Below are 110,565 nucleotides of genomic sequence, written 5' to 3' on the forward strand. Positions count from 1 at the left end.
GCCGCAGCCGTAGGCCAGGGAGACGACCCGCCCGTCGGCCGGGGAGAACTCGTTGGCGCAGACGCCGAAGGCCTGGCCGAGGGAGCCGCCGATCCGGGCCAGGAAGCCACAGCTCACGCAGGCCGCGGGGGCGGCCTGCGCCATCGGGGTCTTGGCGCCGAACGCCTCCTCCCAGCGGTCGGCGGCGATGTGCAGGCCGAAGCGGGAGAGCACCCGGGCGCGGCGCACGCCGAGTTCCTCGGCCACTGCCGCGATCGAACCGCGGGCCGGGACGGCCAGGGGCCCCGCGGTGACGTCCGCGTCCTCGGCTTCCGCCAGGGCTGCCATGTCGTCGGAGACGACGGAGTTCGGCGGGGGCTCGTCCTCGCCGCTCCAGCCGGGCTCCAGACGCAGATCCTCGGCGTCCGTGGGCAGCAGATCGCCCGGCCCCATGTCGCCGGGGCGCAGCCGCTCGCTCCACGGCACCCACTCGGGCGCGAGCACCGCGTCCGGGCCGGGCAGCAGCGCCGCCTCGTCCACCGTGACGATCTTCGCCCGGGACGCCCGGGCCACCGTCACGGCCCAGCGCCAGCCCCGGTACCCCAGCTCCCGGCACTCGAAGAAGTGTGTGACAACGCGGTCCCCCTCGGAGACCGTCCCCACGTGCTCGCCGACGATCCCTGGCGCCGCGGCCTCCTCGGCTGCGGCGCGCGCGAGGTCGACGGCCTCGGCGCACAGACGGTCAGGGGTGCGGCTTCGCGTTGTCGCTGCGCTCACAGGTATCGCTTCTCTCCATACGCCGTCTGACGAGTGCGCCACTCCCAGCGCCGGGGCGGACGGAGCGGACCGGGGGACCGCGTCGACGTCCTTCATCCATTTTGCGGGATGGCTGAGATACGCACGCTACCCTTCCGCCCCACGTCGCGTACACCGACGGTGCCATGACCCGGCGACCGGACAGTCGCCCGACAGTCACCCCACAGGCCCTATACAAGCGGTAACGGCACTACCCACAGCCTTCTCGGGGCACTATGACGTCGTGGCAGCCGCGAAGACGCCCGTCAAGGGAAGCAGCCGACTGAGCGGACCGGGCCGTATGCGCGGCTCCCTCCGCGCGGTCGGCCGTGCCCTGCACTTCCCGGTGACCGGAACCGCCCGCGGCATCCGCAAGGCCACCCACGCGCACGGCGCCGGCGAGTCCGGCCTCGGCAAGCTGATCGAGCTGCACGGCGTGAACGGCGCCGGCGATGTCATGGTCACCGTCGCCCTCGCCTCGACCGTCTTCTTCTCCGTCCCGACCGACGAGGCCCGCGGCCGCGTCGCGCTGTACCTCGCCATCACCATGGCGCCCTTCACGCTCCTCGCGCCGGTCATCGGCCCCCTCCTCGACCGCATCCCGCACGGCCGCCGGGCGGCCATGGCCGGCGCGATGCTGGCCCGGGCGCTGCTCGCGATCGTCCTGTCCGGAGCCGTCGTCACCGGCGGGATCGAGCTGTACCCGGCGGCGCTCGGCGTCCTCGTCTCGTCGAAGGCGTACGGGGTGGTCAGAAGCGCCGTCGTGCCCCGGCTGCTGCCGCCCCGCTTCTCCCTGGTGAAGGCCAACTCCCGCGTCACCCTCGGCGGGCTCCTCGCCACCGGCATCGCCGCCCCCATCGGCGCCGGACTCCAGCAGATCGGGCCACGCTGGCCGCTCTACGGCGCCTTCGTGCTCTTCATCGCGGGGACGGTCCTGTCGTTCACGCTGCCGCCCAAGGTGGACTCCGCCAAGGGCGAGGACACCGCGCTGCTGGCCGCGGACGAACAGCATCTGCACGGCCCGCACCGCCGGCCCGTCAAACGCCCGGGGCTGCGCACGGTCGGCCCGGCCGTCACCCACGCCCTGGCCGCCAACGCCTCCATCCGCTGCCTGACCGGCTTCCTGATCTTCTTCCTCGCCTTCCTGCTCCGCGAGCACCCGGTCTCCGGCCAGAGCGCCGCCGTGTCCCTGGGCATCGTGGGCGTCTCGGCGGGCGCGGGCAACGCGCTCGGCACGGCGGTCGGGGCGTGGCTGCGCTCCCGGGCACCGGAGATCATCATCGTGACGGTCGTGGCGTGTGTGGTGGGCGTGGCGATCATGGCCTCGGTGTTCTTCAGCGCGGTCCTGGTGGCCTGTCTGGCCGCCGTGGCCGGCTTCGCGCAGGCCCTGGCCAAGCTGTCCCTGGACGCGCTGATCCAGCGGGACGTGCCCGAACTGGTTCGGACCTCGGCCTTCGCCCGTTCCGAGACCCTGCTGCAGATGGCCTGGGTGCTGGGCGGGGCGATCGGCCTCGCGCTGCCGCTCAACGGCACGGTCGGGCTGGCGGTGGGCGCGGCGATCGTCGGCACCGGGTGGCTGACGACCGTACGGGGACTGATCGGCTCGGCCCGGCGCGGCGGTGCGACGCGGCCGCGTGTGGCGTAGCCGTCGGGCACGCCGTACCCCGCGTGGGCACTCCCGGTCGTGTGCCCGATAACCTTCGCCCATGAACACGTTGCAATCCGTAGTGCGACGCCGCCGCGCCGTCGCTGTCGTCGGTGTCGTATCCGCCGGACTGCTCGTCCTGTCGGCCTGTGACAAGCCGACGCCGATCGCCACGGTCACCGTGGGCAGCGACTCGGTGAACTCCGAGGCCACCTGTGGCGGCGAGGGCGACGCCCTGAAGCCCGCCGACCTCACGCAGTGCCTGAAGGACAAGGGCATCAAGTCCATCTCGGTCGACCCGGACGAGACCGTGCGCTTTGGTGTCGACCCGGAGATCGCCGACAAGGGCTGGACGATCCTGATGAACGGTCAGCCGCTGACCGACGCCAGCACGAAGACGTACCGCACCATCCCGGGCAGCGTGTTCTTCAACGCCCAGTACGGCGCGCAGGGCGACTCGACGCTGGTCTCCATCAAGGAGGGCGAGAAGGACACGTCCGGCCTGTGGAACTTCAAGCTGGAGAAGGACGCGTAATCGCTGCCGCTGAGCTGGGCAGGGTGCTTGTCGCCACCGCCGTTCCTGTGGAGAGGGACGCGGTGGCAAAGGCCTTTGGTGGGTTTTCGCCGGGGTCCGACGGCGAGGCGCTCGGCGTTGTGGGCCGTGCCCACCCTCCCTCAAGCTCTCGGCTTCGCTCGGGCAGGGGGGACCCCCATCGCCCCAGCGGAACGACCGCCCACGGCTGGACCGATGTGATCGATGTGGGTGTCGGGCCCGCCCTCGCCGCCGCCTCCACCGCCTCCGCTCTCACCGCCGCCGCCCTCCGGGGCACCCCCTACGACCTCGTGGTCTCCGCCGGGATCGGGGGCGGTTTCCAGCCGGAGGCGCCCGTGGGGGCGCTCGTCGTCGCCGATGAGATCGTCGCGGCCGATCTGGGGGCCGAGACGCCCGACGGGTTCCTGTCGGTCACCGAACTCGGGTTCGGGACCGTACGTCACCAGCCGCCCGGGGACCTCGTACGGCGGGTCGCCGACGCCGCCGGGGCCCGTACGGGGGCCGTGCTCACCGTCTCCACCGTGACCGGTACGGCCACCAGGGCCACCGCGCTCCGCGAGCGGCACCCCACCGCTCTCGCCGAGGCCATGGAGGGCTTCGGTGTCGCCGAGGCCGCCGGCGCGCACGGGGTGCCCGTGCTGGAGATCCGGGCGGTCTCCAATCCCGTCGGGCCGCGTGACCGCGCCGCCTGGCGCATCGGGGACGCCCTGGCCGCTTTGACCGAGGGTTTCGGGAAGCTCGTGCCCGTACTGGAGAGTTGGAACCGGCATGACCAGTGACCAGTTGCAGATCGCGTACTCCCCCTGCCCGAACGACACCTTCGTCTTCGACGCCCTGGCCCACGGCCGCGTCCCCGGCGCCCCCGCCCTCGACGTGACCTTCGCCGACATCGACGTCACCAACGGCATGGCCGAGCGCGGCGAGTTCGACGTACTGAAGGTGTCGTACGCCGTGCTGCCGTACGTCCTCGACGAGTACGCGCTGCTGCCCTGTGGTGGTGCCCTGGGGCGGGGCTGCGGGCCGCTGGTGCTGACGCGGGAGGCGGACGTCGACCTCACCGGGCGCACCGTCGCCGTGCCCAGCGAGAAGTCCACCGCGTATCTGCTGTTCCGGCTCTGGGCCGCCGACACCCTGGCCGACGGGGTCGGCGAGATCATCGTCATGCCGTTCCACGAGATCATGCCGGCCGTGCGGGACGGGAAGGTCGACGCGGGGCTCGTGATCCACGAGGCGCGCTTCACGTACGCCGGCTACGGCCTGCACAAGCTCGCCGACATGGGCGAGCACTGGGAGCACACCACCGGGCTGCCGATCCCGCTGGGCGCGATCATCGCCAAGCGGTCGCTGGGCGAGCAGAGGCTGCGGCTGCTGGCCGACTCCATCCGGACGTCCGTGCGCGCCGCGTGGGACGACCCCGAGGTCTCCCGCCCGTATGTCATGGAGCACGCCCAGGAGATGGACCCGGCCGTCGCCGACCAGCACATCGGGCTGTACGTCAACGAGTTCACGGCCGCCCTCGGCGAGGACGGCTACGCGGCCGTGCGCGGACTGCTGACACGCGCGGCGGCCGAGGGACTCGTACCGCCCCTCGGCCCGAACGCGCTGCGATTCCCCTGACGGACCTATACGTCCAGCTGGTCGGCGACCGCCCGCAGCAGGCCGGCGATCTTCTTGCCGGAGGTGCGCTCGGGGTAGCGGCCCCGCTCCAGCATCGGGGTGATGTTCTCCAGCAGGGTCGTGAGGTCCTGGACGATCGAGGCGAGTTCGTCCGGCTTCTTGCGCGTCGCCGCGGCGACCGAGGGGGTCGGGTCCAGAATCGTCAGGGACAGTGCCTGGTCGCCGCGCTGCCCGGCGACCACGCCGAACTCCACTCGCTGACCGGGCTTGAGCGTCTCGACTCCGGCGGGGAGGACCGAGGAATGGACGAAGACGTCACCGCCGTCGTCGCGGGAGAGAAAGCCGAAGCCCTTCTCGCTGTTGAACCACTTGACCTTGCCGGTAGGCACGTCTGTCCTCGTCCTCGTACTCGTCGGAAAACTGCTTCGGGAAACGGCTCTTGATAGCACTCGGGCGGGCCGCACGGACCCGCCGGTACCAAGGCTAATGCTCTTCAGGCCGGTGACAAGACGTCACCGGGTTGTTCCTTCGGGCAGGGAACTACCCTGGTCCGGTGCCTGACAAAACCCAAACGAATTCCGCCGCGCCCGGTGACCGTCTGGTCCGTGCCGGTGCCATCGTCTTCTTCATCGGTGCCGTGGCCACACTGGTCACGGTCGCCCCGCTGTTCCTCGGGACGACGCCCTTTCCGACGTACATGTTCGGATTGAGCATGCTCATGGCGGTCGGTTTCCTGATGGCCGGCGCGGGAGTACTGCGTTCCGTGGCGGCCGGCCGGCGTCAGGCGCGCGCGGGGCGGTAGTCCGAAAGCCACCCGGGGAATTCGGTGAGGTCGCCGAGGACGACGTCCGCGCCCGCCGCGCGCAGTTCCTCCGGAGGGCAGGGGCCGGTGGCCACCGCGACGGACAGCGCGCCGGCCGTCCGGGCGCCGCGCACGTCCCCGACGTGGTCGCCGACATAGACGGCCGCGTCGTGCTCGCGCAGCGCCTCCGCCTTCTGTTCGGCCCACAGGTCGCCGATCACCGCGTCGGGCTCCATGCCGAGGTGGGCGAGGTGCAGTTTGGCGTTGGGCTCGTACTTGGCGGTGACGACTATCGCGCGCCCTCCGGCCTCCCGTACCGCCGCGATGGCCTCGGCGGCGCCGGTCATCGCCGGGGTCGCGGCGATGGCGATCGACGGGTACATCGCGCGGTACAGATCGGCCATGTCCGCGACCTCCTCGGCCGGGAACCAGTTGATCAACTCCTCGGCCAGCGGCGGCCCGAGCCGCGTGACCGCCAGATCGGCGTCGATGTACGTCCCCGTCCGCTCGGACAGCGCCTGGTAGCAGGCGCGGATGCCGGGACGGGAGTCGATGAGGGTCATGTCCAGGTCGAAACCGACGGTGAGTGCCATATGGGCCATTGTGCCCAGGGCGCAGGACGGGCAGGCCTCCTGGGTTCCCGGGCCCCGGTTACCTCTGCCGCTGGGAGCGCCACACCAGGAACAGCGCCGACGCCACCGCCGCGCCCCGGACCACCCAGGGCCAGGTCTCGGAGACCGCGTCGTTCATATGGCCCTCGGCGATCGGGGTGCCCCAGCGGCCGTTCATCCTGCCCCAGAGCCAGACCAGGCCCGACGTGACGGCGAGACCCGGCAGGACCATGACCGCCCACTTCGTCTCCGCCTGGGTCAGGCGGCGCGAGGCGTAGGCGATGAGCCAGCCGAGGAGGAGCACGAACCAGTTGCCGAGCACGGCGCCCGCGACGAGCAGACCCGCGGCGGCGAGGAGCAGCGGGTTGCTCCAGCTGCCGGAGGGAAGACGGGGGAGGCGGCGGCGACGGGTGCCGGTCCCGGCCGCTTCCTCGACGGCCTCGACGGCAGGCTCGGCCTCCTCGGCCGCCGGCTTCTCCTTCTCCGGCTTCCTCGGCTGCGGCGGCTTCAGCAGGTCCGGCAGTTCCACGCCGCCCACGAAGCCCGGCACCTCCTCGCCCACACCGAACGGGCTGCTGTCCACCCGCCACCAGTCGGGCTGGACGACGCTGTCCCCGAGCTCGTGCCCGGCGGCCAGGTGCGGCGGCGCCGGGCCCTCGGCGGGCGCCGGCTGCGACTCCTCCGCGGGCCGCGCAGGGCGGGGCCGCGGTACGACGCGCCGCAGCACCCCCTTCGCACGCTCCTCCGGCTCGGCGTCGCGCTGCACGGGCACGGAGGCGGGAGCGGGGGCGGCGCTCCGCGGCGCACCACCGGCGCCTTCCGCTGCCGCCGCCACGACCTCGTCGGGGCTGCCCATGCGGGTCAGGATGCGGCGGACGGCGGCGGGCGAGTCGACGGTGGCCTTCGCGCGGCGCCGGTCGATCTCGTTGCGCAGGTCCGCGACCAGGCGCATCCGGGTGGCCGAGGACAACTGGCGCTGCTGGGCCACGTCGCCGACACGGCTCAGATACTCGTAAACGACCTGGTCGCTCTCAATCCCCACGAAGTCCCCTCCGGGGCGGGTGCGTTGGCTGACGCCGTCGGACGACGGTATCGCGAGTCCCGGCAGGTCGGCCAAAAGCCCGTCCCGCGATCGGGGCCGAGCGGGCCCGCAGTCGGCCCGGCCGCCCGAGGCGACCCGCTACCGTGGACCGGATGAGCACCGAGGACAGGCCCCCGGCCCCCCGCTCCCTCGCCGAAGCGCTCCGCGCGCGGGGCGATGCCGCGCTGGGCGCGCTCCTGCGCGGCCGCCCGGACCTCATCACGCCCGTGCCGACCGACCTCACCCAGCTCGCGACCCGGGCCGGTACCCGCGCCTCGGTCGTACGGGCCCTGGAGCGGCTGGACCGGTTCACGCTGCAGACGGCGGAGGCGCTGGCCGTGGCGGCGGAACCGGCGACGTACGACGAACTGCTCGGGCTCACCGCCGGGGACGACGCCGACCCGGCCGTCGTCGCCGCCCTGCCGCACGCCCTGGACATCCTGCGCGAGCAGGCCCTGGTCTGGGGCGGCGACGACCGGCTGCGGCTGGTGCGCACGGCACGTGAACTGCTGGCTCCCGCGCCGCAGCACCCCTCGCCGACCGGTCTCGGCCCGACGGTCCAGGAGGCCACCGCCGGGATGTCCCCGGGGCGGATCCAGGAGATCGTCACGACCGCCGGGCTGTCCTCGACCCATGACTCGGTCTCCGCGGTGACCGCCCTCACCGGCCTGTTCACGGACCGGGCCCGGATGGCCGCGCTGCTCTCCGACGCCCCGGCCGACTCCCTGGAGGTGCTCGATCGCCTGGTGTGGGGGCCGCCGTACGGGCAGGTCACCGCGGATCCGGCGGCGCGGCTGCGCTGGCTGCTGGACCGGGGGCTGCTGCTGCCGACGGCGCCGGGGACGGTCGTCCTGCCGCGCGAGGTCGCCCTGCACCTGCGGCGGGGGCTGGCGCACCGGACGCCCGAGCCCGTGCCGCCGGTGGTCGAGGCCGTCGCCGTCCATCGTCCACAGGTTGTGGACAGTACGGCGGCCGGGCAGGCGTACACCGCGCTGGCGACCGTCGAGGAGCTGCTGAAGGACTGGGACGAGGGCGGGCCCGCGGTGCTGCGGGCCGGCGGGCTGAGCGTGCGGGACCTGAAGCGGACCGCCGTCGCGCTCGACGTGCCCGAGCCGGTCGCCGCGTTCTGGGTGGAACTGGCGTACGCGGCGGGCCTGATCGCCTCGGACGGGGAGGCCGACGAGCGGTACGCGGCGACCCCGGCCTACGACGAGTGGCTGGAGGCGCCCGCCGCCGAGCGCTGGTCGCGGCTGGCCACGGCGTGGCTCGCGGCGACCCGGACGGCCGGGCTGGTGGGCGGGCGGGACGCGAAGGACCGTACGTTGTCGGCGCTCGGGCCGGGCCTGGACCGTTCGGCGGCGCCCGAGGTACGGCACCGGGTGCTGGCGCTGCTGGCCGGGCTGCCGGAGGGGGCCGCTCCGGACGCCGAGTCGGTGCTCGCCCGGCTGCGCTGGGAGCGTCCCCTGCGCGGGGCGCAGCACGAGGACGACCCGCGCACCCGCCTCGCCCGGTGGGCCCTGTCCGAGGCGGAGCTGCTGGGCGTCACCGGCCGGGGCGCCTTGTCGGCCCATGGCCGGGCCCTGCTGGGCGCGGCGGCGGCCGTACGCCACCCCGAAGCGGAGGGCTCCGGCCCGGGAGACAGCGGTCCGGGAGACAAACTCCCCGTCCATCACCACCACCATCGTCCCGCCCCGATCGCTCCCCTCTCCCCCGCCGAACAGGCCGTCGCCTCCGCCGCCGCGGCCCGGCTTCTCACGCCCCAGCTGCCCGAGCCGCTGGACCATGTGCTGCTCCAGGCCGACCTGACCGCGGTGGCGCCCGGGCCCCTGCGGCGCCCGCTCGCCGACATGCTCGGGGTGCTGGCGGACGTCGAGTCCAAGGGCGGGGCCACCGTCTACCGGTTCACGCCCGGGTCGGTGCGCCGTGCGCTCGACGCCGGGCAGGCCGCCTCCGACCTGCACGCCTTCCTCGCCGCGCACTCCCGTACGCCGGTGCCGCAGCCGCTCGCCTATCTGATCGACGACGTGGCCCGCAGACACGGCCATCTGCGGGTCGGCGCGGCCTCGGCGTATGTGCGATGCGACGACGACTCGGTGCTCAACGAGATCCTCGCCGACAAGCGGGCCGCCGGGCTGGGGCTGCGCCGGCTCGCCCCGACCGTGCTGGCCGCGCAGGCCGACCCCGCGGGGCTCCTCGAAGGCCTGCGGTCGATGGGGTTCGCGCCGGCCGCCGAGTCCGCCGAGGGCGATGTGCTGATCACCCGCGCCCTCGCCCACCGCACCCCGCCCCGTACGGCGCCCGAGCCGGTGCCGGACGGCCCGCCGGTCCCCGACGACGTCCTCCTCGCGGCGGCGCTGCGCGCCATCCGGGCCGGCGACCTCGCCTCCACCACCCCGCGCAAGCCCGGCACCGCCCCGGCGGTCAACGGCGAGCTGCCCCGCACCGGTTCCGCCGAGACCCTCGCCACCATGCAGGCCGCCGTCCTGACCGGCGAGGCCCTGTGGATCGGCTACGTCAACGCCGAGGGCACCGCCAGCCAGCGGGTCATCGCGCCCATCCGCGTCGAGGGCGGCTTCGTCACGGCGTACGACCACACGGCGGACGAGGTCCGTACGTATCCGCTGCACCGGATCACCGGGGTCGCGGAGCTCGCCGACGACGCGGGCTGACAGCCGGGCGTTGTCTCACCCGTTCGGGTGCACGCCGGCGTTCATGCACGCCACGCCGGGGATGTCCCACCCTTGGGCGACCTTGCCGGGCGTGCCGCATCACGCGCTGTGCCCGGGGGCAGCCACCGGGTGTTCCTGTGAGCACCGTCGAAAGGAAGTCCCAGCATGCGCGCTGTCCGTCGAGTCTCCGCCGTCCTGGCCACCGCCGCCCTGATGATGTTCGGTGGTCTCGCCACCCCGGCCGCGGCGGTCGGCATCGATGTCGCCGGCCTTGTCATCGAGACGCCGCAGATCTGATCCGCCTCCGCGCACCCGTCGGGGCTGGCCCCGCCTTCCGGGCCGGCCCGCGGTGCTGTGTCCCTCACCGCTCAGCCCGTGAAAGGCCCTGCCGCCATGCGTGAAAAGCTTCCCGCCGTCGTACTCTCCGCCGCTGCCCTCGTGGCCGTGCTCGCGCCCTCGGCCGCGGCGGCCCCGCCCGCGCTGCCGCTGCCGATCCCGGCGGTCCACCCCGAACCCCTGGTGGGCGAAGGCGTCTCCGTTGAGGGCCCGCTGGTCAACACCATCAGTCTGTCCACGCTGCGGTAGCGCGGCGCGTCCGGTAACTGTCGCCCTCCAGCCGGACCACCTCGGCGTGATGGGCGAGGCGGTCCACCATCGCGGGTGCGGAGGTACCGAACACCTCGTCCCAGCGGCCGAGCGGGCGGTCGCTGGTCACGATCAGCGAGCCACGCTCGTAGCGGTGCGCGACCAGTTGGAAGAACAGACCGGCGGTGGCCGCGTCGAAGGGCGTGTAGCCGATCTCGTCGACGATCAGGAGGGGGTGTTCGTCGAGGGCGGCCAGCTCCGCGTCGAGCCGGCCGGCGGCCCGGGCGTCGGACAGCCGGGCGGCCCACTCGGCGGCGGTCGCGAACAGCACCCGGTGCCCCGCCTGGCAGGCCCGCACGCCCAGGGCGACGGCCAGGTGCGTCTTTCCGGTGCCGGTCGGGCCGACGAACACCACGTTGCGCCGGGCGGCGACGAACTCCGCCTTGCCGAGCCGGGCCACGGTCTCCCGGTCGAAGCCCCGGGGATGCTGCTGGTCGAAGTCCTCCAGCAGCTTGCGGGCGGGGAAGCCGGCCGCGCGGATCCGGGCCTCGGCGTCCGCGTCCGGTTCCGACAGGGACGCCGGCTCCGGCTCCGGCCGCCGGGGATGGGGCAGCGTGACCGCCGGGGTCTCCTGGCCCGGCCGCGGGCGCGTGACCTGCGGGTGCCCGGCCGGCTCGCGGTCGGCGTGTCCGCGGTCGGCATGGCCGCGATCCGCGTGTCCGCGATCGCTCTGCGCCGCCATCGGGCCCGACATGTACGCGAGGATCGCCGCCGAGGCGATGAACGCCATGTGGATCACCGTCCCCCACATCAAGGCGTGGTGGGAGGTGTGGTGGACGTCCACGAACATCTGGAGCAGATGCACCGAGGAGATGCCCACGATCGCGGTGGCGAGCTTGACCTTCAGTACATTGGAGTTGACGTGCGAGAGCCATTCCGGCTGGTCGCGGTGGCCCTGGAGGCCGATGCGCGAGACGAAGGTCTCGTAGCCGCCGACGATCACCATGATCAGCAGGTTGGCGATCATGACGACGTCGACGAGCTTGAGCACGGCGAGCATCACGTAGGTCTCGGTGGCGTGCCCGCTCACGCACATGAGGATTAAGGTCCAGAGTTCCTTGAAGAACTTGTACACGTAGACGCCCTGAGCGGCCACCAGCCCGAAGTACAGCGGGGCCTGGAGCCAGCGGGTGGCGAACAGGGCGTATCCGAGCGTGGTAGTCGGCGTATTCTGCACGGTTCGCCATTCTTCGGGCCCTCGCGGAAAAACTGAATTCACACCACACGTTGGGATGAAAAGGCATTCTGTAGGACCGGTGTCGTTCCAGCAGCGCAGATCACACCCTCGGGCGGCGTCGATCAGGCACACTGGACGTTTGGCCGCAGAAAGGGTGCCGCGTGTGAATGGTCCGCTGATCGTCCAGTCCGACAAGACCCTGCTCCTGGAAGTCGACCACGAGCGGGCCGACGACTGCCGTCGCGTCATCGCCCCCTTCGCGGAGCTGGAGCGGGCGCCGGAGCACATCCACACCTACCGGGTGACCCCGCTGGGCCTGTGGAACGCGCGCGCGGCCGGCCATGACGCCGAGCAGGTCGTGGACGCGCTGGTGGAGTACAGCCGCTATCCGGTGCCGCACGCGCTGCTCGTCGACATCGCCGAGACGATGGACCGCTACGGTCGGCTCACCCTGTCCAAGCACCCGGCGCACGGCCTGGTCCTGACGACCACCGACCGGCCGGTGCTGGAGGAGATCCTGCGGTCGAAGCGGATCACGCCGCTGGTCGGCGCCCGGATCGATCCGGACACCGTCGCCGTGCACCCCTCCGAGCGCGGGCAGATCAAGCAGACCCTGCTGAAGCTGGGCTGGCCGGCCGAGGACCTCGCCGGGTACGTCGACGGCGAGGCGCACCCGATCGAGCTGGCCGAGGACGGCTGGGCGCTCCGGCCGTACCAGAAGCAGGCGGTCGAGAACTTCTGGCACGGCGGCTCCGGCGTCGTCGTCCTGCCCTGTGGCGCCGGAAAGACGCTGGTCGGGGCCGGGTCGATGGCCCAGGCGAAGTCGACGACCCTGATCCTCGTCACCAACACCGTCTCCGCCCGGCAGTGGAAGCACGAGCTGGTGAAGCGGACCTCCCTCACCGAGGAGGAGATCGGCGAGTACAGCGGGACGCGCAAGGAGATCCGGCCCGTCACGATCGCCACGTACCAGGTGCTGACGACCAAGCGGAAGGGCGTCTATCCGCACCTGGAGCTGTTCGACTCGCGGGACTGGGGCCTGGTCGTCTACGACGAGGTGCACCTGCTGCCGGCGCCGGTCTTCAAGTTCACCGCCGATCTGCAGGCCCGTCGCCGCCTCGGCCTGACGGCCACCCTGGTCCGCGAGGACGGCCGCGAGTCGGACGTGTTCTCGCTGATCGGGCCCAAGCGGTTCGACGCGCCGTGGAAGGAGATCGAGGCGCAGGGCTATATCGCGCCCGCCGACTGCGTCGAGGTCCGGGTCAATCTGACCGACTCGGAGCGGCTCGCGTACGCCACGGCCGAGACGGAGGAGAAGTACCGCTTCTGCGCCACGACCGCGACCAAGCGGAAGGTCACGGAGGCGATCGTCCGCCGCTTCGCCGGGCAGCAGATCCTCGTGATCGGCCAGTACATCGACCAGCTCGACGAGCTGGGTGAGCACCTGGGCGCGCCCGTGATCAAGGGCGAGACGTCGAACGCGCAGCGCGAGAAGCTCTTCGACGCCTTCCGCGAGGGCGAGATCAGCGTGCTGGTGGTCTCCAAGGTCGCGAACTTCTCGATCGACCTGCCGGAGGCGACGGTCGCGATCCAGGTGTCGGGCACGTTCGGCTCCCGCCAGGAGGAGGCCCAGCGCCTCGGCCGCGTGCTCCGCCCCAAGTCGGACGGCCACCAGGCCCACTTCTACTCCGTGGTCGCCCGGGACACCATCGACCAGGACTTCGCGGCCCACCGGCAGCGCTTCCTGGCGGAGCAGGGGTACGCGTACCGGATCGTGGACGCGGACGAGCTGCTGGCCGAGAGTTAGGAACCGGGGGCAACGGCAGGTCCGTCGGCTCGCTTGTGGCGGACCACGCCGACCTCCTCGCCGTACTGGCCGAGGATGATCACGTCGAAGGCGGCGCCCGCGAAGACCTTGACGGCGCGCAGGGCGTCGCCGAGGCGGTGGCGGTGGCTGCCGGTCACGGCGGTGGCACCCGGCGGCCGGCCCGGTGCGGGGGCAGGAGAGAGGGTTGCTGCGCTCATGTCTCCATGGTGCGGTTTCGCCCGTAAAGCCCGCGTCGGTCTGGGGACCGAACCCGCGCACTCCGTCCGTACGCCTGCGGACCGACTCCTGCCCCTCAGGGAGGAGGGCCTCGTCCCCTAGGGGATGAGGAACAGGGACGGGAAAAACCGTTGGCGGTCGCCTCCCCGGCTCCTCTAAGATCTCCGCTCTTGCCCGCCTCCCTCAATGGAGCGCCGCCGACCGGACGGAAACCGGTCGGCAACTCACCGCCATCCCTTCAGCAGGTCCTCCGGAGGCACCCCCTTGTCCACGCCCGTCGACGACCCGCTCTCCCGTGAGCGCTCCCACCTCGCCTCGTCCCGTTCCGCCCTGCGCGCCATGCGCGAGGACGTCGAGGCCCTCGACATCAGCGACGTCACCGCGAACTGGGTCAACGCGGAGGCGCTGAACCACCAGATCGAGAAGCGCATCAAGGCGCTGGCCGACCTCAGCGACACGCCGCTGTTCTTCGGGCGGCTCGACTATCTGCACACGCCCGGCGCCGAGCAGGCCGAGGGCGCGGAGGGCGAGCGCTTCTACATCGGGCGGCGGCATGTGCACGACGCCGACGGCGACCCCATGGTGATCGACTGGCGCGCACCCGTCTCGCAGCCGTTCTACCGGGCCTCCAAGAAGGACCCGCTGGACATCGCGCTGCGCCGCCGCTTCGGCTACACGGGCGGCGACCTCACGGCGTACGAGGACGAGCACCTGTCGGACCCGGCCGAGGCGGCGAAGACCAGCAGTCTCCTCCAGCAGGAGATCGAGCGTCCGCGTGTCGGCCCGATGCGGGACATCGTCGCGACGATCCAGCCCGAGCAGGACGAGATCGTGCGGTCCGGCCTCTCCGGCTCGGTGTGCGTGCAGGGCGGCCCCGGCACCGGGAAGACCGCCGTCGGCCTGCACCGGGTCGCCTACCTCCTCTACGCCCACCGCGAGCGCCTCGCCCGCACCGGCACCCTGGTCATCGGACCCAACCGGTCCTTCCTGCACTACATCGAGCAAGTGCTGCCCGCGCTGGGCGAGTTGAGCGTCCAGCAGGCCACCGTCGAGGACCTGGTGGCGCACGTCGAGATCAAGGGCACGGACGACGCGACGGCCGCGGTGGTCAAGGGCGACGCCCGCATGGCGCAGGTGCTGCGCAGGGCCCTCTACGCGCACGTCACCCTGCCCACCGAGCCGGTCATGGTCGTGCGCGGCTCCCGCCGCTGGCGCGTCGCGCAGTACGAACTGGAGGCCATCGTCCGCGAGTTGCTCGACCGCGACATCCGCTACGGCGCCGCCCGCGAGGCCCTGCCGCAGCGCATCGCGCACGCCGTGCTGGTGCAGATGGAGCGCTCGGGCGAGGCGCCGGACGACCGGGTACAGGACGCGGTGGCGCGCAACAGCGCGGTCAAGGCGGCCGTGAAGACGGTGTGGCCGGCCGTCGACCCGGCGAAACTGGTGCTGCGCCTGCTGTCGGACGCGGACTTCCTCGCCGAACACGCGGCAGGGATCCTCGATGAGGAGGAGCAGAAGGCGGTCCTGTGGGCGAAGCCGGCGCGCAGCGTCAAGTCCGCCAAGTGGGCGACGGCCGACGCCGTGCTCATCGACGAGGCCACCGACCTGATCCAGCGCACGCACTCCCTCGGGCATGTCGTCCTCGACGAGGCGCAGGACCTCTCCCCCATGCAGTACCGGGCGGTCGGCCGCCGCTGCACCACCGGCAGCGCGACCGTCCTCGGCGACCTGGCGCAGGGCACCACGCCCTGGGCGACGCGCGACTGGCAGGAGGCGCTGACCCACCTGGGCAAGCAGGACGCGTTGGTGGAGGAGCTGACGGCCGGTTTCCGCGTGCCGACGGACGTCATCACCTACGCCTCCCGGCTGCTGCCGCACATCGCCCCGGGCCTCACCCCGGTCGTGTCGATCCGCGAGAACCCGGGCCACTTCGAGGTCCGGGCGGCCCCCGCGACCACCGACGTCGTCGAGGCCTGCCGCGAGCTGCTGCGCAACGAGGGCTCGACCGGCCTGATCGCGGCGGACGCCCGGGTCCCGGAGCTGGCACGGGCCCTGGCGGAGGCCGGGATCCCGTACCTCGGCCCGGGCGAGGAGACCACGCAGGAGACCCGCCTGACCCTGGTCCCGGCGTCACTCGCCAAGGGTCTGGAGTACGACTACGTGGTCCTGGACGAGCCGCGGGCCGTGGTCGACGGCGAGCCGGACGAACGGACAGGGCTGCGGCGCCTGTACGTGGCGCTGACACGAGCGGTGTCGGGTCTGATCGTCACGCATGCGGCCGGGCTGCCGCCGCAGCTGGCATCTCCCTGACCGCTCAGGTCGCGACGTAGCCCCCGTCGGCGGCGAGCACCGCGCCGGTGATGTAGCTGGCCTTGTCGGAGGCCAGGAACGCCACGGCCTCGGCGATCTCCTCGGGCTCGCCGGCGCGGGTGAGCGGTGTGTTCTGGCTGAACTCGTCGAACATCTCGCCCACCGTGCCGACGGCCATGTCGGTGCGGATCGGGCCGGGTGCCACGGAGTTGACGCGAACGCCCGCCGCGCCGAACTCGACGGCCCACGACCGGGTCAGCGCGTCCATCGCGGCCTTGGAGGCGTTGTAGACGGAGCCGACCGGGGTGCCGATCTGCGCGGCGACCGACGAGACGTTGACGATCGCGCCCTTCTTCCTGGCCACCATGGCCGGCACGAGCGCGGCCGTCAGGAAGTAGGTGGCACGGACGTTGATGTCGAACACCTGCTCGTAGCTGTCGAGCGGCTGCTCGGGGGTCGTCGAGAACGGGAAGACGCCCGCGTTGTTCACGAGCACGTCCACCTCGCCGACCTCCTCGGCGAGCTTGCGTACGTCGTCGATGTTCGCGACGTCCGCGACGACGAAGTGGCCCGTCCCGCCCGCCTGCTCGATCAGCTCGACGGTCTCCTTGCCGAGTTCGGCCCTGCGCCCGGTCACGTAGACGGTGGCACCCGCCTCCGCGAGCTTGACCGCGATCGCGCGGCCGATGCCCGACGTGGCGCCGGTGACGAGTGCCTTCTTGTCCTGAAGTTCCTTGGTTGTCATGTCTGCCAACTTGGCCGCGCCAGATCGTCAGAGCATAATTTCGGCATATACGGCCTGGTCAGGTCGCGATGAGGCCGCCGCCCGCAGCCCGAAGCAGAGGCGCACGAACCGCGGCAGCCGGTAGCGGCCGAGTACGAGCGGCTCGATCAGATGCACGCCCGCGAGCGACTCCAGCACCAGCTCGATCTCGCCGGCGTCGGCCCCGGACATCTCCGCCGCCTTGTGACTGTCGATCACCTCGGCGTCCTGGCGCGCGAAGCACATGAGCATGCGCCGTTCCGGATCGCTCAGCTGCTTCTCGGCCGCGATCAACGGGGCCATCATCGCGGCGCAGTCGGACGGGATCACGTCGGCGAGCCCGCTGTCCCGCTCCATCTGCAGCAAGACCATCTCGATCGTCCAGTGCGGACGCGAGCTGAGCTTGCCGCCGATCACCCTGATCGGGTGCGGCAGTCGCGAGAGGCGTTCCAGCAGCACCTCGGCCTGCTCGGGTTCCGCGTCCGCGCGTACCGGGCCGAGGGCCTTGCGCAAGAACTCCCGCGCCTCCCGCTCGGTCAGCCCGGCGATCTTCAGCCAGGTCACCCCCGGCAGCTCGTGCAACCGGCGGACACTCGTGAGAATCATCGCCGAGCCGGGCGTGGCGAGATCGCGCACGGTCGCCGCGTCCCGCACGTCGTCGACCACGACCAGGAACCGCTTGCCGCGCGCCTTCTCCCGCCACAGCGCGGCTTTGTCGCCGACGGGGTTCTCCACGCCGACCGCGCGCAACAGCTCGCCCGCGACGTCCCTGCCCCTGACGAAGATCTGCCCGTCCGGGAAGCGTCCTTTGACGAGGTGGCCGATCCGGGTGGCCAGCGCGGTCTTGCCGCTGCCCCGCATACCGGTGATGCCCACGGTGCCCGGCAGCGTCCGGAGAGCCTGCGCGATCTCCTCGGCGCGGCCGGTGAAGTCGACCAGATCCGGCACCAGCTGCTCCGGCCTGCGCGGCAGGGTGAGGTCGCCGTTGAGGATCTGCGCGTGGACCTTGCGCAGCTCCGGCCCTGGTTCGAGGCCGAGCTCCTCGATGAGGAGTGCGCGCACCTGGTGGAAGTGGTCAAGTGCTTCGCCCTGCCTGCCCTCCAGGTAGAGCGCGCGCATCAGGAGAGCGCGCGGTCGTTCCCTGAGCGGGAAGGCGGCGACGTGCTTCTGCAGCTCCAGCACGTCGAGCTCGCGTTCGAGGCAGTCCTCCCGCGCCTTGAGCCGGTAGTCGCCGAGCCGCACCCGCTGCGCATCGAAGTAGGCACTCCGGAGGCCCTCCAACGGCTCGCCTCGGCAGTCGTCGACGATCTCCGCGCGGGCCGTGTACCCGCCGTCCTGGGACTTCAGGTTCAGCTCCGGCAGCGTCTTGCGGAGCTTGTACACGTACGTCCGCAGTGCCATCACCGCGCTCGGCGTCGGGTCGTCCCAGACCATGCCGATCAACTGGTCGTTGCTCAGCCGGATGCCGTTGTTCAGCAGCAACGCCGCCAGCACCGCCCGCTGCTGGCGCGGCCCCAGTTCGATCTCCTCTTCGTCGCGCCAGGCTCGTACCGGACCCATCAGTGAGAAGCGCAGGCTCATGCAGCAGCACAACGCCCGGGCACATGCCCTGCTTCCCTGTGTCTCCCGAACGATCGGCAGGCACGGCCGGTTGGCCGAACCCGGTGAACGGGTCTGACGTCCGGGGTCACGCGGGGGCGGCGTCCAGGGCGGTCCGCCACCGCGCGACGGCCTCCGCCGACACCGGCGCCTCCCAGCCCTCCGGCCGGGCCGCTCCGCCGATGTGGAAGCCGTCGACCCCGGCCGCCAGCAGCGTCGGCACATGGTCGAGCCGCAGCCCGCCCCCCACCAGCAGGTGCTGCTCGTACCCCGGCTCTCCTCGGCGGGCCGCCTCCGCGAGCAGTACGGAAAGCCCGTCGTCGACCCCGTCGGCCGATCCGGCGGTGAGGTACGTGTCGAGCCCCGGCATCCCGTCCAGCTGCTTGCGCAGGGCGTCCCGGTCGGCGGCCCGGTCGATCGCGCGGTGGAAGGTCCAGGGGCAGCCGTCCAGCACCGCGACGACCCGCTCCACTGCCGCCAGGTCCACGCCGCCGTCCGCGTCGAGGAACCCGAGCACGAACTCCTCGGCCCCGGCCTCCCGCAGCTCGCCCGCCACCCGGACCAGCCGGTCGGCGTCCCCCGCCGCGAAACCGTCCGTGAGCCGGAGCATCACCCGCAGCGAGAGGTCGACGGCCCGGCGGATCCCGGCGACGGTCCCGGCCGACGGGGTGAGCCCGTCGGCCGCCATGTCGGTGACCAGCTCGAGGCGGTCCGCGCCTCCCGCCTGGGCGGCGACCGCGTCCTCGACCCCGAGGGCGATCACCTCCAGGACTGCACGCTTGCTCATGGGGCCCCATTCATCGGCATTCATCGGCGTCGAGGGCGGCCGCAACCCACCCACAGGTCTAGTCCAATCCAGACTACTTCCCGTGGGCCGGCCCCTTCACCCCTCCCCTCGGGTCTTCTCTCGGGGTCTTCTCTCGGTCATCCGAAGATGTTCAGCTCCTTCGCCTCCACCCCGGCCAGCTCGTACGCGCCCGCGTCGACCGGCCGCCCCGTGTACAGCCGTACCAGGGTCGGCCCGTCCCCGATGAAACGCCCCGGGGGCCGCTCCCCGTCGCTCTCGCCCAGCCGCAGCGGTTCGTCCAGGTCGTCGAGGTCGGCGTGCAGCGACACGTGGCCCCGCTCACGGGTGATCCGGGCGAGCAGCGCGAGCGCGTCCGGCAGCCCCGCCCCGCCGTACGCCCCCGGCTCCCCGAGTGCCTCGCGCACGTCCCCGGCGTGCACCCACTCCCCGAGCGCGAGGCCGTCCAGCTTCCCGTCCGCCCCGGCGATCACGGCCCCGGCCTCGCCCAGCCCGCGCTCCAGCTCCCCCACGACCTGCGCGTTGCTCCAGCCCTCCCGCTCCGCGATGTCCTGGTCGTTCGACTCGGGCGAGAACACGCCCGCCTCGAACCTGCCCTCCACCACCCGTGTCAGGGCGGACGAGCAGTGCGCCAGCACGTCCCGCACCGTCCAGCCCGGACACGCGGCCACGGGCCGTGCGAAGTCCTCCTCGGCCCTGCCCCGCAGCAGCGGGATCAGCGCGTCACGCTCGATCGTGAGCAGCCGCCCGGGCTGCTCGGGGTCCCGTACGTCGTGCACATCAGCAGGAGTCGTCATGCACCCACGCTAAGTGGGACGCCGGTGAGGGGCGACAACCCGTTGCGCCCGCCCGTGCGGCTGTGCGCCGTTGAGCGCCGGGCGTTTGTGTGGTGTCGTACGGTCCTCACCAACGGGGAGCAGGGGGCGCTCGTGGGGATGGACCCGTTACCGGAGTGGGGAGCCGCCGCCGCGTCGCAGGTGACGTTGGAGGGCCTGCTGTCGGTGGTCGGCTCCGGGGCACTGGAGTTGCACGTGGCGCCGGGTGGGCTCGAGGTGCCCGTCGCCGGTGTCACCGTGCTCGACGCGCTGGAGCCCGGCGTCCGACCGCGCGAACTGCTGCTCGCCGTCGGTGTCGACGCGCGGGCGGCCCACGCCGTGGACGTGGTGCGGCGGGCCGGAGAGGGCGGCGCCGCAGGGGTGGTCTTCGGCCCGGGCACGGTGGAGGGAACCGCCCCCGCACTCCGGAAATCGGCCGAAGAAGCCGGTACGGCTGTGCTGTTCCGTACGTCCTGGTGCTCCTGGGACCAGTTGATGGGCGTACTGCGGGCAGGGCTCGCCTCGGCGGGACTTCCCCCTGGCCTCACCACGCGGGGCGTGCCCCTCGGTGATCTCAACGGGCTGGCGGACGCGGTGGCCGCGCTGGTCGGGGGCGCCGTGACGATCGAGGACATGGAGTCCCAGGTGCTGGCCTACTCCTCCACCGACACCGAGGAGGACGTCGACGAGCTGCGGCGGCTGACGATCCTCGGGCGCCGCGTCCCGGCGTGGCGGGTCGACGCGATGCGGGAGGCCGGGTTCTTCCGGGCGCTGTGGGGGAGAAACGATGTCCTCCACCGGCCGGCCCGCGGGGCGGATCCCGAGCGGCTGGTGGCGGCGGTACGGGCGGGCGGCGAGGTGCTGGGGTCCATCTGGGTGGCGGCGGTCGGGGGCCGCCCCCTCGCCCCGAACGCCTCGGAGGCGCTGCGCGCGGCCACCCGGGCGGCCGCTCCGCATCTGCTGCACCACCGTACGCGCGGTGCGGACACCCGTCTGCTGGAGGACGCGGCGCGGGCGGTGCTGGAAGGGCGTGGGCCCGTGGCGGTGCTGGCCGAGCGGGCCTCGCTGCCGGAGACCGGGAACTGCGCCGTCCTCGCCGTACACGCCGGGACTCACAAGGAAAGCGCCGAGGCGTCACGACTGCACGACGTGCTGGCGCTGCTCTGTTCCGCACACGGCTACCGGGCCGTCGTCGTGCGGGTGAACGGAGCGATGCTGGTGGTGCTGGGCGCGCTGGACCGCGAACAACAGCGGGCGCAGGCGCAGGTGGAGGAGCTGGGGACGTCGGTGGCGGGGCAGGTGTCGGCCACCCTGGGGACGACCGTGCGGGTCGGTCTGGGCGACCTGGCCGCGGGGCTGGCGGAGCTGCCCGTGTCCCGCCGGTCGGCCGAGCTGGCCCTCGCCGCGCTGACGACAGCACAAGGGCCGCGTGTGGTCGCCCGTACCGAGGATGTCGCGGAGACGGTCGGCCTCATGCAAGTCATGGACGCGCTGCGGGCGGTGCCGCTGCCGCCGGGGACCCCTGTGGCGCGGCTGGCGGCGTTCGACGCGGAGCACAGCGGGAGTTGCCTGCTGCGGACTCTGCGGGTGTACCTCGACCACTTCGGGGACGTGCCGGCCGCCTCCCGCTCCCTGTGCCTGCACCCCAACAGCCTGCGCTACCGGATCCGCCGCATCGTCGAGGTCTCCGGGATCGCCCTGGACAGTCCCGACGCCCGGCTGTTCGCCGAGCTCCAGTTGCGGTTGCTCGACCGCGACACCGACGGCGCCGGTCACTGACCGGCTCGGTGGGTCCCCCGTTCTTCGGCCGTCCGCACCATGGCTCGGCCCGGACTTCGTCGCCGCGCACAACCGCGGTGCGGCCCGGCCCCGGACCCTGACCACGGCCCCGGTCCCCGCGCCGGCACCTCAGCGTTCTCCACGAAGACGTCTCCCCGGGGACCCGGGCAGCCTGGGAACCAGCCCGGGTCCGCCGGGCGTCCGCACACGGCCCCCACGGGAGACACCATGACCGGCTTCACCGACTCCGCCGACCGGCGTGAGCAGATCCTGCGAGCGGCCGTACGGCAGGGACTGCTGAATCCCGAGCGGTCCCTGCTCGCCGGGTTCGTCGACCTCGACGGCGTCGCGGCGACGGTCGGCAGCCTGCACGCGGCGTTCCCCCGCTCGCTCTCCGCCCTGCACGCCTTCGCGGCGAAGGCGAACAGCCTGGTGCCCGTCCTGGCGGAGCTGGAACGCCACGGCATGGGCTGTGAAGTGGCGACGGGTGGCGAACTGGCCGGGGCGCTCGCGGCGGGCTTCCCACCGGAGCGGATCGTGTTCGACTCGCCGGTCAAGCACCGTACGGATCTGGAATGGGCCCTCGACCTGGGCGTCACGATCAATGTGGACAGCTTTCAGGAACTGGACCGCATCGACGCGATCCTCGCCGGACGCGCCCCCGTGTCGCAGATCGGCGTACGCGTCAACTCCCAGGTGGGCGGGGGGAGCATCGCCGCGATGAGCACGGCCACGCGGACGTCGAAGTTCGGCATCCCGCTCTCGGACCCGCGGAGCCGCCGGGAACTGCTGCGGGCCTTCCGGGAACGTCCCTGGCTGACCTGGGTGCACACGCACGCCGGATCGCAGGGATGCCCGCTGGACCTCATGGCCCAGGGGGTGGCGGAGGCCGTCGCCTTCGCGGAGGAGGTCAACCGGGCGGCGGGAGGGCCGCAGGTGACCGGGATCGACATCGGCGGCGGGCTGCCCGTCAACTTCGCCGGCGACGAGGTCACCCCCGGCTTCGGTACCTACGTCGCGCTGCTGGCCGAACACGCGCCCGACCTGTTCTCCGGCAGGTACGCGATCGTCACCGAGTTCGGACGCTCGATCCTCGCGAAGAACGGCTTCATGGCCGCCTACGTCGAGTACACCAAGACCGCCGGTGGCCGGCCGATCGCCCTCACCCACGCCGGAGTGCAGGTCGCCACCCGGACGGTGTTCGCCCCGGAGTCCTGGCCCCTGCGGATCACCGCGCACGACCCGAGTGGCCGGGCGAAACACGGCAGCCCCGTCCGGCAGGACATCGCAGGCCCGGCCTGCTTCTCCGGCGACCTGCTGGCACGCGACCGCGCACTGCCCCGGCTGGAACCGGGCGACATCGTCCTGCTCCCGGACACCGGCGCCTACTACTTCTCGACGCCGTTCCACTACAACAGCCTGCCGGAGCCGGCCGTGTACGGCGTACGGGTCGGCGCGGACGGCCAGGTCGCCTTCGAACTCTTCCGACCGGCCCAGGACCCTTACGAGGTGCCGGCCCCGGCGGGCCGGGCCGCCGTGCCCACCCCCCGGCCCAGCGGTCTCGTACGTCGCTGACGCCCCACGAGAGGCAGCGAGGAGCACCCGGGTGAAACACGGAAACCGCACGAAGGGCGACGGGAACGGGCCCCTGATCAGTCAGCGCGCCGCCATGGTGTTCCTGCTGGCCGCACTGGTCGGCGTCGGTGCCGCCGTCCTGTCGTGCCTGGCCGGCAACGCCTGGCCCCTAGCGGTCAGCGTCGGCAGCGGCGCGAGCGCCATGGCCGTCGTGTTCTTCAACCAGATCATCGACTAGGGCCTGTCGTTTGGATCACGCCGCAGACGCGGGGCTCACCGGCGCTGACAAGGTGCCGCCGATTCCCCGCGACCTGATCCAAACGACAGGCCCTGGAAGACTCATGAGGATCTTGGGGTTCCAGCCCGGTCAGCGGAGAATGACTCCATGGCCGATCCCGACACCCTGCGCACCCGCTTCGCCCGCGCCCTGGAAGGAGCCCGGGGCCCGGCCGGCGGCCCCGACCCGGCGCCGTACGCGGACAACCTGCTCACCCGCTGGCAGGAGCCCCAGCGCCGCTACCACACGGTCGAGCACCTGACGGCGGTCCTCGGTCACATCGACGTACTGGAGCGGCACGCGCACGACCTGGACGTGGTGCGGCTGGCCGCCTGGTTCCACGACGCGGTCTACCTCCCCGACCGCTCCGAGAACGAGGAACGCTCCGCCCGCCTCGCCGAACGCGCCCTCGCGGAGGCCGGTGTCCCCGCCACCAAGACCGCCGAGGTGGCCCGCCTGGTCCGCCTCACCGTCACCCACGACCCCGCCGACGACGACCCCGACGGCCAGGTCCTGTGCGACGCCGACCTGGCCATCCTCGCCTCGCCCCCGTCGGCGTACGCGGCCTACACCACCGCCGTCCGCGAGGAGTACCACTTCGTCCCGAACGACGCCTTCCGCACGGGCCGCGCCACGATCCTGCGCCAACTCCTCGCCCTGCCGAGGCTGTTCAGGACCCCGCACGGAGCGGCGACGTGGGAGGCGACGGCCCGCTACAACCTCACCGCCGAGCTGGAAATGCTGTCGCTCTCCCCCCGTTCCCCCTCGTAGCCTCCCCACCATGTGGACAACAGGCGCGGAACAGGTGGAGCAGGCCGTCGAGGAGTGTGCGGAGCTGCTGGGGGCGGTCGCCGGCCGGGACTGGGAGGGGACACCGGCCGGGCGGGTGACATGGAGCTGCCGGGAGACGGCCGTGCACATCGCCGAGGATCTCATCGCGTACGCGGGGCAGTTGGCGGGGCGGGAGACCGAGGGATACACGCCCTTCGAGATCTCGCTGGAGGAGGGGACGGACAACGCGGGTGCGTTGCGGGTGATCAGGACGACGGGGGCTCTGTTCGCGGCGGCGATCCGGACGACGCCGCGCAAGGTGCGGGCCTTCCATCCGTATCCGTTCCGCAGCGCGAACCGTGAGGGGTTCGCGGCGATGGGCACGGCCGAGGTGCTGCTGCACACGCACGACATCGCCGAGGGGCTGGGCGTGGCGTACGAGGCGGACTCCGAGCTGTGCGACTTCGTCCTCAGGCGGATCTTTCCGCATGTCCAGCCCGGACCGACCCCCTGGCAGACCCTGCTGTGGGCCACCGGCCGGGGTGAGCTGCCGGGGCGGGCGCCCGTCACCGAGTGGCGGTGGAACAACAACCTGGTGATCGACACCGAACGGCTCACCCTTGAGGGCGTCACCCCGGCGGTGGCCGACGACCTTGCCACGGTCGGTGACGGCGGCTGCTTCGAGTGGCTCGGAGGAAGCCCGGCCGAGGGCACCCGGGTGGGCGCCGGACTGGTGTTCAAGCAGTACGAGGACGGGGTCCACCTGCCGGAGTGGGGCATGTACGTGCTGGTCCGCCGCGAGGACGACCAGGCGCTCGGCGCCATGGGGTTCCACGCCGTTCCCGACGAGGCGGGGCGGGTCGAGATCGGCTACGACCTGGTCGAAGCGGCCCGTGGGCACGGCTACGCCACCGAGGCGCTGCGCGCGCTGTCGGCGTGGGCCCTGGCCCGGGACGAGGTGCGGATCGTGGTCGCGAACGTCGAGCGGGACAACGCGCCCTCGCGGGGCGTCCTCACCCGCGCCGGATTCACGGCCGTCGCGGAGGACACCGAGCAGGTGACCTACGAGCTGCGGGAACCCGGCGAGCGGTAGAGGCCCTTGGGCCGCCGCAGCCCCGCCCCGTACAGCAGCCGCACCACCTCGCGGCTGCTGACCTCCACGGCACCGGCGTTCACCGCGTCGGCGTACCGCTGGGCGGGGATGTCGTAGTGGTCGCGTTCGAAGGCCCGCCGGGGCACGCCGAGGCGTTCGGCGAAGCTGTGCAGTTCGTCGTACGAGACGTCGCTGATCAGGTGGGACCACATGCGGCCGTGCCCGGGCCAGGCCGGCGGGTCGATGTAGATCGTCACCAGGGCCTCACGAGGACGCCCCGCCGAGGGCGTCGCTCAGCGACCCGACCGCCGCGACCTTCACGCCCGCCTCGCCGCACACCCAGTGCGGGTCGGCCCCCAGCACCGGGTCCACGTCCAGCGCGTGCGGGTCGCCGGTGCCGCACACCGGGCACAGCGGCCAGCGGCCGTACCGCTCCAGCAGGGCGTCCTGTACGTCCTGCGCGACCAGACCGGCCACGTACGGCGCGCCCTCCGGCCATTGCTCGACCCACCACCGCCGCTGCGTGACGGCCTCCTCGACCAGGGACACGACATCCGCCTCGGCGACGCGTCCCGCGACGAGGTCGGCCAGTACCAGGGCACGCGCGGCGTGCAGCGTCTGCTCCAGGGGGGTGATGGGCTCCATGCACCCCATTGTGCGCACTCTTGACCCCGGCACCGAGCCGAAAATATCTTTCAGTGGTGACCCGCAGAGTGAAGGAAATTTTCGTCGGCACGCTCGGCACCCCGCCCGCCCCCGCCGCCCTCGCGGCGAAGGTCCGCACCCTGGCCCCGTCGATGACGCGTTCCATGCAGCGCGTCGCCGAGGCCGTCGCGGGCGACCCGGCCGGCTGCGCGGCCCTCACGGTCACCGGCCTCGCCGAACTCACCGGCACCAGCGAGGCGACCGTCGTACGCACCGCCCGCCTGCTCGGCTATCCGGGCTACCGGGACCTGCGCCTCGCCCTCGCCGGCCTCGCCGCCCAGCAGCAGTCCGGCCGGGCCCCGGCCATCACGACGGACATCGCGGTCGACGACCCGATCGCCGACGTGGTCGCGAAGCTCGCCTACGACGAACAGCAGACCCTCGCCGACACCGCCGCCGGCCTCGACACCGTCCAGCTGGGCGCCGCCGTCACCGCGCTGGTCGCGGCCCGCCGCACCGATGTGTACGGCGTCGGGGCGTCCGGCCTGGTCGCCCAGGACCTCACGCAGAAGCTGCTGCGCATAGGGCTGATGGCCCACGCCCACAGCGACCCGCATCTGGCCGTGACGAACGCGGTGCAGCTGCGGGCCGGTGACGTGGCGATCGCCATCACGCACTCGGGGTCGACCGGGGACGTCATCGAGCCGCTGCGGGTCGCCTTCGAGCGCGGCGCGACGACCGTGGCGATCACGGGCCGCCCGGACGGGCCGGTGACGCAGTACGCCGATCACGTCCTCACCACGTCCACCGCGCGGGAGAGTGAACTCCGTCCGGCGGCGATGTCGTCGCGGACCGGCCAGCTCCTTGTGGTGGACTGCCTGTTCATAGGGGTGGCGCAACGGACGTACGAGACAGCGGCGCCGGCGCTCTCGGCGTCGTACGAGGCACTGGCCCACCGGCACCGTTCCTGAGCGGGCCCCGGCCGGCACCGAAAAGCACGGGACGACACGGGAAGACACGGAAAGAGCCGTCATGACCTCCACCTCCGACCCCCGGGACCTCAGAACCGAGCTGGAGTCCCTGACCACCGAGGCCTTCAGGCCGGAGTTCGCGGACATCGACCGGCTGCCCACCCTGGACATCGCGCGGCTCATGAACGGCGAGGACGCCACCGTGGCCAGGGCCGTCGCGGCACGGCTGCCCCAGATCGCCGCCGCGATCGACGCCGTGGCGGAGCGGATGGCCCGGGGCGGCCGCCTCGTCTACGCGGGCGCGGGCACGGCGGGCCGGCTGGGCATCCTGGACGCCTCCGAGTGCCCGCCCACGTTCAACACCGACCCCTCCCGGGTCGTCGGCCTGATCGCGGGCGGCCCCGAGGCCATGGTCACCTCGGTCGAGGGCGCGGAGGACTCCCGGGAGCTGGCCCGGGCCGACCTGGAGACCCTGGGCCTGACCCCGGACGACACGGTGGTCGGCGTCTCGGCGTCCGGCCGCACCCCCTACGCCCTCGGCGCGGTCGCGCACGCCCGCACCCGCGGCTCCCTCACCGTCGGCCTCGCCTGCAACCCCGGCAGCCCGCTCGGGGCCGCCGCCGACCACGGCATCGAGATCGTCGTGGGCCCCGAACTGCTCACCGGCTCCACCCGCCTGAAGGCCGGCACGGCACAGAAGCTCGTCCTCAACATGCTCTCGACGATCACGATGATCCGGCTGGGCAAGACCTACGGAAACCTGATGGTCGACGTCCGCGCGTCGAACGACAAACTCCGCGCCCGCTCCCACCGCATCGTCGCCCTCGCCACCGGCGCCGAGGACAAGGAGATCGAACAGGCCCTGACCGCCACCGACGGCGAGGTGAAGAACGCGATCCTCACCCTCCTGGCCGACGTGGACGGCCCTACGGCGGCCCGGCTGCTGGAGGAATCCGACGGGCACTTGCGGGCGGCCCTCGACTCACGCTCCTAGGGCGCGTCTCGATGCGTGATCGATCCCGGCAGTGGGACCGGAGGGCCGCTGAGAACGTTGATCGCGCTCAGTGGCCCTCCGGCGTCCCGTCGCCGCCCGTGCGCTACGACCAGGGCAGGACCAGCGCACCCCAGGCGACGACGGGGCCGAGGGCGACGATGCCGCCGGTGTAGCCGATGACCTGGCGATAGAAGCGGCGAGTGTCGACACCACGGGCGTTGGCCAGGACCAGGGCGCCATTGGTGGAGAAGGGGGAGGTGTCGACGATGGTGGTGGACACGGCGAGGGCGGCGATCAGTCCGGCGGCGCTGAGGTGGCTGGAGAGCAGCAGCGGCACGGCGATGGGGATGATCGCGGTGAGGATCGCGGTGGACGAGGCGAAGGCCGAGGTGACGGCCACGGTGAAGCACAGGAACAGGGCGACGACGAGCGGCGCACCCAGGTTGGCGGCGTGCTCGGAGATCTCCTCGATCACCCCGGCCTTCTCCAGCATGGCGATGTACGTCATCATGCCCGCGACCAGCAGCAGCGTGGCCCAGCTGATGCCGTCGACGGCCTTCTCCTGCCTCTTCATGTCCACCAGCGCCAGCAGGGCGCCCGCGACCAGGGCCAGGAAGCCGATCTCCAGCTGGAAGCCGAGCGCGCCCACCACGAGGCCGAGCAGGCAGGCGAGGGTCAGCCACTGCCGCCAGTCGGGCCTGCCGGACACGGCGGGGTCCTCGTCCTCGTCCGCCGTCTCGTCCTGGTCGAGCAGCGGGGCCGGGCGTTTGGCCAGCAGGACGTACGTAAGGAGCGACAGCAGCAGGTTGATCACGAAACTGGCGGTGAACAGGGCGACGGGAGAGACGTGCAGCCCGGTCTTGTCGACCATGCCGAGCACCAGCGCACCGGAGACGGCGAGCGGCGAGAACGCGCCGGCGTGGCCGCCACTGATCACCATCATGCCGACCACGAGCGGGTTCAGCTTGTAGCGGTAGGCGAAGTTCATCGCGACCGGCACGAGGATCGCCACGGCGGCGGGGGTGAACGTGCCGAACGCCGTCAGCAGTGCGGCGACCAGGAACAGCACCCAGGGGATGAGCGCGACCTTCCCGCGGACCAGGCGTACTCCCGCCGCGACGAGCAGATCGATGGTGCCGTTGCGGCGGGCGACGGAGAAGAGGTAGGTGACTCCCACGATCGTCAGGAACAGCTCCACCGGAAAGCCCTCGAAGATCTCGTCCTCGGTGAGGCCGAGTGAGGCGGTTCCGACCGTGAAGGTCGCGACGAAGGCGAGAATGCCCAGGTTGATCGGGAGCACGGTACCGACCACGAACATCACCAGCAGTGCGCCTATGGAGATCACTTCAGGAGACATCTTTGTCCTTGGTGCGGGGAGGGGACGGGAGGGCGCGCCCTAGGGGCGCGGGGCTGCCCCGGGGCGACGGCTGGGGGACCGTCCAGGGCGATTCATCCCGGTTCAGGCAGCTTTGCGTGCTCCTGATTCCGGTACGTAGATGCGTGCGTCGGCGAGCAGCCGGGCAGCCCGCTGCACGGTGACGCGGTCCGGGACGCCGTCGCGCGGGTCCGAGCAGCGGACGGCCACGACGCCGGCGGGGGTGCCCAGGCGCAGCCACTCACCGGTCGGCCCGCCCGCGGCCCGGGAAACCACGGTGTCCTTCAGCAGGCCCGCGGCCGCGACGGCGACCGCGGAGGTGAGGCCGATCGCCGGGTGCGGGGCGTTCATGGTGAGCATGCGTACCGAGACGTCGTAGTCCTCTGCGGCGACCGGCTCGCCCAGCGTGGTGGTGTACGGCACCGGGGGTCCGACCAGGCCCACCTTGGGCACCGCGTCACCGGGCTCCTGGCCCGGGGTGAGCAGTCCCATCAGCGGCGCGGCCGCGTGGCGGACCGCGCGCAGCCAGGGCACGTCGGCACGGACCTGCTCCAGGGACTCGGCCCCGGAGCGTCCGGCGCCGCGGGCGTCCACGAGGACCACGGGGGCACCCGCGTCCACCATGGTCACCTGGTGCGGCTCCGCGGTGCCGAGTCGTAGCTCTTCGGCCGCCCGCCCGGTGGGCAGCAGCGAGCCGGTGGTGCTGCCGGCCGGGCTCAGGAAGGTAAGGCCGACCGCCACGCCGCCGGCCCGTGTGCCGGGCACGGTCTGGTCACCGAAGTGATGTACTACACCGCCGGTGGTGTCCACCACCCCTTCCATGACGGCGCCGGTGTTGCTGTTGCGCATCACCACGCGAGTCCGGTCACCGCTGATGGGCACCAGCCCTTTCGCGACTGCGTACAAGGCGATGCCGGTGGCGCAGTTTCCGCAGTTGCTGGTCCACTCGATCGTGCCGGTGCCGATGCCGATCTGCGCGAACAGGTAGTCGACATCCACACCGGGCGCGGGGGAAACGCCGACGACGGCCGCCTTGGAAGTGGTGGGTGTCGCTCCGCCCACCCCGTCCAGTTCCACGGGGTCGGTGGAGCCGTACGCGGCGACCAGCAGCTTCTCCAGCGCACTGCGGTCGGTGGGGACATGGACCTGGCTGAACAACCAGCACTTGCTGGTGCCGCCACGGACCAAGGTCGCGGGAATGTGCACAGCTGAGGCTCTTCCTGGGTCACAAAGCGAAGGGGAAGGCCGGGGCGGACGGTTACGGGTGCGTTGCGCCCCGGTGAACCGCTCCGGCGAATGCGAAGACCTTCGCAGCCGCGAGACTTGGGCACAATGGCAGTTTTCTTCACCTCACTTAAGTGCAGCTAAACTCGCAGGCATGCTCAACGTACGCCGCCTGCTGCTGCTCACCGAGGCCGCCGAGCGCGGCTCGCTCACCGCCGCCGCGGAGGCGTTGGGCATGACCACGTCCGCCGCCTCCCAGCAGATGTCCCAGCTGGAACGGGAGGCCGGACAGCCCCTCATCGAACGGTTGCCGCGCGGCATCCGCACCACCCCCGCGGGCGCCGCCCTGGCCGAGCGCGGTCAGACCATCCGCCGCGAACTGAGGGCCGCGGAAGCCGACTTGGACGCCTTCACCGACCTGGACCAGGGCACGCTCAGGCTCGGATCGTTCCCCACCGCCAGCGCCTCGCTGCTGCCGCTCGCCCTCACCCGGTTCAGTCGCCGCTACCCCGGAGTACGGACCGTCGTACGCGCCGGAGTCCTCGACCAGCTGCGCGAGATGCTGCACACGGGAGAGGTCGAGAAGGCGCTGCTCTGGGACTACGAGTGGAACCGCGTCAACGACGACGCCCTCGCTCTCACCCACCTCCTCGACGACCCCACCGTCCTGGTCGTCCCCGCCGACTCCCCGCTGCGCACCCTGCCCTCGCTACGCCTCAGCGATCTCGCCGACCAGGAGTGGATCACCCGCGCCGACAACCACCCCGTCGCCGACGTCCTGCGCCGCAGCTGCCACCGGGCCGGGTTCGAACCGCGCATCGCCTACGCCTCACACGACTACCAGGAAGCCCAGGCCATGGTCGCGGCCGGCCTCGGCATCGCCCTCGCACCCCGGCTCGCCCTCACCAGCCGCCGCAGCGACGTCCGCCTGCTGCCGTTCGGATCCGACGTTCCCGCCCCCACCCGCCGCATCCTGCTCGCCCGCGCCGCAGCACGCGAAGCCACACCGCCCGCCCAAGCCATGGCCGGCGTCCTGCGTGCCGTGGCACAGAAGTTCACCGGCGCCGACCTGGACCGTACCCAGCTCGGCGCGGTGCGACGGGGTGGGCAGGGGCGCGTGACGCGGCCCGACCCCGGGGACACCTGATCTACGCCGCCTCCTCGGACACCCCCACCGCCACCCGCTGCCCGTCCCCGAGCCGCTCGTCCTGCTCCGCCGCCGACCTCTCGGCCAGGACGTTGACCGCCGCGTTGAACCGCTCCATGGAGGTGGGGCGGTCCGGGCCGAGGACGTAGTCCTTCAGGACCCGGCGTTCGGATGCCATCGGGTCGTGGAGCGGGGCGCGGACCGAGTCGAGGATCTCCGGCAGCCGGGCACAGGACCGGTCCAGCAGATACGCGCCCCCGGCCGTGGTGTAGGCCGCCCGGAAGTCCTCGTCGGGCAGATCGTGCGCGTTGGTCAGGACGTACGGCTTGAGGCTCGCCACGAAGTCCGCGACCACGGACGAGACATCGCTGATGAGGATGTCGGCCTGGTCGAAGCACTCGTAGAGCGTGGGCAGTTGCCCGAGAACGACGTTGTGCCGGGCGGGGCCCCGGCTCGCCCAGAAGATCCGGTGCCACTCAGCGCGCAGCGCCTGCCACTCGGCCTCCCCGCCCGCCTCGGGCACACGCGCCTCACGGGTCTGCTGGGCGTCGTCGCCGGCGAGCCGCCCCGACAGTTCGCCGAGCCGGGCCTGGATCTCCGCGAGCCGCGGCCGGGCGGCGGTGATCGCGGCCTCGGCCTGCTCGGCGTCCCGTCGCTCGTTGTCGGCGCGCAGCAACGCGCGTACGGCCCGGTCGGCTTCGGCCGCCGCCCGTGAGCGCTTGCCGGTGAGGGGATGCGGCTTGTAGACGACCCGTACGTTCTCCGCGAGCAGCTTCTCCACCAGCGTCACGCCCATCGGGATCAGCGACGTGTGGCAGTCGTCGTCGCTCCAGCCCTCCCAGGTCGGCGCGTACAGGACGGTCGGCAGCGGCCCGGGCACCTGGTCCGCGTGCAGCCGGATCGACGACAGCTGCGGACGGCCCACCTCGACGATCGCCTCGTCACTGATGGCGTGCCGCACCCGCTGGTACCGGTCCCGCCCGGCCCGCCCGGCCACCCAGATCTCGTCGTACACCTTGCTCACCCGGTTGCTGCTGGCGAGCTTGTCGCTGTCGCCGTGCCCGATGAAGACGTGCTTGGCCTCGGCGACGCGCAGCATGTGCACGTTCTTGCCCGCGTTGCCGGGGTACAGCACGACCCGGAGCTCGGGCAGCTCCAGCTGCGCCACGTCGTCCGCCTTCGGCACGCACACCACCGGAATACGCGTACGGCTCAGATAGCGGAACGAGGCCCGCTCCCGCAGGATGATCAACGGCCGCCGGTCGAGCTGCTCCAGCGTCTCGATCCACATGTTGACCTGGTACATGAAGTCCCGGGACACGGACGCGAAGCTGAAGTACAGCGCCACCTCCGGCCGGTACCTGGCGAGTTGCCGGTTGACCTCGGCGATCACCTCGTCCCCGGACGGCATCCGGCGGGCCCGGCGCAGCTGCCCCAGCAGCGCCCCCACGGCCGCCACGGCCAGCCCGGCCGTGAGCGCGAAGCCGACGCCCGCCGCGGCCCATTCCCCGACCGCCAGTGCGCCGAGCAGCCCCGCGTGCGCGGGCACGTCGAGATGCAGCAGCTTGCGCAGGAAACGCCGGTAGAGGAAGGCGGGCGGGGACTGCGGAACGCCCGCCCCGCTCATGTCGAGGTTGCGCACCACCACCGGGAGCGTGCGCCGCCGCCGGATGGCGTGATGCATGGCCGTGTACAGGATCACCAGCGTGAAATGGGCGCTGAACACGGCCAGCGCGGCCACCAGCACCGCGGCCGGCGCGTTCATCCGGTCGGCGAGGGCGAGCAGCATCACCGTGCGCACGGCGAACCGCATCGTGCGGGTCAGCTGCAACGCGGCCAGCCGCCGCACGAAGGCGGGCGAGCGCGTGTGCAGCACCTCGTCCACGGCGTAACTCACCGCCGAGGCGACCGCGAAGCCCCACAACGAGGGCATCAGCGCGAACACGGGCAGTGCGGCGAATCCGACGGCGAACAGGAACACGAGAAAAAGGTCGGTCTTCCCGCGCACGCGCAGGACACCGCACCACCAACGGAACGTCATGAAGAGGCTTCCTCTGGGGAAAAGACGTGTCTTGTGGGGTGGCGTGCGGTGGGGCGTACGCCGCTGTATGCGCGCTACGCCAGTTCGACGGCGATGCCGGGTGAATGGTTGTACACCTGCCGGCCACCATTACTTCACCGTGACTTCGGCTCCCGGTTGACCTGCCTCACCCGAGCCCGCAGCGTCTCTTTCACGGGCAACGACCGCAGTACGTCGGTCAGATGCTCGGCCGTCCGTACGTTGCACCGCCCCAGATCGACCAGGGCGAACGGCTCGTCGCTCGCGCCGGTCACCGGGTCGACGCCGAGCGACGGCAGCACGACGCCGACTCCGGCGAGGGCGTCCCGCAGCGATTGCACGATCTCTTCGGTCGAGCGCACCTTTCCTACCTCCACGCTGAGTTGGTGATTCACCACACAGCGTGGCCGACACGTCCCTAACCTGGCCAGATACGGCGGTCCAACAACCCGATGTGTACGACAGGGAGTTGCCCATGCCCGGATCCAGGGACCTCGACCCGTCCTCCTCCCCTCGGGCCCTCCTGGGCGCCGAACTCCGCCACGCCCGCGAGAAGGCCGGCCTGAGCCAGGAGGAACTGGGGCAGCGGCTGTTCGCGAGCGGGTCGTTCATCGGGCAGTTGGAGGCGGGGACGCGCAGGATGCAGCGGGAGTATGCGCGGCTGCTGGACGAGGCGCTGGGGACGGAGGACTTCTTCCAACGGAACTGCGGGGCGGCGGCGAAGTCGAAGTATCGCGAGCACTTCGCGGAAGCCGCAGAGGTCGAGACGCAAGCTACGGCCATCAGGGAGTACGCATCGATGTTGATCCCCGGATTGCTCCAGACACCCGCCTACGCACGAGCCGTCAGCCGCGCTTACCAGCCCTCGGCGACTGAAGAGTCCATCGAGGCGCTGGTGACAGGCCGGATGGAGCGGGCGCGGATCCTCGGCGATCCAACAAAGCCTCTGTTGTGGACGGTGATTGACGAGGCCGCACTGCGCCGCGTGACGGGCGGGCCGGAGGTGATGATGGGGGCTCTACGCCACCTCATCGGCTTGATCCGCCGAAACCGCGTCATCGTTCAGGTGCTGCCGTTCGACGCTGGAGCCCACCCGGGGATGCAGGGGTGCGTCAGGTTGATGGACTTCGATGACGCCCCTCCGCTGGTCTACCTGGAAGGGGTCGACACCGGACGCCTGGAGGACGACCCCGCCACCGTCGCGCGGTACAGGCTCTACTTCGAATTCCTCACGGCCTCGGCACTCTCGCCTGAGAAGTCTCTGGCCCTCCTCGATGCGATGGCGCAGGATTACGGCCATGAGGAACATGCCTGAGTGGTACAAGTCCAGTTACAGCGGCGGCACCGGCGACAACTGCCTGGAGGTCACCCAGGCATTCCCTGATGTCATCCCCGTCCGCGACTCCAAGACGCCCCACGGCCCGAAGCTCGTGTTCCGGGCCGGAGCCTGGGCGTTGTTCGTCGCGAACCTCAAGGACGAAACGGCCTGAGCTTCGGGATCCGAGCTTCGAGCCCTCTTTTCAAGGAACGGGCGGAGGGCCTCAACCCACCCTCCCACCCGGCGAGTTGACGCGACGCGTCCGGCTTGCCACGGACAGTCACGTACCTCTAACGTTCCTGGACAAGCAACAGCCCCCGCCCGGTGCGCCAACACCTTGCGGGGGCTTAACCATCGAGATCGAAAGACGCTGTCGATCCCATGGCTGAAGCCAACTTTAGTGCTGCCTCCCCGTCCGCGCACCCCATGGCGAACCCGGGCTACGGCAAACGCACCACCCCCGACCAACACCCCCGTACGAACGACGACTTCGCACACCTCCCACCCCGCGAAGCCGCCATCGCCGCCTACCTGGACCGGCTCCCCGACGGCGCCGACATCTCGGTAAAGACGCTGGCCAAGCACCTCCCGTACGGACAGTGCGCCCTCGGCACGGCCCTCAACCGCATCCAGCAGGCAGGCCACCTGCGCCGAGGCCGGGAGTGCGTGACGGCCGACGACGGCAGCTCCCGCTGGATCACCCGATCGTGGTTCACCCGCACCGCCCGGGACGACGACTGGTGGGCCGCCTTCACCCACGGCGACGCACCACGGCCACAGGCAGCGCGCCCTACCCGCTCCCGCGCCCACATCCTGCTCGCCGCCCTCGGCCGCACAGCCTCCGTCCTGTCCCTCTCCGAGAGGGACTGCGCGACGCTCGCCCCACTCGTGGCGGACTGGTTCGCGCGAGGGGCGTCGGAGGGCGACGTACTGCGGGAGCTGACATCCGGCCTGCCGACTCCCGTCCACCACGCCGCGGCCCTGGTCCGCAGCCGCCTGACCAGCAAACTCCCACCCCCGCCCACCCCGCGCCCGCCCCTACGGGTCCTGGAGTGCGCGAACTGCGGCGCCCCGGGGCGTCCGGAAACCCTGCCAGGGGGCCGTTGCAGCGCCTGCCGGGGCGAACACGCCCCCGCACAACCCCCTGCACCCCTTTCCGCCCCCACGGTCCAGGCCCACGCGGCCGGTATCCGCGCCGCAATGTCCCAACGACTGCAAGAGAAGGCATACGCATGACGGCTCCTACGGTGCGACGTCACTCCCCCAGGGCACGATGGAAGGGAGGAGGCACCATGACCCCTGGTACCGCTGACCGCCCGCTGATGCCCATCGAGGACTTCGAGGGTCTTGCCGACGCGGCCCCGGACCACGTGCGGCTCGAGTACGTCGACGGGCGCGTCCGCACGAAGGACCCGCTTAGCGTCGAGGACTTCGAAGAGCTGGAACGCCGCGCCCCGGAGACCGTGCGGCTCGAGTACATCAACGGAAAACTAGAGGTCAAGGCCATGCCGGACGGCAACCACAGCGAGATTCACATGTGGCTGCTCGAGCAGTGCCTGCACCATCGGCCCGACCTGCGGCTCCATCACGAGCGAGGCGTCCGGACCGAGGCCTACCGCAAAGGCCGTGCCCGGGCCGACGGGGCTCTCGTACGACGGCGGCACTTCAAAGGGCACGGTGAGTGGTCCGCCGCCAACGGCGTCCTCATGGTCGTCGAGATCACCTCCCACGACCGTGACATCAACCAGCGGGACCGCATCGACAAGCCCGTCGGATACGCGGCAGTGGACATCCCCGTCTACCTGCTCATCGTCCGCGACCACAACACGGTCGTCGTGTACAGCGAGCCCGAGGACGGCCGGTACCAGCAAAAAACGTCGCACTCCTGGGGCACCCAGGTCGAGCTGCCCGAGCCTCTCGGCTTCACGCTGGACACCGAAGAACTCAAGGACTACGCCGACTGAGGACAATGGGCGTATGAACCACGCCCAGCTGACCGCCCTAGGCCGAGCCCTCCGAGTCCTCGGCGAGCATGGCGAGGCCCTCACCTCCGACACCCCGGACGCCAAGCTGCACGAGGTCAAGGCCGACCTGAAGCGGGCCCTGGACCTGCTGGACGAGAGCGTCACGGGCGCCGCGCCCAGCACGCGCTGCCCCGAGCATCCGAACGGCCCCGTCGACGAGAACGCCCCCGACCTGTGCCTGCTGTGCGAGACCCGGCGCAGGACGGCCCGGCGGAACGAGTTCAACGGGCCCGCGCCGCAGCAGCCCCAGACCGACCCCGTCCAGTCCCGCTACGGCGTGAGCGGTGACCGCCCCCAGCCCCAGCAGCGCTGGCTGCCGGAGCTGTGGACCGGCCAGACGTGGCAGCTGTGCGGCACCCCGCGACGGGACCGCCGCGAGGCCGAGCTGTTCATCGCCGCCCAGCGCAAGGCTCCCCGGGCCGCCATGGCGTACCGGCTGGTGCACGAGTTCACCGACTACGAGGTGCTGCGGGTGTGGGGCACGCCGGTCAAGGTCGACATCGAGCCGATGGGCAACCTGTAGTTCACAGCAGGGGCAGGGCCTGGAAGTCGTAGCCCTCCCACAGGCGCCGCGACGCCTCCTCCGGGTACACCCTCACCTCAGGCTCCGCGTCCAGCACCCGCACCAGCCGCTCCTGCTCGTCGTACGCCGGCCAGCCCGGGTCGCCCGACCGCGCGAAGGACGTCCAGGACGAGCGGAAACGGGACGACAGCGCCTCGGCCTCGGCGGACGGCTCGGCGCCCGCGAACAGCAGGGCCCCGAGGTCCGCACCGAACGTGCCGAACAGCAGGGGGATGTCCAGGCCGTGGCAGGCGCCGAGCGCACCGCCGCTGCCCGGGGCCGGCCAGGTCAGTTCGTAGACGTGCGCGCTGCCGCCGCCCGCGCGCTGCGCCTCGGCCAGGTGCAGGGAGGGCATGTTGAACAGCCAGTCCGTCTGGACGCGTTCGTAGAGCTCACTCGGTGAGGCGTCGGGGAAGGCCGCGCGGTAGGCCTGCTCCCCGTCCGGGCCCGGGGCGAACAGGCGCAGGGCCGAGGTCGCCTGCTCCTCGGTGATCTGGCCCAGTCGGCCCGACATGGCGATGAAGAGGCGGTACTCGTCGCGGTTGTGGCCGACGAGCAGGTCGATGTCCTTCGCCGAACCGGCCGCCAGGGCCTGCCAGGGCGTGGTCGGCAGGACCTCGCCGTCGACCACCGGGGAGAAGGGCGTGACCGTGGGCGCCGCCTGGCCCCAGCGGTCGACGTACTGGAGCATCTTGGCGCTCAGCGTCTCGCCCGCCGACGTCAGCCGGTGCGGAGCGATCGTCGAGAGATCGGCGACCGTGGGGCGCAGCCCCGCCTCGGCGGCCAGGGCGAGACCGATGTCACGGGCCAGGGCGTCGGAGAAGAACGTCCCCGGCACGCTCTGCGCGATCGCCCGCCGGAAGAGCCCCGCCGCGCGGGGCATGGCCAGCAGCGAGGCGACCGAGCCGGCGCCCGCGGACTCGCCGAAGACCGTGACCTGGTCCGGGTCGCCGCCGAACGCCTCGATGTTGTCCCGGACCCACTCCAGCGCGGCCACCTGGTCGAGCAGGCCGCGGTTGGCGGGCGCGCCCTCGACGAACGCGAACCCCTCCATGCCCAGGCGGTAGTTGAGGGACACGACCACCACATCGCCGTCGGCCGCGATATGCCGGGCGTCGTAGCCGGGGCTGCCGGAGTGGCCGAGCTTGTAGGCACCGCCGTAGATCCACACCATCACCGGGCGGCGGGCGGCCGGGTCGGGTTCGGGGGTCCAGACGTTGACCGTGAGCCACTCGTCGCCCTCGGGTACGTCGAGCAGGCCCGGGCCGCCCAGGCTGCCGACGTCCTGCGGGGGCGGCGGGCCGAAGGCGTGGGCGTCGCGTATGCCGTCCCAGGCGTGGGCGGGGCGCGGTGCCTGGAAGCGGGCCTCGCCCACCGGGGGCGCGGCGAAGGGGATGCCGCGGAAGACGGCGAGTCCCTCCTCCGTTCGGCCGCGTACCGCACCGGCGGTCGTACGGACCACCGGTGCGGGCTCATCCGAAGAGCCACCCTCCGCCGGGCGGGACTCGGTCGTCGTCATCTGGATCTCCTCACGAAATGGCAGGTGAACAGGCGCTCAGCCAGTGTCCTTGACTGACGCAAGCAGATCCAGAGCCTCAGGCGACGAGGTCAGCTGAGGGTCTTCAGCGCCGCCGGGTCGTACGGGGCCGTGTCCTCGAAGCGGCCGGCCAGGACCTTGGCCGCCCACTGCGGGTCCTGGAGCAGGGCGCGGCCGACGGCGACCATGTCGAACTCGTCGCGCTCGAAGCGGTCCAGGAGGTTGTCGAGGTCGTTGACCTCGGCGCCCTCGCCCTGGAAGGACTTGAGGAAGTCGACGCCGTTCAGGCCGACCGAGCCGACGGTGATGGCGGGCTTGCCGGTGAGCTTCTTCGTCCAGCCGGCCAGGTTGAGGTCGGAGTCGTCGAACTCGGGCACCCAGTAGCGGCGGGTGGAGGCGTGGAAGGCGTCGACACCGGCGGCGGCCAGCGGGGCCAGGATGGCCTCCAGCTCCTCGGGCGTCTCGGCGAGGCGGGCGTCGTAGGCCTCCTGCTTCCACTGCGAGTAGCGGAAGATGACGGGGAAGTCGGCGGACACGGTCTCGCGGACGGCCGCGACGATCTCCTCCGAGAGCTTGGCGCGGGCGACCGAGTTGCCGCCGTAGGCGTCGGTGCGGCGGTTGGTGCCCTCCCAGAGGAACTGGTCGAGCAGGTAGCCGTGGGCGCCGTGGATCTCCACGCCGTCGAAGCCGATGCGCTCGGCGGCGGCCGCGGCCTCGGCGAACGCGCCGATGACGGCGTCGATGTCGGCCTGGGTCATGGCCTTGCCGGTGGGCTCCGTGGCGCCGATGCGCAGACCGGAGGGGCCGACGGCCGGGGCGTTGGCGACCGGCGGCTCACCCTGGTTGCGGACCATGCCGATGTGCCAGAGCTGCGGCACGATCGTGCCGCCCGCGGCGTGCACCGCCTCGGCGACCTTCGCCCAGCCCGCGAGCTGCTCCTCGCCGTGGAACCGCGGCACGCTGTCGCTCTGCCCGGCCGACTCGTGGCCGACGTAGGTGCCCTCGGTGACGATCAGGCCGACTCCGGCGGCGGCACGGCGGGAGTAGTAGGAGACGACGTCCTCGGTGGGGACACCGCCCGGGGAGAACATGCGGGTCATCGGCGCCATCGCGATGCGGTTCGGGACGGTCAGGCCGTTGAGCGTGACGGGCCGGGACAGGATTTCGGCGGCGCGGGAGGCGGCGACGGTCACTCAGGGGCTCCTTCGGATACCGGACAGTATGTGCATACGCATAAGACGTACGCTTCAACCATCCGGCCCGCCCATGCCATCCCGCCCGCACTGTGACCCCGCACACGCCCGAGGGCGGCACCCCCTGTCGGAACAGGGAGTGCCGCCCTCGGCAAGACCGTTGATCAACCCGGGGAATCCCAGGGGGTCGATCAGAAGTCCATGTCACCACCCGGCATACCGCCACCGGCGGGCGCGGCGGCCTTCTCCGGCTTGTCGGCGATGACGGCCTCGGTGGTGAGGAACAGCGCGGCGATGGAGGCGGCGTTCTGCAGCGCGGAACGGGTCACCTTCGCCGGGTCGATGATGCCCTCGGCGATCATGTCGACGTACTCACCGGTCGCGGCGTTCAGGCCGTGGCCGACCTGGAGGTTGCGGACCTTCTCCACGACGACGCCACCCTCGAGACCACCGTTGACGGCGATCTGCTTGAGCGGGGCCTCCAGCGCGAGCTTCACGGCGTTGGCGCCGGTCGCCTCGTCGCCCTCGAGCTCCAGCTTCTCGAAGACCTGGGAGGCCTGCAGCAGGGCCACGCCACCACCGGCGACGATGCCCTCCTCGACGGCCGCCTTGGCGTTGCGCACGGCGTCCTCGATGCGGTGCTTGCGCTCCTTGAGCTCCACCTCGGTGGCGGCACCGGCCTTGATGACCGCCACGCCACCGGCGAGCTTCGCCAGGCGCTCCTGGAGCTTCTCGCGGTCGTAGTCCGAGTCGCTGTTCTCGATCTCGGCGCGGATCTGGTTGACGCGGCCCTGGACCTGGTCGGCCGAGCCGGCACCGTCGACGATGGTGGTCTCGTCCTTGGTGATGACCACCTTGCGGGCCTTGCCCAGCAGGTCGACCGTGGCGTTCTCCAGCTTGAGGCCGACCTCCTCGGAGATCACCTCGCCGCCGGTGAGGATGCCGATGTCCTGCAGCATCGCCTTGCGGCGGTCACCGAAGCCCGGGGCCTTGACGGCGACGGACTTGAAGGTGCCACGGATCTTGTTGACGACCAGGGTCGACAGGGCCTCGCCCTCGACGTCCTCGGCGATGATCAGCAGCGGCTTGCCCGACTGCATGACCTTCTCCAGGAGCGGGAGCAGGTCCTTGACGTTGGAGATCTTGGAGTTCGCGATCAGGATGTACGGGTCGTCGAGGACGGCCTCCATACGCTCCATGTCGGTCGCGAAGTACGCCGAGATGTAGCCCTTGTCGAAGCGCATACCCTCGGTGAGCTCCAGCTCCAGACCGAAGGTCTGGGACTCCTCGACGGTGATGACGCCTTCCTTGCCGACCTTGTCCATGGCCTCGGCGATGAGCTCGCCGATCTGGGTGTCGGCGGCGGAGATGGAGGCCGTGGAAGCGATCTGCTCCTTGGTCTCGACATCCTTCGCCTGCTCCAGCAGGGCGGCGGAGACGGCCTCGACGGCACGCTCGATGCCGCGCTTGAGGGCCATCGGGTTGGCGCCGGCGGCTACGTTGCGCAGGCCCTCCTTGACCAGGGCCTGGGCGAGAACGGTCGCGGTGGTCGTACCGTCACCGGCGACGTCGTCCGTCTTCTTGGCGACTTCCTTGACCAGCTCGGCGCCGATCTTCTCGTACGGGTCCTCGAGCTCGATCTCCTTGGCGATGGAGACACCATCGTTGGTGATCGTGGGGGCGCCCCACTTCTTCTCGAGGACGACGTTGCGGCCCTTGGGGCCGAGCGTCACCTTGACGGCGTCCGCGAGCTGGTTCATGCCGCGCTCGAGGCCGCGCCGCGCCTCCTCGTCGAACGCGATGATCTTGGCCATGTGAAGTGGTCCCTCCAGGACTGGGGGTGATTACTTCGGACCGCGCCCGCGCCCGCGACGGACGGCTCGCCAGCCTCGTGGTTCCTTCCCCACCCGGCCTGCGGGCCTCACCGACCCGGTCCTTACGTTGTCACTCTCACCTTCAGAGTGCTAACGCAATGATTAGCACTCGGCCTAGGCGAGTGCAAGCGCCTCTCGGGATACGGAGGCGCTCTCAGCCCCCGGCGAACGGCGCGCGCCCGGCTCGTCCGCAGGCCGCGGACAGCGCCACGGCGGATCGCCCGAGGCCGGGAAACGCCTGGGCCCACGGCTCGCGGCGGCGGCCGAGCGGCCGACACGAGCGGGTCCGGAGCGCGAACCCGCCGCCCCCGCACCAGGGCGGGCACCGGGGCGCCCCCGGGCGCGGCGGACTTCTACGAGCCGCCGCCCCCGCCGGCCCTTCGCCCCCGTCGGCCCTTCGCCCCGGCCGGCCGCCGGACAGGCCGAAGGGCCCGCACCCCAGGGGGTACGGGCCCTTCAGAGAAGACCTGCCGCTTGCGGTTTGTCGTGGTCGCGCGTTCAGGCAGCGACGCGAACCATGTCGGCCTGTGGACCCTTCTGGCCCTGCGAGATCTCGAACTCGACCCGCTGACCCTCTTCAAGGGTGCGGTAGCCGTCCATCTGAATCGCGCTGTAGTGGACGAAAACATCCGCACCACCGTCGACCGCGATGAAGCCGTACCCCTTCTCCGCGTTGAACCACTTGACGGTGCCCTGAGCCATGCCTAACTCCCCTATTACTGGCCCTTGCACAGACCCGCACTTCGCGGATCCGGGTCAGACCTCACCCCCCACGGATTGGGGGCGTGCGCCGGAACGCGTCGACCGCGGCCGAATGTATCTGTCCAACTGCCCTCTGCAACAGGTCAATCGGACGAGAATTCCGGACGCGCGGGATCCGGAATGTGGGGAGAATTCGCCTGACTTCAGGGCAAGTCGGGCCACGCAAAGGGAACAAAAGCGGCGAAAGACGCACACACTTTGGCTACATCTTGTCGGGCGCGCGGCAGGAATTCAGGGTGTCCGATCAGGGGATCGGGATCGCGTTCCCCAACTGTACCGCGCTCAACCACACAGAATTGCCCCCTCCGCTTCTCTCACGGAGGGGGCAATTCAATGAACGCTCAGTGACGGCCGTTACCGATGGTAATAATCAAGCCGGTCGACCGGTTCAGCCACCGGCGACGGCCGGAATGATCGACACACCGGCACCGTCCGGCGTCGCCGTCTCAAGACCCTGCTCGAAGCGCACGTCGTCGTCATTGACGTACACGTTGACGAACCGGCGCAGCTTGCCCTGGTCGTCCAGCACCCGGGCGGCGATCCCGGTGTGGTTCTTCTCCAGATCGGCGATGACCTCACCGAGGTTCCCGCCCTCGGCGGCGACCTCGGCCTGCCCGCCGGTGTAGGTACGCAGGATGGTGGGGATGCGAACGGTGACGCTCATCGGAATATGACCTCCGGTTTTGATTGAAGCTACGGCTGGGGCGCGCCCTCAGGGGCGCGGGGCTGTGCCGATCTGCGGCTCCGCCGCGTGGGCGCGACCAGCCCCCACCGGCCCGCAGCAAGCAACGGTCAGACGAGTCCGGCGTCCCGGAACGAATCCAGGTTGGGCCGGATGGTCGCGGTCAGCCCGGTACCGGCCACCGCGTCCAGTGTCTTCAGCCCATCGCCCGTGTTCAGAACGACCGTGGTCTTGGCAGGGTCGAGAAGCCCGTTCTCCAGCAGCTTCTTCGCCACCCCCACCGTCACCCCACCGGCGGTCTCCGCGAACACACCCTCGGTCCTCGCGAGCAGCTTGATCGCCTCGACGACCTGCTCGTCGTTCACGTCCTCCACCGCACCGCCCGTACGACGCGCGATGTCGAGCACGTACGGCCCGTCCGCCGGGTTGCCGATCGCCAGCGACTTGGCGATGGTGTCCGGCTTCTGGGGGCGTACGACGTCGTGCCCGGCCTTGTACGCCGCCGACACCGGCGAGCAGCCCTCGGCCTGCGCGCCGAAGATCTTGTACGGCTTGTCCTCGACCAGACCGAGCTTGATCAGCTCCTGCAGTCCCTTGTCGATCTTCGTGAGCTGCGAGCCGGAGGCGATCGGCACGACCAGCTGGTCCGGCAGCTGCCAGCCGAGCTGCTCGCAGATCTCGTACGCCAGCGTCTTGGAGCCCTCGGCGTAGTACGGCCGCAGGTTGACGTTGACGAAGCCCCAGCCCTCGCCGGCCGGGTCGCCGATCAGCTCGGAGCAGAAGCGGTTCACGTCGTCGTAGTTGCCCTCGATGCCGACGAGCTCGCCGCCGTAGATCGCGGCCATGACGACCTTGCCCTGCTCCAGGTCGTGCGGGATGAACACGCAGGAGCGGAAGCCGGCGCGGGCCGCGGCGGCACCCACCGCACCGGCGAGGTTGCCGGTGGAGGAGCAGGACAGGGTGGTGAAGCCGAAGGCGCGGGCGGCCTCCAGGGCCTGGGCGACGACGCGGTCCTTGAAGGAGTGCGTCGGGTTGCCGGAGTCGTCCTTGACGAAGAGCTTGCCGGCGTCGACGCCGAGCTCACGGGCCAGGTTGTCGGCCTTGACGAGCTTGGTCCAGCCGGGGTTGATGTTCGGCTTGTCCGCCACGTCGGCCGGGACCGGCAGCAGCGGGGCGTAGCGCCAGATGTTCGCGGGACCCGCTTCGATGCGCTTGCGGAGCTCTTCGGTGTCGTAGGCCGAGAAGTCGTAGGCGATCTCCAGCGGGCCGAAACACTCCTGACACGCGAAGACCGGGCCGAGGGGGACGCGGTGACCGCACTCGCGGCAGCTCAGGGCGGCGGCGGGGCCGAGGTCTACGGTGGATTCGGTGGTGCTTGCAACAGTCTGCGCAGCCATGTGAGGCGAGGCCCTTTCTCCTCATCTTCCTCACGACGCATCTCGCCGTGAGACGGATTTGGCACCTTCCCGAGCCGGGAGCCTCGCGCATGTGGTCGACAGTGACCTACGAGTACCGGCTGGAGGGTTGCCGGGGCTTCAACGGGCCGTGTCCCTCTGCCCCTCTGGATGAGCTGTATTCGGTTGTCGACGTGGGTTGACCCCGGACATGCGATGGTCACCCGCGTTGTTCAAGACTGTAACCGACGACCAGGACAGTTGAGATAGTCGTCCGAACCGCGAGATGGCTCACAGTCCGTCCCGCCGAAAGTACGCAGAGGAGCCGCCACGGTGCTGGAAGAAGTCGAGCGCTGGCTGAGCACCCGTTCCTGGTCCGCGACCGATCGCCCCCTCCACCAGATACTCGCCGCCAAGCAGCGCACGGGTCAGACGGTGAGTGTCGTGCTGCCCGCGCTCAACGAGGAGGAGACGGTCGGCGACATCGCCGCCGTGATCCGCCACGATCTGATGCGGCAGGTGCCGCTCGTCGACGAGCTCGTCGTCGTCGACTCCGGCTCGACCGACCGTACGTCGGAGGTGGCCGCGGCCGCGGGCGCGACGGTGGTGCACCGGGACGCGATACTCCCGCGGCTGCCCGCGGTGCCCGGCAAGGGCGAGGTGCTGTGGCGCTCGCTGCTCGCCACCCGCGGGGACATCGTCTGCTTCGTCGACGCGGACCTGAGGGACTTCTCGTCCGACTTCGTCTCCGGGATCGTGGGCCCGCTGCTCACCGATCCGGGCGTGGAGCTGGTGAAGGCCATGTACGACCGTCCGCTCGGCGGCGCCGCCGGGCAGGGCGGCCGGGTCACCGAGCTGATGGCCAGGCCGCTGCTCAACATGCACTGGCCTCAGCTGGCCGGCTTCGTGCAGCCGCTCGGCGGCGAGTACGCGGCCCGCCGCTCGCTGCTGGAGCAGCTGCCGTTCCCCGTCGGGTACGGCGTCGAGCTGGGCATGCTGGTCGACGCCCTGCACCTGGCGGGCCTCGACGCCCTCGCCCAGGTCGACGTCGGCGTGCGCAAGCACCGGCACCAGGACGGGCAGGCGCTGGGCCGGATGGCCGCCGCGATCTACCGCACGGCCCAGCTGCGGCTGGCCCGCGGGCATCTGATCCGGCCGTCCCTGACGCAGTTCGAGCGGGGAGGGGACGGCTTCGAGCCGCGGACGTACTCCGTGGACACCGAGGAGCGTCCGCCGATGGTGGAGATCGCCGAGTACCAGGCACGGAAGGCCGCCTGACCGGGGCTGTTTTCGGCCGGGTACGGCAGGTCCGTACGTTTGAGCGTTTCCGGGCCGGGCTAGGTTGAGGGCTATGGCTTCAACGTTCGGTGCTGCACAGGTGCTGGTGGCCTCCAACCGCGGCCCGGTCTCGTACGCGGTGGGCGAGGACGGTTCGCTGAACGCCAAACGGGGCGGCGGGGGGCTGGTCTCGGGGCTCTCCGCGATCGGCTCGGACGCGGACGCGCTCTGGGTCTGCTCGGCGCTGTCCGACGGCGACCGCGAGGCGGTCCGGCGCGGTGTCGGCGAGGACGGCGTACGGATGCTGGACATCCCGGCCGACGTGCACGCCGACGCGTACAACGGCATCGCCAACTCGGTCCTGTGGTTCGTCCACCACATGCTCTACCAGACTCCCCTGGAGCCGGTCTTCGACGCGGAGTTCCGGCGGCAGTGGACGTCGTACGAGACGTACAACCGGGCGTTCGCTCAGGCGCTGGCCGAGGATGCGGCGCAGGGTGCGGCCGTGGTCGTGCAGGACTACCACCTGACGCTGGTGCCGGGCATGCTCCGCGAGCTGCGGCCGGACCTGCGGATCGGGCACTTCTCGCACACGCCGTGGGCGCCGCCCGAGTACTTCCACATGCTGCCGGACGACGTGGCCGGGCAGGTGCTGCGCGGCATGCTCGGCGCGGACCGGCTGGGCTTTCTCACCCAGCGCTGGGCGGACGCGTTCGTCGCGTGTGCCGAACGGTTCGCCGACGGGCTCGGGGGCACGCGGGTCGGCGTGCACGGGCTGGGGGCCGACGCGGACTTCCTGCGCAAGCGGGCGCACGAGCCGGACGTCGAGGAGCGGATGGCCGCACTGCGGGAGCAGATCGGCGAGGGCCGCCGCACCATCGTCCGGGTCGACCGCACCGAGCTGTCGAAGAACATCGTGCGCGGCCTGCTGGCCTACCGCACGCTCCTCGACTCCCACCCCGAGTGGCGCGAGCGCGTCGTGCACGTCGCCTTCGCCTACCCCTCGCGGCAGGACCTCGCCGTGTACCGCGACTACACGGCCGAGGTGCAGCGGGTCTCGGAGGAGATCAACGCCGAGTACGGGACCCCGGGGTGGACCCCGGTCGTACTGAACCTCAAGGACGACTTCGCCCGCTCCCTGGCCGCGTACCGGCTCGCCGACGTGGCGCTCGTCAACCCCATCCGCGACGGCATGAACCTCGTCGCCAAGGAGGTCCCGGTCGTCTCCGACGCGGGCTGCGCGCTGGTGCTGTCGCGGGAGGCCGGGGCGTACGAGGAGCTGGGCGAGGACGCGGTCACGGTGAACCCGTACGACGTGACCGGCACGGCGGCGGCCCTGCACGAGGCGCTCTCGATGCGCCCGGAGGAACGCGCCGAGCGCGGCAAACGGCTGGCCGCGGCGGCGACCGCGCTGCCGCCGGCGCAGTGGTTCCTGGACCAGCTCGACGCGTTGAGGGGCTGAGCGGTGATGAGCCCGGAGGCATTGCCGACACCCGTCACCAAGGCCGGGCAGGAGGGTCTCGACGCCCTCCTCGCGCGGCCCTCCGAGGCGCTGATCGGGCTGGACTTCGACGGGACGCTCGCGCCGATCGTGGCCGATCCGGAGCTGGCCAGGGCCCATCCGGAGGCGCTGGGGGCGCTGGCGGCGCTCGCGCCGAAGGTGGCCGCCGTGGCGGTGATCACCGGCCGCCCGGCCGAGGTCGCGGTCCGCAACGGCGGCTTCGCTGACGTACCCGGTCTCGAACACCTCGTCGTCCTCGGGCACTACGGTGCCGAGCGGTGGGACGCCCGCAGCGGCGAGATCAGCGCGCCCGCCCCGCATCCCGGAGTCGCGGGTGTCCGCGGGGAGCTGCCCGAACTCCTCGAACGGCTCGGGGCGTCGCAGGGCACCTGGATCGAGGAGAAGGGCCGGGCCGTGGCCGTGCACACGCGCCGGGCCGCCGACCCGCAGGCCACCCTGGACCTGCTGCGCGAGCCGCTCACCGGCCTGGCCGGCCGCCACGGCCTGATCGTGGAGCCCGGCCGGCTGGTCCTCGAACTGCGCCCGCCCGGCATGGACAAGGGCGTCGCCCTCACCGAGTTCGCCCGGGAGATCGGCGCCGGTTCCGTCCTCTACGGCGGTGACGACCTGGGCGACCTGCCCGCCTACTCCGCCGTGGACCGCCTCCGCTCGGACGGCACCCCGGGCCTGCTGGTCTGCAGCGGCAGCGACGAGGTGACCGAACTGCGCGAGCGGGCGGACCTGGTGGTGGACGGCCCGGAGGGCGTCGTGCACCTGCTGAGCGCACTGGCCGCCCGGCTGCGGTAACGCCCTCTCAGCGTTCCGCCCGGCGCGTCTCCCGTATCCGCCGGAGCCGGTTGACCGTCACCGGGTCGTGGGCGAGGGCCCTGGGATCGTCCAGCAGGGCGTTGAGGAGCTGGTAGTAGCGCACGGGGGCGAGGCCCAGCTCCTCCCGTACGGCCCGTTCCTTCGCGCCGGGGCCGGGGAAGCTCCGGCGTTCGAGCGCGAGGATGTCCCGCTCCCGGCGCCCGAGCCCCTGCTCACCCGTGTCCTCGTCCATGCCAGGCACCGTAACGCCCGCCACCGACAGTCAGCCGGGCTACTCCGCGTTCTCCGCCCGGGACGCCTCCGCCTGGAGCTGGCCCAGGACTGCCGAGGGGCTGCCGCCGGGGGCGACGGCCTTGCCGATCCGCTGCTTGATCTCGGCGCTGACGTCGGCCCAGGAGGTCTTGCCGACCGGGTAGAGCTCGGAGGTCAGCAGCTCCTCCAGGAACGGCCTGAGGTGCCGGTCCTGGTCCGAGACGGACATGGCCCCGGACGCGGAGGTGGTGACCGGCAGCAGGTCGTACTCGCGGGAGAAGGCCAGCACGTTCTTCTCGCTGTAGACGAAGTCGAGGAAGTCACCGACCTGGTCGCGGTGGCCGTTCTTGCGGAAGGCCGTCATCCAGTCGGCGACACCGAGCGTGGACTTGCTCGTGCCTTCCTTGCCCGGTGTCGGCACCATGCCGTACTTGACGCCCTTCTTCGCGGCGATGTTCATCAGCGACGGGTGCCCGTTGACCATGCCGACCTCGCCCTTGGCGAAGGCGGCGAACGCGTCGGCCCGGTTGAGCTCCCCGGGCGCGACCGGCCCGGTCAGGCCCTTGCCGACCAGGTCGTCCTTCAGCCAGGAGAAGGTGTCGACGTTCTCCGGGGCGTCGATGCCGTAGCCGTCGACGGTGTCGGTGTAGCCGCCCCCGCCGCTGAGCATCCACTGCATGGTCTCGGCCGGCGCCTCCTCCGGCCCGAGGGGCAGCGCGTACGGGTAGGTCACGCCCTCCGCCTTGAGCGCCTCGGCGTCGTCGGCCAGGTCGTCCCAGGTCTTGGGCGGGGTGATGCCGGCCTCGGAGAAGAGGGTCTTGTTGTAGAAGAGCACGCGCGTGGAGGAGGCGAACGGCATGCCGTACTGCACGCCCTTCACCTGCCCCGCGGAGGCCAGCTGCCCGACGAAGTCGGCCTGCACGGGTATGGAGAGCAGTTCGTCGGCCTTGTAGAGCTGGTTCCGGGCCGCGTAACCGGCGTACGAGCCGATCTGCGCCATGTCCGGCGGGTCACCGGCGGCGACCATCTCCCTGACCTTGCGGTCGACGTCGTTCCAGGAGTAGACGCTGACGTCGATCTTCACACCGGGGTGGTCGGCCTCGTACTCCGCGACGAGCTTGTCCCAGTACTTCTGGGAGCTGTTGGCCTTGCTGTCGCCGTAGTCGGCGGCGACCAGCTTCAGGGTCACGTCGCCCGAGCCGCCCGTCACACCGCAGCCGCCAAGGACCGCCGTCATGCCCAGTGCGGACACCACCGCGATCGTTCCTGCCATCCGCCGCCGCTGCACCGCTGCACTTCCCCAACCCTGGCGTCACCGCCACCGAAAACTTTCGATATTCGGAATAAGGTCTACACCACGTGAGTGGACTAGACCTCTTGCGGGTCCCCGGGTCACACTGTGTTCCGTGAGACATGTCATCGCCCTGGACGTGGGCGGCACCGGAATGAAGGCCGCCCTGGCCGGGCCCGGGGGCGAGGTGCTGCACCGGTCCCGCCGTGCCACCGGACGCGACCAGGGTCCGGACGCCGTCGTCGCGGGCATCCTCGGCTTCGCCGCCGAGCTGCACGCGTACGGCGCCGAGCACTTCGGCATGCCCGCGGCCGCCGCCGGTGTGGCCGTGCCCGGCATCGTCGACGAGGCGGAGGGCGTCGCCGTCTACTCCGCGAACCTCGGCTGGCGCGACGTCCCCCTGCGCGACGCGCTCGCGGCACGCCTGGGCGTCCCGGTCGCCCTCGGCCACGACGTGCGCACCGGCGCTCTCGCCGAGGGCCGGGTCGGCGCGGGCCGAGGCGCCGACCGGTTCCTGTTCGTGGCGCTGGGCACCGGCATCGCGGGCGGCATCGGCGTCGAGGGCCGGGTCGAGTCGGGCGCGCACGGCTTCGCGGGCGAGATCGGCCACATCGTCGTACGGCCCGGAGGAGCCCCCTGCCCGTGCGGGCAGCGCGGCTGCCTGGAGCGCTTCGCCTCGGCGGCGGCCGTGAGCGAGGCCTGGGCCGCGGCCTCGGCCGACCCGGACGCGGACGCGGCCGACTGCGCGAAGGCCGTCGAATCCGGCGACCCGAAGGCCCGGGCGGTCTGGCAGGACGCCATCGACGCCCTGGCCGACGGCCTGGTCACGGCCCTGACCTTGCTGGATCCACGCACTTTGATCATCGGTGGTGGCCTGGCGGAAGCGGGGGAAACCCTCTTCACACCCCTGCGGGAAGCGATCCGTAGCCGCATCACCTTCCAGAAACAGCCGTCGATCGTCCCCGCGGCCCTGGGTGACGCGGCGGGTTGTCTGGGCGCGGGCCTACTCGCCTGGGATCTCCTCGACCGGACCGACCGTATGGAGGTAACGCCCTGATGACCGATGCCCCAGGGGCGCGGGGAACTGCGCGACCAGCCACGCACCACCCGCACTCCGCACCATCGGGAACCCTCACGGTCCTCACCGGCGCGACCGTGGTCCTCCCCACGGAGACGGTCACAAACGGCCGGGTCGTCATCAACGGCACCCGCATCACCGCCACAGCCCCGGAAAACGCGACGGTCATCGACGTAACCGGCCACTACGTCATCCCCGGCTTCGTCGACCTCCACAACCACGGCGGCGGCGGAGCCTCCTTCACCTCCGGCTCGGCCGAGGACATCCTCAAGGGCATCCACACCCACCGCCTGCACGGCACGACCACCCTGGTCGCCTCCACCGTCACCGGCGACATGGACTTCCTCACCCGACGCGCCGGCCTGCTCAGCGAACTCGCCGAGCAGGGCGAGATCGCCGGCGTCCACTTCGAGGGCCCGTTCATCTCCCCCTGCCGCAAGGGCGCCCACGCCGAGAACCTCCTGCGCGACCCGCACCCCGCGGACGTCCGCAAGCTGATCGACGCGGCCCGGGGTCAGGCGAAGATGGTCACCCTGGCCACCGAACTCCCCGGCGGACTGGACTCCGTACGCCTTCTGGCCGAACAGGGCGTGATCGCGGCGATCGGCCACACGGACGCGACCTACGAGCAGACGGTCGAGGCCATCGACGCGGGCGCGACGGTGGCCACCCACCTCTTCAACGCGATGCCACCCCTCGGCCACCGCTCCCCCGGCCCGATCACCGCGCTCCTCGAGGACGACCGGATCACGGTCGAGCTGATCAACGACGGCACGCACCTGCACCCCGCCGCACTCCGGCTGGCGTTCCACCACACGGGCGCGGACCGCGTGGCGTTCATCACGGACGCGATGGACGCGGCCGGTTTCGGCGACGGCCGCTACTGGCTCGGCCCGCTGGAGGTGGAGGTCGCCGACGGCGTGGCCCGCCTGGTCGAGGACGGCACGATCGCGGGCTCCACCCTCACCCTGGACCGCGCCTTCAAACGGGCCGTCACGATCGACGGCCTGTCGGTCGAGGACGCGGTGCGGGCCCTCTCGGCGACCCCTGCCCGCCTGCTCGGCATGGCCGACCGCATCGGCTCCCTGGAACCCGGCAAGGACGCGGACCTGGTGCTCCTGGACTCGGATTTCGAGTTGAAGGGCGTGATGCGCAGGGGCGAATGGGTGGTGGGTCCCCAACTGGGCTGATCCATCCCCCAGTCGGGAGACGGTGGCCGGGTCCAGGACTGGGCCGACCGCCGTCTCTTTGGCATGATCAGGGAACGTTCACGGCAACAAGCGCGTCCGGGGGGAGGTCGGCCCAGGTGATCCTCACGGTCACACTGAACACCGCTCTCGACATCACCTACCGCGTACGGTCCCTCCGGCCGCACGCCTCCCACCGCGTCTCCGAGGTGACGGAACGCCCTGGCGGCAAGGGCGTCAACGTGGCCCGGGTCCTCGCGGCCCTCGGGCACGAGGTGACGGTGACGGGATTCACGGGCGGTGCGACGGGCCGGGTCGTCCAGGAACTTCTGGCCTCGGTGCCGCGCGTGGTGGACGCGCTGATCCCGATCACGGGCCCGACACGCCGCACGATCGCCGTGGTCGACGACCGGTCCGGCGACACCACACAACTCAACGAACCCGGCCCCACGGTCACACCCACCGAGTGGTCCGCCTTCCAGGAGGCCTACGAGGTCCTGCTCCCCACCGCCTCCGCCGTGGCCCTGTGCGGCAGCCTCCCACCGGGCGTCCCGGTGGGCGCATACGCCGGACTGGTCCGCACGGCCAGGTCCGCCGGCGTCCCGGTCCTCCTCGACACGAGCGGCGAACCCCTGCGCCGCGGCGTCGCCGCCCGCCCCGACATCATCAAGCCGAACTCCGACGAACTGGCGGAACTGACGGGCTCCCACGACCCCGTGCGAGCCACCCAGGACGCCCGCCGCCGGGGCGCGGGCGCGGTGGTCGCCTCCCTCGGCGCGGAAGGCCTGCTGGCGGTAACCCCCGAGGGCCGCTGGCGCGCCGCCCCACCGTCATCCCTCCACGGCAACCCCACGGGCGCAGGCGACTCAGCGGTCGCCGGCCTGATGTCGGCCCTGGTGGAGCACCGTCCCTGGCCGGATCGCCTGACCCGAGCGGTCGCCCTGTCGGCGGCGACGGTCTCGGCGCCGGTCGCGGGGGAGTTCGACCGGGGCGTGTACGAGGAGCTGCTGGGGCGGGTCACGGTGACGAGTGAGGCATCTGCGGCGTAGGGCACAGGTGACCGAAATCCTCTGGCCGATTCGCCTCTCCCCCACCTAAGATCACCGACGACCAAAGATCGACCTTTTTTGCTGGGGGAACAATTGAACAAGATCACGAGGCTGGCCATGGTCGGCATCGCCTCCGTGGGCCTCATGGCCACCATGAACTCCGGCGCTTCGGCGGCCCCGGAGATCAAGGCTGCTCCGGCGGCCGCGCAGGAATGGGGCGGCGGCTGGAGCGACGTCCGGGACGTCAGCATCCGTGAGAAGCCCAGCACCACCGCACGGAAGGTCGGCACCCTGAAGAAGGGGAAGATCGTCAAGTGCTGGGTCGCCGGGTGCAGCGGCACGCACAACGGCGGCGCCTACAAGTGCTCAAGCAGCTCGCCGACCGAGAAGGACTGGCACGAGGTCCGGTGGAACGGCAAGAAGGCGTGGGCCGCGAGCCGTTGCCTGGAGTGGGGCCGGGTCGAGTGAGCTGAGCTCGTTACCGCTCGTACGGCGGCGGCCGTCCCCCACGGTGGGGGGACGGCCGCCGTCGTCGTATCAGTCCGACCGGCTAGCCTCGCTTGAGGTAGAACTGGTCGAGGACCGCGTCGCACTTGTTGCCCTCGTTGCAGGCGAGCTCGATGGTGTTGGTCCCCTTGTTCAGGTTCACGATGGCCCAGGTGTTCTTCCAGCCCTGTTCCCAGTCGCCCTTGGGTGAGTTCCCGAAGTTCTTCATGCTCATGGGCCTGGGGTCCGGCTTGCCGTTGACCACCAGGGTCGCATTGGCGTCCGTGCCCGGGACGCCGTAATTCAGGTAGAGCTTGTAGGAGCCGGCCTTCTCGATGCCGTCCACCGTCCAGGTGACCTTGGCACCGACCTGGTTGAAGCCCGTCACATAGACCCCGCCGTCGGCCTTCGCGCCCTTGAACTCCGACGCCGTCGTGAGGCCGGGGCTGAGCCGCATCGCCTTCGCGTCGATCTTCGGAAGCTCGGTCTTGCCCGCCGCGCTCTTGCTGGCCGACGGAGTCGGTTCCGCGCTCTGGGACTGGTTCTGGCCGGAGCCGGCCTGGTCCTCGGACTTCTTGTCGTCCTTGTCGCCGCCCAGCATGGCCACGCCGATGCCGATGACGACCGCCGCGACCACCGCGATCGCACCGATCAGCAGGCCCTTGGTGTTCGGGCCGCGGCCACCGCGGCCGCCTCCGCCGCCGGGTACCTGGTGCTGGGGGGCGGTGGTGGCTCCGCCGCCGCCGGGCAGCGTCTCGGGTGCCGCGTAGTGCGCGTTCGGCCGGCCGTAGCCGCCCTGCTGCTGGGGGGCCTGACCGTACGCCGCGGTCTGGCCCGCGCCCGCCTGCTGCTGCTGGCCGTAGGAGCGGGTACCGACCGCACGCACCCGGTTGACCGAGTTCGGGTAGCCGTAGCCCCCGGACGGCGGCTGGGCTCCGTTGGCCTGCCCGTCGGCGTAGAGATAGCCGAACGGGTCGTCGTCCTCGGGCGTGCTCGCGCCGTTGTTGCCGGGCGTCATCCCTTGGTCTCCTCAGTCAGGTGCGGTGCAATGCGGTACGGGTCGTGAGAGAGCGAGCCTACCCGCTCCCAGTGACCCAAACGGGTGACTCAGACCGCATCCACTCGCTGACCTCGGGTTCACCCAGCGCGTCTGTGTTGTTTGGGACGAGATCGTTTCTCGACGTACATCCGCTCGTCAGCGGATTTCAACACTTCGTCCGCCGTCATTCCACAGTGTGCCCATCCGATGCCGAAGCTGGCGCCGACCCGGACGGCACGCCCCTCGGCGCGGATGGGCTGGATGATCTCGTTGCGGAGGCGGACCGCGAGGTCCTGCGCGTCGGCCCGGCCGAGTCCGTCGGCGAGGATGACGAATTCGTCACCCCCGAGCCGGGCGACCGTGTCACCGTCGCGGACGCCGCCGCTCAGACGCCGGGCGACCTCGATGAGAACCGCGTCACCCGCGTTGTGCCCGAACCGGTCGTTGATCGACTTGAAGCCGTCGAGGTCGCAGAAGAGGACGGCGAGACCCTTCATACCGTCGTCGTGGTCGCCGTCCGGGGCGACGGTGTGCACATGATGGTCATAGGCGTCGTACGGCTCGGCGGCCTGCCGGAAGTCGAAGCCGGGGCCGACGACGTCGAAGGCGGGGTGGCCGTAGGCCGCGTCATGGGACTCGGCGACGGCGGAGTGCGGGGGCGCGGCGCGCTGACAGAGCCGCGACGACAGGCGGGAGCGCAGCTCGGCGGAGTTCGGCAGGCCGGTGAGTGAGTCGTGCGAGGCGCGGTGGGCGAGCTGCAGCTCACGACGCTTGCGCTCCTCGATGTCCTCGACGTGGGTGAGGAGGAAGCGCGGTCCGTCGGCGGCGTCGGCGACGACGCTGTTGCGCAGTGAGACCCAGACGTAGGTGCCGTCACGGCGGCCGAGGCGGAGTTCCGCGCGGCCGCCCTCCGCCGAGGTCCGCAGCAGGGTGCCTATGTCCTCGGGGTGGACCAGGTCGGAGAAGGAGTAGCGGCGCATCGCGGAGGCGGGGCGGCCCAGCAGCCGGCACAGGGCGTCGTTCGTGCGCAGGATCCGGCCGTGCTGGTCGCCGCCCATCTCGGCGATGGCCATGCCGGACGGGGCGTACTCGAAGGCCTGCCTGAAGCTTTCCTCGCTCGCGCGCAGCGCCTGCTGCTCGCGCTCCAGCCGGACGAGGGCGCGCTGCATGTTGGCGCGCAGCCGGGCGTTGCTGATCGCGATGGCGGCCTGGAACGCGTACATCTGGAGTGCCTCGCGGCCCCAGGCGCCGGGCCGGCGGCCGTTGCGCGGGCGGTCCACGGAGAGCACGCCGATCAGCTCGCCGCATGCCGCGCTGCCCTGCGGCCCGGGCGCGTACATGGGCGCGAAGAGCCTGTCGGCCGGATGCCACTCGTCCTCGAAGCGGGGCGCGGGACCGTCGGTGTACCACTGCGGGACGTCGTCGTCGTCGAGGACCCAGCCCTCGGTGTGCGGTATGAACACCAGGTCGCCCCAGCGCTCGCCCATGCCGAGGCGGCGTTCCCAGGAATCGCGCGAGCCGACGCGGCCGGTGATGAGGGCCTCTGCGGCGGGGTTCCCGGCGAAGGCGGCGACGACGAGATCGCCGTCGGGGCGTACGAGGTTCACGCACGCCATCTCGTACCCGAGAGCGGCGACGACGCCCTCCGCGACGGTCTGCAGTGTGTCGGCCAGGCTGCGGGCCGTGTTCATGTCGGCCATGACCTGGTGCAGTTGTCGCAGGGACGCAAGGCGGACGTAGGGCTCCGACTCGGTCTCCATGCTCGCCCTCCCCCCCGAGACCTCGCAGCGAATCAAGGGTTCTCATCGGCGTTCGTCCTGGCAGCTTCCCCGCCACTGAATCACAGCGCGCTGCTCACTCGGTACACAGGGTCAACAATTCCTGCCCCTTGTGACTCAAGTCACAGGCAAAGCTGAACAATTGAGTGGAGTTTCTGCGTTTTTCACGTGCGTCTATCGAACGCAAACTTTGTCAGGTTGCGCCCATGTTCTTCCCGAAGGCCTTCAGGAGTCCGTCGCTAGTCCTAAGACCCTGATCGGGCGGGAGCCCGATGCGCGGCGCGCGGGGCGGAGATTAGCGTTTCGGGTGTGCCGAACACTCCCGCCGCCACGTCCCCGATCATTCCGTCACCCGCCTCCGGGCATGCTGAGGGGGTGAGCAACGACGAGTTCCGTGCCGCCATGTCCCGGCTGGCCTCGGGCGTGGTCCTGGTGACCGCGCAGGAGCCGCCGCTCGACCCGGACGACCCCTCGGCGCCGGGCAGCGAGGACGTTGGCATGACGGCCACGGCCTTCATGTCGGTGTCCCTGGACCCGCCCATGGTGCTGGTGAGCCTGCGCGAGGGCTCCCGCATGGACGAGCTGCTCGACGAACAGCCCCAGTGGGCGGTCTCGGTCCTGTCCGAGAGCCAGCGGCACATCGCGGGCCGGTTCGCCATGAAGGGCCGGGTCAGCGACCGGCTGCTGTTCGCCGACATCCCTTACACGCGCGGCGAGTACACCGGGGCACCCCTGGTGGGCGGCGCCCTGGCCGTCCTGGAGTGCCGCACCGAGCAGCGCGTACCGGCCGGCGACCACACGCTGGTCATCGGCCGCGTCCTGACGGCCCATGTGCCGAGCGCTGAGGGCGGGCCGCTGACGTACTTCCGGGGGCGATACCGGCAGTTGGGGTGAGGCGGAAATCCGGTGGCCCGGGGTTGATCGCCGACCCTAGGGTGCGCGCATGACGACGACGGGCCTCCACCTCGAAGAGATCACCGCCGCGAACCTCGACGCCGCCCTCGGCATCCGCGTCCGCCCCGACCAGGAACACGCGGTCGCCCCGGTCGTGAAGTCACTCGCCGAGGCGTACGCGCACGGCGCCATCGCGTGGCCCCGCCTCATCGTCGACGGCGACCGCCCGGTCGGCTTCCTCATGGCCTGCCTCGGCATCGACTGGTACGGGGACGGCAGCGACTTCCGCTCGGGCCTGTGGCGGCTGAACATCGCGGCCGGAGAGCAGGGCAAGGGGTACGGCCGTTTCGCCGTCGAGTCCGTCGCCGCCGAGCTGCGCCGACGCGACACCAAGAGGTTCTACGTCACCTGGCACCCGGGACCGGACGGCCCCGAGGGCTTCTACCTGGGGCTCGGCTTCCGCCCGGACGGGGAGAACAGCGGGGGCCAGACGGTGGGGCTGCTGGAGCTGACTGGCCCAGGGCCCCTCGACAGGCGCTAGCTCCAGCCCTGGGCCGATCGGCCGCGCTTGGTCTCCGAGCGCTGCTTCTTCTCGCGCAGCCGGCGCTCGTTGATACCCCGGGGGATCCGGGTCTGCCTGCGGGGCTTGGGCGGGGGTGCGGTGGCCTCGGCCAGGAGGGCGGCGAGGCGTACGGCGGCGGTCTCGCGGTTGCGCCACTGGGAGCGGTGCTCGGAGGACCGTACGGTGACGACTCCGTCGGCCAGGCGCCCGGCCAGCCGCTCCAGCGCCCGCTGCTTCCACACCTCGGGCAGCGCCTCGGTCTTCGCCAGGTCGAAGCTGAGCTCGACCTTCGAGTCACTGGTGTTGACGTGCTGTCCGCCGGGCCCCGAGGAGCGCGAGAAACGCCACATGAGCTCGGCCTCGGGCAGGGAGACGGAGCCGCGGATGACGTGGGGACCAGACATGCCGTCCATGTTCCCGCTTCTGTCCGGTCCGCGTCATCCCAATAATCGCGAGTAAAGAAAGTAAAGGAGCTGGAACCTCGCGTACCCCTCTCTGCGTTCAGGGGGTAGCTGTAGCTTCTTTGCCGTACTGCCGTACGTAAACGAGGGAAGGGACTCCCAACAATGGCTGTAAGCCTGTCCAAGGGTGGCAACGTCTCGCTCACCAAGGAGGCTCCGGGCCTGACCGACGTCACCGTGGGCCTCGGCTGGGACGTCCGCACCACCACCGGCACGGACTTCGACCTCGACGCGTCCGCGATCGCGGTCAACACGCAGGGCAAGGTCTTCTCGGACGCCCACTTCGTGTTCTTCAACAACAAGCAGACCCCGGACAACACGATCGTCCACACCGGCGACAACCGCACGGGTGAGGGCGCCGGCGACGACGAGGCGATCAACGTCAATCTCGCCGCCCTCCCGGCCGACATCGAGAAGATCGTCTTCCCGGTGTCCATCTACGACGCCGAGAACCGCTCGCAGAACTTCGGCCAGGTCCGCAACGCCTACATCCGCATCGTCAACCAGGCCGGCGGCGCCGAGATCGCCCGCTACGACCTGTCGGAGGACGCGGCCACGGAGACGGCCATGGTCTTCGGCGAGCTCTACCGCAACGGCGCGGAGTGGAAGTTCCGCGCCGTCGGCCAGGGCTACGCCTCGGGCCTGGTCGGCATCGCCCAGGACTTCGGCGTGAACGTCTGACGGACGTCGAGCTTGTTCTGACTGTGGAGCCCCCGAGCCTTGGAAGAGGCCGGGGGCTCCGCCCTTTTCTCAGGTGGCGGAACCCCACTTCTCATGGGGCGGAACCCCACTTCTCATGTGGCGGAGCCCCACGACGACCAAGCCACCCGCGCTACGTTCCGGGGGTGATCCTCGAACCCCTGCTCCCGCCGTCCCCCGGCGAATCCGTCCCCGCTCCCCTGCTCACCGAACTCACCGCCCTCTACGCCGCCAACCACGAGTTCCACACCCTCAGCGGCGACTTCCCCGACCCGGACGACATCCGCCCGGAACAGGTCGCGGCCGCCCTGGCCGAGGAATGGGCCCATCCGGACGTCGACGTGCTGCTCGCCCGCGGCTTCGGTCGCCTGATCGGTATCGCGATCACCCTCGCCCACCACCCCGACCCCGCCGACCCGGACCCCTGGATCGGCCTGCTGATGGTGGACGCGAGCCTGCACGGCCAAGGCCACGGCCGCCGCCTCGCCTCCCTCGTGGAGGACCGCTTCCGCGCAGCGGACCGCACGGCCGTACGTCTCGCCGTCCTGGCCAACAACCCGAAGGCCCTCGCCTTCTGGACGGCTCTCGGCTACGAGGTCATCGACCACCGCGAGGACGTGCAGCTGAAACGCCCGTGCGCGGTCCTGCGCAAGGATCTGACCACGCCGTAGCACCAGGCCTCTCAGGGCCTCTCCGGCTTCCCCTCCCCGTACAGCCAGTCCTCCCAGATCCCCTCGAAGTCCTCCCCGGGCGCCTGCTTTTCGACGTACGCCGTGAACTCGGCCGTGTCCGCGTTCCCATGGCGATGGTTCGTCGCCCATCCCCGCAGGATGGCGAAGAACCTGTCGTCGCCGACGGCCTGGCGGATCTTGTGGAGGACCATCGCGCCCCGCTGGTAGACGGGGTCGCCGGAGATGTTCGCGGCATCCGCTGGCTTCGCGGGCGGGAACGCCCAGAGGTCCTTGTACGTCTTCTCGCCGTTCTCGTACAGCGCGTCGAAGGACTCCTGCGCGCTCTCCCCGCCGTGGCCCTCCCGCCACAGCCACTCCGCGTAGGTCGTGAAGCCCTCGTTGAGCCACATGTCGCGCCAGCTCTCCGGCGTGACGGAGTCGCCGTACCACTGGTGGGCGAGTTCGTGGACGAGGAGGGTGATGCCGGGGGCGCCGGGGAAGACGGGGCGGGTCTGGGTCTCCAGGGCGTAGCCGACCTCGGCCGCGCGGTCGACGATCGCGCCGGTGGAGGAGAAGGGATACGGGCCGAAGCGCTTCTCCGCCCAGCGCAGGATCTCGGGGATGCGGGCGAGCACCACGCGGCTCGCCTCCTTCTCCCCCGGGTCGACGGCCGTGTACACGGGCAGCCCGTCCCGGGCGGTGGAGCGGGCGATGTCGTAGCGGCCGATCGCGAGCGTGGCGAGGTAGCTCGCCATGGGCTCGGCGGAGTGCCAGCTGAACGTCGTACGTCCGCCCTTCGCGGTCGTGACGTCGCGCAACTCCCCGTTGGAGACCGCCCGGAGCCCCGGCGGCACGGTCACCGTGAGGTCGTACGACGCCTTGTCGGACGGGTGGTGGTTGCCGGGGAACCACGCCATCGACCCCGTCGGTTCGCCCAGCGCGAGCACCCCGTCCGCGGTGCGCAGCCAGCCCTCCTGGGAGCCGTCCGGGTCGGTGACGGTCTCGGGCGCCCCGGAGTAGCGGACGGTCACGCGGAACGTCTCGTCCCGGCCGAGGTCCTTGCGCGGCCGGACGGTGAGCTCCTGCCCGGCCCGGTTCCAGCGGGCCGTCTCGCCGCCGACGGTGACCTTGCCGACCTCCAGGCCGATCAGGTCGAGGTTGAAGGCGGAGAGGTCCTTGGTCGCGCGGGCGGTGAGGGTGGCCGTGCCGGTGAGGTGGTGGGCGTCCGGATCGTAGGCGAGGCGCAGGCCGTAGTGGGTGACGTCGTAGCCGCCGTTGCCGGCCTTCGGGAAGTAGGGGTCGCGTACGCCGGAGCCGCCCGGGGTGCCGTGGACCCCGCCGCAGGCCGTGAGGGCGAGCGCGGAGACGAGCAGGGCGGGGACAAGACGTACGGACCGGGCCACGACCTCGATCCTATGGGGGGCATGACAGCATCACCCCCGTGCTCGACATCGGCTACGCCCTCTCCAACCGCTTCCCGGACCCTCCGCAGACCGACTACCGCCGCGCGGACGTCCGCGCCCTGCGGCACGACCTGTTCTGCGGCGACGTCTACTTGGCGGACACCAAGACGGACCACGAGGTGTCCACAGCCTGGGGATGGGTGCCGGTGCTCGACTTCGCGTGGGCGCTGTGCGACATCGTGGAGCGGATCGACCGGGACCCGGCGGGCTCGCGGGCGTCCCGGCCGCAGCGGGCGGAACTGGACTTCACCGAGTCGACCGACCGGATGCTCTTCGAGCGCCGCTTCGGGTGGGTGGACATCGAGGCCGACTGGATGCGCGCGGAGGAGCTCCCGCTCACCGTCTCCCACACCGAACTGCGCCGCGAGTCCCGGGACTTCCTGCACGACCTGATCGCCGACCTCACCGATCTGCACGACGACCTCGCCGAGAACCCGGCGATCTGGACCCTTCAGGCGCGCTTTCCCAGGGTCTCCTGACGACGTCCGCCACCGGGCTGGCACGATCAACCTTCGACCGGCAGCGGATACAGCGGACACGGGGAGAACGGCGACGTGAGCCAGGGGCGCGTGACCTACGGCCTGAACTACAAGATGACGCCACCGGTCATCGTCAGCGGAGAGGGGCTTGAGCAGGGCACCATCGTCCGGCTCCACCGCGACCCCGACAGCCCCGCGCCGGACCGGCTCCGCTCCCAGCGGGCCTTCCATCTGCGCGCGGAGGACTGGGCGCCGGTCGCCCGGGTGGTGACGGAGCAGCCGCTGGGGTCACGGCTGAGCGGACGCCCGGCGGTGTACCACGTCCTGGATCCGTACGGCGCCCCGCTCGGGCGGATCACCCTGCGGCGGCGCCGCGCCTTCCGGTGGGGGCGCAAACGCTGGACCGTGGAACCGGCGGCGGGGCCCGTCCTGCACGGGTACGAGGGCCGACTGGTGTGGTGGGCGCTGTGGTGGCCCTTCGGGCTGCCGGTCTATCTCCTCTTCGTGCTCCTGGCCCTGATGGCGGAGATCGACGACGACTTCCGCCCACCCCGGCGCATCACCTGGCGGGACGGCAGCCACCGCGCCCACCTCGTCTTCCGCGCGGTGGCCGAGGACTACCGGCTGCTGCGGCATGAACTCGACCCCCGTCTGGTCACCGCCCTCATAGCCCTGCACCAGTCCTACGACTGCCCGGAGCAGGCGGGGTCAGGGGGCTGGTACGAGGGGTGAGCGGACAGCGATCAGCACGCGGAGGCCAGCGTGCGGCCATGAGCACGCGGCGATCATCCCTCCACCCTGATCCCCCACTCCACCGCCAGCACCGGTGCCAGATCCAGCAGTTGCGCCGTACTGATCACCGCCCCCGACAGCCGGTCGAGACCCCCGCTGATCTCCAGCGGCGCGGCCCCGCGCAGGTCGACGTCCGTGAGGGTCGCCGCGTGCAGGTCGACGCCCTTCAGGGCGCAGTCCACGAACTCCACCCGCTCCAGGCGGGCGCCCCCGAAGTCCGGCTCGACGAGGACACAGCCCTCGAAGACGACGTCTCTGAGCCGGGCCGTGCGCAGATTCAGATAGTCGATCTTGCCGCCGCGGATCAGCACCCGCTCCAGCACCGCCCCGTGCAACTGCGGCCCGCCGAGGCGGGCGTCGGTCAGCTCCACGTCCCGCAGGGTCGCCTCGGCGAGGTCGGTGCCGACGCCCCGGACGCCGGTGAGGGCCGAGTCCAGGAACCGGGCATGCCGCAGCCGCGTCTCGTCCAGCGCGCACCCCGTCAGCGCGCAGTCCATGAAACGGGCCCCCGCCCCGTCCTGCCCAGTGAGCTCCGCGTCCCGGAACTCCAGCCCGTCGTAGTCCCCGTCCGGCTCCAGCTCACCGCCCCCGTACGGCTCCAGCGGCGGCAGCCGCACCTCCGGTCGCCGCGCGCCCTTCACACCCGTACCGCCCGCCGCTCTCCTCGCCATGTCCCCATGCTGCACCCCACCACTGACAACACCCCCTGACCTGCGCGAACACCGGCCATGTCACATTCCGGCCCCCGCGAACGGTCGTAATCCCGAAGGCGATTGTCGACCTCAGGCCTCAGGGAGATCCCAGCCATGCACCGCATCACCGTCATAGGCGGCGGCTTCGCCGGACTGACCGCCGCCATCACCGCCGCCGAGGCGGGCGTCAAGGTCACCCTCCACGAAGCCCACCACACCCTCGGCGGCCGGGCCCGCACCGCCGAGGGCCCGTACCGCACGAACGAGGGCCCGCACGCCCTCTACAGCGGCGGCCCGCACTGGGCCTGGCTGAAGCAGCGCGACCTCATCGGCCCGCTCGCCCCGATCCCTCCCCTGGAGGGCGCCCGGCTACGGCTGCGCCACCACGGCGTGCTGCGCCGCACCCCGCCCTTCCCGATGCTGAAGCTGCTGCGCCGGAACGCCCGGCAGGCGCCCGTGGACGTCGACTTCCTGACCTGGGCGACCGGCATCGCGGGCGAGGAGGGCGCCCGGGCCGCCGCGCACTACTCCGCCGTCGCCCTCTTCCACCACGACCCCGGCTCCCTGTCGGCCGCGTTCGTCCAGGAGCGCCTGCGCCGGGCCACCAAGCTTCCGCCCGAGGCCCATTACCCACACGGCGGCTGGGCCAGCCTCATCGACCGGATGGCCGCCCGGGCCTGGAACCTGGGGGTGAGGATGGAGACCCTGTCCCGCATCGACACGCTCCCGACCGGCACACCGGTGGTCGTCGCGACCTCCCTGGACGCCGCCCGGCGTCTGCTCGGCGACGACTCCCTGACCTGGCCGAGCGGCCGTACCACCCTCGTCGACCTGGCCGTGCGCACGCGGCGCGGGGACGCCTTCGCGGTCTCCGACCTGGACGCGCCCGGCTGGCTCGAACGGTTCACCGCCCAGGACCGCAGCCTCGCCCCGGCCGGCGAGCAGCTCATCCAGGGGCAGATCCCTCTCGCCCCGCACGAGTCCAAGTCCGACGGCACCGCCCGCGCCGAGCAGCTGCTCGACCTGGGGTTCCCGGGCTGGCGGGAGCGCGTCACCTGGCGGCGCGAGTCCGTCGCGGCCGGGCGTACGGGCGCGGTCGACCTGCCCGGCACCAGCTGGCGCGACCGGCCCGCCGTGGACCGGGGCGACGGTGTCTACCTCGCCGGTGACCAGGTCGCGGCCCCCGGCGTGCTGTCGGAGGTCTCCTTCAACAGCGCCCTGACGGCGGTGTCCCTGGCCCTCGGCCGGCGGGAGCTTGACCTCAAGCAAGCTTGAGGTTGAAGGCTGGGGTCCATCGGGCGCCCGCCCGACGCGACCACGAGGAGCTCCCATGCACGCCATCCGCCTGCACGCCTTCGGCCCGGCCGAGAACCTCACCCACGAGCAGGTCGAGGACCCCCAGCCGGGCCCCGGTCAGGTCCGTATAGCCGTACGGGCGGCGGGCGTCCACCTCCTGGACGCCGCCCTGCGCGAGGGCATGCGGGGCGGACCGGCGGCCGAGCGGGCGACCCTGCCCACCGTCCCCGGCCGCGAGGTCGCCGGTGTCGTCGAGTCCCTGGGCGAGGGCGTCGCGGACCTGTGGCTCGGCAAGCGGGTCGTCGCCCACCTCGGCTTCGTCCCCGGCGGGTACGCCGAGCTGGCCGTCACCGCGGTCGAACGCCTGCACGAGATCCCGGGGAACCTGGACTTCGCCGAGGCCGTCGCCATGATCGGCACGGGCCGTACGGCGATGGGGATCCTCCAGTTCGCCGACCTCGGCCCCGGCTCGGTGGCCGTCGTCCCGGCCGCCGCCGGCGGCATCGGCACGCTGCTCGTGCAGTACGCCAAGAACGCCGGCGCGACCGTCGTCGGCCTCGCGGGCGGGCCGGAGAAGGTCGCCCGCGTGCAGGCGAACGGCGCCGATCTCGCCGCCGACTACAAGGACCCGGCCTGGCCCGCCAAGGTCCGCGCCCACCTCGGCGGCCGCACCGCGACCGTCGTCTTCGACGGCGTCGGCGGCGACGTGGCCCGCGAGGCCGTCGCCCTCCTCGGCCCCGACGGCAGGCACATCGTCTTCGGCTGGTCCGGCCAGGGCATCCTCGACGGCGAGCCCTACCTCGTCGACGGCGTCTCCGAACAGGTCCTCGGCCCCGTGATGCTGGCAAAGGCCGGCGGCCCCGACCCCCTGCGCACCCTCGAACTGCGCGCCCTCACCGAGGCCGCCACCGGCCGGCTCACCCCGGCCGTACAGCGCTTCCCGCTCCGCGAGGCGGCGGCCGCGCACCGGGCGCTGGAGAGCCGGGGCACGACGGGGAAGGTGGTCCTGGAACCCTGACACGACACCGAGGAGGGCCCCACGCACCGCAGGGCCCTCCTCGTCACCAGGGTCTGCTCGCCCTCCAGGAAGAGAGGGTCTGCCACAAGCCGATCAGCGAACGACCGCCTTCGTCGCCTTGCTCACCGCCGACCCGTCCTTGTGCCCCGCGCGGTGGGCCATCACCTTCACGGTGATCTTCTTGCCCTGCTGCGCCGCCTTCAGCACGAGCGAGGACTTCGTCGCCCCGCTGACCGCCTTGCCGTCGGCGTACCACTGGTACGACCAGGAGGACGCGGCCGGGCTCCACGTCCCGGTCGACGACTTCAGCGTCTTGCCGACCTTGGCCGTCCCACTGATCACCGGCGGCTTGGTCGCCTTGGACGCGTCGCCCTTGGCCACGGTCACCGCCGGCGAGGACGCCGACCCGCTCTGCCAGCCGCTCCTGACCGCCGTCACGGTCACGCCGATCTTCTTGCCGGCCTGCGCCGCGGGGATCCGGTACGCCGACGCCGTAGCGCCGCCGATCGCGGCCCCGTCCGCCTTCCACTGGTACGTGTACGACGTCGCCGCCGCCGACCAGGTGCCCGGCGCCGCGGTGACCTCGGCGCCCACCTTGGGCGTGCCGGTCACCTTCGGTTCCGCCGTGTTCTCCAGCTCGGGCCGGGGCGTCACGGTGAAGGTGCCGCGCTGGAACTCCCAGCCGCGCGTGATCACGCTGACGTTCCAGGTGCCGGTCGCCGCGCCCGTGAGGTCCACGGTCGCGGTCACCGTCCGGTTGTCCGCGGCGACCGAGTCCGCCTCCGCCGTGATCGTCTTGCCGGCCTGGCTCAGCCGGACCGTGACGTCCTTCCCGAGCGCGGTGCCGGTGACCGTGAGCTTCACCTTGCCGCCGGTGGCGCCCGTGTCCGGGCTGACGGCGGTGACGTTCGTCTTCTCCGTGCCGCACAGCGCGGACGAGCAGATGAGTTCGGCGCTGTAGGCCGTGCTCGACGCCTTCTCCGGCAGGCCGAGCAGGAACAGCGACGGCGTACTCGCAGAGACCGAGCCCTGGACGGCGCAGTCGTAGCCCTCCGGGATGAAGCGCGTGCAGCCGTTCTTCCAGGTGGACCTGTCGTACAGGACGGGTACCGCCTTGACGTCGGCGCCCGCCGTGTCCTTGATGTCGGTGTCGAAATGGTCGAATCCCGCGGTGGGCAGCGCCGCGCACACGGCGGTGCGCGACTCGTCCAGTGTGCCGGTGACCGGCCCGTACCCGAAGGCCACGGACGGCACCTTCACACACTCCGGGGCGGGCCCGTCGGCGGTCGCGATCCGCAGGCGGTCCAGGCGGTACTCGGGCGCCGCCTTCAGATGAGCCGGCGTCTGCACGAGAACCTGGTGGGTGGTCGAACCGCTCACCGCGCAGGACGTGTTGCGGAAGGAGCACTCCACGCGGCCGTCCCCGGCGACCACCGCGCTGTTGGCGGTGCCGAGCGCGTCCCGCACGTCGACGTGTACGACGTCGGTCGCCGCGCCGGTGGTCACCTGGTGGCAGTTGATGGTGCCCGGCGCGTACGCGCTCTTCAGGGACGCCCCGCCGACCTTCACCGCGGCGGTCGTCGCACAGCCCGCGGCGGAGGCTCCGGCCGTGACGTCACGCCGGGTCAGGCTGTACGTCGCGGTCTCGTCCCGGCCGGTCACCAGCACGGTGTGGGCCTTGCCCGGGGTCAGCGAACAGATCGTCCAGCCGTCGGTGGTGGCGTAACGGTCGCAGACGCGCTTGCCGTCTGAGTCCAGCACCGAGAAGCCGGCGGGAGCGGTCCCCGAGGTCGCGGTCAGCTGGAGCAGCTCCGCGTTCGAGTGCGCGTCGGCCGGGATGCCCAGGCAGTGCGAGAAGACGCCGCCGCCCGTGGTCAGCGTGGCCTTCGCGCCGCCCGGGGCGAATCTGCCCGCGGGCAGGGCGGGACAGCCCTCGGCGGCGTCGGTGCGGTGGAAGGCGACCGTGTAGCGGCCGGTGGCTGTGTCCCCGGTGTCCTCGGTGTGCACCAGCGCGCGGAACGGCGCCTCACCGGTCAGCGCGCAGTCGCCGTTCCGGAGCGCCTCGCTGCCGCACTGCGGGGCGCCCGCGCGGTCCAGGACCTCCACCTCGGGGGTCAGCCCGGCCGAGGAGTTCGCGGTGAGCGCGGCGATCCGGGCGTCCTTCGGCACGGGCAGCGTCAGGCAGTCGTACTGCCCGACCGTGCTCAGCTCGCCCTTGTACAGGCCGGTCCCGATCTCCTCGCAGCCGGCGTCGGAGGCCCGGTCGAACACGACCAGCCGGTCCCGGGAGGCCTCGAAGGGGTAGCGGTCCAAGACGGCGGTGTAGGTGCCCGCCTCGCGGATCCGGCACGGGTCGGTGCCGGAGTCGCACACGGTCCGCCCGTCGGCGTCGTAGACCCGGACCGCCCCGGCCGACCGGTCCTCGTCCACGGCGTGCACGGTGTACGGCCCGGCCCGGTCGGCGGTGAAGGTGTAACAGAGGTCGGTACGGAAGTCCTGCGGCTTCAGAGGCCCGTACGGCAGTACGGAGGCGGTCGTGCAGCCCTGCGGGTCGTTCAGCCGGCGCACCTGGAGCGCGTAGGCGGCGGGGAAGCCGGTCTCCGAGCGGGAGACGCTCGACAGCACCCGGTAGGGACCGTCGCCCGGCAGCACACAGCTGTCCTCGCCGTCCTCCGGGAAGCGCTCGCAGATCCGGGCACCGGTCTCGTCGGTGATCCAGGCGACCGACTCGCCGTACACCTTCCGCTGCAGCTTCAGCCTGATCCGCTCACCGGGCCGGGCCTCGAAGGCCTGGCAGTCCACGGCCAGCGGGCTCGCCGCGCTCCGGATCACGGCCGGCGTGTCCCAGCCGGTGCCGACGGGCTCGGCGCAGCCGCTGGTCCCCGAGCCGAGCGGGACGACGGTCAGCTCGGTCTTCTCGTCGTCCACCCAGCCGCTGTTGACGACCTTGAGGGTGTACGTACCTGCCGCGGGCACCTGGCACCAGCCCTCGGAGCGGGGCTCGTCGGCGTAGCAGTCGACCTGGGCGCCGTCGGCGTCGTACAGCTCCGCGTAGGCGTTGTTGCCGCTGTCCTCCAGGGTGACCAGGTGAGGACCGGCGGAGCCGGCGGTCACGGTGAAACAGGCGCTGCTCTGCGCCGGGACGGTCGCCCTGCCGACGGCGTCACCCGGGTCCCCGAACGGCGCGAGCGCGAGCGGCGCACACTCCGGTTCGGCGGCCTTGGCGACCCCGGCCGCGGCCCCCACCGCGACCCCCGCTCCCGTCAGGCTCAGCAGCGAAGCGAACAGCGAGACGGCGACGGCGGACGCGACGGCCCGCCCCCGTCTCTCGCGCGATCTCGGTCTCGGTCTCGGACATGCGTCGGTACCCGACATGGCAATCCCCCCTGGATCATTGGTCGTTGGCGAGATGCTCGCACACAGGTACGACATACCGCCCGCGAGATACGCCTCCCCGGCCCGCCCCAAATTCACATGCCCCACCCGGCACACCCCACTACCGTGCCGAGAGTGATCGACATTCCCCGCGAACTGGCAGCATCACAGGAGAAGTTCAACGGCGAAGCGGGCCGCGCCTTCATCACCGGACTGCCTGAACAGACGGCCCGCTTCCTCGACCACTGGAAACTGAAACCCGACGGACCTCCCATGCACGGCGTCTCCGCCCTGGTCCTCCCGGTCCTCCGCCCCGACAACGCCCCCGCGGTCCTCAAGCTCCAGATCCTCGACGAGGAGAGCGAAGGCGAACCGGTGGCGCTGCGCGTCTGGAACGGCGACGGAGCCGTCCGCCTCCTCGACCACGACGAGCCCACCGGCACCATGCTGCTGGAACGCCTCGACGAGACCCGCATGCTGTCCCACGTGCCGGACCCCCACCAGGCCGTCGTCACGATCGCGGAGCTCCTCGCCCACCTCACCTCCTTCCCCGCCCCGCCCGGCCTGCGCCGCCTCGGCGACATCGCCCGGGCCATGCTCGACCAGACCCCGTGGGCCCTCGGCCGCATCCCCGACCCCGAGGCCCGCCGCCTGGTCGCCGACTGCGCGGCCGCCCTACGCGAGGTCGTCGACGAACCGGGCGACCGCCTCCTGCACTGGGACCTCCACGACGAGAACGTCCTCGCGTCCGACCGCGCCCCCTGGCTGGCGATCGACCCCAAGCCCCTGGCAGGCGACCCCGGCTTTGAACTCTGGCCGGCCCTCGACAACCGCTACGACCCCGACGACATCCTCTGGCGCTTCGACGCCATGACCGACGTCCTCACCCTGGACCGCCCCCGAGCCCGCGCCTGGACCCTCGCCCGCCTCCTCCAGAACACCCTGTGGGACATCGAGGACGACCGCCCCCTCGACGACGCCCAACTCGAGATCGCCCGCCGCCTCCGCAGCCACGGCAACTGACCGATGCCACCGTTCCTGCCCGGCCTGGAACTCTCCCGCCGCTTCTACACCGAAGCCGTACGCCCGCTCCTGGACGAGGACCTCCCCGGCATCCCCCACTCCGCCGCCCGCCTCGGCAGCGGCTCCGAGGTCCTCGGCTACGACACCCCGCGCTCGGCCGACCACGAGTGGGGACCGCGCTTGCAGCTCTTCCTGCGCCCGCAGGACGCCGGCCAGCACGGCCCCCGCCTCACCGCCCTCCTCTCCCACCGCCTCCCGAAGACCTTCCTCGGCCTCCCCACCCACTTCGCCCTCACCGGCGAAGACCCCGGCACCGACATCCGCGTCATGACCAGGACAGACGGCCCGGTCCACCACCGAGTCGACATCACGGACCCGGGCACCTGGTTCACCGCCCACCTCGGCTTCGACCCGTCCGAGACCGTCACCACCACGGACTGGCTGGCCACTCCCACCCAGCTCCTGGCCGAAGCCACCGCGGGCGCGGTCTTCCACGACGGCCTCGACCGGCTCACCCCGGCCCGCACAGCCCTGCGCTGGTACCCGCACGACGTCTGGCTGTACGTCCTGGCCTGCCAGTGGAAACGCATCTCCCAGGAGGAGGCCTTCGTAGGCCGCTGCGGCGAGGTGGGTGACGAACTCGGCTCCGCGGTCGTCGCCGCCCGCCTGGTCCGCGACCTGATGCGCCTGTGCCTCCTGATGAACCGCCGCTACCCGCCCTACAGCAAGTGGCTGGGCACCGCCTTCGCCCAGACCCCCCAGGGCCCGGCCCTCACCCCGACCCTGACAGCGGCCCTCACCGCCCCGGACTGGCCCACCCGCGAACGCCACCTGACACGGGCCTACGAAGCCCTCGCCGCCCACCACAACACCCTCGCGCTGACGCCCCCGGTCGACCCCACCACCCGCCCCTACCACGGCCGCCCCTTCCAGGTCCTCCACGCGGAACGCTTCACCGCGGCCCTACGCGCCAGCGTCACGGATCCGGACCTGCGCGCACTGCCGGACACCGGCGCGATCGACCAGTTCACGGACAACACCGACGCCATGAAAAAGCCCAGGCCCGGAGAGGTCCGGCCTGGGCGGTGAAGAGCCCCCTGTCGGATTCGAACCGACGACCTACGCATTACAAGTTGTCCGATCTTGCTCCGGGGGCGTCCAGGGGAGTCCGAGCTTCGGGCTACATGCCTGCTCAAAAGGGGTCGCCAAACTCCGTCAGACGAGGACGGACTGGGGTGGACGCGGTTGCCTTTGAGACCGCAATTGAGACCACCGCCACCCGGCGACAGGCCTTCAGGGAGCTTCAGTTGAGCCGTCTCCCGATCTCGGCTTGCCTGGCCAAAGCCACTGAGCAACAGCGGCAGCTACTGCTGCCACCCCCGCCGCTGTGCCGATCGGGGTAGCCAGGGCGGGCACCGCCGCTACGAGCAGAGCAACAGTCAGAGCCAAGGCCGCGAGACCGACGGCAATCGCCACCCGCCGACTGATCCTTGGCATGCGACATCGGGTCGTCATCGGTCGACTGAGGCACTCGGAGCTGAGGGGCGCACGTTCGGTCGGTAACGTCATACCTGACCTTTCTCTCTCCGTGAGGACTGGTCGAGCCCGCCCTCGTTCAGTTTCGTCGCCGATTCGAGGGCGGGCACCGCATTAGTGTGCAGCACCAGGAGACTCGCCAGCGCACCACATACACCCCTGCGCTATTTGCACACCAGAAGCTGTAGGCAAATTAGAGTTGCTCAAGAAACCCCATATAGGCATTGCATGGCAATGCTTATACGGGTACTACGGATGGCTCCAGCAAACGCCCAGCACAATGTCACGAAGAGCCTTCCCCGGTGCCCGCATACGGGTGACGACTTGCGACCCGCGCAACCACTCGCACCAGGGACCGTCGACCGACGGCGACCACAGCAGCAGCTGCATCAATGCCCCGCAAGTTGCCTATGCAATAGGGACAATGGCGACAATTGGTTATTTCCTGCCCATCGAACTGTGTTCAACATCACATCTTTGGAAACTGCGGGCGCCCGCAGCTGAACCGCGCCCGTTCTGGAATCGGGACCTACCGTGCAAGGCTTGGCCTCGGGACTGATGGACGGAGGGAGAGCACGTGTCACAGCAAGCCAGAGCCCGGGGTACTTCCGTCGCAGACGGGGCGGAGGGCCAGAACCAGGCAGTGCATGTACCGGAAGATTCGCCCGCATCCTGGTTTGCCGCACACGTCGACACCGCCCGCCTTACTCCGGCGCAGCGGCGCATCGTTCGATACCTGCTTGAGAACACCACCGAGGCGCTGTCTCTATCGATCACAGATCTCGCAGACCGCATTGGCGTCAGCCAACCTTCGCTCACCCGCTTCGCCGCGGCCGTCGGCTGTAGCGATTTTCTTGAGCTACGAGAGAGGCTCCGTGCTGTTTCCCCCGGCGGCGTCAGTCCCCGTCCGGGACATACCGACAACGCAGGCACTGGCGAGCAGCAGGCCAGTCCCCGGGGAACCTTCCTCACGATCGCGGACGCACTGAAGTCCAGGATCAACGCAGACCAGGAGATGCAGGAGTTGCCGTCTGCTGCCGACCTCATGCGCGACCACAGCGTCTCTCGCGGAGTTGTGCTGCGTGCCTTTCGCGTCCTTCAAGTGGACGGAGTGGCCGAACCAGTACCGGGCGGCCGATGGCGCGTTCTCAGGCCAGGTGACCAGGTCGACCGTCGGCCGCTACATGAGCGCATCGCTGGCGTCATTGATGCGGATGAGCTCGAGGTGGGCTCCATCTTCCCGAGCGCTTCCTCCCTTAGCGCACGGTTCGGTGTCTCGCGTCCGACCGTGACCAAGGCTCTGGACAAGTTGACAGCAGTCGGTGTGCTGTCTGAGGGAGGCCAAGGCAAGTTCCGGCTTGTACGCGCACTGCCAAACCAAGAAGGGCATTCCTGACCTTGACGGCACTCACACAGTGGGCCTACCCGCTCGCCGAATCCTTGCTTGCCGAACCGCTGCCCCGACGCTGGAAGCACTGCCTCGGGGTCGCAGAGAGGGCGCGCACCATTGCGCTCGTTCTTGGCGAAGACGCGGATCTGCTGGAGGCTGCGGCGGTACTGCACGACATCGGGTATGCGCCGGACCTGGCCAAGACCGGTTTCCACCCGCTGGACGGGGCCCGCTACCTCCGGGACGTTGCCGGCGCCGACAACCGCGTCATCAATTTGGTCGCCCACCACTCCTGCGCCTGGATGGAAGCTGAAGCGCGCGGCATGCGCGAGGAGTTGGAGGGCGAGTTCCCCCGCGAGAACGCCCACCTCAACGACGCGCTCTGCTACTGCGACATGAGCACCACGCCGGACGGCACGCCCACGAACCCGATCGACCGGATCAACGAGATTACCGGCCGGTATGGGCCTGACAGCCTGATCGGGCAGTTCATCCGCCGGGCCGAACCGGAAATCCTGGCCTGTACGGCCCGCGTGCTCGAACGGGTCGCCGCAGCCAAGCGTCAGCCGATGTAGGGGGTCGCGCGCGCCTGATCCATGGCGTGCTCGATCCGGAGCCGCATCGTGGGGTGCACGTCCAAAGTCGTCAGGTCCGCTGGGTCGACCCAGCGGACCTGAGTCGTCTCGCTGCTCGTACGGAGTTCACCACCGATCGGCCGCGCGCGAAAGCAGATGCTGAACTGCTGGCGCACCTCACCGTCGTCGTACTGCATCACGTGCCCGGGGTCCGTGTAGATCCCGGACAGGTTGACGACTTCCGACTTGATCCCGGTCTCCTCCCAGACTTCCCGCACAACGGTGTCGCTGATCGACTCCCCCACGTCGTGACCACCGCCGGGCAGTGCCCAGCGCCCGTTGTCGGAACGCTGGATCATCAGCACTTGTCCCACGTCGTTCTGTACGAACGCGACGACGGACGGCACAACCGAGTTGGCCGGCGGGGCATCGGGGTCGTGCAGGTAGTCGATACGTCCCATGGTTCAGGCTCCCGTGATGCTCGCTACGTCCTGCTCGGTGACCGGGCGGGCGTTCTCCCAGGTGTGTTCGATGCTATTCGCGTACGTGTCGAACATGCCGCCGCCCGGCAGACGGCGCAGGTGGAGGACGGGCGCCATGAAGGCGCCGATGCCGTAGACGTGAGGGTTCACCAGCATCTCGTCGTCGGCCCGGTAGATCGAGTTGTAGAGCGTCGAGTCGTGCAGCCGGAAGCCGATGTCCGGATGGCTCCGCATGAGTGCGCGGTAGTGGAGCAGGGCATTGCGTATCTTGCCGTCCATGATCTGGTGCCCCTCGTCGATGCCGCGCTGTCGTACGGCAGCGCACTCGGGGTCGCCGAGCAGGATGCGCACCTGGGCTCCGGCTTCTACCTTCGCCTTCACGAGGTCATGGAACAGCGGGTCCTCGGAGAGGAACAACCCGGAGTAGACGAGCACGTCCAAGTTCCGCTCAGCGCGGCCGTAGAGCTCTCGCCAGAGCCCTGGTGGCACCGTATGGCGGTGCGGGTAGACGGTCGCTATCTCGGCTTTGGACAGGTCCGCGGCGCTCTCGATGGTCCGGCCGTCTTCCCAGATCGTCGTCACGTCGACCTTGAGCGCTGCCGCTGTCGCGTACTGGTGACGCCGGTACGGAACCTTCCCTTGCGTGATCCAACGCTCGACAGTCTTCGGAATGACGCCGATCTCTTCGGCCAGGTCCTGAACGGTCATGCCACGCGCTAACAGGGCCGACCTCAAGCGCTCGTTGGACATCTACACCCCCTGAGGGACTTGTAGGGACTTCTTGAGCGTAGTCAGCGCTCCCCAAGGTTTCCAAGGGCGCGGTTACGAACGCCCCTGACCTGCGGCGATTCTGATGGTGCGCCAAGAAGTTCCAGGCGCGAAGGCATGAGGGCCCGTCGCGGTACTTGACGGACCCTCATGCAGTACCTGTAAAACAGGTACTGCAACGACCGAACGCAACACCTCGGTCGGAAGGCGGCTTCATGCCGCATGCGCAGAAGGCGGGGACGCTGCAATCCCGCTGAAGGCCAGGTGGAACAGGGTTTCGGCCCGTACTGGCGAGGTGGCCCGGTGACCGCGAGCAACGGCCGGAGGGTGGGGACGTGGTCCCCCTTGCAGTGCTTCACCCCTGTTCATCCTCGCTGAGAGGGAATCCCAATGCATCGACGAAGACTTCGGGCGCCGCCGTGATGGATCGGCCGGCGGCGCCAGTGCCTCATCCCGGCCCGTGAGCGGAACTCGCGCTCACGGCCAACCCGGTCCGCTCTCTACCTGCCATCGCAGCGGCTAGCGCTGCGGCCGGTTGCCTCCCTCGCCTGTCCCGCTCCGCACTTTGGTGCGAGGGCTGTACGGGCGGGGCGTGGGGAGCCGCGAAGGTTTCCGCTTCCATCGCCCGAGAGGACAGCTCATGCCGAAGATCAAGTTCACTGCCTTCGCCACCGACACCAAGTCCGGCGAGAGGGGCCACGGCTCCGGCGAGACCACGGTCAGCCACTGGGTCTCCCGCCACGACTACCCCGAGTCGATCCGTCGCGACCTGGCGCGCCAGGGCTACAAGGACGTCCACGTCGACAACCTCACCACCGAGGGCTGACCGCCTGAGCGGTCCGCAGCACCACACGACACCAATAACGGCGCGCGGCTCCCGGGGTGCCACCCGGGAGCCGCTGTCGGGCCGTTCCACCCTGTGAGAGGAACACGACCCAATGAACACCATCGTCACTGTTCAGGACGCTGTTACCGCGTTCGCCGACGGGATCGAGCCGACGGATGCGGAGCTGGAGGCGATCGAGCAGGAGATGCCCGTCATCCTGGCGGATGTCGAGCTGCTCGACGCGCAGATCACCATGCTGGACCGGGTCCCGACCGAGCTGGACAACCGGCGCCTGCGCCGGGCCCGCCGCCGGGCGCTGGCCGCGCGGATCGCCCTCGCCAACCGCACGGCCGACATGGCCCTGCCCGGGGGTGCGGCATGAGCGCCGCCGTCCGGAGCCTGAAGGACGTGCACGCCGAGGTGAAGGCGGAGATCACGCGGACCGACGCCAAGACCGCTCTGCTGCTGGCGTTCGTCGGCGCGGTGCTGGCCGGTAGCTGGTCGGTCGCCCGCGACCTGCCCCTGACGCTTCCGGCCTGCGTGGCGGGCGGCGCCGGAATGGTGCTGCTGGTCGCGGCGGCCGGTCTGCTGCTGCGCTCGACTCGGCCGAACCTGCGTGGCCGGCACGGGTTCCCGCTGTGGGCCACGCTCACCGCCGAGGAGATCACTGCCGCCGTCGAAACCGACCTGGCCGCCGACATCGCCGGGCTGTCCCGCCTCGCGGTCGCCAAGTTCACATGCCTGCGCCGCGCGGTCGACCTCACGCTCACTGGTGGCGCCCTGCTGATCGTGGCCGCCCTGCTCACCGCGGGGGGTGCGCTGTGACGGCGCTGAGCGAACTCGCGGTGTCGATGCGGGCGCTGCGGCTGCTGCTCGCCGACTTCCCACACTTGCCCGCCCCGTTCGTACACCTGTCGCCTGTCGGCCCGGAGCAGCTGGAACTGTCGCTGCACGACGTGGACCTGACGGAGGACACCTTCGCGGCGTTCGAGACGTGGCGGGAGGCACTCGGCATCGTCCCCGACGCAGTCACCTTCCGCGTCCAGGGCAATGGCCGTACCCGCGTCCTGCGCGCCGAGGGCGCCTACGGCGGTGCCGACATCGTCCTGACCGCTTTCGCGGACGCCCCAGTGACCGCCACCGAGAAAGGGGGTGCGGCGTGATCCGAATCGTCACCCGGGCCCGCCTCGCCCGGCTTGAGCACGACGCCCGTACCGCCGCCGATCGTGCGGAGCGGGTGGAGGCGTCCGCCGCCGAGGTGGGCGAGTTTCTCTCGCGCACCTTGGAGGAGCTGTTCGCCGCGCAGCAGGAGCTGCTGCTGAAGGACATCGAGATCCGCCGGTTGCGTGAGGAGCTGGAGGGCGAGTCGTTGGAGGGGCAGACGCTGACGGTGCTGCTGCACTACGGCGAGCCGCACACCGTCTACGCCTCCCGCGAGGATGCCTACGCCGACACCGCCGCCCACGGCACGTCCCCCAATGCGGTGTGGGTGCCTGCTGGTGAACGCCCGCCGTCTGAGTCCGAGTGGCGGTGTGAGGCGTTCATCTACGACGCCGCATCCAACGGCTTCCGCCGCGTGTACGTCCCCGTTCCGAAGCCGGTCGGGGAGGCGGCGTGAACAGTGTTCAGACGCGTTCAGCGGAGCGCGCGCTGTCGGGCGGGACGTGGCTGATCGTGTGCGGGGCGATGCTCTACTCGATCCTCACGGTCACGCCGCTGATGTCGAAGCACACGGCCGATGAGTGGGACTGGACGGCCCCGATTCTGCCGCTCGTGGTGGACGCCGCTGTCGTGATCGTGGTCAAGCTCGATGACGTGCTGGCCCGTCTGGGCGGGCACGGCGGACGCTGGCCGGTCGTGCTGCGTTGGATGACCGGCCTGATGACGCTCGCGCTCAACACGGCCGACTCCGCGCTGAAGAAGGACCTGGTGGGCGTGGCTGTCCACTCGGTGGCGCCGCTGCTGCTGATCGTCACTGCGGAGACCAGCCTTGCCTACCGGCGGGCCATCGCCCGCGCCGTGGCCGCCCTGGAAGCCAAGCAGACGTCCGAACGGGAGCGGCGCGAGCAGGCGGCCCGCGAGCGTGCCGAGCAGGCTCGTGCCGAGGCCCGCGAGGAGCGCGACCATGCCGCCGCGCTGGCGCGTGAACAACGTGAACACGAAGCCCACTTGGCCCGCGAACAGGCCGAGCGGGAGGAGCGGCAGCGACGCGAGGAGCGCGAAGCCCGGGAGCGGGCGGAGGCTGCCGAGCGGGAGCGTCGTGAACGCCGTGAACACGAGCGTGAACAGCGTGAACAAGAGCGGTTGCGCCTTGAACAGCAGGCCCGGCAACGGGCCGAAGACGAGCAGCGCCAGCACGCCGAAACAGCAGAGCGTGAACGCCGTGAGCGTGCCGAGCAGGCCGCGCGTGAACGCGCAGCTCTGCTGGAACGCGGCCCGGCCCACGGCAAGCTGCCAGAAGACGAAGCCCGCGCGATCGTGACCGCCGCGTTCGATGCCGGCCTGGCGGTGCGGGCCGCAGCCGAGTTGTGCGGCTGGTCGGTCGGATGGGTCTCCACCCGCTACGCCGAGCAGCGCCACCCCGGCACGGACGGCGCTGAGTTGGCCATCGCGGGCCGCTGATCACAGGTCTCCCCGCGTGGCCGCCGGATGGCCGCTCAATGGCCGCTCCGTGACCTCGTGCACACAGCGAGGAGCCGCAAGAGTCGTGCATGGGCCCGGCCGCCCACCTCCTACAGCGACGGCCGGGCCCCTCCCCTCCCGAACCTTCCGGAAGGAATCCCAGTGAAGCATCCCGACGACGACAACGAACTGTTCAACCGGCTTGAGGCCGAGATGGCCTCCGACTCCGTCTCCGGGGCTGACGTGGTCGACCTGGACAAGGCCCGTGCCGCCCGCGAGCAGGCCCCGGCCGGTGCGGTGTCGGACGACCCGACCACGCCCGTCATGGTCGACCAGTCCGGCCAGGCCGCGACCGGCCCCGGATACCTCGGTCGGCTCGCTGCTGCCAAGCGTCGCCCGGTCCTGCCCGTCTGGCTGCGATCGGTCGCTGAGCTCAAGACGGCGTCGGCGTGGGTGGCCCGCCACTACACGCACACCATCGGCTACCACGCACTACGTGCCCCCGTGTACGGCGCCCGCCTGACCCTGCAGGCCCCGGCCGGGCTGGCCCGATTCGTGGGCGGCACCATGCGGTGGCTCGCCGACCGCGAGGGCGAACCGGTCCGCCTGGCCGCGGTGCGCCGCGAGGACGCCGCCGAGTACCTGAAGCTGTCCCGGCAGCGTGACGGCCGCGTCCGCCTGCGCACCCTGACAGCCGTACTCGGCATGTTCGTCGGTCTCGCTCTGGCGCTCGCCCTGTACGTGCTGGCCCCGGACTGGCTGCAAGTCGTCTCCGTCGGTGCCCTGGTGCTCGCCCTGGGCGTCAACGGCCGCCAGGCCGATACCCCGGTCATCCACCGTGCCGTGGACGTGCCCAAGGCGTCCAAGCTCACCAGCGACATCGTGCTGCGCGCCCTCGGCGCTCTGGGTATCCCGGCGATCAATCAGGCGCAGGCCAAGGGGCGGGACGGGTTCGAGTTCACCGCCCCGATCACCCGCGACGGGCCCGGTTGGCGCGCGGAAGGCAACCTGCCCTTCGGCGTCACCGTGACCGACGTGATCGAGCGGCGGGAACGCCTCGCGTCGGGTCTGCGCCGGCCGCTGGGCTGCGTGTGGCCGGAGGCTGTCTCCGATGAGCACACCGGACGTCTGGTGCTGTGGGTCGGTGACCAGGACCTGAAGTCGGCACCCAAGCCCGCCTGGCCGCTGCTCAAGTCCGGCACGGTCGACCTGTTCAAGCCCGTGCCCTACGGCACTGACCAGCGCGGACGCTGGGTCGAGGTCACGCTCATGTTCATCGCCGGCGTCATCGGCGCCATTCCCCGCATGGGCAAGACGTTCCTGCTGCGTCTGCTGCTGCTCATCGCCGCACTCGACCCGCGCGCGGAGCTGCACAGCTACGACATGAAGGGCACCGGCGACCTCGACCCGGTCGGCGAGAAGGTCTCCCACCGGCACGGCGTCGGCGAGGAAGACGAGACGATCCAGTACGCGCTCAACGACTTCCGCGCCCTGCGCGAGGAACTCCGGCGCCGCACCAAGGTGATCCGCTCGCTGCCCCGGGACATTTGCCCCGAGTCCAAGGTGACCAGCGCTCTTGCCGACAAGCGCTCCCTCGGTCTGCACCCGATCGTGATCGCCGTGGACGAGTGCCAGGTCCTCTTCGAGCACGCCGAGCACGGCAAGGAGTTCGAGGAGATCGCCACCGACCTGGTCAAGCGCGGCCCGGCCACCGGCATCGTCCTGTTGCTGGCCACCCAGCGGCCCGACGCCAAGTCCCTGCCCACCGGCATCAGCGCGAACGCCGGCGCCCGTTGGTGCCTGAAGGTCATGGGCCAAACCGAGAACGACATGGTCCTGGGCACCTCCAGCTACAAGCGCGGCGTGCGCGCCACGATGTTCGCCTGGGGCGACAAGGGCCTGCACTACTTCGTCGGCGAGGGCTCCGACGCCCGGATCGTCTCCGCAACCTTCGTCGACGCCCCCGGCGCCGAAGCCATCGCCGCCCGCGCCCGCACCGTGCGAGAGAAGGCCGGTCTGCTGTCCGGCTACGCCCTCGGGGAGGCACCCGAGGACGTCACCGGCCCGGCCTACGACCTGCTCGCCGACATCGCCGCCGTGGTGAGCGAGAAGGAAGAGCGGGTGTGGAACGAGCGCATCGCCGCTCGCCTCGCCGAACTTCGGCCCGAGGTCTACGACGGCTGGAAGGGCGAGAACGTCACTTCCGCGCTCAAGCCGCACGGCATCCGCACCCGCGACGTGGCCGGCACCACCGACGACGGCACCCGCACCACCCGACGCGGCATCGTCCGCGCCGACCTCCTCAAGGTGATTGCGGAGCGTAACGAAAAGCCGGGCGCCGCATAGGCCTTGCGCGCCGCTACCGGTAGCAGCCACACCTGCTACCGGTAGCACCCTCGCTAGCACACCAAACCCGCCCCCACCAGCCTGCTAGCGGATAGCACCCCACCTGCGGAAACCCCAGGAAACCCGTCCGGAGGGCCCCTCATGACCCCCACTCTCCTCGCTATCGCCTGCCTGCTCACCGTCACGCTCGGTTACGGCGGGCTGTGTGCGGCGTCGCCGTTCGGCAACTGCCGCAAGTGCCGCGGCATGGGCCACGCCCTCAAGCACGACCGCAAGGGACGACTCAAGCGCGGCAAGGACTGCCGCCGCTGCCGCGCGACCGGCAAGCGCATACGCGCCGGCCGCTGGCTCTACAACCGCTGGGCCCGCATCTACCGCGCCGGCACCGACACCCCCCGACCGGAAGGCCCCTGATGATCCTGAACATCTCCGCCGTGCTGCTGTTCGGCGCCGCCTCCGTCTTCGCCGTCAAGACCAAATCCGCCGGCGGCGGCGCGGCCACCGTCCTGTTCCTCTTCGGCTTCTTCGCCGCCGGCACCGGCGCCTACGAGCCCATCCACAACCTCGTGCAGGCATCCGCCGACGCCCTGACCGCCCTCGGCAACTGAGGAGACCCGCCGTGAACGAACCCACCAACTACAGCTCCCCGGCCGTGCAGGTCCACCGCCCCACCCCGATCACGCCCGCGCACACCGGGCCGCTCGTGCCCGTGCAGCCGGGCCACGTCCCGGCCGTGGCGAGTGTGGTCCTGCCCGACGGCCGCGTGGTCACCGGCTACGCCATTGAGCCCGCGAAGCCCGAACCGGTCGTCGCCAAGCCGCCGGTCTCGCGCGCGGCGGTGAACGTCGCTCTTGGGGGCGTCGGGTTCCTCGCGGTGTGCGGCGGCATGCTGCTGCTCACCACGTTCATCACCGCCTTGACCGCGCTCATCACCCAGCTCATCACCCTCGCCGCCGTCATCTTCGGCGGCTGGATCGCCGTGCAGATCTTCAGCGCGAGCGGCCACCAGGGCGGGACCACGGTGAACATCCGCAAGGCCGTGCTCAAGCGCAACCACTTCCACGGCTGAGACAAGGAGATCCGACCCGTGCGACTGCGTATCCAGCGCACCGCGTTGCCTCGCAACGCGGTGATCCTGACCGACACGCCCCGCCCCGACTGCCCCGACTGCGACGGATGGGGCGGCATCGAGCACGACTACGGCGACTACGACACCGGCGAGTACGCGGGCACCGACTGGGAGCCATGCACCTGCTGGCACGAGTCCCGCCGCTGGCTGCTCCTGCCCCTCCCCACCCTGCCCCGCTGGCTGCGCCGCCGCCGTCGCGACGCCGACCCGTGGGCCCCCGGCGGCTACAGCGACGAACCGCCCTTCTAGCTACGCCAAGGGCGGCCCCCACTCCGCCAAGAACCGGGGCCGCCCTTGTCTCCAGTCCTCAACAGACCTGTTGGAGGTCTCCCAGCATGACCCAACAGACCCCCCTCCGGCGAGTGGCACTCAACCTGGCCACCGCCGGACTCCCCGTGCTGCCCCTGCGCCGGGGCAAGGCACCCTTCGGCAACTGCCACCAGTGCGCGAACAACGCGTGCGGCGGCCGGCCGAACATGAAGACCGCCGGGCCGTGCCGATGCCCTCGCGTCTGCCACGCGTGGGCCGCCGCCACCACCGACCTTGACGTCCTCTCGTCCCCGGCCTGGGTGGCTGCGTGGCGGCGGGCCGTGTGCGTCGCCTACCACCCCGGCGCCGCCGGGCTGACCGTGGTCGACCTCGACGACGCGGCAGCGGTCGCATGGGCGCACGCGACCCTGCCCGCCACCCGCACCGTGCCGACGACGCGCGGTGAGCACTGGATCTACCGGGGCACCATGGCGTCGCACAACGCTGTCCGACCCGGCGTCGACATCAAGTCGACCATGTCCTACGCCCGCTACCTCGGGCCCGGCACCGAAACCATGACCACCCTGCCGGACACCGTCCGCGCCCTGGTCGTGAAGGAACCCTCCACCGTCCGGCCGGCGCCGCACACCATCGCCGTGCCCGCACGGTCCGGGGCGGGGGAATGCCGTCACCGCACGCCCGCCTATCTGGACCGTGGCATCGCCATGGCCGAGCAGCGCATCGCCGAAGCCCGCAGCGCGATCCACGCCACCGTGTACCGGACGTTCCTCGCCGTGCTGTCCACCCACGGCCGGTGCGGCTGCCTCACCGACACCCACATCACCCGCCTGTTCACCGCCGCCCAGACCAAGGGCGAAACCCTGCGGCACTGCACCGACGCGTGGACCAACGCCCGCACCACGTTGGGACTGTGACCATGTCCGACGACGACAAGACCGCCCGCGAAGTCATCACCGACTACGCCCAATCCCACTTCCGGTACTTCCGCACCGCCGACGGCACCGTATACGCGCAGCGCAACGGCCACCCCGTGGCCCGCCCTATCCGCTCCCAGGGCACCACAGGAAGCCACCGCCAAGAACTCATGGTCGGACTGTTCAAGGACGGCATCGGCGTGTTCAACGGCACCGCCATGAAGGAGGCGCTCGACTTGATCGAGGCACTCGCGCTGACCGAGGACGTGCAGCCCGTGCACATCCGCGTCGCCCCCGGATTCGACGGGGCGACGTGGCTGGACCTCGGGCGCAGCGACGGGCAGTCCGTGCGGATCCACCCCACCGGATGGGACATCCGCACCCCGGACCCGCGTGAGGTGTCCTGGCGGCGCACCCAGCTCACCGGGGAACTGCCCCTGCCCGTCAAGGACACCGACGGCAAGGGCATCGATCTGCTGATGCGGCTGTGCAACTTCGCCACCGCGGAGACCGAGTGCCTGGCCATCGCCTGGCTCATCGGCTGCTTCGGGCCGACGGTTCCCGTCCCGGCCCCGTTCCTCACCGGTCCGCAGGGTGCGGGAAAGTCCACCGGCGGGCGGATGCTCGTACGGATCATCGAGGGCATGACCGGCGACCTGCGCCGCGCCCCGAAGGATGAGGAAAACCTGATCACGGCAGTGGCGGCCGGTTGGGTCACCGCCCTGGACAACCTCTCCCACATGACCCCCGAGCTGTCAGACGCGATGTGCTGCATCGTGACCGGGGCCGAGAACGTCAAGCGCGCCCTGTTCACCGACGGCGACGTCTTCCGCGTCGGCTACCGCCGCCCCCTGCTCCTGACCGGCATCGACGTCGGCGTCATCCGGCCCGACCTCGCCGAACGGCTCCTGCCCCTGCGGCTGGAGCGCCCCCGCGTCCGGCGCACGGAGGCGGAACTGTGGGCCGACTTCGCAGAGGTGCTGCCCGTCATCCTCGGCTCGCTCCTGGACCTCACCGTGCAGGTGCGGGCGGCTGAGGCGGACATTCCGACCGACCTGCGCATGGCCGACTTCGCGCACCTGTGTGCGCAGCTCGACGCGGCCACCGGTCTGGGGGCGCTCGCCGCCTACCGGGCCAGCCTGGACGACCTCAACGACGACGTCATTGAAGGCGACTTGCTGGCGCAGACCGTGCTCAAGCACGCCGCCGGCATCGACCCTGGGACCGAGCAGCGGATGACGTCGGCCGAGTGGCTGCACTGCCTCACCGGCCTCTACGCGGGCGAGGACTTCCGTCCCCTGCCTAAGGGGTGGCCGACCACCGGCAAGGTGCTCTCAGACCGTCTCAAGCGGCTTCAGCCCACCCTCGCGGCCCGGGGCGTCCTCATCGACTGGGGACGCACCAAAACCTCCCGCTACATCGAAATCGCGCGGCCGGCCGCCGCACCGCCGCCGCCGGAGCAGGAAGCGGCTTTCTGACCGCGCGGCACCACGGCCGCCCGCACAAGCAAGAGGAGCACCACCGGCCTGGGCGTGCTCCTCTTGCTGTTCGGCGGCGCAGCCGCCCTGCATTGGTCGCGCCGCGAAGCGGCCCGTTCCTCACTCACTGAGCCGCACACCGCAACAGACACCACCCCCTCCCTTGTCCGAAGTAGAGAGACCCTGCGTCACCTGCGTCACCCGCACCCCAAAAACGGCATGTGACCTGCCGAAACAGCGGTGACGCAGACGGCCAATTTCTGCGTCACCCCGCGTCACCCGCGTCACCCGATGACGAAGGCCTACGTCACCGGTGACACACCCCCAGATTCCTGCGTCACCTCGAAACCGCAGGTCAGAGCCGCGAATGACGCAGATGACGCGGGTGACGCAGGAATCCGCACCTCGGACAGACACGAGGCCCTGGGAAGCACCCAACATCCTCAGCTCAAGGAGACAACCGGATGAGCACCGCGACTGCTGGCCCCGTCGACCGACTCCTGTACAAGCCCGAAGAGGCTGCCGAAGCGCTCTCCATAGGTCGTTCCACCATCTACGAGCTGATGGCCGAAGGGGCCCTTAGGTACGTCATGCGAGGCCGCTCACGCCGCATCCGCCGCCGCGACCTGGAGGCATACGTGGACAACCTCGAACCCGTCACGCACTGACCCACACCGCACAAAGGCGCCCTCGGACTTTGAGTCCGGGGGCGCCTTTCGCATGGAGGAGATCGTTGAGCACCCGCAAACCGAACATGGAATCGTCCATCTACTTCGGCAGCGACGGCTGGTGGCACGGCCGCGTCACCATGGGTGTCAAGGACGACGGCAGCCCCGACCGGCGTCACCGACGCGCCAAGTCCGAGCCCGCGATCAAGCGCAAGGTTCGCGAGCTGGAGGACCTACGCGACAAGGGCCGCGCCCCCAAGGCCGGCCGCAAGCCGACCGTGGCCCAGTGGATGACCACCTACCTGGCCGACATCGCGAGCCTGAAGCTCAAGCCCCGTTCCCTGGATGACTACTGGTCCAAGACCCGCAACGACATCATCCCGGGCATCGGCCAGCACCGAATCGACAAGCTCCAGCCGGAACACCTGGAACGGATGTACCGAAAGATGCTCGACGCCGGGCACGCGGAATCCCATGTCCTCAAGGTGCACCGCATCCTCTCCCGCGCCCTGAAGATCGCTCACCGTCGCCGGATCATCGTCGAGAATGTGGCCACCCTCGTAGACCCGCCGACCGTCGACGAGACGGAGACGAACCCGTTCTCGATCGAGGAGGCAAAGGCGTTCCTGGAGGCCGCCACCAAACGCCCCACCTTCATGCGCTGGGTCGTCGGTGTCGGCATGGGCTTCCGACAGGGTGAAGCCCTGGGATTCCGGTGGAAGTACGTCGACCTCGACAACGAGCTGTTCCACCCCCAGTGGCAGCTTCAACGGCTCACCTGGCGCCACGGCTGCAAGGACGCTCATGCGTGCGGCGGACGGCTGCACCGATTCGCCCCCTGCCCGCCCGAATGCACGACGCACAAGAGCTACAAGCGCGGTTGCCCCAAGCCATGCCCGAGGGACTGCACGAAGCACGCCAGTGTCTGCCCCGATCGCAAGGGCGGCGGTCTCGTCTTCACCCGTCCCAAGACCAAGAAGAGCCGGAACGCAGTCCCTATCCCGCCCCCGTTCATCCCGTACCTGCTGGAACACAAGGCGCAGCAAGAGGAAATGCGCGCCGCAGCGGGTGACGAGTGGCAGGAGCACGACGTGCTGTTCACCCGGCCGGACGGCCGGCCCATCGATCCCCGCGACGACTGGGAGGAATTCAAGGAACTGCTCGAAGAAGCGGGCATCGACGATCGGCGCCAGCACGACGGCAGCCGCCACACCGCCGGCACGATCCTGAACGAGCTGGGGGTGGATCTCCCCACGATCATGGAAATCCTCCGCCACTCCCAGATCGGCCAGACCCGCCGGTACGTCAAGGGCAGGTCCCACCTCGCGAAGGCCGCCATGCTCCGCATGGGAGACACGTTCATGCCGGGCCCTGTAGCGGCCCCGGAGCCCGCCTCTGAGACCACAACTGAGACCGACGACCGCCGCGCGGCCCACGCCCGGCGCCGCCGCCGCATCCGCTGACGACAAAACCCCAGGTCAGAGCACATCCGACCTGGGGTTTCAGCAGAGCCCCCTGTCGGATTCGAACCGACGACCTACGCATTACAAGTGCGTTGCTCTGGCCATCTGAGCTAAGGAGGCCCGTACGGGTGTGCACCCGCACGTGCCCGAGCAGTGTACCCAGGTCCCCGAGGGGCCCCGTCGAAAATTTCCGCGAAGTTCACAGGGCCGGAGGTACTGACAGACCAGGTGAACGCCAGGTACGGTCCTGAGCCAGTTCACACGCGTGGACTACACCACAACGGAGTTCCCGTCGTGGCACCGCCTTCCTACTCGGATCGTCCGGCACGTTCCTGCCGGTAGAAGGGGTTCACTCATCATGGCCACTGTCTCGTTCGACAAGGCGACCCGGATCTACCCGGGCACCGACAAGCCCGCTGTTGACGCGCTGGAGATCGACATCGAGGACGGCGAGTTCCTCGTCCTCGTCGGCCCGTCCGGCTGCGGCAAGTCCACCTCGCTCCGCATGCTCGCGGGGCTCGAGGACGTCAACGCCGGCGCCATCCGCATCGGCGACCGCGACGTCACGCACCTGCCGCCGAAGGACCGGGACATCGCCATGGTGTTCCAGAACTACGCGCTCTACCCGCACATGACCGTCGCCGACAACATGGGCTTCGCGCTCAAGATCGCCGGCGTCAACAAGGCGGAGATCCGGCAGAAGGTCGAGGAGGCCGCGAAGATCCTCGACCTCACCGACTACCTGGACCGCAAGCCGAAGGCGCTCTCCGGCGGTCAGCGCCAGCGTGTCGCCATGGGCCGCGCCATCGTGCGTGAGCCGCAGGTGTTCCTCATGGACGAGCCGCTGTCCAACCTGGACGCCAAGCTCCGCGTCAGCACCCGTACGCAGATCGCGAGCCTGCAGCGCCGCCTCGGCATCACCACCGTCTACGTCACCCACGACCAGGTCGAGGCCATGACGATGGGCGACCGCGTGGCGGTCCTCAAGGACGGTCTGCTCCAGCAGATCGACACCCCGCGCAACATGTACGACAAGCCCGCCAACCTCTTCGTGGCCGGCTTCATCGGCTCCCCCGCGATGAACCTGGTCGAGGTGCCGATCACCGACGGCGGCGTGAAGTTCGGCAAGTCGGTCGTGCCGGTGCAGCGCGACGCGATCGCCGCCGCCACCGACAAGACCGTCACCGTCGGTGTCCGCCCCGAGCACTTCGACGTCTCGGACGCCGAGCAGGGCCTCGCGGTCACCGTGAACGTCGTCGAGGAGCTCGGCGCCGACGCCTACGTCTACGGCACCGCGAAGGTCGGCGACGACTCCAAGGACCTCGTCGTCCGCGTCAGCGGCCGTGACGTCCCGGAGAAGGGCAGCCAGCTGCACATCGTGCCCCGCTCCGGCGAGACCCACGTGTTCTCGACGTCGACCGGCGCGCGCCTCTCCGACTGACGGCAACCGCAAACACCCGACCCCGGGTAATTCACCCAGGTTGACGAAGAAGGCCCCGCAGAGCGCTGCGGGGCCTTTCTCGTTGTCGACAAATACCCCGGCAGACCGGACGTTTCGAGCAGTGTGCGTCAACCCCCTACCCAAAAATGGTCCCCTGCTCATCCCCCGAACCGGTGACTAAATGTCTACAAACCATTACCCCGCGCTACCCTCACACGCGTGAAGCACTCCACTACCCAACAGACGCGACGCGGCCGGGGCCCCGCCCGGCGAATCGGCCGCACCCTCGCTTTCGTCCTGCCCGTCGTCCTGGTGCTCTCCGGGACCCTCGCGGTGAGCCGAGTCAACTGGTCGGGGGGCTCCTCCGACCCGGTGCTCACCGCAGTGGACACCGCCACGTCCGCCGGCGGCTCGCGTGCCGCCAAGCGAGCCCCGCAGGACGTCCTGCGCGACAAGCTGCTGACCGAGCTGCAGGAGGAGAACCCGGGCGTCGCCCTCACCCACCTCCAGCAGGCCGTCGACGACCGCCCGTCGCTGGCCCGGCACTGCGCCTCCCTCGCCCGCGCCCTCGGCCAGGCCGCCGTCCGGGTCTACGGCCCGACCCGCGCCCAGTCCTACGCGCGCCCGGTCTGCGACACCGCCTTCGCCACAGGCGTCGCGGCCGCACACAGCTGAGCGCACCGCCCTGCCACCGGGTGGGCAGTCGATAGCGGCAGACGCGGGACCCCCTCGTCCGCCACATTCCCCGGGCGGGACGCACCGTACAGTTCGGTCTCATGAGCGATCCGAGCGCCGCGTCCCGCCCCGTTCAAGCCGTCGTTCTGGCCGGAGGCCAGGGCTCCCGGCTGCGTCCGTACACCGACGACCGGCCCAAGCCGATGGTCGAGATCCCCGGGACGGGGACGCCGATCATCGGCCATCAGCTGTCCTGGCTCGCCGCGGAGGGCGTGACGGACGTGGTGGTCTCCTGCGGCCACCTCGCCGAGGTACTGCAGACGTGGCTGGACACGGCCGATCTGCCGGTCTCCGTCACCACGGTCGTGGAGTCGGAGCCCCTCGGCCGCGGCGGCGGCCTCAAGTACGCCGCGGCTCACCTTCCCCACCCTGACCAGCCCTGGTACGCCACGAACGGCGACATCTGGACCCGGTTCTCGCTGCGTGACATGGCCGACTTCCACGCCGAGCGGGACGCGATCGCGACGCTCGCCCTGGCCCGGCCCCGCCTGCCGTGGGGCGCGGTGAAGACGGACGGCTTCGGGCACATCACCGACTTCATCGAGGCCCCGCCGTCGACCTTCGAGATCAACGCGGGTGTCTACGTCTTCTCCCCCGAGTTCGCCGGTCTGCTGCCGCAGCGGGGGGACCATGAGCGGACGACGTTCCCTCGCCTGGCCCGGGAGCAGCGTCTGGCCGGTTTCACGATCCCGCAGGGGTCCTACTGGCGTGCCATCGACACGGCGAAGGATCTGACGGAGGCGGCGAAGGAACTGGCCGCCACGGGCCGTTGAGAACGCGCCCAGGAGAAAGGAGAGGGGCCCCGCACCGTGACGGTGCGGGGCCCCTCTCCTTTTCCTGCTTCGCGGTTGGCCGGCTAGCCCAGCAGGCCGCCCACCAGGCCCGGCTGGCCCGAGGAGGAGCCGTCGCCGGTGCCGCCGGTCGAGCCGGAGCCGCCGCCCGTCGTGGAGCCGCCGGACGTGGGGCCGGAGGTCGTGCTCGGTGCCTCGTCGGCCGGGGAGGACTGCCGGGGCGGGGCCTGGCCCGCGCTGCCCTGGGTCTGGCTGGGCGAACCGCCGGTGACGGTGCCGCTGCCCGGGGTGGCGTCCGGCCGGGTCGTGGTGCCCGCGCTGGGGCTGGCCGTGCCGGCCGTGGCGCCCTGGGTGGGCGACGTGGAGGCCGACGGGGTCTTCTTGTCCTGCCGCTTGCCGGGTTCGTCCGGGAGCGGGGAGCCCGGCAGTTCGTTGCGCGGGGCCTCGCCGGGGCCGGGGACGACGACCCGGTCGGCGTCGCGGACGGCGCCGCCGAGCAGCGAGCCGACGAGCAGGGTGAGTCCGGCGGCGATGGCGGTGACGAGGGCGCCCCGGCGCAGCACGTAGCTGCGCAGGTCCCAGATGTCGGCGCGGGGCCCGAGGCGGCGCCAGGCGCTGCCGGCCAGTCGGCCGTCGACGGAGTAGACGGGGGCGCCGGCGATGATCAGCGGGGACCAGGCGGCGAGGTAGATGATGTCGGGGGTCTCGTAGGCGGGGACGCTCTTCCAGCTGACGGTGACCAGCAGCGCGGCCGAGAGCAGGGCGCCGAAGGCCGCGGCGACACGCTGCCAGCAGCCGAGCACCGTCAGGACACCGACGATGACCTGGGCGAAGGCGATGACCAGCCCGGAGCCGACCGGGTGCTGCAGGGCGAACTGGCGCAGGGGCTCGGCGACTTCCCAGGGGTGCAGGGTGTTGAGCCACGTGACCATGGAGCCGCGCTTGCCGCCGTCGAAGTAGACGGGGTCGCACAGCTTGCCCATGCCGGCGTAGATGGAGATGAAGCCGAGGAACACGCGCAGCGGGAGCAGGACGACGCCGAGGTTCATCCGGCGGCCCGGATAGTAGGCGTGCCGCGCCGGGTCGTCGCCGTGACGCCTGGAGGCCCGTCCGGCCCCGTCCGTGTCGGCGGTGAGGTCCTCGAAGTCCTCTTCCGCGTAGGCGGGTTCGTCGTAGGCGCTGCCGACGGTGCGCATGGGGGGCAGCAGCCGGGTGCCGTCGGAGTGGGTGCGCTGAGGGCCGACGACGGGCGTCTCCACCGTCTGGTCGAGGTCGTCCTCGTATCCGGCGCCGTAGCCGTCGCCCTGGTATCCGGGGCCGCCGTAGCCCGTGTTCCCGTGGCCGGTGGCCGGGCGGGAGATGACCTGGGTGGCTCCGGCGTCGGAGGCGGGCTCCTCGGTGTGGCGGATGCTCTCGTGCCGCACGGCCTGGAGGAGCCGGTGGGCGCCGGTGTCGTCGGGCGCGGATCTGCCGCTCCAGACGACGGGCCGACGGCGGGCGGTGGCCCCGTCCGCCCCGCCCCCGGCGGTGGCGACGGGGATGCGGGCGGTGTCCTCGCTGGCGGTCAGATGCCGTGCGACCCGAGGGGACTGGACGCGACGCGTCGAGACGCCCAACTGCACGCGGAAACTCGCGTGATTGACGATGACCTGCGCCGGGTCGCTCGGCACCTTCACCATGCTCAGCGCGGGAGCGTCGTCGAGTCCCGACGAGCGGTCCCCCGTGGGAGTGCGGGGTGTTCTGGTGTCCACACTCATCTAACCGAGTGACGTCGCGATAGGACACTGCTTTGACCGGCCGGATCTGTCCGGACCCCGTCAAGCTTGTCCTTGTCGCCCCGACGCCTCCGGAATTACCCCGTACGGGTGAAATGCCGGATGCCTGTTCAGCGACGTCGGCGCGCCGCCTCGTACAGCACGATCCCCGCCGCCACACCGGCGTTGAGCGACTCGGTGCCGCCCGGCATGGGGATCCGCACCCGGTGGTCGCACGTCTCGCCGACCAGCCGGCCCAGTCCCTTGCCCTCGCTCCCGACGACGATGGCGACGGGCCCGCCCAGGGCCTCCAGCTCGCCGAGTTCGACCTCACCGTCGGCGGCGAGGCCGACGACCACGATGCCGGCCTTCTTGTACGCCTCCAGCGCGCGCGTCAGGTTGGTGGCGCGGGCGACGGGCGTACGGGCGGCAGCACCGGCGGACGTCTTCCAGGCACCGGCGGTCATGCCGGCGGCCCGCCGCTCGGGGACGACGACGCCGTGCCCGCCGAAGGCCGAGACGGACCGGACGACCGCGCCGAGGTTGCGCGGGTCGGTCACACCGTCGAGCGCGACGATCAGCGGGTCCACGCCCTCGTCGGCGGCGGCGCGGGCGAGGTCCTCGGGGTGGGCGTACTCGTACGGCGGGACCTGGAGCACGAGGCCCTGGTGGTTCAGCCCGTTCGTCATCCGGTCGAGCTCGGGGCGCGGCGCCTCCATGAGGTTGATGCCCCCGCGCTCGGCGGCGAGTTGCAGGGCCTCGCGCACCCGCTCGTCGCTGTCGATGAACTGCTGCACATACAGCGTGGAGGCCGGCACGCCCTCGCGCAGCGCCTCGACGACGGAGTTGCGCCCGACGACCAGCTCCGAGGTGCCCTTGGCGCGCGGGCCCTTGGTGCGGCTCTGGGCGCGGCGCGACTTGGCCTGCGCGGCGCGCTGCTTGGCGTGTCCCTTGCGCGCCTCGGCGGGCGGCGTCGGCCCCTTGCCTTCCAGGCCCCGGCGCCGCTTGCCGCCACTGCCGACCTGCGCGCCCTTCTTGCCGGACATGCGGCGGTTGTTCGCGGCCATGAGCTACCCGTCTCCGTGAAGTGGTTCGTACGTACGTCTGCGTACGTCTGTTACGTCTCTGCAGTGTGCCGCCCGGAGGCCCGGGCGGCACAGTCGATCAGCCGTGGGCCTTGTCTCAGCGGGGGCCGAGGCTCCAGCGCGGCCCCTGCGGGCTGTCCTCGATGACCAGGCCGGACTGCCCCAGCTGGTCGCGGATGGCGTCCGCGGTGGGCCAGTCCTTGCGGGCCCGGGCGGCCTCGCGCTGGTCGAGGACCATGCGCACCAGCGTGTCGACCACGCCGTGCAGGTCCTCGCCGCGGTCGCCCTCCCCGGCCCAGTGGGGGTCGAGCGGGTCGAGGCCGAGGACGCCGAGCATCGCGCGGACCTCGGCGAGCCGGGCCACGGCGGCTTCCTTGTCGTCGGCGGCCAGCGCGCTGTTGCCCTGCCGGACGGTGGTGTGCACCACGGCGAGCGCCTGGGGCACGCCCAGGTCGTCGTCCATGGCCTCGGCGAAGGCGAGCGGCACCTCGGCGGAGGGCTCGACGACGCCGGCCTTCTCCACCACGCGCTGCACGAAGCCCTCGATCCGCGCGAACGCCGACTCGGCCTCGCGCAGCGCCTCCTCGCTGTACTCGATCATCGAGCGGTAGTGCGGGGTGCCGAGGTAGTAGCGCAGCACGATGGGCCGCCAGCGCTTGACCATCTCGCTGACCAGGACCGAGTTGCCGAGCGACTTGGACATCTTCTCGCCGCTCATGGTGACCCAGGCGTTGTGCACCCAGTACCGCGCGAATTCGTCGCCGTAGGCCTTGGCCTGGGCGATCTCGTTCTCGTGGTGCGGGAAGACCAGGTCGAGGCCGCCGCCGTGGATGTCGAAGGCGGTGCCGAGGTACTTGTGCGCCATCGCCGAGCACTCCAGGTGCCAGCCCGGGCGGCCGCGGCCCCACGGCGTCTCCCAGCTGGGCTCGCCCGGTTTCGCCGCCTTCCACATGGCGAAGTCACGCGGGTCGCGCTTGCCGGTCTCACCGGCGCCGGACGGCTGCTGGAGGTTGTCCAGCTCCTGGTTGGACAGCTCCAGGTAGCCCGGGAAGGAGCGCACGTCGAAGTAGACGTTGCCGTCGGCCTCGTAGGCATGCCCGCGCTCGATGAGGCCGCGCATCATCTCGACCATCTCGGTGATGTGGCCGGTGGCACGCGGCTCGTAGGTCGGCGGGAGGCAGCCGAGGGCGTGGTAGCCGTCGTTGAACGCGCGCTCGTTCTCGTAGCCGATGGACCACCAGGGGCGGTTCTGGTCGGCCGACTTGGCGATGATCTTGTCGTCGATGTCGGTGACGTTCCGCACGAACGTGACGTCGTAGCCGCGGTACTCGAACCAGCGGCGCATGATGTCGAAGTTCAGGCCGGAGCGGATGTGGCCGATGTGCGGGGCGGCCTGCACGGTGGCACCACACAGGTAGATCGAGACGCAACCCGGCTGGAGCGGGGTGAAGTCACGGATCTGCCGGGCGCTGGTGTCGTACAGGCGAATAGTCACGGTACCTAGGGTAGTGGGCGGTGGGGGGTGAGTGGGGCCGTCCCTGTTGTTGTCGCGTGCGGGTTGTGGGGGGCTTGTCGCGCCCACGCGGCGGAGCCGCACATCAGACACAGCCCCGCGCCCCTCATGGCCGGACCAGTCATCCCCGCTTCACGACCAGGGCCGTTGCCACCGCCATGAGGCCCTCGTCCCGTCCGGGGAAGCCGAGGCCGTCCGTGGTCGCGCCCGAGACCGATACCGGTGCCCCGGCCGCCTCCGACAGGATCTTCTGCGCTTCGTCCCGCCGCTTGCCGATCTTCGGCCTCGGGCCTACGACCTGCACCGCGATGTTGCCGATGCGGAAGCCCGCCTCGCGGACGATGCGGGCCGCCTCCGTCAGGAGGGCGACTCCCGAGGCGCCGGACCACTCGGGCCGGCCCGTGCCGAAGTGCCGGCCGAGGTCGCCGAGGCCCGCCGCGGAGAAGAGGGCGTTGCAGGCGGCGTGGGCGACGACGTCGGCGTCGGAGTGGCCCGCGAGGCCCGGGCCCTGGTCCTCCCACTTCAGGCCGGCGCACCACAGCTCGCGGCCCTCCTCGAAGGCGTGGATGTCGGTGCCGATGCCAACCTGGGGCAGCAGTGGCTCGTCAGAAGCCATCGTTGAGCCTCCTGCGGGCCAGGACCGCCTCCGCGAGGACGAGGTCCAGGGGGCGGGTGACCTTGAAGGCCTCCTCGTGCCCGGGCACGGCCACGACCGTGAGGCCGAGCTGCTCGACCATGCCGGCGTCGTCGGTGACCTCGCCGGTCACCGTCTCGTGCGCCCGGACCAGCGTGGCCCGGTCGAAGCCCTGCGGGGTCTGCACAGCGCGCAGCAGCGCGCGCTCCGGCGTGGCGACGACCGGCTCCGGCTCGCCGGGGGCCCGGGCGGGCTCGACCTGCTTGACGGTGTCGGCGAGCGGCAGCGCCGGGACCACGGCCGGGGCGCCGTCCCGTACGGCCTCGATCACGGCGTCGACGGTGTCCACCGGTACCAGCGGGCGGGCCGCGTCGTGCACCAGGACGATGTCATGGCCGGACGGCAGCGCCTCCAGGCCGAGCTTCACGGACTCCTGGCGGGTCTGCCCACCCGGGACGACGAGGAAGTCCGTCCGCTCGGGCAGCGCGTACGCGTCGAGCAGCGACCTGACCTCGGCGGCACCGTCGGGCGGGGCCACGACGACGACCAGGGAGACGGCGCGGGAGGCGGCCAGCGCGCGGACCGCGTGGATGAGCATGGGGGTGCCGCTCAGGGCGCGGAGCGCCTTGGGGGCGCCCGGGCCGAGCCGTACACCGCGGCCGGCGGCCGGGATCACGGCCGCCGTACGGGCTGCCGCGGGGGCGGCCGGCGGCGCAGGGCGTGATTCGTCAGACATCGGTTCCTGTCAGGTTTGTGTGCTGGCCTGGCGTGGGTATGGCCTGGAGGAGTGCCGGGCGCGACGCGCTCGACCGGACCCTTCCGTGACGCTGGTCGAGCCGGCTGCCCGGGCCCGGCACGCCAAATCAACCGGGTCGTGAGTGATAACACATCCCGGGGTGGCGGTGCACCGGCATCCGAGTACGAACATGCCGCAGCGCCCGGCGACAGGAAAATCGTCATCGGGCACCGCGGCATTTCGATGTGCAGCGTTGATCAGCAGAGTGCTGAGCGACGGGCTTCGCCTCAGGAGGCGAGTACCTCGTCGAGCAGGGCCTCGGCCTTGTCCTCGTTGGTGTTCTCCGCGAGGGCGAGTTCGCTCACCAGAATCTGGCGGGCCTTGGCGAGCATGCGCTTCTCGCCTGCGGAGAGTCCGCGCTCGCGCTCACGACGCCACAGGTCACGCACCACTTCCGCGACCTTGATGACATCGCCGGAGGCGAGCTTCTCCAGGTTTGCCTTGTATCGACGGGACCAGTTCGTGGGCTCCTCGGCGTACGGCGCGCGCAGCACCTCGAAGACCCGGTCCAGCCCGTCCTGACCGACCACATCACGCACGCCGACGAACTCCGCATTGTCCGCTGGCACACGTACCGTCAGGTCGCCCTGGGCGACCTTCAGCACCAAGTAGGTCTTGTCCACGCCTTTGATCTGGCGAGTTTCGATAGCCTCGATCAGCGCGGCCCCGTGATGGGGATAGACCACGGTGTCGCCAACCTTGAACGTCATGTGACAGGTACCCCTTCCGTGGCTATCCAGGGTAACACGGAAACTGCGGGTTCTGAATGGCGTTTTCGCAGGTCAGGGCATATCTCGGGGCTTGACAAGTCCGACAGGAACGTGCTTCGACCAGGGGATGGAAGAAGGTATTCGCAGGTGAGGGCGGCTGTCCGGGGTGAGCGAAACGCGTACGTTACACGTATCCGAAGCCCCCTCCAGACGGCCGAACATCCCGATATGTCCCGTTCCGTATGATCGACTTCCGCTACTCCGTTCGGCGGCCCGAGCGGGGTTCCGGTCGAATCCGGAATTGATCACGAGTCCTCCGGGCGGGCCGTCGGTGATCAATTCCGAGGTGGTCCGCGCATTCCTTCACGGAAATCTCGCGGTACCGCGCGGGACTCTTATGTGAATGCCGGACGAGCACTCCGGCAATGTGACCCAGGAGTCACATGTGATGCGGGAGTCAGTTGTGACGCAGGTGCGATCAGAGGTCCCGGGGGGTCGGGTGCGGCCGTGCGGGAACGGCTCGGTAACCTGAGGCCTGCTGACACACACTTAGGGCGGCTCTATCGGCCGCTCTGCTCGAGTCAAGGAGTTGCCGCCGCCGTGAGCAGCAGCCTTCGACGCGGCGCCCTCGCCGCTGCCGCCGTCGCGTTCTCGATCGCCTCGCTCGCCGCGTGCGGCGCCGGAAACAACGCCCAGACACTGGAGATCAAGCCGGACAACGCTGCGACCAGCGTCGGCGACATCAAGATCCAGAACGCCGTGGTGATCACCCAGCCGGACCTCGAGTCGACGGGCCCGGCCGCGATCTCCGCGACCTTCTTCAACTCCGGCAAGACCGCCGAGACGCTGGAGTCCATCACCATCCCCGGCACCGGCAAGACCGCCGAGCTCAAGCCCGCCAAGGGCGGCAGCCTCAGCATCCCGGCCGGCGGCTCACTGATCGTGGGCGGCAAGGGCAACGCCACGGCCAGCCTGCCGAGCAGCCGCGAGGCCGTCCAGGACGGCAACGCCCAGAAGGTCACCTTCACCTTCAGCAAGACCGGTGACGTGAGCCTGCGCGCGTTCGTCGTCCCCGCCGAGCACTACTTCACCGAGTGGGGCCCGAGCGAGGTCCCGGCCGCGCCGGGCGCGTCGGGCACCCCGTCCGGTTCGCCGTCGGGTTCGCCGGCCGGTTCTCCGGCCGAGGGCGAGTCGGGTGCGCCGGAGAGCCCCGCCGGCGGTGAGACCCCGGGTGGTCACGAGTCGCCGGCCACGCCGACCGACGCGGCTTCGGCGAGCGCGACGGGCGGCGCGGGCGCCGGGCACTGAGCGGCCGTAGACGCCGTAAGAGACGTAGAAGGGGCGGGACCTCCTGGAGGTCCCGCCCCTTCTGTTTCCGCCTGTTTCCGTCGCCGGCGTGCGGCTCACGGGTCCGGCTTCGCGGCCTACGGCTCGAACTTGTAGCCCAGGCCGCGGACCGTCACCAGGTAGCGCGGGGCGCCCGGGTCCGGCTCGATCTTGGCGCGCAGGCGCTTGACGTGCACGTCGAGGGTCTTGGTGTCACCGACGTAGTCGGCGCCCCAGACCCGGTCGATGAGCTGCATGCGGGTCAGGACGCGCCCGGCGTTGCGCAGCAGCATCTCCAGCAGGTCGAACTCCTTGAGCGGCAGGTCGATCTTGGTGCCGCCGACGGTGACCACGTGCCGGTCGACGTCCATGCGGACCGGACCGGCCTCCAGGGCCGCCGGGGTGACCTCCTCGGGCTCGCCGCGGCGGCGCAGCACGGCACGGATGCGCGCGACCAGTTCGCGCGAGGAGAACGGCTTGGTGACATAGTCGTCGGCTCCTATCTCCAGGCCGACAACCTTGTCGATCTCGCTGTCCTTGGCGGTCACCATGATGACGGGGACGTTGGAGCGGCCGCGCAGCTGGCGGCACACCTCGGTGCCCGGCAGGCCGGGCAGCATCAGGTCGAGGAGGACGAGGTCGGCGCCGTTGCGCTCGAACTCGTCGAGTCCGTCGGGGCCCGTGGTCGCGACCGCGACCTCGAAGCCCTCCTTGCGGAGCATGTACGACAGGGCGTCGGAGAAGGACTCCTCGTCCTCGACGACGAGCACTCGGGTCACGGAAGGACCTCCGGGGCAGGAAGCGTTTCGTACGCGGTTGATTCGGGGGATGTGGGGGTGGACCGCCCGGCCTCCTCGTCGAGGCCCGCGCCTCCTGCGCGTTCATCTCGGGCGGGCTGCTGATGTGCGCGGTCGCGGGCCGCACCGGCCTCCGGCAGCCGCAGGGTGAAGGTGGAGCCCTGGTTCTCGGCGCTCCACACGGAGACCTCCCCGCCGTGCGAGGCGGCCACGTGCTTCACGATCGCCAGCCCCAGTCCCGTACCGCCGGTGGCACGGGAGCGAGCGGGGTCGACGCGGTAGAAGCGCTCGAAGATGCGCTCCTTGTCCTTGTCGGAGATGCCGATGCCCTGGTCGGTGACGGCGATCTCGATGTGCTCCCCGCCGGACGCGTTCACCCTGCGGGCGGCTATGCCGACGCGGGTACGGGCGGGCGAGTAGTTGACCGCGTTCTCGACGAGGTTGCCGAGCGCGGCGGCGAGCTGGCCGCGGTTTCCCCATACGCGCAGGTCGGCGGTGCCGTCCGCCCGTCGCCCGCCGCCACCCTGATCGGGCCCTTCGGGCGCCCACACATTCGAGGCCATATTGATCTGTTTGGTGCCGGCCTGGTGCCGGCAGCGGTCGATGGCCTCGGCGACGAGTTCGTCGACGCGGACCGGCTCGGCGTCCTCCAGCGGGTCGTCGTTCTGCACCCGCGACAGGTCGATGAGCTCCTGCACCAGGCTGGTCAGCCGGGTGGCCTCGATCTGCATGCGTCCGGCGAACCGCTCCACGGCCTCGGGGTCGTCGGAGGCGTCCATGACGGCCTCGGAGAGCAGGGAGAGGGCACCGACCGGCGTCTTCAGCTCGTGGCTCACGTTGGCGACGAAGTCGCGCCGGACCGCCTCGATCCGGCGGGCCTCGGTGAGGTCCTCGACGAGCAGCAGCACCAGCCGGGAGCCGAGCGGCGCGACCCGCGCGGAGACGGCCAGGGCCTCTCCGCGTCCGGTACCGCGCCGCGGCAGGTCCAGCTCCACCTGGCGTATCTCCCCGTCGCGCCTGGTGTCCCGGGCCATCTGCAGCATCGGCTCGACGGCGAGCTTGCCGCCGCGGACCAGCCCGAGGGCGTACGCCGCCGAGCTCGCCTTGACCACCGTGTCCGCCTCGTCAAGCACGACGGCGGAGGACCTGAGGACCGACAGGACGGTGTCCACGCCCGGCGGAAGCACCGGGTCCGTGTGCAGGGAGGTACGCGTGGGGCGCTTCTGCTCGCGCTCGCTCCACCGGAACGCCAGCACGGCGATGACACCGGTGAGCACTCCGGCGATCGCTGCCACTGCGGCGACCGCCGCGTTCACGTCCATGCACCCAGGTTAGGCATGGCTCGGGCGCGGGCCACAGCCGTCGGACTGCGACCTCGAACACTCGTCGCCCAGAGTTCACCTTGGAGCCAGTATTGGTTCATTTGGGATGACGGAAACGGACGCGTACAGGCCGGAACGTGGGAGCGTGGGGTTCGGACCGTTGGTAATACGACGGTCGTATCGCCGGTTGTTCGGTGGGTCCCGGCCTGTTCGCCGGGCCCCGGCCCTTGAACCCCCGACACAGACGCACGAGAGGGAAGCCTGATGCGGGACGCGTACCACGAGGAACTGGACTCGATCAGCGACAGTCTGGTGGAAATGGCCCGGCTGGTCGGATCGGCGATCGGGCGCGCCACCACCGCCATGCTCGACTCCGACCTGAAGCTGGCCGAGAACGTCATCGAGGCCGACCAGAAGGTCGACGAGCTGCAGCACGACCTGGAGGCCCGGGCCATAGCCCTGCTGGCACGGCAGCAGCCGGTGGCGACGGACCTGCGCATCGTCGTCACGTCGCTGCGCATGTCGGCCGACCTGGAGCGCTCGGGCGACCTCGCCCAGCACGTGGCGAAGCTGGCGCGCCTGCGCTACCCGGACCGCGCGGTCCCGAGCGACCTGCACGCCACCATCCTGGAGATGGGCCAGCTCGCCCAGCGCCTGATGGCCAAGGCCGCCGAGGTGATCATCACCAAGGACGTCGACCTGGCGCTCCAGCTGGAGCAGGACGACGACGAGATGGACCTGCTGCACCGCACCCTCTTCCAGCACCTGATGGACGACCGCTGGAAGCACGGCATCGAGACGGCCGTGGACGTCACGCTGCTGGGCCGTTACTACGAGCGGTTCGCCGACCACGCGGTCTCGGTCGCCAAGCGCGTGGTGTACCTGGTGACGGGCGAGCACGCCGACGACCTCCAGACGGACGTGCAGCCGGAGATCCAGGCGGTGGCCACGGAGGCGGAGAGCGCCTGAGCGGGAGTGTGGTCAGGGGTTCGGCATCGGCTGAAGCCTGGCCGGGGGCGGGTGAGGATCGGCCGGGGCGCGCGCAAGCCTCAGTGCGCCGTTGATGCGCCCAGCGGAACGGGCGTCCAATGGGACAGGCACCAGCCTCGAGGAGGAACCCATGGCCGATTCCCCCAGCACCACGCCCGACCCCACGCAGGAGCGCGAGACCGAGCAGCCCGCCGAGATCAGGAAACTGACCCTGATCGCCGCGTGCGGCTGCGGCTCGGGCTGCGGCTGCGGGTGCCAGTCGGGCAGCCCCTGCCAGTGCGGCTGAATTCCGTAGGGCCCCGGAGGTTCGCCTCCGGGGCCCTACGGCGTTGAGGTCGCCCGCGTGCGCGTACGGGCGGAGCATGGAACCGGAGGGTTCACGGGAGGGTTCGTACGGAAGGAGGCGCGGGCCATGGCCAAGTTCATGGATGTCCACCACAGCATGAAGGGCATCACGGAAGAGCAACTGCGTGAGGCCCACAACGCGGACCTCGCCATAGAGGGCGAGGAGCGCGTCCACTTCGAGAAGGCCTGGGCGGACCCGGAGTCGGGCCACGTCTACTGCCTCTCCGAGGCGCCCTCGGCCGAAGCCATCCAGCGCGTTCACGAGCGCGCCGGGCACAAGGCCGACGAGATCCATCCGGTGCCGCTGTCGATTCAGTGAGGTGAGGTGAGCGGCCGGCGGCAGAAACTCGCGCCGTAGCCGCACACCACCGGGAACATCCCGGGTCTGGATCAGGTCCCGGAGGCGGACCCCTCCGGGACGTGCCCCAGGGCCTGCGCGGAAGGCTCCCTCTGCTCCTCCTCCGTCGTCTCTTGCGGCAGCCGCCGCATCAGCACCTGGTACCCCAGCCCGGCCACCGTCCCGACGACCGCGCACAGCCCCCACATCCACTCCGCCCCGACCCGGTCGATGACGAAGCCGGACAGCAGCGGGGCGACGAGGGCGGCGACGGACCAGGACATCGTGTACATGCCCTGGTAGCGGCCGCGGCCGTGCAGCGGGGACAGCCGGACGACCAGGCCGGTCTGTGTCGGGGCGTTGACGATCTCGGCCAGCGTCCACACGCACACCGTGAGGGCGATGGCACCGACCGACCCGGCGAAGACGGTGAGCGCGAAGCCGTACCCCGCGAGGAGCGAGGAGAGGACCAGCAGCCGGCGGGGGTCGCGGTGCTCGATGAACCGCGTGACGGGAATCTGCAGGACGACGATCAGTACGCCGTTGACGGCGATCGCCGCGCCGTACTCGACTGGCGTGAACCCGGCCTCCCCCATCGCCACCGGCAGTCCCACCGACCCCTGCTGGAAGATCAGCGCGACGAGGAAGGACAGCCCGACGACGCTCATGAAGCGCCCGTCGCGCAGCACGGTGCCGAGGCTGACGGAGTCGTCCCGGGCACCGTTCTTGGCACTCACGGCCGTCTCGGCGGCGGGCTTGGACTCCGGCAGCCGCAGGAAGACGAGGATCGCGCAGGCCATCGTCATACCGGCCTCGACCAGGAACCCGGCGCGGTAGCTGACCTCGGCGATGAACCCCGCGGCCATGGTGGACACGGCGAAGCCGAGGTTGATGGCCCAGTAGTTCAAGGAGAAGGCGCGGATACGGTCCTCGGGCCGCACGATGTCCGCCATCATCGCCTGCACGGCCGGCCGGGAGGCGTTGCTCGCCATGCCGACGAGGAAGGAGACACCGGCGATCGCGACCGGGTCGCGCACGAACCCGAGGAGCGCGACGGACACGGCGGTCGAGGCCTGGGCGATGAGCAGCGTCGGCCGCCGGCCCAGCCGGTCGGTCATCACCCCGCCGCCCAGCGAGGAGATCACTCCGCCGAGCCCGTGCAGGGCGGCGACCAGCCCGGCGTACGTGGCGGAGTAGCCGCGGTCGAGCGTCAGGTACAGCGCCATGAAGGTGGCGACGAAGGCGCCGAGCCGGTTGACGAGGGTGCTGGTCCACAGCCACCAGAACTCACGGGGCAGCCCCGAGACGGTCTCCTGGACAGCACGTCTGGCGCGGACGGCGTACGGCATGGACTCCCCCGGGATGTAAGTGGCGCGTACTGCAGGCACAAATTACAAATGAGGGTGGAGGGCAAGCCACTCAATTAACAGGTCCGGTCAAACGTCCGCCTGCCGGGCAGCCACGCGAACGGGCGAATGCGTGGATTACGCTCTGGGGCATGGCCGACGCACCGTACAAGCTGATCCTCCTCCGCCACGGCGAGAGCGAGTGGAACGAGAAGAACCTGTTCACCGGCTGGGTGGACGTCAACCTCACCGCGAAGGGCGAGAAGGAGGCGACGCGCGGCGGCGAGCTGCTGAAGGACGCCGGCCTGCTCCCCGACGTCGTGCACACGTCCCTCCAGAAGCGCGCCATCCGCACGGCGCAGCTCTCCCTGGAGTCCGCCGACCGCCTCTGGATCCCGGTCCACCGCAGCTGGCGCCTGAACGAGCGCCACTACGGTGCCCTGCAGGGCAAGGACAAGGCGCAGACCCTCGCCGAGTTCGGCGAGGAGCAGTTCATGCTGTGGCGCCGGTCCTACGACACCCCGCCCCCGGCGCTGGACGTCGACGCCGAGTACTCCCAGTTCTCCGACCCGCGCTACGCGACCCTCCCGCCGGAGCTGCGCCCGCAGACGGAGTGCCTCAAGGACGTCGTCAACCGCATGCTCCCGTACTGGTTCGACGCGATCGTCCCGGACCTGCTGACGGGCAAGACGGTCCTGGTCGCGGCCCACGGAAACTCGCTGCGCGCCCTGGTCAAGCACCTGGACGGCATCTCCGACGAGAACATCGCGGGCCTCAACATCCCGACGGGCATCCCGCTGTCGTACGAGCTCGACTCGGACTTCAAGCCGGTGAAGCCGGGGGGGACGTACCTGGACCCTGAGGCGGCTGCGGCTGCCATTGAGGCGGTCAAGAACCAGGGGAAGAAGAAGTAAGCAGATTCGTAAAGGGCCCCCTACCTGCGGCTTTACCGTCAGGAGGGGGCCTCTTTCATGCCCGTGGGCCGTCTCTGGGCCGTCGCGCTAGATGCGACGGACCCTCACGTGGACTGACGCGAGGAAGGCCGGCGGGATGACAGCGAGCAGCTCAGCGCCGACCCAGACGGCCAGTGTCGCGCCTGCGAGGCTGATGATGCCAAGATGTGCCTCACGCGGGGTGAGGTCGATACGCAGACCAGGACGTGGCACCATGGCGCTCTCCGTTGGCTTCATGAGCCCTCTTTCAGAGTGAGTGGAATTGACACCGACGGGGTAAGGGGTCACCCATGCCAGTGGGTGACCCCTCTTTGTTCCCCCGGCGATGTGGTGGACTTTAGCGGCCTATTGCGTAGATCGACAAACGTGCAGATGAGGGCTGCAATGAGTCGCACTGATCTCCTATTGCCAGTTGTGGAACCGCTTGGAGAGGACTCCTTCGAGAAAGTCTGAGGCGTCGGGTAGGGGGCTCACTTTTGGGTCAAGGTTGTCGCGGGTGAACTGGCCTGTCCAGCCATCAGTGACTGGACGACTGCCCTGTCTACCTGCGTAAAGGACCAGCGCCGAGGCGGAACGAACCTCTAACGAGATGGTCAGGTTCGATCTGAGCAGAGGGTTCACTAGGCTCGATTGGCCAACTCGGTTTGGCCAACCCCGTTTCGCCAAACCGGTTTGGGTAAACCGCTTCAACCAAATCGGTCGGGACAACTCTGCTTATCCCGCCCGGATTGCCTACTCAGTGTGCAATCCCGCTTTGCAAAGCCAAGGTGCATCTCAGGTACGAAGACCAGCTCGAATGCGGACCTCGAAGCTGGCCGTTGGAAGGCTAGGGCCTTCGCGTCATGAAGATCGCACTCACTGCCTTGCGGGTGCGCTCTTGACTGGACGGCATCAGGTGCGCGTACACGCGGAGCGTCAGGCCCGGGTCCGAGTGGCCCAGATACTCGGCGAGGGCCTTGATGTTCTCCCCCGCGTCCAGGAGCACCGAGGCGTAGAAGTGGCGTAGGGCGTGCATGCCGTTCTCGCGGGACTCGGCGTAGGACTCGCCCGGCTTTCGCTCAGGGATCACTCCGGCCGAGGCAAGCGCCCGCTTCCACACTTCCTCGTTGAGCGACGTCCGCCAGACATGACCGCCACGCGGGCCGGTGAAGATCAGCCGCTTGGTCACCGGAGGCCCGTCCGCCACCTTCCACGGCAAGGTGATCTCCACCGGCGGAAACCGCTTCATGTGGTCCCGGAGGGCATCAGCGACGGGACCAGGCAGCGGCACGTCCCGTAACTTGCCACCCTTGGGTGGGGCGAACACAGGCTTGCTGCGACTCAGCTTGAGCTGCTGGACCACGTGGAGCGTGCCCGCCGCAAAGTCGATCGCGTCGACGGCGATGCCGAGGATCTCCCCTTGGCGGAGACCGCAACCGCCGCCGAGGTCGACCATGGCTTGGTACCGCTCGGGCATACCGGCCCGAACGGCGAAGACCCGTTCCACTGTCCAAGGGACGATGCGCTTGCTGTCCACAGTCGGCGGCCGGACCGAGCGAGCAGCACACGGGTTCCGGGGAAGGTGCCCATCGTCCACGGCCGCGCTCAGAGCTGCCCGCACATTGGAGTAGATCGTCCGAGCGTACGAGCCACGGACGCCGTTCTCCTGGAGCTGCCTCACCCAGTCCCGGATGTGAGCGGGCTGGAAGGAGCCGAGAGGACGCGACCCCAGGTACGGGAAGGCATGCAAGCGAAGCTGCGACTCCATCGACGCCTGGGTGTTTGGATCCGACGCGTGAGTCACCCAGCTCTCGGCGTACTGCTGGAACGTGATCCGTGCCGCGCGCGGGTCGATGTACTGCCCCCGCGCCATGTCGGCCTCAGTCTGCGACAGCCACTGCTCGGCCAGCCGCTTCTGCCGGTCGGGAAAGCTCTTTGACTTCTCCGTGCCGTCCGGGCCAACGTAACGGGCGCGGTAGCGCATGCCCGCGCCGTAGCGCTCGGTTTTGGTCTTTCGGGTCTTGCCGTCCGGGCCGACCTCGGTCTTGTACCAGCGGTCTTGGATGTGTCCGGCCATCAGGCAGCAGCCCCCTTGAGCTGGGAGTCCACCCAGGCGCGTACGTCCTCCGGGTCGAAGCGGAGATGCCGGCCAACCCGGAAGCCGCGCGGACCCGTGCGCTTGCGGCGCCACTGGTAGACCGTCTCGACGCTGGGCAGGTCGAACATCTCCACCAGGTCGTAAGGAGTCATGTACCGCGTAGGCAGGGCACGTGGCTCGGCGGCCACACGCACCGAGGCGTGGCGCTCAGCCATCGGTCGGTTGTCCTTCCGTTCCGGGGGCGGGCTCCAGGGACGCGGCGAGCCAGGCTTCACCCGCGCTGAGGCCTGTTCCGGCAAAGACCCAGTGGGCCAGGACGAGCGTGGTTTCGCCGTCCTGCGAGGCGGTGACCGGAGCCGCTTGGGCACGGCGCCATTCGGCGCGGGCGTCGCGGAGGGCGCCGAGGGTGGTGGAGTAGCGGCGCGACTTGGTGGAGAAGTGGCCGCGGAAGCCAAGCATGTGAGCCCAAGCCCGCAGTCGGAGCTCCGCCAGGTCGGGGCGTGCGCCGAGGGTCCAGGCGGTGCGGATCATGCGGCGCGCGTGGTCGGTGAGCCGGGCCTGTGCCAGCTCGGCGAGGAAGCGAAGCGGCCGGTCCAGGGTGCCGGTCGCGGTCTCGGCGCCCTTGGTGGCGTACTTGGCGATGTACGCGGCTACGGCGCGCTCGGTCAGTTCCTGGCCGCCGTCGAAGTCGGCGGAGCGGATCGCGCGGACGTCGAGCTGGCGGCCGAAGGTGAAGGTGTGGGCCCGGCCGTCGACTTCCGGTCCGTTGACGCGTGCTGCCGTGGTGGCGGCGCGGATAGCGTCGGTGAGCAGCTCGGCGGTGGCCCAGGCTGGAGGATCCGTGTCGCCGCCTTCCGGGCCGTCGAGGCGGATGACCGCGTGGAAGTGGACGGCGCCGCGCTTCTGGTACTCGGCGACCTTGGCGAAGGAGAGGCGCGCGTGGTCGCGGAAGGCGCGTTGGGTGAGGCCGCCGCGCTTGGCGACCTCACGGCGGAGGTAGATGGAGAACCGGCGCCAGAGGGCCCCTGCGTGGGCGTTCCAGAGCACGGCCGCTTCGTAGTCGTACTTCTCGGGGTCGAGTGGTGTGCCCAGGGCGGAGTCCGTCTCGGTGTGGCGGATGCCGCAGCGGCAGTTCCGGCCGCTGGAGGGGCGGTTGTGGACCGGGCCGAAGCTCGGGGCGGTGAAGGTGGCGAAGACGCGGGGGTGGGTGGCGACCTGTTCGGAGGTGCCTTTGCCGCCACGCAGTCCGGCGGTGATCAGGTGGTAGGTGTCGCGGCGGTAGGTCTCGGCGCAGGCCGCGCAACGGGTGGCGCGGCGGTTGTTGCAGCGGACGAGGAGTTGTCCGGCGGGGAGGGCGGTCGAGTCCAGGTGGTGCAGGACGCGGCCGATCTCGCCGGTTGTCGCGTTGAGTTCGTGTTCGGTGCGGTGGCCGTCGAGGCGCACGGGGTGGGTGCAGCCGCCGAGGCCGGAGAGTTGGCGGGCCAGCTCGGGCATGGTGCCGCAGGAGGCCAACATGGAGAGTTCCGCCAGCGGGGGCGGAGTCTGCCGGGTGATGATGGGCGTTCCTTTCAGCCGTCTTGACGGTTGGGAGTGACGGCCCCGGGGCGGCGGGATGCTTGGCGGCGTTTGCCGCCCCGGCGGCCGGTCAGCGCCTGTTGGCGCCAGTGACGAGGGAGCGCAGGACGACGGCGGCGATAGCCACGGAGATGGCCGAGACGGCGACCGCCGCCAGGAGCGCGGTGAGTACGACGCCCACGACGACCACGGCGGCGACCGCGCCTACGCCGACTCCCACGAACGGAGCGACCGGGCGGCCGGCGGAAGGAGCCGGAGCGTGAGTCGTGGTGATGCTCTGGACATGCGGGGTGTCGGGCAGCTTGGGACGGAGCATGGCGGGACTCCTTGTCAGTCGAGGTGTCATTCGTGAGTGCCGTTGACGATGTCGACCCCGGAGCGGGTGCCGGACTCGATGGCGGGGGCGAGGAAGGTGTGGGAGAGCCAGAAGCCGAACAGCGCGATCACGACGGCGACCCAGACGCGGATGCCAAGGAACTTGATCGCGGCCCAGGCGACGACGCCCAGGACGAAGACGAGCGGCAGTGAGACGGTCACGGGATCTCCTCGGCGGTCAGCGGACGGAGCAGCGGTGGGTGCGGGCGGCCAGCTCGGCGGCGGCGCGGCTGTCGTAGTCCGTGGAGAAGCCGCAGCGCGGCGCCGTGCAGGCGGCGGTGTGCTTCTCGCGGCCACGGCCGTCGTAGTAGGTGGCGACCTGTACGGGGCCGACGCGGACGACGTTGCGGAAGCGGCGGTTGGCGGGCATCAGGGGTTCTCCTCTGCGGTTTCGCCGGTGAAGTCGGTGACGTGGTCGGCCAGCCAGCGCAAGATCTCGTCGCCCTCGTAGCTGTCGGCGGCGAGGATCACCGGCTCTGCGATCAGCACGGCTTCGGTGAGTCGGTTCTGGCGGGTCAGCTCGGCGGCGCGCTTCAGCGCGCGGAGCGTGGACGGACGCAAGGGGGAAAGTCCTCCGGGTCAGGTGAGTTGGGTGGCGATGGCTTCGGCGAGCGGCATCGGGACCCCGAGCCGGGCGCGAAGTGTCGGGGTGTCGATGTCAGTTCCGGTCTGGGCGCGGTGTTCGTCGGCGACCTTGCGGGCCAGGGCGACGAGCGCGGGTGGTGCCGGAGACGGTGACGGCGGAGCCGACTTCGGCTCGGCGGCAGGCAGTTCGGTCGCTGGTGTGGGATTGGGTTCGGGTGCTGTGCCCGTCGAGGGCGGTTCGGGTGCCGTCGCCGGAGCCTCGATCGGCTTCGGCGATCCGTGGGCGAGGAGCGTCCCGCCGAGGAAGGCCACCGCAGGCCAGCCCGCGACGAGAATGCGCAGCCAGGCCGGAACGTCGTCCAGGTCGAGCAGTCCGGCGGTGGCGACATTGGCCCCGAGGGACGCGATCAGTGCGACGAGGAACCAGCACCACCCGGCCGCTTTCGCCTCACCGGAGCGGAGCCGCCGCCAGGCCGCCACCAAGAGCAGGTCGACGGACACCGGGTAGGCCCACGCCTTCCAGCCGTCCTGTCCGGCAGCCGAGGCCAGGTCATGCAGGTGGGCGAAGGACAGCGCGGCGGCGATCAGTGCTTGAACGAGCACGGCGTCAACGCGGGCGGGCAGAGTGCGCACGGCGCGACTCCTTCCGGTTCCAGGCATGGATGGGGTAGGGACTTGGCGCGGGACGGCCGCGCCAGCCGTTGGAGCGGTGCGGTTAGTCGGTGACTGTCTGCGGAGTGGCCACGGGCCCGGACGCCTTCACGGGCATGGGCTGGACGTACGGCCGGAAGGGCGTGAGCGCCGGTACGTCCGGGGCCAGGTGTGCCGTCTCGCGGCAGGTGGCCGCAGCGTCGGCGAGGGACAGGTGTGGGGTACGGATGCGGGACCAGCCACCGGACGTGTCACCGACGACGGCGAGGCCGGGCAGCTCGGCAGCAATGGCGCAAGCCGCATAGACCGCCTCAGGGGCGATGTCGCCGAGCGCCATCTTGGCGGACGCTTCGTCGTTGACGCGGTGGCAGACGCGGCCGGTGAGCTGGGCCCGGAGCATGGTCGCGCCCTTGCCGAGTTCAGCACCGAAGCGCTGCCCGCAGACCTCCAGGTAGATGCCGGCCGCGCGGCCGAGCTGGGCGAGTCGGATGAGCTGGGTGACCATCTCGTCCCGCCGTTCTTCCTCCTTCCTCGTGGCGATGAGGAAGAGTTCGGCCACTTCGTCGATGAACAGCACGATGGGCGCGGGCCGTTCGTCCTCCGGCAGGCCCCAGATGTCTGAGGTGATCTCCTCATCCGGAGTGCCGGGGGCGATGCCCTGACGGGCTTTGATCAGGTCGTATCGGTCCTCCATCTCCTTCACCAGTGCGGGCAGCAGCTCGGCAGCCTGTTCCGGATCGGTGGCCAGCGCGGAGAGCCGAGCCGCGAACGGAGCCAGCTCCACCCCGCGTTTACAGTCGATCCCCACTAGGACCACCGGCTGAGTGGCCAGCCCGGTGATCAGGTTCCGCAGGAACATGGACTTGCCCGACAGCGTGGCGCCGAGCACGAGTTGATGCGGTACGGCTCGGTAGTCCCGTACGAAGGCGGTTGCGTCCTCTCTCAGGGCCACCGGCACCTGGAGCAGGCCGACGTCGATCCGGCGAGGCATTCGTACCTTGCGCAGAACGTCGAAGCCGACGAGCCGCAGTTCCACAACCCCAGGCTTGACGTCTCGGACGTACACGGCGTGAACGCCCCAGGCGTGCCGCAGCCGTTCGGCCGAGGCCGCCACGTCCGCAGGTTCCTGCCCCGGAGCGAGCCGCAGCCGGAGCCGAAGGCCGGTCGAGGTGGGCCGGATCACGCCCCGACGAGGGGGAACCGGCCGGACCTCTCGACGAGTGGTCGCCTTGACGGCCAGTACCCGCCACCGGGACGGCTCGACCGTCAGGCCGCACGCGTCCATGGTCGAGGAGTACGAGGCCAGCAGCCGAGCCACCGAGATCGGCAGCCCGACCGTGGACCAGTACGCGGCCGGGTGGGCGTGCCGGGCGTATGCCGCGCCGCCTATTGCAGCGAGCGTGCCGCCCAGCTCGGCCCACGTCACCAGGTCCGTCACAGCGATCAGCCAGCCTCAGCCATCGGGAAAGCGCCCGGAGCTACGGCGGTGGCCCGGTAGGCGATGCCGTGCCGCTGCTGGCCGTTGAAGACGCTCTCCCACGGCCGAGCCACGAGCCCCGGCAGTGCGACCGGAGCCCCGAGCGTCAGCCCTTCAGAGACACC

The 110,565-nt window shown here is 70.8% G+C and carries 116 protein-coding genes, 2 tRNA genes and 1 riboswitch (2 of these 119 only partly in view); of the genes, 65 read left to right on the top strand and 53 right to left on the bottom strand.

Going from position 1 to position 110,565, the window contains the following annotated elements; all coding sequences use genetic code 11:
- On the bottom strand, positions 1–756 hold the 5' portion of the coding sequence (locus ACZ58V_RS33590; RefSeq protein WP_189729229.1) for a DUF3027 domain-containing protein. The gene continues 159 nt to the left of window position 1, outside the view; the window shows 756 of its 915 coding nt (coding positions 1–756); it begins with the start codon at positions 754–756; its stop codon lies off the left edge, out of view.
- Between the two features lie 262 nt (positions 757–1,018).
- Between ACZ58V_RS33590 and ACZ58V_RS33595 the strand changes: the two genes are divergently transcribed.
- The 4 genes from ACZ58V_RS33595 to ACZ58V_RS33610 all read left to right on the top strand — a co-directional run bounded on the left by ACZ58V_RS33595 (position 1,019) and on the right by ACZ58V_RS33610 (position 4,589).
- On the top strand, positions 1,019–2,419 hold the full coding sequence (locus ACZ58V_RS33595) for an MFS transporter (protein WP_468194083.1): 1,401 nt from the start codon (positions 1,019–1,021) through the stop codon (positions 2,417–2,419).
- 61 nt (positions 2,420–2,480) lie between these two features.
- Positions 2,481–2,954 (top strand): DUF2771 domain-containing protein, encoded by a 474-nt coding sequence (locus tag ACZ58V_RS33600; RefSeq protein WP_382828588.1) that lies wholly within the window; start codon positions 2,481–2,483, stop codon positions 2,952–2,954.
- Complete coding sequence (locus ACZ58V_RS33605; RefSeq protein WP_471294843.1) at positions 2,924–3,751, top strand: futalosine hydrolase; 828 nt, start codon at positions 2,924–2,926, stop codon at positions 3,749–3,751. The genes ACZ58V_RS33600 and ACZ58V_RS33605 overlap by 31 nt, the downstream gene beginning before the upstream one ends.
- The gene (locus tag ACZ58V_RS33610) at positions 3,741–4,589 is read left to right on the top strand and encodes a 1,4-dihydroxy-6-naphthoate synthase (protein ID WP_471294845.1); all 849 of its coding nucleotides are present in this window, start codon (positions 3,741–3,743) and stop codon (positions 4,587–4,589) included. Before ACZ58V_RS33605 ends, ACZ58V_RS33610 begins: the two co-directional genes overlap by 11 nt.
- 5 nt (positions 4,590–4,594) lie before the next feature.
- Here the strand turns inward: ACZ58V_RS33610 and ACZ58V_RS33615 are convergent, their stop codons facing one another.
- Positions 4,595–4,978, bottom strand: coding sequence for a cold-shock protein (locus ACZ58V_RS33615; RefSeq protein ID WP_189729237.1), 384 nt, complete (start codon positions 4,976–4,978; stop codon positions 4,595–4,597).
- Between the two features lie 164 nt (positions 4,979–5,142).
- Here ACZ58V_RS33615 and ACZ58V_RS33620 point away from each other — a divergent pair, with 164 nt between their 5' ends.
- A complete protein-coding gene (locus ACZ58V_RS33620) occupies positions 5,143–5,391 on the top strand; it encodes a hypothetical protein (RefSeq protein ID WP_184599437.1) in 249 nt (82 codons plus the stop codon).
- Here the strand turns inward: ACZ58V_RS33620 and ACZ58V_RS33625 are convergent.
- Both ACZ58V_RS33625 and ACZ58V_RS33630 read right to left on the bottom strand, forming a co-directional pair.
- Entirely contained in the window at positions 5,370–5,993 is a 624-nt protein-coding gene (locus ACZ58V_RS33625) for an HAD family hydrolase (RefSeq protein ID WP_468194075.1), read from the bottom strand. The two genes, ACZ58V_RS33620 and ACZ58V_RS33625, sit on opposite strands and share 22 nt — an antisense overlap.
- Positions 5,994–6,042: 49 nt before the next feature.
- The gene (locus ACZ58V_RS33630; RefSeq protein WP_471294846.1) at positions 6,043–7,044 is read right to left on the bottom strand and encodes a hypothetical protein; all 1,002 of its coding nucleotides are present in this window, start codon (positions 7,042–7,044) and stop codon (positions 6,043–6,045) included.
- Positions 7,045–7,196: 152 nt separating this feature from the next.
- Between ACZ58V_RS33630 and ACZ58V_RS33635 the strand changes: the two genes are divergently transcribed.
- From ACZ58V_RS33635 to ACZ58V_RS33645, 3 genes are all read left to right on the top strand, one after another.
- The gene (locus ACZ58V_RS33635; RefSeq protein ID WP_471294847.1) at positions 7,197–9,752 is read left to right on the top strand and encodes a helicase-associated domain-containing protein; all 2,556 of its coding nucleotides are present in this window, start codon (positions 7,197–7,199) and stop codon (positions 9,750–9,752) included.
- A 165-nt stretch (positions 9,753–9,917) separates the two neighbouring features.
- Positions 9,918–10,049, top strand: a complete 132-nt coding sequence (locus ACZ58V_RS33640) for a hypothetical protein (RefSeq protein WP_267944178.1) — start codon at positions 9,918–9,920, stop codon at positions 10,047–10,049.
- Positions 10,050–10,145: 96 nt separating this feature from the next.
- Positions 10,146–10,337: a hypothetical protein gene (locus ACZ58V_RS33645; RefSeq protein WP_468194067.1), complete on the top strand. Its 192-nt coding sequence runs from the start codon at positions 10,146–10,148 to the stop codon at positions 10,335–10,337.
- Here ACZ58V_RS33645 and istB read toward each other — a convergent pair.
- Positions 10,315–11,574, bottom strand: a complete 1,260-nt coding sequence (gene istB / locus ACZ58V_RS33650; protein ID WP_471294851.1) for an IS21-like element helper ATPase IstB — start codon at positions 11,572–11,574, stop codon at positions 10,315–10,317. The genes ACZ58V_RS33645 and istB overlap by 23 nt on opposite strands.
- A 163-nt stretch (positions 11,575–11,737) precedes the next feature.
- Between istB and ACZ58V_RS33655 the strand changes: the two genes are divergently transcribed.
- Complete coding sequence (locus tag ACZ58V_RS33655) at positions 11,738–13,381, top strand: DNA repair helicase XPB (RefSeq protein ID WP_468194061.1); 1,644 nt, start codon at positions 11,738–11,740, stop codon at positions 13,379–13,381.
- On the opposite strand, the gene ACZ58V_RS33660 is transcribed toward ACZ58V_RS33655, so the two are convergent.
- Complete coding sequence (locus ACZ58V_RS33660) at positions 13,378–13,599, bottom strand: hypothetical protein (protein ID WP_468194058.1); 222 nt, start codon at positions 13,597–13,599, stop codon at positions 13,378–13,380. The two genes, ACZ58V_RS33655 and ACZ58V_RS33660, sit on opposite strands and share 4 nt — an antisense overlap.
- Positions 13,600–13,882: 283 nt before the next feature.
- On the opposite strand from ACZ58V_RS33660, the gene ACZ58V_RS33665 reads away from it, so the two are divergent.
- Positions 13,883–15,928, top strand: a complete 2,046-nt coding sequence (locus tag ACZ58V_RS33665; RefSeq protein WP_471294854.1) for a HelD family protein — start codon at positions 13,883–13,885, stop codon at positions 15,926–15,928.
- Between the two features lie 4 nt (positions 15,929–15,932).
- On the opposite strand, the gene ACZ58V_RS33670 is transcribed toward ACZ58V_RS33665, so the two are convergent.
- From ACZ58V_RS33670 to ACZ58V_RS33685, 4 genes are all read right to left on the bottom strand, one after another.
- On the bottom strand, positions 15,933–16,673 hold the full coding sequence (locus tag ACZ58V_RS33670; protein WP_468194054.1) for an SDR family NAD(P)-dependent oxidoreductase: 741 nt from the start codon (positions 16,671–16,673) through the stop codon (positions 15,933–15,935).
- Between the two features lie 27 nt (positions 16,674–16,700).
- Positions 16,701–18,251 (bottom strand): BTAD domain-containing putative transcriptional regulator, encoded by a 1,551-nt coding sequence (locus tag ACZ58V_RS33675; RefSeq protein ID WP_471294856.1) that lies wholly within the window; start codon positions 18,249–18,251, stop codon positions 16,701–16,703.
- 127 nt (positions 18,252–18,378) lie between these two features.
- Complete coding sequence (locus ACZ58V_RS33680; protein ID WP_468194048.1) at positions 18,379–19,077, bottom strand: copper homeostasis protein CutC; 699 nt, start codon at positions 19,075–19,077, stop codon at positions 18,379–18,381.
- A 137-nt stretch (positions 19,078–19,214) separates the two neighbouring features.
- Positions 19,215–19,892, bottom strand: a complete 678-nt coding sequence (locus ACZ58V_RS33685) for a maleylpyruvate isomerase family mycothiol-dependent enzyme (protein ID WP_471294859.1) — start codon at positions 19,890–19,892, stop codon at positions 19,215–19,217.
- Positions 19,893–20,030: 138 nt separating this feature from the next.
- Between ACZ58V_RS33685 and ACZ58V_RS33690 the strand changes: the two genes are divergently transcribed.
- The 5 genes from ACZ58V_RS33690 (at position 20,031) to ACZ58V_RS33710 (ending at position 25,405) form a co-directional block, all read left to right on the top strand.
- On the top strand, positions 20,031–21,689 hold the full coding sequence (locus tag ACZ58V_RS33690) for a helix-turn-helix domain-containing protein (RefSeq protein WP_471294861.1): 1,659 nt from the start codon (positions 20,031–20,033) through the stop codon (positions 21,687–21,689).
- A 228-nt stretch (positions 21,690–21,917) separates the two neighbouring features.
- Complete coding sequence (locus tag ACZ58V_RS33695; RefSeq protein WP_471294864.1) at positions 21,918–23,264, top strand: type III PLP-dependent enzyme domain-containing protein; 1,347 nt, start codon at positions 21,918–21,920, stop codon at positions 23,262–23,264.
- Between the two features lie 31 nt (positions 23,265–23,295).
- A complete protein-coding gene (locus ACZ58V_RS33700; protein WP_468194038.1) occupies positions 23,296–23,502 on the top strand; it encodes a hypothetical protein in 207 nt (68 codons plus the stop codon).
- A gap of 147 nt (positions 23,503–23,649) precedes the next feature.
- Positions 23,650–24,312, top strand: coding sequence for an HD domain-containing protein (locus tag ACZ58V_RS33705; protein ID WP_471294865.1), 663 nt, complete (start codon positions 23,650–23,652; stop codon positions 24,310–24,312).
- 34 nt (positions 24,313–24,346) lie between these two features.
- Positions 24,347–25,405 carry a GNAT family N-acetyltransferase gene (locus tag ACZ58V_RS33710; RefSeq protein ID WP_468194594.1) on the top strand — a complete coding sequence of 353 codons (1,059 nt, stop codon included), beginning with the start codon at positions 24,347–24,349 and terminating at the stop codon, positions 25,403–25,405.
- Here the strand turns inward: ACZ58V_RS33710 and ACZ58V_RS33715 are convergent.
- Together ACZ58V_RS33715 and ACZ58V_RS33720 are read right to left on the bottom strand one after the other, a co-directional pair.
- On the bottom strand, positions 25,375–25,662 hold the full coding sequence (locus tag ACZ58V_RS33715) for a DUF4031 domain-containing protein (protein ID WP_468194032.1): 288 nt from the start codon (positions 25,660–25,662) through the stop codon (positions 25,375–25,377). The genes ACZ58V_RS33710 and ACZ58V_RS33715 overlap by 31 nt on opposite strands.
- A gap of 7 nt (positions 25,663–25,669) precedes the next feature.
- Positions 25,670–26,050, bottom strand: coding sequence for a hypothetical protein (locus tag ACZ58V_RS33720; protein WP_468194029.1), 381 nt, complete (start codon positions 26,048–26,050; stop codon positions 25,670–25,672).
- 56 nt (positions 26,051–26,106) lie between these two features.
- Between ACZ58V_RS33720 and ACZ58V_RS33725 the strand changes: the two genes are divergently transcribed.
- A complete protein-coding gene (locus tag ACZ58V_RS33725; RefSeq protein WP_468194027.1) occupies positions 26,107–27,021 on the top strand; it encodes a MurR/RpiR family transcriptional regulator in 915 nt (304 codons plus the stop codon).
- Positions 27,022–27,082: 61 nt separating this feature from the next.
- Entirely contained in the window at positions 27,083–28,015 is a 933-nt protein-coding gene (murQ, locus tag ACZ58V_RS33730; protein WP_471294867.1) for an N-acetylmuramic acid 6-phosphate etherase, read from the top strand.
- A 103-nt stretch (positions 28,016–28,118) separates the two neighbouring features.
- On the opposite strand, the gene ACZ58V_RS33735 is transcribed toward murQ, so the two are convergent.
- Both ACZ58V_RS33735 and ACZ58V_RS33740 read right to left on the bottom strand, forming a co-directional pair.
- A complete protein-coding gene (locus ACZ58V_RS33735) occupies positions 28,119–29,372 on the bottom strand; it encodes an SLC13 family permease (RefSeq protein ID WP_468194023.1) in 1,254 nt (417 codons plus the stop codon).
- 102 nt (positions 29,373–29,474) lie between these two features.
- A complete protein-coding gene (locus ACZ58V_RS33740; RefSeq protein WP_405506121.1) occupies positions 29,475–30,596 on the bottom strand; it encodes a PrpF domain-containing protein in 1,122 nt (373 codons plus the stop codon).
- Positions 30,597–30,768: 172 nt separating this feature from the next.
- Here ACZ58V_RS33740 and ACZ58V_RS33745 point away from each other — a divergent pair, with 172 nt between their 5' ends.
- A complete protein-coding gene (locus ACZ58V_RS33745; protein ID WP_471294870.1) occupies positions 30,769–31,761 on the top strand; it encodes a LysR family transcriptional regulator in 993 nt (330 codons plus the stop codon).
- A gap of 1 nt (position 31,762) precedes the next feature.
- On the opposite strand, the gene ACZ58V_RS33750 is transcribed toward ACZ58V_RS33745, so the two are convergent.
- Together ACZ58V_RS33750 and ACZ58V_RS33755 are read right to left on the bottom strand one after the other, a co-directional pair.
- Complete coding sequence (locus ACZ58V_RS33750; RefSeq protein WP_471294873.1) at positions 31,763–33,802, bottom strand: hypothetical protein; 2,040 nt, start codon at positions 33,800–33,802, stop codon at positions 31,763–31,765.
- A gap of 134 nt (positions 33,803–33,936) precedes the next feature.
- Positions 33,937–34,182 (bottom strand): hypothetical protein, encoded by a 246-nt coding sequence (locus ACZ58V_RS33755; RefSeq protein WP_359893349.1) that lies wholly within the window; start codon positions 34,180–34,182, stop codon positions 33,937–33,939.
- A gap of 113 nt (positions 34,183–34,295) precedes the next feature.
- Here ACZ58V_RS33755 and ACZ58V_RS33760 point away from each other — a divergent pair, with 113 nt between their 5' ends.
- The 5 genes from ACZ58V_RS33760 (at position 34,296) to ACZ58V_RS33780 (ending at position 37,685) form a co-directional block, all read left to right on the top strand.
- A complete protein-coding gene (locus ACZ58V_RS33760) occupies positions 34,296–35,135 on the top strand; it encodes a helix-turn-helix domain-containing protein (RefSeq protein ID WP_468194017.1) in 840 nt (279 codons plus the stop codon).
- The gene (locus ACZ58V_RS33765) at positions 35,119–35,310 is read left to right on the top strand and encodes a DUF397 domain-containing protein (RefSeq protein WP_399017418.1); all 192 of its coding nucleotides are present in this window, start codon (positions 35,119–35,121) and stop codon (positions 35,308–35,310) included. The genes ACZ58V_RS33760 and ACZ58V_RS33765 overlap by 17 nt, the downstream gene beginning before the upstream one ends.
- A 254-nt stretch (positions 35,311–35,564) precedes the next feature.
- Positions 35,565–36,374 carry a hypothetical protein gene (locus ACZ58V_RS33770; protein WP_471294875.1) on the top strand — a complete coding sequence of 270 codons (810 nt, stop codon included), beginning with the start codon at positions 35,565–35,567 and terminating at the stop codon, positions 36,372–36,374.
- A 56-nt stretch (positions 36,375–36,430) separates the two neighbouring features.
- Positions 36,431–37,102, top strand: coding sequence for a Uma2 family endonuclease (locus tag ACZ58V_RS33775; RefSeq protein ID WP_471294877.1), 672 nt, complete (start codon positions 36,431–36,433; stop codon positions 37,100–37,102).
- A gap of 13 nt (positions 37,103–37,115) precedes the next feature.
- Positions 37,116–37,685, top strand: coding sequence for a hypothetical protein (locus tag ACZ58V_RS33780; RefSeq protein WP_359893342.1), 570 nt, complete (start codon positions 37,116–37,118; stop codon positions 37,683–37,685).
- Between the two features lies 1 nt (position 37,686).
- Here ACZ58V_RS33780 and ACZ58V_RS33785 read toward each other — a convergent pair whose 3' ends face one another.
- The 6 genes from ACZ58V_RS33785 to thrC all read right to left on the bottom strand — a co-directional run bounded on the left by ACZ58V_RS33785 (position 37,687) and on the right by thrC (position 45,169).
- The gene (locus tag ACZ58V_RS33785; RefSeq protein ID WP_471294879.1) at positions 37,687–39,243 is read right to left on the bottom strand and encodes a carboxylesterase/lipase family protein; all 1,557 of its coding nucleotides are present in this window, start codon (positions 39,241–39,243) and stop codon (positions 37,687–37,689) included.
- Positions 39,244–39,332: 89 nt separating this feature from the next.
- A complete protein-coding gene (locus ACZ58V_RS33790; RefSeq protein WP_468194003.1) occupies positions 39,333–40,454 on the bottom strand; it encodes an NADH:flavin oxidoreductase in 1,122 nt (373 codons plus the stop codon).
- A gap of 191 nt (positions 40,455–40,645) precedes the next feature.
- Complete coding sequence (gene groL / locus ACZ58V_RS33795; RefSeq protein ID WP_468194000.1) at positions 40,646–42,268, bottom strand: chaperonin GroEL; 1,623 nt, start codon at positions 42,266–42,268, stop codon at positions 40,646–40,648.
- A 558-nt stretch (positions 42,269–42,826) separates the two neighbouring features.
- The gene (locus tag ACZ58V_RS33800) at positions 42,827–43,030 is read right to left on the bottom strand and encodes a cold-shock protein (RefSeq protein ID WP_003949956.1); all 204 of its coding nucleotides are present in this window, start codon (positions 43,028–43,030) and stop codon (positions 42,827–42,829) included.
- Positions 43,031–43,478: 448 nt separating this feature from the next.
- Positions 43,479–43,754: a MoaD/ThiS family protein gene (locus ACZ58V_RS33805; protein WP_215120661.1), complete on the bottom strand. Its 276-nt coding sequence runs from the start codon at positions 43,752–43,754 to the stop codon at positions 43,479–43,481.
- Between the two features lie 128 nt (positions 43,755–43,882).
- Positions 43,883–45,169 (bottom strand): threonine synthase, encoded by a 1,287-nt coding sequence (thrC, locus tag ACZ58V_RS33810; protein WP_468193998.1) that lies wholly within the window; start codon positions 45,167–45,169, stop codon positions 43,883–43,885.
- Between the two features lie 18 nt (positions 45,170–45,187).
- Positions 45,188–45,344, bottom strand: a riboswitch (SAM riboswitch).
- 155 nt (positions 45,345–45,499) lie between these two features.
- Between thrC and ACZ58V_RS33815 the strand changes: the two genes are divergently transcribed.
- The 3 genes from ACZ58V_RS33815 to otsB all read left to right on the top strand — a co-directional run bounded on the left by ACZ58V_RS33815 (position 45,500) and on the right by otsB (position 48,752).
- Positions 45,500–46,444: a glucosyl-3-phosphoglycerate synthase gene (locus ACZ58V_RS33815; protein ID WP_382828510.1), complete on the top strand. Its 945-nt coding sequence runs from the start codon at positions 45,500–45,502 to the stop codon at positions 46,442–46,444.
- 73 nt (positions 46,445–46,517) lie between these two features.
- A complete protein-coding gene (locus tag ACZ58V_RS33820; RefSeq protein ID WP_471294884.1) occupies positions 46,518–47,906 on the top strand; it encodes an alpha,alpha-trehalose-phosphate synthase (UDP-forming) in 1,389 nt (462 codons plus the stop codon).
- Between the two features lie 6 nt (positions 47,907–47,912).
- Positions 47,913–48,752 (top strand): trehalose-phosphatase, encoded by an 840-nt coding sequence (otsB, locus tag ACZ58V_RS33825; RefSeq protein ID WP_468193992.1) that lies wholly within the window; start codon positions 47,913–47,915, stop codon positions 48,750–48,752.
- A 7-nt stretch (positions 48,753–48,759) separates the two neighbouring features.
- Here the strand turns inward: otsB and ACZ58V_RS33830 are convergent, their stop codons facing one another.
- Both ACZ58V_RS33830 and ACZ58V_RS33835 read right to left on the bottom strand, forming a co-directional pair.
- Positions 48,760–49,005 (bottom strand): DUF3263 domain-containing protein, encoded by a 246-nt coding sequence (locus tag ACZ58V_RS33830; RefSeq protein WP_468193990.1) that lies wholly within the window; start codon positions 49,003–49,005, stop codon positions 48,760–48,762.
- Positions 49,006–49,044: 39 nt separating this feature from the next.
- Positions 49,045–50,298 (bottom strand): extracellular solute-binding protein, encoded by a 1,254-nt coding sequence (locus ACZ58V_RS33835; protein ID WP_468193986.1) that lies wholly within the window; start codon positions 50,296–50,298, stop codon positions 49,045–49,047.
- Between the two features lie 133 nt (positions 50,299–50,431).
- On the opposite strand from ACZ58V_RS33835, the gene ACZ58V_RS33840 reads away from it, so the two are divergent.
- From ACZ58V_RS33840 to ACZ58V_RS33855, 4 genes are all read left to right on the top strand, one after another.
- Positions 50,432–51,373: an ROK family protein gene (locus ACZ58V_RS33840; protein WP_471294887.1), complete on the top strand. Its 942-nt coding sequence runs from the start codon at positions 50,432–50,434 to the stop codon at positions 51,371–51,373.
- Positions 51,373–52,584 (top strand): N-acetylglucosamine-6-phosphate deacetylase, encoded by a 1,212-nt coding sequence (gene nagA, locus ACZ58V_RS33845; RefSeq protein WP_468193981.1) that lies wholly within the window; start codon positions 51,373–51,375, stop codon positions 52,582–52,584. The genes ACZ58V_RS33840 and nagA overlap by 1 nt, the downstream gene beginning before the upstream one ends.
- Before the next feature lie 116 nt (positions 52,585–52,700).
- Positions 52,701–53,630 carry a 1-phosphofructokinase family hexose kinase gene (locus ACZ58V_RS33850; protein ID WP_471294889.1) on the top strand — a complete coding sequence of 310 codons (930 nt, stop codon included), beginning with the start codon at positions 52,701–52,703 and terminating at the stop codon, positions 53,628–53,630.
- A 93-nt stretch (positions 53,631–53,723) separates the two neighbouring features.
- Positions 53,724–54,098, top strand: coding sequence for an SH3 domain-containing protein (locus ACZ58V_RS33855; RefSeq protein ID WP_471294890.1), 375 nt, complete (start codon positions 53,724–53,726; stop codon positions 54,096–54,098).
- An 82-nt stretch (positions 54,099–54,180) separates the two neighbouring features.
- On the opposite strand, the gene ACZ58V_RS33860 is transcribed toward ACZ58V_RS33855, so the two are convergent.
- On the bottom strand, positions 54,181–55,134 hold the full coding sequence (locus tag ACZ58V_RS33860) for a carbohydrate-binding protein (RefSeq protein WP_471294891.1): 954 nt from the start codon (positions 55,132–55,134) through the stop codon (positions 54,181–54,183).
- A gap of 119 nt (positions 55,135–55,253) precedes the next feature.
- On the bottom strand, positions 55,254–56,915 hold the full coding sequence (gene cdgB / locus ACZ58V_RS33865; RefSeq protein WP_468193972.1) for a diguanylate cyclase CdgB: 1,662 nt from the start codon (positions 56,913–56,915) through the stop codon (positions 55,254–55,256).
- A gap of 327 nt (positions 56,916–57,242) precedes the next feature.
- On the opposite strand from cdgB, the gene ACZ58V_RS33870 reads away from it, so the two are divergent.
- Complete coding sequence (locus tag ACZ58V_RS33870) at positions 57,243–57,827, top strand: flavin reductase family protein (protein ID WP_468193970.1); 585 nt, start codon at positions 57,243–57,245, stop codon at positions 57,825–57,827.
- Between the two features lie 49 nt (positions 57,828–57,876).
- Entirely contained in the window at positions 57,877–58,368 is a 492-nt protein-coding gene (locus ACZ58V_RS33875) for a GNAT family N-acetyltransferase (RefSeq protein WP_468193968.1), read from the top strand.
- Here the strand turns inward: ACZ58V_RS33875 and arfB are convergent.
- The gene (gene arfB, locus ACZ58V_RS33880; protein WP_468193965.1) at positions 58,365–58,802 is read right to left on the bottom strand and encodes an alternative ribosome rescue aminoacyl-tRNA hydrolase ArfB; all 438 of its coding nucleotides are present in this window, start codon (positions 58,800–58,802) and stop codon (positions 58,365–58,367) included. The two genes, ACZ58V_RS33875 and arfB, sit on opposite strands and share 4 nt — an antisense overlap.
- Positions 58,803–58,955: 153 nt before the next feature.
- Here arfB and ACZ58V_RS33885 point away from each other — a divergent pair, with 153 nt between their 5' ends.
- Together ACZ58V_RS33885 and ACZ58V_RS33890 are read left to right on the top strand one after the other, a co-directional pair.
- Entirely contained in the window at positions 58,956–59,531 is a 576-nt protein-coding gene (locus ACZ58V_RS33885) for a TerD family protein (protein ID WP_189729329.1), read from the top strand.
- 164 nt (positions 59,532–59,695) lie between these two features.
- Positions 59,696–60,220 (top strand): GNAT family N-acetyltransferase, encoded by a 525-nt coding sequence (locus ACZ58V_RS33890; protein WP_468193962.1) that lies wholly within the window; start codon positions 59,696–59,698, stop codon positions 60,218–60,220.
- Between the two features lie 11 nt (positions 60,221–60,231).
- Here the strand turns inward: ACZ58V_RS33890 and ACZ58V_RS33895 are convergent, their stop codons facing one another.
- A complete protein-coding gene (locus ACZ58V_RS33895) occupies positions 60,232–61,623 on the bottom strand; it encodes a M1 family metallopeptidase (RefSeq protein WP_471294895.1) in 1,392 nt (463 codons plus the stop codon).
- 38 nt (positions 61,624–61,661) lie between these two features.
- Between ACZ58V_RS33895 and ACZ58V_RS33900 the strand changes: the two genes are divergently transcribed.
- Positions 61,662–62,162 carry a hypothetical protein gene (locus ACZ58V_RS33900; protein ID WP_471294897.1) on the top strand — a complete coding sequence of 167 codons (501 nt, stop codon included), beginning with the start codon at positions 61,662–61,664 and terminating at the stop codon, positions 62,160–62,162.
- A 75-nt stretch (positions 62,163–62,237) separates the two neighbouring features.
- Complete coding sequence (locus ACZ58V_RS33905; protein WP_471294899.1) at positions 62,238–62,894, top strand: hypothetical protein; 657 nt, start codon at positions 62,238–62,240, stop codon at positions 62,892–62,894.
- A 53-nt stretch (positions 62,895–62,947) separates the two neighbouring features.
- On the opposite strand, the gene ACZ58V_RS33910 is transcribed toward ACZ58V_RS33905, so the two are convergent.
- Positions 62,948–63,625, bottom strand: coding sequence for a pentapeptide repeat-containing protein (locus ACZ58V_RS33910; protein ID WP_471294902.1), 678 nt, complete (start codon positions 63,623–63,625; stop codon positions 62,948–62,950).
- A 135-nt stretch (positions 63,626–63,760) separates the two neighbouring features.
- Between ACZ58V_RS33910 and ACZ58V_RS33915 the strand changes: the two genes are divergently transcribed.
- Positions 63,761–64,921: an NAD(P)-binding protein gene (locus tag ACZ58V_RS33915; RefSeq protein WP_468193952.1), complete on the top strand. Its 1,161-nt coding sequence runs from the start codon at positions 63,761–63,763 to the stop codon at positions 64,919–64,921.
- A 55-nt stretch (positions 64,922–64,976) separates the two neighbouring features.
- The gene (locus tag ACZ58V_RS33920; protein ID WP_468193949.1) at positions 64,977–65,960 is read left to right on the top strand and encodes a zinc-binding dehydrogenase; all 984 of its coding nucleotides are present in this window, start codon (positions 64,977–64,979) and stop codon (positions 65,958–65,960) included.
- Between the two features lie 93 nt (positions 65,961–66,053).
- On the opposite strand, the gene ACZ58V_RS33925 is transcribed toward ACZ58V_RS33920, so the two are convergent.
- The gene (locus tag ACZ58V_RS33925) at positions 66,054–69,335 is read right to left on the bottom strand and encodes a Tat pathway signal protein (RefSeq protein ID WP_471294903.1); all 3,282 of its coding nucleotides are present in this window, start codon (positions 69,333–69,335) and stop codon (positions 66,054–66,056) included.
- A 99-nt stretch (positions 69,336–69,434) separates the two neighbouring features.
- On the opposite strand from ACZ58V_RS33925, the gene ACZ58V_RS33930 reads away from it, so the two are divergent.
- Together ACZ58V_RS33930 and ACZ58V_RS33935 are read left to right on the top strand one after the other, a co-directional pair.
- A complete protein-coding gene (locus tag ACZ58V_RS33930; protein ID WP_471294905.1) occupies positions 69,435–70,358 on the top strand; it encodes an aminoglycoside phosphotransferase family protein in 924 nt (307 codons plus the stop codon).
- A gap of 3 nt (positions 70,359–70,361) precedes the next feature.
- Positions 70,362–71,447 carry a DUF4037 domain-containing protein gene (locus ACZ58V_RS33935; RefSeq protein ID WP_471294906.1) on the top strand — a complete coding sequence of 362 codons (1,086 nt, stop codon included), beginning with the start codon at positions 70,362–70,364 and terminating at the stop codon, positions 71,445–71,447.
- A 2-nt stretch (positions 71,448–71,449) separates the two neighbouring features.
- Here the strand turns inward: ACZ58V_RS33935 and ACZ58V_RS33940 are convergent.
- Positions 71,450–71,514 (bottom strand) — tRNA-Thr (locus ACZ58V_RS33940).
- Between the two features lie 957 nt (positions 71,515–72,471).
- Here ACZ58V_RS33940 and ACZ58V_RS33945 point away from each other — a divergent pair.
- Together ACZ58V_RS33945 and ACZ58V_RS33950 are read left to right on the top strand one after the other, a co-directional pair.
- The gene (locus ACZ58V_RS33945) at positions 72,472–73,290 is read left to right on the top strand and encodes a GntR family transcriptional regulator (RefSeq protein WP_471294907.1); all 819 of its coding nucleotides are present in this window, start codon (positions 72,472–72,474) and stop codon (positions 73,288–73,290) included.
- A gap of 2 nt (positions 73,291–73,292) precedes the next feature.
- On the top strand, positions 73,293–73,859 hold the full coding sequence (locus ACZ58V_RS33950; RefSeq protein ID WP_471294909.1) for an HD domain-containing protein: 567 nt from the start codon (positions 73,293–73,295) through the stop codon (positions 73,857–73,859).
- On the opposite strand, the gene ACZ58V_RS33955 is transcribed toward ACZ58V_RS33950, so the two are convergent.
- Positions 73,847–74,320 (bottom strand): NUDIX domain-containing protein, encoded by a 474-nt coding sequence (locus tag ACZ58V_RS33955; protein WP_471294911.1) that lies wholly within the window; start codon positions 74,318–74,320, stop codon positions 73,847–73,849. The two genes, ACZ58V_RS33950 and ACZ58V_RS33955, sit on opposite strands and share 13 nt — an antisense overlap.
- A 3-nt stretch (positions 74,321–74,323) precedes the next feature.
- Positions 74,324–75,049 (bottom strand): XRE family transcriptional regulator, encoded by a 726-nt coding sequence (locus tag ACZ58V_RS33960; protein ID WP_471294912.1) that lies wholly within the window; start codon positions 75,047–75,049, stop codon positions 74,324–74,326.
- Between the two features lie 700 nt (positions 75,050–75,749).
- On the opposite strand from ACZ58V_RS33960, the gene ACZ58V_RS33965 reads away from it, so the two are divergent.
- The 15 genes from ACZ58V_RS33965 (at position 75,750) to ACZ58V_RS34035 (ending at position 86,825) form a co-directional block, all read left to right on the top strand.
- Entirely contained in the window at positions 75,750–75,935 is a 186-nt protein-coding gene (locus ACZ58V_RS33965) for a hypothetical protein (RefSeq protein ID WP_471294914.1), read from the top strand.
- 112 nt (positions 75,936–76,047) lie between these two features.
- A complete protein-coding gene (locus ACZ58V_RS33970; protein WP_471294915.1) occupies positions 76,048–76,317 on the top strand; it encodes a DUF6284 family protein in 270 nt (89 codons plus the stop codon).
- Positions 76,314–76,760: a Pycsar system effector family protein gene (locus tag ACZ58V_RS33975; protein ID WP_471294918.1), complete on the top strand. Its 447-nt coding sequence runs from the start codon at positions 76,314–76,316 to the stop codon at positions 76,758–76,760. The genes ACZ58V_RS33970 and ACZ58V_RS33975 overlap by 4 nt, the downstream gene beginning before the upstream one ends.
- On the top strand, positions 76,757–77,098 hold the full coding sequence (locus ACZ58V_RS33980) for a hypothetical protein (RefSeq protein ID WP_471294920.1): 342 nt from the start codon (positions 76,757–76,759) through the stop codon (positions 77,096–77,098). Before ACZ58V_RS33975 ends, ACZ58V_RS33980 begins: the two co-directional genes overlap by 4 nt.
- Positions 77,095–77,553 (top strand): hypothetical protein, encoded by a 459-nt coding sequence (locus ACZ58V_RS33985; protein WP_471294922.1) that lies wholly within the window; start codon positions 77,095–77,097, stop codon positions 77,551–77,553. Before ACZ58V_RS33980 ends, ACZ58V_RS33985 begins: the two co-directional genes overlap by 4 nt.
- Positions 77,550–78,557 carry a DUF2637 domain-containing protein gene (locus ACZ58V_RS33990; protein ID WP_471294924.1) on the top strand — a complete coding sequence of 336 codons (1,008 nt, stop codon included), beginning with the start codon at positions 77,550–77,552 and terminating at the stop codon, positions 78,555–78,557. Before ACZ58V_RS33985 ends, ACZ58V_RS33990 begins: the two co-directional genes overlap by 4 nt.
- Positions 78,558–78,719: 162 nt before the next feature.
- Positions 78,720–80,903 carry a cell division protein FtsK gene (locus ACZ58V_RS33995; RefSeq protein WP_471294927.1) on the top strand — a complete coding sequence of 728 codons (2,184 nt, stop codon included), beginning with the start codon at positions 78,720–78,722 and terminating at the stop codon, positions 80,901–80,903.
- 141 nt (positions 80,904–81,044) lie between these two features.
- Complete coding sequence (locus tag ACZ58V_RS34000) at positions 81,045–81,317, top strand: hypothetical protein (RefSeq protein ID WP_471294929.1); 273 nt, start codon at positions 81,045–81,047, stop codon at positions 81,315–81,317.
- Positions 81,317–81,511 carry a hypothetical protein gene (locus ACZ58V_RS34005; RefSeq protein ID WP_471294930.1) on the top strand — a complete coding sequence of 65 codons (195 nt, stop codon included), beginning with the start codon at positions 81,317–81,319 and terminating at the stop codon, positions 81,509–81,511. The genes ACZ58V_RS34000 and ACZ58V_RS34005 overlap by 1 nt, the downstream gene beginning before the upstream one ends.
- 11 nt (positions 81,512–81,522) lie before the next feature.
- Positions 81,523–81,972 (top strand): hypothetical protein, encoded by a 450-nt coding sequence (locus ACZ58V_RS34010; RefSeq protein ID WP_471294932.1) that lies wholly within the window; start codon positions 81,523–81,525, stop codon positions 81,970–81,972.
- Positions 81,973–81,990: 18 nt separating this feature from the next.
- Entirely contained in the window at positions 81,991–82,281 is a 291-nt protein-coding gene (locus ACZ58V_RS34015; protein WP_471294933.1) for a hypothetical protein, read from the top strand.
- An 86-nt stretch (positions 82,282–82,367) separates the two neighbouring features.
- The gene (locus ACZ58V_RS34020) at positions 82,368–83,216 is read left to right on the top strand and encodes a bifunctional DNA primase/polymerase (RefSeq protein ID WP_471294935.1); all 849 of its coding nucleotides are present in this window, start codon (positions 82,368–82,370) and stop codon (positions 83,214–83,216) included.
- Positions 83,217–83,218: 2 nt separating this feature from the next.
- Positions 83,219–84,694 carry an ATP-binding protein gene (locus ACZ58V_RS34025; protein WP_471294938.1) on the top strand — a complete coding sequence of 492 codons (1,476 nt, stop codon included), beginning with the start codon at positions 83,219–83,221 and terminating at the stop codon, positions 84,692–84,694.
- Positions 84,695–85,158: 464 nt separating this feature from the next.
- Positions 85,159–85,362 (top strand): helix-turn-helix domain-containing protein, encoded by a 204-nt coding sequence (locus tag ACZ58V_RS34030; RefSeq protein ID WP_471294940.1) that lies wholly within the window; start codon positions 85,159–85,161, stop codon positions 85,360–85,362.
- Positions 85,363–85,427: 65 nt separating this feature from the next.
- Positions 85,428–86,825: a tyrosine-type recombinase/integrase gene (locus ACZ58V_RS34035; RefSeq protein ID WP_471294941.1), complete on the top strand. Its 1,398-nt coding sequence runs from the start codon at positions 85,428–85,430 to the stop codon at positions 86,823–86,825.
- A 46-nt stretch (positions 86,826–86,871) separates the two neighbouring features.
- Here ACZ58V_RS34035 and ACZ58V_RS34040 read toward each other — a convergent pair.
- Positions 86,872–86,945: transfer RNA gene (locus ACZ58V_RS34040), tRNA-Thr, on the bottom strand.
- A 238-nt stretch (positions 86,946–87,183) separates the two neighbouring features.
- On the opposite strand from ACZ58V_RS34040, the gene ACZ58V_RS34045 reads away from it, so the two are divergent.
- The 3 genes from ACZ58V_RS34045 (at position 87,184) to ACZ58V_RS34055 (ending at position 89,774) form a co-directional block, all read left to right on the top strand.
- A complete protein-coding gene (locus ACZ58V_RS34045) occupies positions 87,184–88,266 on the top strand; it encodes an ABC transporter ATP-binding protein (RefSeq protein ID WP_189729401.1) in 1,083 nt (360 codons plus the stop codon).
- Positions 88,267–88,485: 219 nt separating this feature from the next.
- Complete coding sequence (locus tag ACZ58V_RS34050) at positions 88,486–88,941, top strand: hypothetical protein (protein WP_468193936.1); 456 nt, start codon at positions 88,486–88,488, stop codon at positions 88,939–88,941.
- Between the two features lie 101 nt (positions 88,942–89,042).
- Positions 89,043–89,774 carry a nucleotidyltransferase family protein gene (locus ACZ58V_RS34055; protein WP_468193933.1) on the top strand — a complete coding sequence of 244 codons (732 nt, stop codon included), beginning with the start codon at positions 89,043–89,045 and terminating at the stop codon, positions 89,772–89,774.
- A gap of 83 nt (positions 89,775–89,857) precedes the next feature.
- On the opposite strand, the gene ACZ58V_RS34060 is transcribed toward ACZ58V_RS34055, so the two are convergent.
- The 6 genes from ACZ58V_RS34060 to ACZ58V_RS34085 all read right to left on the bottom strand — a co-directional run bounded on the left by ACZ58V_RS34060 (position 89,858) and on the right by ACZ58V_RS34085 (position 96,284).
- Positions 89,858–91,549, bottom strand: coding sequence for a DoxX family protein (locus ACZ58V_RS34060; RefSeq protein ID WP_468193931.1), 1,692 nt, complete (start codon positions 91,547–91,549; stop codon positions 89,858–89,860).
- A 128-nt stretch (positions 91,550–91,677) separates the two neighbouring features.
- Entirely contained in the window at positions 91,678–92,613 is a 936-nt protein-coding gene (gene rlmB, locus ACZ58V_RS34065) for a 23S rRNA (guanosine(2251)-2'-O)-methyltransferase RlmB (RefSeq protein ID WP_328340357.1), read from the bottom strand.
- Between the two features lie 115 nt (positions 92,614–92,728).
- Positions 92,729–94,126: a cysteine--tRNA ligase gene (gene cysS / locus ACZ58V_RS34070; RefSeq protein WP_468193928.1), complete on the bottom strand. Its 1,398-nt coding sequence runs from the start codon at positions 94,124–94,126 to the stop codon at positions 92,729–92,731.
- A 139-nt stretch (positions 94,127–94,265) separates the two neighbouring features.
- Positions 94,266–94,760: a 2-C-methyl-D-erythritol 2,4-cyclodiphosphate synthase gene (ispF, locus tag ACZ58V_RS34075; protein WP_468193926.1), complete on the bottom strand. Its 495-nt coding sequence runs from the start codon at positions 94,758–94,760 to the stop codon at positions 94,266–94,268.
- Positions 94,750–95,514, bottom strand: coding sequence for a 2-C-methyl-D-erythritol 4-phosphate cytidylyltransferase (gene ispD / locus ACZ58V_RS34080; RefSeq protein ID WP_468193922.1), 765 nt, complete (start codon positions 95,512–95,514; stop codon positions 94,750–94,752). The genes ispF and ispD overlap by 11 nt, the downstream gene beginning before the upstream one ends.
- A gap of 287 nt (positions 95,515–95,801) precedes the next feature.
- A complete protein-coding gene (locus ACZ58V_RS34085; protein WP_003953493.1) occupies positions 95,802–96,284 on the bottom strand; it encodes a CarD family transcriptional regulator in 483 nt (160 codons plus the stop codon).
- Positions 96,285–96,884: 600 nt separating this feature from the next.
- Here ACZ58V_RS34085 and ACZ58V_RS34090 point away from each other — a divergent pair.
- On the top strand, positions 96,885–97,592 hold the full coding sequence (locus ACZ58V_RS34090; protein ID WP_468193919.1) for a copper chaperone PCu(A)C domain-containing protein: 708 nt from the start codon (positions 96,885–96,887) through the stop codon (positions 97,590–97,592).
- Between the two features lie 116 nt (positions 97,593–97,708).
- Here ACZ58V_RS34090 and phoP read toward each other — a convergent pair whose 3' ends face one another.
- Positions 97,709–98,389 carry a two-component system response regulator PhoP gene (gene phoP, locus ACZ58V_RS34095; protein ID WP_030243122.1) on the bottom strand — a complete coding sequence of 227 codons (681 nt, stop codon included), beginning with the start codon at positions 98,387–98,389 and terminating at the stop codon, positions 97,709–97,711.
- Positions 98,386–99,729, bottom strand: coding sequence for a two-component system sensor histidine kinase PhoR (gene phoR, locus ACZ58V_RS34100; protein WP_471294946.1), 1,344 nt, complete (start codon positions 99,727–99,729; stop codon positions 98,386–98,388). Before phoR ends, phoP begins: the two co-directional genes overlap by 4 nt.
- A 264-nt stretch (positions 99,730–99,993) precedes the next feature.
- Here phoR and phoU point away from each other — a divergent pair, with 264 nt between their 5' ends.
- The 3 genes from phoU to ACZ58V_RS34115 all read left to right on the top strand — a co-directional run bounded on the left by phoU (position 99,994) and on the right by ACZ58V_RS34115 (position 101,383).
- Positions 99,994–100,698: a phosphate signaling complex protein PhoU gene (phoU, locus tag ACZ58V_RS34105; protein WP_468193913.1), complete on the top strand. Its 705-nt coding sequence runs from the start codon at positions 99,994–99,996 to the stop codon at positions 100,696–100,698.
- A 151-nt stretch (positions 100,699–100,849) separates the two neighbouring features.
- A complete protein-coding gene (locus tag ACZ58V_RS34110) occupies positions 100,850–101,005 on the top strand; it encodes a hypothetical protein (RefSeq protein WP_215120614.1) in 156 nt (51 codons plus the stop codon).
- 126 nt (positions 101,006–101,131) lie between these two features.
- Positions 101,132–101,383 (top strand): SCO4226 family nickel-binding protein, encoded by a 252-nt coding sequence (locus tag ACZ58V_RS34115; RefSeq protein ID WP_382590722.1) that lies wholly within the window; start codon positions 101,132–101,134, stop codon positions 101,381–101,383.
- A gap of 71 nt (positions 101,384–101,454) precedes the next feature.
- On the opposite strand, the gene ACZ58V_RS34120 is transcribed toward ACZ58V_RS34115, so the two are convergent.
- Positions 101,455–102,750, bottom strand: coding sequence for an MDR family MFS transporter (locus tag ACZ58V_RS34120; RefSeq protein ID WP_471294948.1), 1,296 nt, complete (start codon positions 102,748–102,750; stop codon positions 101,455–101,457).
- Positions 102,751–102,899: 149 nt separating this feature from the next.
- Between ACZ58V_RS34120 and ACZ58V_RS34125 the strand changes: the two genes are divergently transcribed.
- Entirely contained in the window at positions 102,900–103,661 is a 762-nt protein-coding gene (locus ACZ58V_RS34125; RefSeq protein WP_189729420.1) for a phosphoglyceromutase, read from the top strand.
- Between the two features lie 865 nt (positions 103,662–104,526).
- Here ACZ58V_RS34125 and ACZ58V_RS34130 read toward each other — a convergent pair.
- From ACZ58V_RS34130 to ACZ58V_RS34175, 10 genes are all read right to left on the bottom strand, one after another.
- Positions 104,527–105,756 carry a tyrosine-type recombinase/integrase gene (locus tag ACZ58V_RS34130; protein WP_471294951.1) on the bottom strand — a complete coding sequence of 410 codons (1,230 nt, stop codon included), beginning with the start codon at positions 105,754–105,756 and terminating at the stop codon, positions 104,527–104,529.
- The gene (locus tag ACZ58V_RS34135) at positions 105,756–105,992 is read right to left on the bottom strand and encodes a helix-turn-helix transcriptional regulator (RefSeq protein ID WP_471294953.1); all 237 of its coding nucleotides are present in this window, start codon (positions 105,990–105,992) and stop codon (positions 105,756–105,758) included. Before ACZ58V_RS34135 ends, ACZ58V_RS34130 begins: the two co-directional genes overlap by 1 nt.
- A complete protein-coding gene (locus ACZ58V_RS34140; protein WP_471294956.1) occupies positions 105,985–107,292 on the bottom strand; it encodes a replication initiator in 1,308 nt (435 codons plus the stop codon). Before ACZ58V_RS34140 ends, ACZ58V_RS34135 begins: the two co-directional genes overlap by 8 nt.
- Before the next feature lie 130 nt (positions 107,293–107,422).
- Positions 107,423–107,668, bottom strand: coding sequence for a SpdD protein (locus ACZ58V_RS34145; RefSeq protein ID WP_471294957.1), 246 nt, complete (start codon positions 107,666–107,668; stop codon positions 107,423–107,425).
- A gap of 26 nt (positions 107,669–107,694) precedes the next feature.
- Entirely contained in the window at positions 107,695–107,889 is a 195-nt protein-coding gene (locus tag ACZ58V_RS34150) for a hypothetical protein (RefSeq protein WP_471294960.1), read from the bottom strand.
- Between the two features lie 16 nt (positions 107,890–107,905).
- Entirely contained in the window at positions 107,906–108,097 is a 192-nt protein-coding gene (locus ACZ58V_RS34155) for a mobile element transfer protein (RefSeq protein WP_471294962.1), read from the bottom strand.
- Entirely contained in the window at positions 108,097–108,288 is a 192-nt protein-coding gene (locus ACZ58V_RS34160; protein WP_471294963.1) for an RING finger protein, read from the bottom strand. Before ACZ58V_RS34160 ends, ACZ58V_RS34155 begins: the two co-directional genes overlap by 1 nt.
- Positions 108,289–108,306: 18 nt before the next feature.
- Positions 108,307–108,945, bottom strand: coding sequence for a DUF2637 domain-containing protein (locus ACZ58V_RS34165; RefSeq protein WP_471294965.1), 639 nt, complete (start codon positions 108,943–108,945; stop codon positions 108,307–108,309).
- Positions 108,946–109,027: 82 nt separating this feature from the next.
- Complete coding sequence (locus ACZ58V_RS34170; protein ID WP_471294966.1) at positions 109,028–110,401, bottom strand: FtsK/SpoIIIE domain-containing protein; 1,374 nt, start codon at positions 110,399–110,401, stop codon at positions 109,028–109,030.
- A 5-nt stretch (positions 110,402–110,406) separates the two neighbouring features.
- Positions 110,407–110,565, bottom strand: the 3' portion of a protein-coding gene (locus ACZ58V_RS34175; protein WP_471295160.1) for an SCO3933 family regulatory protein. The gene runs 192 nt beyond the window's last position; 159 of the gene's 351 nt are visible here — the last part of the coding sequence; the start codon falls outside the window, past its right edge — the gene reads right to left on this strand; it ends in the stop codon at positions 110,407–110,409.

This window comes from Streptomyces sp. NPDC040589 (genome assembly GCF_055594445.1).

What these genes read in the sequence shown, in the direction of transcription:
- ACZ58V_RS33600 (WP_382828588.1), top strand. Translation starts at nt 2,481, where the DNA reads ATGAACACGTTGCAATCCGTAGTGCGACGCCGCCGCGCCGTCGCTGTC.
- ACZ58V_RS33610 (WP_471294845.1), top strand. Translation starts at nt 3,741, where the DNA reads ATGACCAGTGACCAGTTGCAGATCGCGTACTCCCCCTGCCCGAACGAC.
- ACZ58V_RS33625 (WP_468194075.1), bottom strand. Translation starts at nt 5,993, where the DNA reads ATGGCCCATATGGCACTCACCGTCGGTTTCGACCTGGACATGACCCTC.
- ACZ58V_RS33635 (WP_471294847.1), top strand. Translation starts at nt 7,197, where the DNA reads ATGAGCACCGAGGACAGGCCCCCGGCCCCCCGCTCCCTCGCCGAAGCG.
- ACZ58V_RS33640 (WP_267944178.1), top strand. Translation starts at nt 9,918, where the DNA reads ATGCGCGCTGTCCGTCGAGTCTCCGCCGTCCTGGCCACCGCCGCCCTG.
- ACZ58V_RS33645 (WP_468194067.1), top strand. Translation starts at nt 10,146, where the DNA reads ATGCGTGAAAAGCTTCCCGCCGTCGTACTCTCCGCCGCTGCCCTCGTG.
- ACZ58V_RS33660 (WP_468194058.1), bottom strand. Translation starts at nt 13,599, where the DNA reads ATGAGCGCAGCAACCCTCTCTCCTGCCCCCGCACCGGGCCGGCCGCCG.
- ACZ58V_RS33670 (WP_468194054.1), bottom strand. Translation starts at nt 16,673, where the DNA reads ATGACAACCAAGGAACTTCAGGACAAGAAGGCACTCGTCACCGGCGCC.
- ACZ58V_RS33675 (WP_471294856.1), bottom strand. Translation starts at nt 18,251, where the DNA reads ATGGGTCCGGTACGAGCCTGGCGCGACGAAGAGGAGATCGAACTGGGG.
- ACZ58V_RS33680 (WP_468194048.1), bottom strand. Translation starts at nt 19,077, where the DNA reads ATGAGCAAGCGTGCAGTCCTGGAGGTGATCGCCCTCGGGGTCGAGGAC.
- ACZ58V_RS33685 (WP_471294859.1), bottom strand. Translation starts at nt 19,892, where the DNA reads ATGACGACTCCTGCTGATGTGCACGACGTACGGGACCCCGAGCAGCCC.
- ACZ58V_RS33690 (WP_471294861.1), top strand. Translation starts at nt 20,031, where the DNA reads ATGGACCCGTTACCGGAGTGGGGAGCCGCCGCCGCGTCGCAGGTGACG.
- ACZ58V_RS33695 (WP_471294864.1), top strand. Translation starts at nt 21,918, where the DNA reads ATGACCGGCTTCACCGACTCCGCCGACCGGCGTGAGCAGATCCTGCGA.
- ACZ58V_RS33705 (WP_471294865.1), top strand. Translation starts at nt 23,650, where the DNA reads ATGGCCGATCCCGACACCCTGCGCACCCGCTTCGCCCGCGCCCTGGAA.
- ACZ58V_RS33720 (WP_468194029.1), bottom strand. Translation starts at nt 26,050, where the DNA reads ATGGAGCCCATCACCCCCCTGGAGCAGACGCTGCACGCCGCGCGTGCC.
- murQ (WP_471294867.1), top strand. Translation starts at nt 27,083, where the DNA reads ATGACCTCCACCTCCGACCCCCGGGACCTCAGAACCGAGCTGGAGTCC.
- ACZ58V_RS33735 (WP_468194023.1), bottom strand. Translation starts at nt 29,372, where the DNA reads ATGTCTCCTGAAGTGATCTCCATAGGCGCACTGCTGGTGATGTTCGTG.
- ACZ58V_RS33745 (WP_471294870.1), top strand. Translation starts at nt 30,769, where the DNA reads ATGCTCAACGTACGCCGCCTGCTGCTGCTCACCGAGGCCGCCGAGCGC.
- ACZ58V_RS33750 (WP_471294873.1), bottom strand. Translation starts at nt 33,802, where the DNA reads ATGACGTTCCGTTGGTGGTGCGGTGTCCTGCGCGTGCGCGGGAAGACC.
- ACZ58V_RS33760 (WP_468194017.1), top strand. Translation starts at nt 34,296, where the DNA reads ATGCCCGGATCCAGGGACCTCGACCCGTCCTCCTCCCCTCGGGCCCTC.
- ACZ58V_RS33765 (WP_399017418.1), top strand. Translation starts at nt 35,119, where the DNA reads ATGAGGAACATGCCTGAGTGGTACAAGTCCAGTTACAGCGGCGGCACC.
- ACZ58V_RS33770 (WP_471294875.1), top strand. Translation starts at nt 35,565, where the DNA reads ATGGCGAACCCGGGCTACGGCAAACGCACCACCCCCGACCAACACCCC.
- ACZ58V_RS33775 (WP_471294877.1), top strand. Translation starts at nt 36,431, where the DNA reads ATGACCCCTGGTACCGCTGACCGCCCGCTGATGCCCATCGAGGACTTC.
- ACZ58V_RS33780 (WP_359893342.1), top strand. Translation starts at nt 37,116, where the DNA reads ATGAACCACGCCCAGCTGACCGCCCTAGGCCGAGCCCTCCGAGTCCTC.
- ACZ58V_RS33785 (WP_471294879.1), bottom strand. Translation starts at nt 39,243, where the DNA reads ATGACGACGACCGAGTCCCGCCCGGCGGAGGGTGGCTCTTCGGATGAG.
- groL (WP_468194000.1), bottom strand. Translation starts at nt 42,268, where the DNA reads ATGGCCAAGATCATCGCGTTCGACGAGGAGGCGCGGCGCGGCCTCGAG.
- ACZ58V_RS33800 (WP_003949956.1), bottom strand. Translation starts at nt 43,030, where the DNA reads ATGGCTCAGGGCACCGTCAAGTGGTTCAACGCGGAGAAGGGGTACGGC.
- ACZ58V_RS33805 (WP_215120661.1), bottom strand. Translation starts at nt 43,754, where the DNA reads ATGAGCGTCACCGTTCGCATCCCCACCATCCTGCGTACCTACACCGGC.
- thrC (WP_468193998.1), bottom strand. Translation starts at nt 45,169, where the DNA reads ATGGCTGCGCAGACTGTTGCAAGCACCACCGAATCCACCGTAGACCTC.
- ACZ58V_RS33820 (WP_471294884.1), top strand. Translation starts at nt 46,518, where the DNA reads ATGGCTTCAACGTTCGGTGCTGCACAGGTGCTGGTGGCCTCCAACCGC.
- otsB (WP_468193992.1), top strand. Translation starts at nt 47,913, where the DNA reads ATGAGCCCGGAGGCATTGCCGACACCCGTCACCAAGGCCGGGCAGGAG.
- ACZ58V_RS33830 (WP_468193990.1), bottom strand. Translation starts at nt 49,005, where the DNA reads ATGGACGAGGACACGGGTGAGCAGGGGCTCGGGCGCCGGGAGCGGGAC.
- ACZ58V_RS33835 (WP_468193986.1), bottom strand. Translation starts at nt 50,298, where the DNA reads ATGGCAGGAACGATCGCGGTGGTGTCCGCACTGGGCATGACGGCGGTC.
- nagA (WP_468193981.1), top strand. Translation starts at nt 51,373, where the DNA reads ATGACCGATGCCCCAGGGGCGCGGGGAACTGCGCGACCAGCCACGCAC.
- ACZ58V_RS33860 (WP_471294891.1), bottom strand. Translation starts at nt 55,134, where the DNA reads ATGACGCCCGGCAACAACGGCGCGAGCACGCCCGAGGACGACGACCCG.
- cdgB (WP_468193972.1), bottom strand. Translation starts at nt 56,915, where the DNA reads ATGGAGACCGAGTCGGAGCCCTACGTCCGCCTTGCGTCCCTGCGACAA.
- ACZ58V_RS33875 (WP_468193968.1), top strand. Translation starts at nt 57,877, where the DNA reads ATGACGACGACGGGCCTCCACCTCGAAGAGATCACCGCCGCGAACCTC.
- arfB (WP_468193965.1), bottom strand. Translation starts at nt 58,802, where the DNA reads ATGGACGGCATGTCTGGTCCCCACGTCATCCGCGGCTCCGTCTCCCTG.
- ACZ58V_RS33885 (WP_189729329.1), top strand. Translation starts at nt 58,956, where the DNA reads ATGGCTGTAAGCCTGTCCAAGGGTGGCAACGTCTCGCTCACCAAGGAG.
- ACZ58V_RS33910 (WP_471294902.1), bottom strand. Translation starts at nt 63,625, where the DNA reads ATGGCGAGGAGAGCGGCGGGCGGTACGGGTGTGAAGGGCGCGCGGCGA.
- ACZ58V_RS33915 (WP_468193952.1), top strand. Translation starts at nt 63,761, where the DNA reads ATGCACCGCATCACCGTCATAGGCGGCGGCTTCGCCGGACTGACCGCC.
- ACZ58V_RS33920 (WP_468193949.1), top strand. Translation starts at nt 64,977, where the DNA reads ATGCACGCCATCCGCCTGCACGCCTTCGGCCCGGCCGAGAACCTCACC.
- ACZ58V_RS33925 (WP_471294903.1), bottom strand. Translation starts at nt 69,335, where the DNA reads ATGTCGGGTACCGACGCATGTCCGAGACCGAGACCGAGATCGCGCGAG.
- ACZ58V_RS33930 (WP_471294905.1), top strand. Translation starts at nt 69,435, where the DNA reads ATGCCCCACCCGGCACACCCCACTACCGTGCCGAGAGTGATCGACATT.
- ACZ58V_RS33935 (WP_471294906.1), top strand. Translation starts at nt 70,362, where the DNA reads ATGCCACCGTTCCTGCCCGGCCTGGAACTCTCCCGCCGCTTCTACACC.
- ACZ58V_RS33955 (WP_471294911.1), bottom strand. Translation starts at nt 74,320, where the DNA reads ATGGGACGTATCGACTACCTGCACGACCCCGATGCCCCGCCGGCCAAC.
- ACZ58V_RS33960 (WP_471294912.1), bottom strand. Translation starts at nt 75,049, where the DNA reads ATGACCGTTCAGGACCTGGCCGAAGAGATCGGCGTCATTCCGAAGACT.
- ACZ58V_RS33965 (WP_471294914.1), top strand. Translation starts at nt 75,750, where the DNA reads ATGCCGAAGATCAAGTTCACTGCCTTCGCCACCGACACCAAGTCCGGC.
- ACZ58V_RS33970 (WP_471294915.1), top strand. Translation starts at nt 76,048, where the DNA reads ATGAACACCATCGTCACTGTTCAGGACGCTGTTACCGCGTTCGCCGAC.
- ACZ58V_RS33975 (WP_471294918.1), top strand. Translation starts at nt 76,314, where the DNA reads ATGAGCGCCGCCGTCCGGAGCCTGAAGGACGTGCACGCCGAGGTGAAG.
- ACZ58V_RS34000 (WP_471294929.1), top strand. Translation starts at nt 81,045, where the DNA reads ATGACCCCCACTCTCCTCGCTATCGCCTGCCTGCTCACCGTCACGCTC.
- ACZ58V_RS34005 (WP_471294930.1), top strand. Translation starts at nt 81,317, where the DNA reads ATGATCCTGAACATCTCCGCCGTGCTGCTGTTCGGCGCCGCCTCCGTC.
- ACZ58V_RS34020 (WP_471294935.1), top strand. Translation starts at nt 82,368, where the DNA reads ATGACCCAACAGACCCCCCTCCGGCGAGTGGCACTCAACCTGGCCACC.
- ACZ58V_RS34025 (WP_471294938.1), top strand. Translation starts at nt 83,219, where the DNA reads ATGTCCGACGACGACAAGACCGCCCGCGAAGTCATCACCGACTACGCC.
- ACZ58V_RS34030 (WP_471294940.1), top strand. Translation starts at nt 85,159, where the DNA reads ATGAGCACCGCGACTGCTGGCCCCGTCGACCGACTCCTGTACAAGCCC.
- ACZ58V_RS34045 (WP_189729401.1), top strand. Translation starts at nt 87,184, where the DNA reads ATGGCCACTGTCTCGTTCGACAAGGCGACCCGGATCTACCCGGGCACC.
- ACZ58V_RS34055 (WP_468193933.1), top strand. Translation starts at nt 89,043, where the DNA reads ATGAGCGATCCGAGCGCCGCGTCCCGCCCCGTTCAAGCCGTCGTTCTG.
- ACZ58V_RS34060 (WP_468193931.1), bottom strand. Translation starts at nt 91,549, where the DNA reads ATGAGTGTGGACACCAGAACACCCCGCACTCCCACGGGGGACCGCTCG.
- rlmB (WP_328340357.1), bottom strand. Translation starts at nt 92,613, where the DNA reads ATGGCCGCGAACAACCGCCGCATGTCCGGCAAGAAGGGCGCGCAGGTC.
- ispF (WP_468193926.1), bottom strand. Translation starts at nt 94,760, where the DNA reads ATGGCTTCTGACGAGCCACTGCTGCCCCAGGTTGGCATCGGCACCGAC.
- ispD (WP_468193922.1), bottom strand. Translation starts at nt 95,514, where the DNA reads ATGTCTGACGAATCACGCCCTGCGCCGCCGGCCGCCCCCGCGGCAGCC.
- ACZ58V_RS34085 (WP_003953493.1), bottom strand. Translation starts at nt 96,284, where the DNA reads ATGACGTTCAAGGTTGGCGACACCGTGGTCTATCCCCATCACGGGGCC.
- phoR (WP_471294946.1), bottom strand. Translation starts at nt 99,729, where the DNA reads ATGGACGTGAACGCGGCGGTCGCCGCAGTGGCAGCGATCGCCGGAGTG.
- phoU (WP_468193913.1), top strand. Translation starts at nt 99,994, where the DNA reads ATGCGGGACGCGTACCACGAGGAACTGGACTCGATCAGCGACAGTCTG.
- ACZ58V_RS34110 (WP_215120614.1), top strand. Translation starts at nt 100,850, where the DNA reads ATGGCCGATTCCCCCAGCACCACGCCCGACCCCACGCAGGAGCGCGAG.
- ACZ58V_RS34115 (WP_382590722.1), top strand. Translation starts at nt 101,132, where the DNA reads ATGGCCAAGTTCATGGATGTCCACCACAGCATGAAGGGCATCACGGAA.
- ACZ58V_RS34120 (WP_471294948.1), bottom strand. Translation starts at nt 102,750, where the DNA reads ATGCCGTACGCCGTCCGCGCCAGACGTGCTGTCCAGGAGACCGTCTCG.
- ACZ58V_RS34125 (WP_189729420.1), top strand. Translation starts at nt 102,900, where the DNA reads ATGGCCGACGCACCGTACAAGCTGATCCTCCTCCGCCACGGCGAGAGC.
- ACZ58V_RS34130 (WP_471294951.1), bottom strand. Translation starts at nt 105,756, where the DNA reads ATGGCCGGACACATCCAAGACCGCTGGTACAAGACCGAGGTCGGCCCG.
- ACZ58V_RS34135 (WP_471294953.1), bottom strand. Translation starts at nt 105,992, where the DNA reads ATGGCTGAGCGCCACGCCTCGGTGCGTGTGGCCGCCGAGCCACGTGCC.
- ACZ58V_RS34140 (WP_471294956.1), bottom strand. Translation starts at nt 107,292, where the DNA reads ATGTTGGCCTCCTGCGGCACCATGCCCGAGCTGGCCCGCCAACTCTCC.
- ACZ58V_RS34145 (WP_471294957.1), bottom strand. Translation starts at nt 107,668, where the DNA reads ATGCTCCGTCCCAAGCTGCCCGACACCCCGCATGTCCAGAGCATCACC.
- ACZ58V_RS34155 (WP_471294962.1), bottom strand. Translation starts at nt 108,097, where the DNA reads ATGCCCGCCAACCGCCGCTTCCGCAACGTCGTCCGCGTCGGCCCCGTA.